The organism is Shinella sp. 20P9.1.1, from assembly GCF_057798995.1.
In genome coordinates this window covers 106,732-219,341 of the sequence record NZ_JBYOLC010000010.1, presented here as the reverse complement: position 1 = coordinate 219,341, position 112,610 = coordinate 106,732, and the positions used below count along the sequence as shown (strand labels likewise).

97 protein-coding genes and 1 pseudogene (1 of these 98 running past the window's edge) are annotated in these 112,610 nt (G+C 64.6%); 53 read left to right on the top strand and 45 right to left on the bottom strand.

Annotated features, from left to right (window positions below; genetic code table 11):
* Positions 1–159 precede the first annotated feature (159 nt).
* From AC27VQ_RS18440 to AC27VQ_RS18430, 3 genes are read right to left on the bottom strand one after another with little or no spacing between them, the layout of a single operon-like run.
* Positions 160–1,215 (bottom strand): amino acid ABC transporter permease, encoded by a 1,056-nt coding sequence (locus tag AC27VQ_RS18440; protein WP_488717421.1) that lies wholly within the window; start codon positions 1,213–1,215, stop codon positions 160–162.
* Positions 1,212–2,414, bottom strand: a complete 1,203-nt coding sequence (locus AC27VQ_RS18435; protein WP_488717420.1) for an amino acid ABC transporter permease — start codon at positions 2,412–2,414, stop codon at positions 1,212–1,214. Before AC27VQ_RS18435 ends, AC27VQ_RS18440 begins: the two co-directional genes overlap by 4 nt.
* A complete protein-coding gene (locus AC27VQ_RS18430) occupies positions 2,414–3,376 on the bottom strand; it encodes an amino acid ABC transporter substrate-binding protein (RefSeq protein ID WP_488717433.1) in 963 nt (320 codons plus the stop codon). The genes AC27VQ_RS18435 and AC27VQ_RS18430 overlap by 1 nt, the downstream gene beginning before the upstream one ends.
* A 674-nt stretch (positions 3,377–4,050) precedes the next feature.
* Here AC27VQ_RS18430 and AC27VQ_RS18425 point away from each other — a divergent pair.
* The 14 genes from AC27VQ_RS18425 to AC27VQ_RS18360 all read left to right on the top strand — a co-directional run bounded on the left by AC27VQ_RS18425 (position 4,051) and on the right by AC27VQ_RS18360 (position 19,811).
* Complete coding sequence (locus AC27VQ_RS18425) at positions 4,051–5,085, top strand: ABC transporter substrate-binding protein (RefSeq protein ID WP_313532095.1); 1,035 nt, start codon at positions 4,051–4,053, stop codon at positions 5,083–5,085.
* A 4-nt stretch (positions 5,086–5,089) separates the two neighbouring features.
* Positions 5,090–6,103: an ABC transporter permease gene (locus AC27VQ_RS18420; protein WP_421589967.1), complete on the top strand. Its 1,014-nt coding sequence runs from the start codon at positions 5,090–5,092 to the stop codon at positions 6,101–6,103.
* A complete protein-coding gene (locus AC27VQ_RS18415; RefSeq protein ID WP_488717419.1) occupies positions 6,103–6,891 on the top strand; it encodes an ABC transporter ATP-binding protein in 789 nt (262 codons plus the stop codon). The genes AC27VQ_RS18420 and AC27VQ_RS18415 overlap by 1 nt, the downstream gene beginning before the upstream one ends.
* Positions 6,881–7,180, top strand: a complete 300-nt coding sequence (locus tag AC27VQ_RS18410) for a hypothetical protein (RefSeq protein ID WP_488717418.1) — start codon at positions 6,881–6,883, stop codon at positions 7,178–7,180. The genes AC27VQ_RS18415 and AC27VQ_RS18410 overlap by 11 nt, the downstream gene beginning before the upstream one ends.
* Before the next feature lie 26 nt (positions 7,181–7,206).
* Entirely contained in the window at positions 7,207–8,568 is a 1,362-nt protein-coding gene (locus AC27VQ_RS18405) for an O-acetylhomoserine aminocarboxypropyltransferase/cysteine synthase family protein (RefSeq protein ID WP_488717417.1), read from the top strand.
* Between the two features lie 232 nt (positions 8,569–8,800).
* Complete coding sequence (locus AC27VQ_RS18400) at positions 8,801–10,033, top strand: acyl-CoA dehydrogenase family protein (RefSeq protein ID WP_488717416.1); 1,233 nt, start codon at positions 8,801–8,803, stop codon at positions 10,031–10,033.
* A 5-nt stretch (positions 10,034–10,038) separates the two neighbouring features.
* On the top strand, positions 10,039–11,091 hold the full coding sequence (locus tag AC27VQ_RS18395) for a methionine ABC transporter ATP-binding protein (RefSeq protein ID WP_488717415.1): 1,053 nt from the start codon (positions 10,039–10,041) through the stop codon (positions 11,089–11,091).
* Positions 11,081–11,740, top strand: a complete 660-nt coding sequence (locus tag AC27VQ_RS18390) for a methionine ABC transporter permease (protein ID WP_488717414.1) — start codon at positions 11,081–11,083, stop codon at positions 11,738–11,740. Before AC27VQ_RS18395 ends, AC27VQ_RS18390 begins: the two co-directional genes overlap by 11 nt.
* A gap of 19 nt (positions 11,741–11,759) precedes the next feature.
* A complete protein-coding gene (locus AC27VQ_RS18385) occupies positions 11,760–12,572 on the top strand; it encodes a MetQ/NlpA family ABC transporter substrate-binding protein (protein ID WP_488717413.1) in 813 nt (270 codons plus the stop codon).
* A 71-nt stretch (positions 12,573–12,643) separates the two neighbouring features.
* Complete coding sequence (locus AC27VQ_RS18380) at positions 12,644–13,909, top strand: SfnB family sulfur acquisition oxidoreductase (protein ID WP_488717412.1); 1,266 nt, start codon at positions 12,644–12,646, stop codon at positions 13,907–13,909.
* Positions 13,910–13,917: 8 nt separating this feature from the next.
* Positions 13,918–15,279 carry an LLM class flavin-dependent oxidoreductase gene (locus tag AC27VQ_RS18375; RefSeq protein ID WP_488717411.1) on the top strand — a complete coding sequence of 454 codons (1,362 nt, stop codon included), beginning with the start codon at positions 13,918–13,920 and terminating at the stop codon, positions 15,277–15,279.
* A gap of 189 nt (positions 15,280–15,468) precedes the next feature.
* Positions 15,469–16,683: an SfnB family sulfur acquisition oxidoreductase gene (locus AC27VQ_RS18370; protein WP_488717410.1), complete on the top strand. Its 1,215-nt coding sequence runs from the start codon at positions 15,469–15,471 to the stop codon at positions 16,681–16,683.
* 247 nt (positions 16,684–16,930) lie between these two features.
* Positions 16,931–18,346 (top strand): LLM class flavin-dependent oxidoreductase, encoded by a 1,416-nt coding sequence (locus tag AC27VQ_RS18365; protein ID WP_488717409.1) that lies wholly within the window; start codon positions 16,931–16,933, stop codon positions 18,344–18,346.
* A gap of 10 nt (positions 18,347–18,356) precedes the next feature.
* Entirely contained in the window at positions 18,357–19,811 is a 1,455-nt protein-coding gene (locus AC27VQ_RS18360; RefSeq protein WP_488717408.1) for an FAD/NAD(P)-binding protein, read from the top strand.
* Between the two features lie 45 nt (positions 19,812–19,856).
* On the opposite strand, the gene AC27VQ_RS18355 is transcribed toward AC27VQ_RS18360, so the two are convergent.
* The 4 genes from AC27VQ_RS18355 to AC27VQ_RS18340 form a co-directional block, all read right to left on the bottom strand.
* Positions 19,857–20,405: an NADPH-dependent FMN reductase gene (locus AC27VQ_RS18355; RefSeq protein WP_488717407.1), complete on the bottom strand. Its 549-nt coding sequence runs from the start codon at positions 20,403–20,405 to the stop codon at positions 19,857–19,859.
* 199 nt (positions 20,406–20,604) lie between these two features.
* Positions 20,605–23,802 carry an efflux RND transporter permease subunit gene (locus AC27VQ_RS18350; RefSeq protein WP_488717406.1) on the bottom strand — a complete coding sequence of 1,066 codons (3,198 nt, stop codon included), beginning with the start codon at positions 23,800–23,802 and terminating at the stop codon, positions 20,605–20,607.
* A gap of 122 nt (positions 23,803–23,924) precedes the next feature.
* Positions 23,925–25,115 carry an efflux RND transporter periplasmic adaptor subunit gene (locus AC27VQ_RS18345; RefSeq protein WP_488717405.1) on the bottom strand — a complete coding sequence of 397 codons (1,191 nt, stop codon included), beginning with the start codon at positions 25,113–25,115 and terminating at the stop codon, positions 23,925–23,927.
* Between the two features lie 50 nt (positions 25,116–25,165).
* Positions 25,166–25,963, bottom strand: a complete 798-nt coding sequence (locus AC27VQ_RS18340; RefSeq protein WP_488717404.1) for an alpha/beta hydrolase fold domain-containing protein — start codon at positions 25,961–25,963, stop codon at positions 25,166–25,168.
* Positions 25,964–26,106: 143 nt separating this feature from the next.
* Between AC27VQ_RS18340 and AC27VQ_RS18335 the strand changes: the two genes are divergently transcribed.
* The gene (locus AC27VQ_RS18335) at positions 26,107–27,027 is read left to right on the top strand and encodes a LysR family transcriptional regulator (RefSeq protein ID WP_313530892.1); all 921 of its coding nucleotides are present in this window, start codon (positions 26,107–26,109) and stop codon (positions 27,025–27,027) included.
* A gap of 4 nt (positions 27,028–27,031) precedes the next feature.
* Here AC27VQ_RS18335 and AC27VQ_RS18330 read toward each other — a convergent pair whose 3' ends face one another.
* From AC27VQ_RS18330 to mtnK, 5 genes are read right to left on the bottom strand one after another with little or no spacing between them, the layout of a single operon-like run.
* The gene (locus AC27VQ_RS18330; RefSeq protein WP_488717403.1) at positions 27,032–28,150 is read right to left on the bottom strand and encodes a RuBisCO large subunit C-terminal-like domain-containing protein; all 1,119 of its coding nucleotides are present in this window, start codon (positions 28,148–28,150) and stop codon (positions 27,032–27,034) included.
* Positions 28,150–29,151 carry a transketolase family protein gene (locus AC27VQ_RS18325; RefSeq protein ID WP_488717402.1) on the bottom strand — a complete coding sequence of 334 codons (1,002 nt, stop codon included), beginning with the start codon at positions 29,149–29,151 and terminating at the stop codon, positions 28,150–28,152. Before AC27VQ_RS18325 ends, AC27VQ_RS18330 begins: the two co-directional genes overlap by 1 nt.
* Before the next feature lie 2 nt (positions 29,152–29,153).
* Positions 29,154–30,089, bottom strand: coding sequence for a transketolase (locus AC27VQ_RS18320; RefSeq protein WP_488717401.1), 936 nt, complete (start codon positions 30,087–30,089; stop codon positions 29,154–29,156).
* 4 nt (positions 30,090–30,093) lie between these two features.
* Positions 30,094–31,188, bottom strand: coding sequence for an S-methyl-5-thioribose-1-phosphate isomerase (gene mtnA, locus AC27VQ_RS18315; protein ID WP_488717400.1), 1,095 nt, complete (start codon positions 31,186–31,188; stop codon positions 30,094–30,096).
* Positions 31,185–32,456, bottom strand: a complete 1,272-nt coding sequence (gene mtnK, locus AC27VQ_RS18310; protein WP_488717399.1) for an S-methyl-5-thioribose kinase — start codon at positions 32,454–32,456, stop codon at positions 31,185–31,187. The genes mtnA and mtnK overlap by 4 nt, the downstream gene beginning before the upstream one ends.
* A gap of 146 nt (positions 32,457–32,602) precedes the next feature.
* Here mtnK and AC27VQ_RS18305 point away from each other — a divergent pair, with 146 nt between their 5' ends.
* From AC27VQ_RS18305 to AC27VQ_RS18295, 3 genes are read left to right on the top strand one after another with little or no spacing between them, the layout of a single operon-like run.
* A complete protein-coding gene (locus tag AC27VQ_RS18305; protein WP_488717398.1) occupies positions 32,603–34,117 on the top strand; it encodes a sugar ABC transporter ATP-binding protein in 1,515 nt (504 codons plus the stop codon).
* Positions 34,117–35,160 (top strand): ABC transporter permease, encoded by a 1,044-nt coding sequence (locus AC27VQ_RS18300; protein ID WP_160859264.1) that lies wholly within the window; start codon positions 34,117–34,119, stop codon positions 35,158–35,160. Before AC27VQ_RS18305 ends, AC27VQ_RS18300 begins: the two co-directional genes overlap by 1 nt.
* 48 nt (positions 35,161–35,208) lie before the next feature.
* Positions 35,209–36,252: a substrate-binding domain-containing protein gene (locus AC27VQ_RS18295; protein ID WP_488717397.1), complete on the top strand. Its 1,044-nt coding sequence runs from the start codon at positions 35,209–35,211 to the stop codon at positions 36,250–36,252.
* A 102-nt stretch (positions 36,253–36,354) separates the two neighbouring features.
* Here AC27VQ_RS18295 and AC27VQ_RS18290 read toward each other — a convergent pair whose 3' ends face one another.
* Positions 36,355–38,409: a bifunctional aldolase/short-chain dehydrogenase gene (locus tag AC27VQ_RS18290; protein ID WP_488717396.1), complete on the bottom strand. Its 2,055-nt coding sequence runs from the start codon at positions 38,407–38,409 to the stop codon at positions 36,355–36,357.
* A gap of 59 nt (positions 38,410–38,468) precedes the next feature.
* Positions 38,469–39,434 carry a sugar-binding transcriptional regulator gene (locus AC27VQ_RS18285; protein ID WP_244759914.1) on the bottom strand — a complete coding sequence of 322 codons (966 nt, stop codon included), beginning with the start codon at positions 39,432–39,434 and terminating at the stop codon, positions 38,469–38,471.
* A 240-nt stretch (positions 39,435–39,674) separates the two neighbouring features.
* Between AC27VQ_RS18285 and AC27VQ_RS18280 the strand changes: the two genes are divergently transcribed.
* The 3 genes from AC27VQ_RS18280 (at position 39,675) to AC27VQ_RS18270 (ending at position 43,168) form a co-directional block, all read left to right on the top strand.
* On the top strand, positions 39,675–41,075 hold the full coding sequence (locus AC27VQ_RS18280) for a DUF2793 domain-containing protein (RefSeq protein WP_488717395.1): 1,401 nt from the start codon (positions 39,675–39,677) through the stop codon (positions 41,073–41,075).
* A 70-nt stretch (positions 41,076–41,145) separates the two neighbouring features.
* A complete protein-coding gene (locus AC27VQ_RS18275; protein ID WP_488717394.1) occupies positions 41,146–41,604 on the top strand; it encodes a YbaK/EbsC family protein in 459 nt (152 codons plus the stop codon).
* Positions 41,605–41,875: 271 nt separating this feature from the next.
* On the top strand, positions 41,876–43,168 hold the full coding sequence (locus tag AC27VQ_RS18270; protein ID WP_488717393.1) for an NCS2 family permease: 1,293 nt from the start codon (positions 41,876–41,878) through the stop codon (positions 43,166–43,168).
* A 160-nt stretch (positions 43,169–43,328) separates the two neighbouring features.
* On the opposite strand, the gene AC27VQ_RS18265 is transcribed toward AC27VQ_RS18270, so the two are convergent.
* From AC27VQ_RS18265 to puuE, 3 genes are read right to left on the bottom strand one after another with little or no spacing between them, the layout of a single operon-like run.
* A complete protein-coding gene (locus AC27VQ_RS18265; RefSeq protein WP_488717392.1) occupies positions 43,329–43,814 on the bottom strand; it encodes an ureidoglycolate lyase in 486 nt (161 codons plus the stop codon).
* Complete coding sequence (gene alc, locus AC27VQ_RS18260; RefSeq protein WP_488717391.1) at positions 43,811–44,818, bottom strand: allantoicase; 1,008 nt, start codon at positions 44,816–44,818, stop codon at positions 43,811–43,813. Before alc ends, AC27VQ_RS18265 begins: the two co-directional genes overlap by 4 nt.
* 11 nt (positions 44,819–44,829) lie before the next feature.
* Entirely contained in the window at positions 44,830–46,248 is a 1,419-nt protein-coding gene (gene puuE / locus AC27VQ_RS18255; RefSeq protein WP_488717390.1) for an allantoinase PuuE, read from the bottom strand.
* Between the two features lie 160 nt (positions 46,249–46,408).
* On the opposite strand from puuE, the gene uraH reads away from it, so the two are divergent.
* Genes uraH through xdhC form a run of 4 tightly spaced genes read left to right on the top strand, consistent with a single transcriptional unit; the run spans position 46,409 to position 51,513 of the window.
* On the top strand, positions 46,409–46,774 hold the full coding sequence (uraH, locus tag AC27VQ_RS18250; RefSeq protein ID WP_488717389.1) for a hydroxyisourate hydrolase: 366 nt from the start codon (positions 46,409–46,411) through the stop codon (positions 46,772–46,774).
* A 4-nt stretch (positions 46,775–46,778) separates the two neighbouring features.
* Complete coding sequence (gene xdhA, locus AC27VQ_RS18245) at positions 46,779–48,263, top strand: xanthine dehydrogenase small subunit (RefSeq protein ID WP_488717388.1); 1,485 nt, start codon at positions 46,779–46,781, stop codon at positions 48,261–48,263.
* Positions 48,264–48,266: 3 nt separating this feature from the next.
* Complete coding sequence (gene xdhB / locus AC27VQ_RS18240) at positions 48,267–50,621, top strand: xanthine dehydrogenase molybdopterin binding subunit (RefSeq protein WP_488717387.1); 2,355 nt, start codon at positions 48,267–48,269, stop codon at positions 50,619–50,621.
* A gap of 4 nt (positions 50,622–50,625) precedes the next feature.
* The gene (gene xdhC / locus AC27VQ_RS18235) at positions 50,626–51,513 is read left to right on the top strand and encodes a xanthine dehydrogenase accessory protein XdhC (protein ID WP_488717386.1); all 888 of its coding nucleotides are present in this window, start codon (positions 50,626–50,628) and stop codon (positions 51,511–51,513) included.
* Here the strand turns inward: xdhC and AC27VQ_RS18230 are convergent.
* A complete protein-coding gene (locus AC27VQ_RS18230) occupies positions 51,450–52,397 on the bottom strand; it encodes a LysR family transcriptional regulator (protein ID WP_488717385.1) in 948 nt (315 codons plus the stop codon). The two genes, xdhC and AC27VQ_RS18230, sit on opposite strands and share 64 nt — an antisense overlap.
* Before the next feature lie 143 nt (positions 52,398–52,540).
* Between AC27VQ_RS18230 and AC27VQ_RS18225 the strand changes: the two genes are divergently transcribed.
* Complete coding sequence (locus tag AC27VQ_RS18225; protein ID WP_488717384.1) at positions 52,541–53,782, top strand: urate hydroxylase PuuD; 1,242 nt, start codon at positions 52,541–52,543, stop codon at positions 53,780–53,782.
* Positions 53,779–55,119, top strand: coding sequence for a guanine deaminase (gene guaD, locus AC27VQ_RS18220; protein ID WP_488717383.1), 1,341 nt, complete (start codon positions 53,779–53,781; stop codon positions 55,117–55,119). The genes AC27VQ_RS18225 and guaD overlap by 4 nt, the downstream gene beginning before the upstream one ends.
* Here guaD and AC27VQ_RS18215 read toward each other — a convergent pair whose 3' ends face one another.
* Together AC27VQ_RS18215 and bhcR are read right to left on the bottom strand one after the other, a co-directional pair.
* The gene (locus AC27VQ_RS18215; protein WP_488717382.1) at positions 55,120–55,410 is read right to left on the bottom strand and encodes a hypothetical protein; all 291 of its coding nucleotides are present in this window, start codon (positions 55,408–55,410) and stop codon (positions 55,120–55,122) included.
* Between the two features lie 52 nt (positions 55,411–55,462).
* Positions 55,463–56,290: an HTH-type transcriptional regulator BhcR gene (gene bhcR, locus AC27VQ_RS18210; RefSeq protein ID WP_488717381.1), complete on the bottom strand. Its 828-nt coding sequence runs from the start codon at positions 56,288–56,290 to the stop codon at positions 55,463–55,465.
* 163 nt (positions 56,291–56,453) lie between these two features.
* On the opposite strand from bhcR, the gene gcl reads away from it, so the two are divergent.
* The 4 genes from gcl to AC27VQ_RS18190 all read left to right on the top strand — a co-directional run bounded on the left by gcl (position 56,454) and on the right by AC27VQ_RS18190 (position 61,441).
* On the top strand, positions 56,454–58,241 hold the full coding sequence (gene gcl, locus AC27VQ_RS18205) for a glyoxylate carboligase (RefSeq protein WP_488717380.1): 1,788 nt from the start codon (positions 56,454–56,456) through the stop codon (positions 58,239–58,241).
* Positions 58,242–58,310: 69 nt separating this feature from the next.
* Complete coding sequence (hyi, locus tag AC27VQ_RS18200; protein ID WP_488717379.1) at positions 58,311–59,090, top strand: hydroxypyruvate isomerase; 780 nt, start codon at positions 58,311–58,313, stop codon at positions 59,088–59,090.
* 33 nt (positions 59,091–59,123) lie between these two features.
* Entirely contained in the window at positions 59,124–60,008 is an 885-nt protein-coding gene (locus AC27VQ_RS18195; protein ID WP_117367240.1) for a 2-hydroxy-3-oxopropionate reductase, read from the top strand.
* 164 nt (positions 60,009–60,172) lie between these two features.
* On the top strand, positions 60,173–61,441 hold the full coding sequence (locus AC27VQ_RS18190; protein WP_488717378.1) for a glycerate kinase type-2 family protein: 1,269 nt from the start codon (positions 60,173–60,175) through the stop codon (positions 61,439–61,441).
* 172 nt (positions 61,442–61,613) lie between these two features.
* Here the strand turns inward: AC27VQ_RS18190 and AC27VQ_RS18185 are convergent, their stop codons facing one another.
* Entirely contained in the window at positions 61,614–62,273 is a 660-nt protein-coding gene (locus tag AC27VQ_RS18185; protein ID WP_313532618.1) for a peroxiredoxin, read from the bottom strand.
* Between the two features lie 257 nt (positions 62,274–62,530).
* On the bottom strand, positions 62,531–63,112 hold the full coding sequence (locus AC27VQ_RS18180; protein WP_488717432.1) for an IMPACT family protein: 582 nt from the start codon (positions 63,110–63,112) through the stop codon (positions 62,531–62,533).
* A 148-nt stretch (positions 63,113–63,260) separates the two neighbouring features.
* Between AC27VQ_RS18180 and AC27VQ_RS18175 the strand changes: the two genes are divergently transcribed.
* The 4 genes from AC27VQ_RS18175 to AC27VQ_RS18160 all read left to right on the top strand — a co-directional run bounded on the left by AC27VQ_RS18175 (position 63,261) and on the right by AC27VQ_RS18160 (position 67,929).
* Positions 63,261–63,449, top strand: coding sequence for a hypothetical protein (locus AC27VQ_RS18175; RefSeq protein ID WP_488717377.1), 189 nt, complete (start codon positions 63,261–63,263; stop codon positions 63,447–63,449).
* Between the two features lie 126 nt (positions 63,450–63,575).
* Positions 63,576–64,523, top strand: a complete 948-nt coding sequence (locus AC27VQ_RS18170) for a glycosyltransferase family 2 protein (RefSeq protein WP_488717376.1) — start codon at positions 63,576–63,578, stop codon at positions 64,521–64,523.
* A gap of 73 nt (positions 64,524–64,596) precedes the next feature.
* Positions 64,597–66,126 carry a lipopolysaccharide biosynthesis protein gene (locus tag AC27VQ_RS18165; protein ID WP_488717375.1) on the top strand — a complete coding sequence of 510 codons (1,530 nt, stop codon included), beginning with the start codon at positions 64,597–64,599 and terminating at the stop codon, positions 66,124–66,126.
* A gap of 39 nt (positions 66,127–66,165) precedes the next feature.
* Positions 66,166–67,929 (top strand): alpha/beta hydrolase, encoded by a 1,764-nt coding sequence (locus tag AC27VQ_RS18160; RefSeq protein ID WP_488717374.1) that lies wholly within the window; start codon positions 66,166–66,168, stop codon positions 67,927–67,929.
* A 2-nt stretch (positions 67,930–67,931) separates the two neighbouring features.
* On the opposite strand, the gene AC27VQ_RS18155 is transcribed toward AC27VQ_RS18160, so the two are convergent.
* The 8 genes from AC27VQ_RS18155 to polA form a co-directional block, all read right to left on the bottom strand.
* Positions 67,932–70,379: a glycoside hydrolase family 2 protein gene (locus AC27VQ_RS18155; RefSeq protein WP_488717373.1), complete on the bottom strand. Its 2,448-nt coding sequence runs from the start codon at positions 70,377–70,379 to the stop codon at positions 67,932–67,934.
* Positions 70,380–70,390: 11 nt separating this feature from the next.
* On the bottom strand, positions 70,391–71,344 hold the full coding sequence (locus tag AC27VQ_RS18150; RefSeq protein WP_488717372.1) for a DUF1839 family protein: 954 nt from the start codon (positions 71,342–71,344) through the stop codon (positions 70,391–70,393).
* A 1-nt stretch (position 71,345) separates the two neighbouring features.
* Positions 71,346–72,260 carry an amino acid--[acyl-carrier-protein] ligase gene (locus tag AC27VQ_RS18145; protein WP_488717371.1) on the bottom strand — a complete coding sequence of 305 codons (915 nt, stop codon included), beginning with the start codon at positions 72,258–72,260 and terminating at the stop codon, positions 71,346–71,348.
* Positions 72,261–72,264: 4 nt separating this feature from the next.
* Complete coding sequence (locus tag AC27VQ_RS18140) at positions 72,265–73,437, bottom strand: acyl-CoA dehydrogenase family protein (RefSeq protein WP_488717370.1); 1,173 nt, start codon at positions 73,435–73,437, stop codon at positions 72,265–72,267.
* Entirely contained in the window at positions 73,434–73,688 is a 255-nt protein-coding gene (locus AC27VQ_RS18135) for an acyl carrier protein (RefSeq protein ID WP_117368358.1), read from the bottom strand. Before AC27VQ_RS18135 ends, AC27VQ_RS18140 begins: the two co-directional genes overlap by 4 nt.
* Before the next feature lie 315 nt (positions 73,689–74,003).
* Positions 74,004–75,056 carry a glycoside hydrolase family 5 protein gene (locus tag AC27VQ_RS18130; RefSeq protein ID WP_488717369.1) on the bottom strand — a complete coding sequence of 351 codons (1,053 nt, stop codon included), beginning with the start codon at positions 75,054–75,056 and terminating at the stop codon, positions 74,004–74,006.
* A 62-nt stretch (positions 75,057–75,118) separates the two neighbouring features.
* On the bottom strand, positions 75,119–76,318 hold the full coding sequence (locus AC27VQ_RS18125; RefSeq protein WP_488717368.1) for a glycosyltransferase family 4 protein: 1,200 nt from the start codon (positions 76,316–76,318) through the stop codon (positions 75,119–75,121).
* A gap of 186 nt (positions 76,319–76,504) precedes the next feature.
* Positions 76,505–79,492, bottom strand: a complete 2,988-nt coding sequence (polA, locus tag AC27VQ_RS18120; protein WP_488717367.1) for a DNA polymerase I — start codon at positions 79,490–79,492, stop codon at positions 76,505–76,507.
* A 400-nt stretch (positions 79,493–79,892) separates the two neighbouring features.
* On the opposite strand from polA, the gene AC27VQ_RS18115 reads away from it, so the two are divergent.
* The 4 genes from AC27VQ_RS18115 to AC27VQ_RS18100 all read left to right on the top strand — a co-directional run bounded on the left by AC27VQ_RS18115 (position 79,893) and on the right by AC27VQ_RS18100 (position 83,561).
* The gene (locus AC27VQ_RS18115) at positions 79,893–80,339 is read left to right on the top strand and encodes a MarR family winged helix-turn-helix transcriptional regulator (RefSeq protein ID WP_488717366.1); all 447 of its coding nucleotides are present in this window, start codon (positions 79,893–79,895) and stop codon (positions 80,337–80,339) included.
* Between the two features lie 153 nt (positions 80,340–80,492).
* The gene (locus AC27VQ_RS18110; RefSeq protein WP_488717365.1) at positions 80,493–81,884 is read left to right on the top strand and encodes a M20/M25/M40 family metallo-hydrolase; all 1,392 of its coding nucleotides are present in this window, start codon (positions 80,493–80,495) and stop codon (positions 81,882–81,884) included.
* Between the two features lie 201 nt (positions 81,885–82,085).
* Positions 82,086–83,033, top strand: a complete 948-nt coding sequence (locus AC27VQ_RS18105) for a lysylphosphatidylglycerol synthase domain-containing protein (protein WP_488717364.1) — start codon at positions 82,086–82,088, stop codon at positions 83,031–83,033.
* A gap of 99 nt (positions 83,034–83,132) precedes the next feature.
* The gene (locus tag AC27VQ_RS18100) at positions 83,133–83,561 is read left to right on the top strand and encodes a BA14K family protein (RefSeq protein WP_488717363.1); all 429 of its coding nucleotides are present in this window, start codon (positions 83,133–83,135) and stop codon (positions 83,559–83,561) included.
* A 47-nt stretch (positions 83,562–83,608) separates the two neighbouring features.
* Here the strand turns inward: AC27VQ_RS18100 and AC27VQ_RS18095 are convergent, their stop codons facing one another.
* A complete protein-coding gene (locus tag AC27VQ_RS18095; protein ID WP_488717362.1) occupies positions 83,609–84,580 on the bottom strand; it encodes a flagellin N-terminal helical domain-containing protein in 972 nt (323 codons plus the stop codon).
* Between the two features lie 292 nt (positions 84,581–84,872).
* Between AC27VQ_RS18095 and AC27VQ_RS18090 the strand changes: the two genes are divergently transcribed.
* The 3 genes from AC27VQ_RS18090 (at position 84,873) to dnaJ (ending at position 90,625) form a co-directional block, all read left to right on the top strand.
* Positions 84,873–87,110, top strand: a complete 2,238-nt coding sequence (locus AC27VQ_RS18090) for a transglycosylase domain-containing protein (protein ID WP_488717361.1) — start codon at positions 84,873–84,875, stop codon at positions 87,108–87,110.
* A 247-nt stretch (positions 87,111–87,357) separates the two neighbouring features.
* Positions 87,358–89,259, top strand: a complete 1,902-nt coding sequence (dnaK, locus tag AC27VQ_RS18085; protein WP_313530977.1) for a molecular chaperone DnaK — start codon at positions 87,358–87,360, stop codon at positions 89,257–89,259.
* 241 nt (positions 89,260–89,500) lie between these two features.
* Positions 89,501–90,625: a molecular chaperone DnaJ gene (gene dnaJ / locus AC27VQ_RS18080; RefSeq protein ID WP_488717360.1), complete on the top strand. Its 1,125-nt coding sequence runs from the start codon at positions 89,501–89,503 to the stop codon at positions 90,623–90,625.
* Positions 90,626–90,675: 50 nt separating this feature from the next.
* Here dnaJ and AC27VQ_RS18075 read toward each other — a convergent pair whose 3' ends face one another.
* Positions 90,676–90,912: a putative antibiotic biosynthesis monooxygenase gene (locus AC27VQ_RS18075; RefSeq protein WP_313530976.1), complete on the bottom strand. Its 237-nt coding sequence runs from the start codon at positions 90,910–90,912 to the stop codon at positions 90,676–90,678.
* A gap of 98 nt (positions 90,913–91,010) precedes the next feature.
* Here AC27VQ_RS18075 and AC27VQ_RS18070 point away from each other — a divergent pair, with 98 nt between their 5' ends.
* Positions 91,011–91,625 (top strand): TetR/AcrR family transcriptional regulator, encoded by a 615-nt coding sequence (locus AC27VQ_RS18070; protein ID WP_488717359.1) that lies wholly within the window; start codon positions 91,011–91,013, stop codon positions 91,623–91,625.
* Positions 91,626–91,629: 4 nt separating this feature from the next.
* Here AC27VQ_RS18070 and AC27VQ_RS18065 read toward each other — a convergent pair whose 3' ends face one another.
* A complete protein-coding gene (locus AC27VQ_RS18065; protein WP_488717358.1) occupies positions 91,630–92,307 on the bottom strand; it encodes an HAD family hydrolase in 678 nt (225 codons plus the stop codon).
* 218 nt (positions 92,308–92,525) lie between these two features.
* On the opposite strand from AC27VQ_RS18065, the gene recF reads away from it, so the two are divergent.
* The 3 genes and pseudogenes from recF to AC27VQ_RS18050 all read left to right on the top strand — a co-directional run bounded on the left by recF (position 92,526) and on the right by AC27VQ_RS18050 (position 94,884).
* A complete protein-coding gene (gene recF / locus AC27VQ_RS18060) occupies positions 92,526–93,650 on the top strand; it encodes a DNA replication/repair protein RecF (protein WP_488717357.1) in 1,125 nt (374 codons plus the stop codon).
* Positions 93,647–94,414 (top strand): molybdopterin-synthase adenylyltransferase MoeB, encoded by a 768-nt coding sequence (locus AC27VQ_RS18055; protein ID WP_488717356.1) that lies wholly within the window; start codon positions 93,647–93,649, stop codon positions 94,412–94,414. Before recF ends, AC27VQ_RS18055 begins: the two co-directional genes overlap by 4 nt.
* Positions 94,411–94,884, top strand: a pseudogene (locus tag AC27VQ_RS18050) (GNAT family N-acetyltransferase). The gene AC27VQ_RS18055 and the pseudogene AC27VQ_RS18050 overlap by 4 nt, the downstream one beginning before the upstream one ends.
* Here the strand turns inward: AC27VQ_RS18050 and AC27VQ_RS18045 are convergent.
* Positions 94,881–95,885 (bottom strand): 2-hydroxyacid dehydrogenase, encoded by a 1,005-nt coding sequence (locus AC27VQ_RS18045; RefSeq protein WP_488717355.1) that lies wholly within the window; start codon positions 95,883–95,885, stop codon positions 94,881–94,883. The pseudogene AC27VQ_RS18050 and the gene AC27VQ_RS18045 sit on opposite strands and share 4 nt — an antisense overlap.
* A gap of 181 nt (positions 95,886–96,066) precedes the next feature.
* Between AC27VQ_RS18045 and AC27VQ_RS18040 the strand changes: the two genes are divergently transcribed.
* Entirely contained in the window at positions 96,067–96,606 is a 540-nt protein-coding gene (locus AC27VQ_RS18040) for an SH3 domain-containing protein (RefSeq protein ID WP_421593143.1), read from the top strand.
* Here the strand turns inward: AC27VQ_RS18040 and AC27VQ_RS18035 are convergent.
* A complete protein-coding gene (locus tag AC27VQ_RS18035) occupies positions 96,599–97,591 on the bottom strand; it encodes an adenosine kinase (RefSeq protein WP_488717354.1) in 993 nt (330 codons plus the stop codon). The genes AC27VQ_RS18040 and AC27VQ_RS18035 overlap by 8 nt on opposite strands.
* Positions 97,592–97,767: 176 nt before the next feature.
* On the bottom strand, positions 97,768–98,337 hold the full coding sequence (efp, locus tag AC27VQ_RS18030; protein WP_313530963.1) for an elongation factor P: 570 nt from the start codon (positions 98,335–98,337) through the stop codon (positions 97,768–97,770).
* Positions 98,338–98,488: 151 nt separating this feature from the next.
* On the opposite strand from efp, the gene epmA reads away from it, so the two are divergent.
* Positions 98,489–99,553 (top strand): EF-P lysine aminoacylase EpmA, encoded by a 1,065-nt coding sequence (gene epmA / locus AC27VQ_RS18025; protein ID WP_488717353.1) that lies wholly within the window; start codon positions 98,489–98,491, stop codon positions 99,551–99,553.
* The gene (locus AC27VQ_RS18020) at positions 99,550–100,605 is read left to right on the top strand and encodes a lysine-2,3-aminomutase-like protein (protein WP_488717352.1); all 1,056 of its coding nucleotides are present in this window, start codon (positions 99,550–99,552) and stop codon (positions 100,603–100,605) included. Before epmA ends, AC27VQ_RS18020 begins: the two co-directional genes overlap by 4 nt.
* Positions 100,606–100,620: 15 nt before the next feature.
* Here AC27VQ_RS18020 and AC27VQ_RS18015 read toward each other — a convergent pair whose 3' ends face one another.
* On the bottom strand, positions 100,621–102,654 hold the full coding sequence (locus AC27VQ_RS18015; protein WP_488717351.1) for a HAMP domain-containing methyl-accepting chemotaxis protein: 2,034 nt from the start codon (positions 102,652–102,654) through the stop codon (positions 100,621–100,623).
* A 156-nt stretch (positions 102,655–102,810) separates the two neighbouring features.
* On the opposite strand from AC27VQ_RS18015, the gene AC27VQ_RS18010 reads away from it, so the two are divergent.
* The gene (locus AC27VQ_RS18010) at positions 102,811–103,536 is read left to right on the top strand and encodes a sulfate transporter family protein (RefSeq protein WP_313526493.1); all 726 of its coding nucleotides are present in this window, start codon (positions 102,811–102,813) and stop codon (positions 103,534–103,536) included.
* On the opposite strand, the gene AC27VQ_RS18005 is transcribed toward AC27VQ_RS18010, so the two are convergent.
* Complete coding sequence (locus AC27VQ_RS18005) at positions 103,519–103,944, bottom strand: VOC family protein (protein ID WP_488717350.1); 426 nt, start codon at positions 103,942–103,944, stop codon at positions 103,519–103,521. The genes AC27VQ_RS18010 and AC27VQ_RS18005 overlap by 18 nt on opposite strands.
* Positions 103,945–104,028: 84 nt before the next feature.
* Between AC27VQ_RS18005 and AC27VQ_RS18000 the strand changes: the two genes are divergently transcribed.
* Positions 104,029–104,601, top strand: coding sequence for a TetR/AcrR family transcriptional regulator (locus tag AC27VQ_RS18000; protein WP_488717349.1), 573 nt, complete (start codon positions 104,029–104,031; stop codon positions 104,599–104,601).
* Here the strand turns inward: AC27VQ_RS18000 and nth are convergent.
* Entirely contained in the window at positions 104,591–105,337 is a 747-nt protein-coding gene (nth, locus tag AC27VQ_RS17995; RefSeq protein ID WP_488717348.1) for an endonuclease III, read from the bottom strand. The two genes, AC27VQ_RS18000 and nth, sit on opposite strands and share 11 nt — an antisense overlap.
* A 22-nt stretch (positions 105,338–105,359) precedes the next feature.
* On the opposite strand from nth, the gene AC27VQ_RS17990 reads away from it, so the two are divergent.
* Together AC27VQ_RS17990 and AC27VQ_RS17985 are read left to right on the top strand one after the other, a co-directional pair.
* On the top strand, positions 105,360–105,860 hold the full coding sequence (locus tag AC27VQ_RS17990) for a DUF2244 domain-containing protein (protein WP_488717347.1): 501 nt from the start codon (positions 105,360–105,362) through the stop codon (positions 105,858–105,860).
* A gap of 69 nt (positions 105,861–105,929) precedes the next feature.
* Positions 105,930–106,802, top strand: coding sequence for a methylated-DNA--[protein]-cysteine S-methyltransferase (locus AC27VQ_RS17985; protein WP_488717346.1), 873 nt, complete (start codon positions 105,930–105,932; stop codon positions 106,800–106,802).
* Between the two features lie 53 nt (positions 106,803–106,855).
* Here the strand turns inward: AC27VQ_RS17985 and AC27VQ_RS17980 are convergent, their stop codons facing one another.
* From AC27VQ_RS17980 to mepA, 6 genes are all read right to left on the bottom strand, one after another.
* A complete protein-coding gene (locus tag AC27VQ_RS17980) occupies positions 106,856–107,491 on the bottom strand; it encodes a 2,3-bisphosphoglycerate-dependent phosphoglycerate mutase (protein WP_117367316.1) in 636 nt (211 codons plus the stop codon).
* 79 nt (positions 107,492–107,570) lie between these two features.
* A complete protein-coding gene (dapB, locus tag AC27VQ_RS17975) occupies positions 107,571–108,389 on the bottom strand; it encodes a 4-hydroxy-tetrahydrodipicolinate reductase (protein WP_488717345.1) in 819 nt (272 codons plus the stop codon).
* Positions 108,390–108,402: 13 nt separating this feature from the next.
* Positions 108,403–110,190, bottom strand: coding sequence for an ABC transporter ATP-binding protein (locus AC27VQ_RS17970; RefSeq protein ID WP_488717344.1), 1,788 nt, complete (start codon positions 110,188–110,190; stop codon positions 108,403–108,405).
* A 120-nt stretch (positions 110,191–110,310) separates the two neighbouring features.
* A complete protein-coding gene (locus AC27VQ_RS17965; RefSeq protein WP_488717343.1) occupies positions 110,311–111,336 on the bottom strand; it encodes a glucokinase in 1,026 nt (341 codons plus the stop codon).
* 63 nt (positions 111,337–111,399) lie between these two features.
* Positions 111,400–111,780 carry a methylglyoxal synthase gene (locus AC27VQ_RS17960; RefSeq protein WP_488717342.1) on the bottom strand — a complete coding sequence of 127 codons (381 nt, stop codon included), beginning with the start codon at positions 111,778–111,780 and terminating at the stop codon, positions 111,400–111,402.
* A 97-nt stretch (positions 111,781–111,877) separates the two neighbouring features.
* Positions 111,878–112,610 carry the 3' portion of a penicillin-insensitive murein endopeptidase gene (gene mepA, locus AC27VQ_RS17955; protein WP_488717341.1) on the bottom strand. Its footprint extends 338 nt past the window's final position, so the window shows 733 of its 1,071 coding nt (coding positions 339–1,071); its start codon lies off the right edge, out of view; the stop codon is at positions 111,878–111,880.

The following is a 112,610-nucleotide window of genomic DNA, read 5'->3' as shown; positions in this document are numbered from 1 at the left end:
GCCATCCTGCCTGTGCGGTCTGTCGATCGGAGGGCAGGGCGTCGCCTGTCCAGTCGCGGCCAGAATAATAAATTCTATAGTTTCAGTAAGAAATTATATTCCGTCCTGCGGCGCTTGTTGGAATTTTTCGTCGCCGGCGGCGTTTCGCCGAGCTGCCGGTCAGGGACGTTTCCCGCCGGATGCGAGCCGCTTCTCCAGCCACCGGCTATAGCGTGACGCGCCGAAGCAGATGACGAAGTAGAGGATCGCCACCACCAGATAGGCCTCGTTGAAGAAGCCCAGCCATTGCGGATCGGCGGCCGAGGCGCGGGCGGCATTGAGCAGGTCGAAGATGCCGATGACCGCAAGCAGCGACGTGGCAAGCAGGAAGCCGATGGCGAGATTGACCATGCCGGGAATGACGATGCGGAACGCCTGCGGCAGGATGACCAGCCGTTGCGTGCGCCAGTAGCCGAGACCGAGCGCGGTGGCCGCCTCGCGCTGGCCTGAGGGAATGGCTTGCAGGCCGGCGCGGATGACTTCAGCGATATAGGCCGCCCAGAACAGCGTGATCATCACAATGGCGCGCAGCATCTTGTCGAGGGAAAGCGCATCCGGCAGGGCCATCGGCAGGATGAGCATGGCGACATAGAGAATGCCGACCATCGGCGTGCCGCGCATCAGCTCGATATAGAGCACGGAAAAGGTCCTGAGGCCGCCCAGCATCGAGCGGCGGGCCAGCGCCAGCAGTACGGCGATCGGCGTTGCGGCGGCAAAACAAACGGCCCAGACGAAGAGCGTCACCGGCAGGCCGCCCCACTGGTTCGAGGCGATGGGCGTCGATGTGAACGTGCCCTGCATCAGAAGCCAGCAGGCAAGGATGGTGATTGGCCATGCGACGAGCAGGGGACGACCCCAGAAACGGGGCAGCGCGCTTGCCGTGAGGATGGCGGCGAGAAGCAGGATGACCAGCGCCGGCCGCCAGATGAGTTCGGTCGGATAGAAGGCGAAGAGGATGAAGCGTAGCTTCGCCGTGACGAAAGCCCAGCAGGCGCCCTCGCGGGTGCATGCCGCCGCGTCGCCGACGAAGGTGGCGTCGAGCACCGCCCAGCGAAACAGCGGCGGCAGGATCTGCGACAGCAGCAGCAGCGTTGCAACCGTGATCAGCGTGTTGGCGCGCGTTCCGAAGAGGCCGGTGCGCAGGGTCGTGAGGAGGCGAGGGGACGTTACGGTCATCGGGTCGAGCCCCGCAGCGCGACGCGGTTGTTATAGACGTTCATCAGAGCGGAAAGCGCGAGGTTGATGGTGAGGAAGGCGCCGATCAGGATGATCAGGGCTTCCATCGACTGGCCGGTCGTGTTGGCGGTGGTGTTGATGATGCTGACGAGATCGGGAAAGCCGATGGCGACGGCCAGGCTCGAATCCTTGGTGAGATCGAGATAGCTCGATGTCGTCAGCGGCGTGATGACGCGCAACGCCTGCGGCAGCACGACGAGGCGGATGATCTGGCCGTCATGCAGGCCGAGCGCGCGGGCGGCTTCCCATTGGCCCGCGCCGACCGACTGGATGCCGGCGCGTACGATTTCGGCGATGAGGGCGGAGAACTTCACGACAAGGCCGGTCAAGAGAGCGGCGAATTCCGGCGAGAGATTGAGCCCGCCGCGAATGTTGAAGCCGGAAAGGGCCGGCGCCTGCGCAACGGGCCGGGCGCCGGAGAGCGTAAGCAGCAGGAGGATCGCTGCGGTGGACAGGATAATGGCGGAGGCACCGGTGCGGCGCGTCAGCCGGCCGGAAAGGCGCAGTGCGAGGAGGAGCACACCACCAACTGCACCGACTAGGGCAAAAGCCGCGAGGATGCCGAACGGCGCGCCCTCCAGCGAGGGGGCGGGGATATAGACACCGCGATTGGTGAGGAAGATTGCATCGAACAAAGCGGGTGCCTGGCGCGGCGCGGGCAGTGCCTTGGCGAGCGCCATCCAGAAGAAGAGCTGCAACAGCAGCGGCGTGTTGCGCGTGATCTCGATGAACCAGCGCACGAGGCCCGAGAGCAGCAGATTGCGCGACAGGCCGGCAACGCCGATGACGACGCCGAGAATGGTGGCGAGCAGGCAGCCGAGCAGCGAGACCTTGAGCGTGTTGATGAGGCCGGCGGTGATGGCCCTCAGATAGGTATCGCCGGCGCGAAAGGCGATGGCGCTTTCGCCGATCTCGAAATTGGCGGAACTGGAGAGGAAGCCGAAGCCGGGCAGGATGCCGATGCGCGCCATGGTTCCGAGCACGTTCGAGACGAACAGCCAGCCAAGCAGCGCAAGCGCCGCCAGGAAGGCAAGCTGGCCGATTGGCCAGCCGCCCCACCAGGCGCGGATCTTGCCTGTTATGCCGGGTCGTGGGGGACCCGGCATAATGGCGGTGCGAAACACGCGTCTGTCAGACATCAACGGAACGGCGGCGAATAGAGCAGGCCGCCATCGGTCCACAGGCTGTTATAGCCACGGTCCCAGCCGAGCGGCTTGAGATTGCGGTCATAGATCTCGCCGTAGTTGCCGACGGTTTTGATGATGTTGTAGGCCCATTTCGGATCCAACCCGATATCCTTGGCGAAGGACGGATCGACGCCGAGGAAGCGCTGGATGGCCGGATCCTCCGATTCCAGGAACTGATCGACATTCGCCGAGGTGATGCCCCATTCCTCGGCCTGGATGGTGGCGTTCACCGTCCAGTTGACGAGCTCCAGCCAGCGATCATCGCCGCCGGCGATTGCCGGCGCGAGCGGTTCCTTGGAGAGGCGCTCGGGCAGCAGGACGTAATCGTCCGGCTTCTTCAGCTGGGTGCGCTTGCCGACGAGATCGGATGAGTCCTGCGTGATCGCGTCGACGCGGCCGGATTCCAGCGCATCGATGAACTGTCCGGTGTCCTCGATGGTGACGGGCGTGAAGGTCTTGCCGGTCTTGCGGAAGAAGTCGGCGACGTTCAATTCGCCGGTCGTGCCGCTCTGCGCGCCGATGGTCGCGCCGTCGAGATCGGCGGCCTTGGTCACGCCGAGATCCTTGCGCACCAGGATGCCCTGGCCGTCGTAGAAGACCGTCGGGCCGAAGTGGAAGCCGAGCTTGAAGGCGCGGGTGGCGGTGACCGTCACGCCGGACAGCAGGATGTCGAATTCGCCGCTCTGAAGGGCCGGCAGACGCTGCTGCGGCGAGGAGGAGGTGAACTCCACCTTGTCGGGCGAGCCGAAGACGGCGATCGACAGCGCGCGGCCGTAATCGACGAAGAAGCCCTTCCACTTGCCGTCACCGTCAGGCGCGAAGAAGCCCGGCGTGGTGCCGACGCCGACCTTGATCGCGCCGCGCTGGTTGATCTTGTCGAGCGTCGGGCCGGCATGGGCGAGACCGGAGAGCATCGTCGTGGCAAGGAAGGCGGCGGCCGCAGCCGACTGGATCACCCGCCGGAAGGCTTTTTGTACTATCATATTGAAATGTCCCCATTTTCAAAAAGAAACGAGCTTCCGCCGCCGGGTGGTTCTGCCGGGCGAAAGAAGATATTTTTATATTATCTATAAAATTAGTATATTTAAGAGTCTGGCATTTCAAATTTCGCCATGGATGCAGAAATTGCTTCTAAGACATCGGGCCTGGTCGGCTGATTTTGATAGAGCGTGAAGTGGAACGCGCAAGCATCGGGGTGACGACAAAGTCAGCCGGACGGGATCCCCTCCGATCCCTGCTTGCCTAGTCTGGTACTTTCAAAACGGATAAACGAGACGCGGGCCTGCGGGCATTCCCGGAATCGGCTCCGTCGGGATCGATCACGATCATTCGCAAACCGCGATGCGTGGAACCGTGGCACAGTTTGGCTGAAATGCCTTCCCCAATGTCCGATAAGCGGTCTGGACCGGCAGCGCGTTCCCGAGGTTGACGAGATGAGCCGGCGGTGGCGTGCACAGGATGTCCAATTCATGTGGCATCCCATTCGTGAAAGAATATTTCCTCTACCGCACTCATAATAATCCATAAAATCTATAAACTATTATCAATATCGCTAGGCTGGTCCCATTATCGTTTGAGGGGACAACCTATGAGCCAGCAACCCGAATCCATTCTCTCCAAGGGCCTTTCCCGGCGCAATCTCATTAAAGCCGCCGGCGTGACGGCCGTTGCCGCCGGCGCCGGTGTGATCGGCGCGCGCTCGACGCGCTATGCCATCGCCGGCAATCTCATTCCCATCAAGCTGGAATGGACCGAGGTGGCGGCCTGCCATTCGCCGGTCGGCTTCGGTCTCTCCAAGGGTATCTATGCCAAGCATGGCCTCGATGTGGAACTGTTCTACCAGGGCGCCAGTGGCCAGACGCTCATCCAGGCGCTGGCCACCCGCAAGGCCGAGGCCGGTCCGGGCCTGCTCTACGATTGGCTGAAGCCCATCGAGCAGGGGTTCGACGTGCGCCTGTTCGCCGGCTCGCATGGTGGCTGCCAGAGCATTCTCGTCCAGCCGGATTCCGACATCAAGACGCTGACCGATCTCAAGGGCAAGACGATCGGCACCTTCGACGTCATGTCGCCCTCGCGGGTCGCCTTCTCGGTCGCGCTCGCCAAGGCCGGCCTCAACCCGGAAACCGATGTCACCTGGAAGGTCTTCCCCTTCGATCTCGTCGCGGAGGGCGTGCTGAAGGGCGAGGCGGATGCCGTCGCGCATATGGACCCCTGGGCCTATTCCTACGAGAAGAAACACGGCTTCCGCCGCGTCGCCGATACGCAGACCGGCACGTTCAAGGACCGCGTCTGCTGCGTGCTCGGCGTCAACGGCGATTATTACGAAGCCAACAAGGATGCCATCAAGCGCGTCGCCGCCGCCAATCTCGAAATCCACCAGTACACGGCAAAGCACCCGGACGAAGTCGCCAAGTGGTATTTCGACACGCTGAAGCCCGGCCTGTCGCTCGAAGACCTGACGGAAGTGCTCGCCGCCTTCACCTATCACGACCACTGGTTCGGCAAGGACCTGCTGAAGGAAGTACAGATCGGCTACGAGGATCTGAAGCTCACCGGCGTCATCGATGCGGGCACCGATCCGGCCGAGATCGCCAACCGCATCACCATCGACATCTTCGCGTGATGCCATGAGCGCTGCGGTCGAGGATACATTTGAGAGTGCGGGCGAGGGGGCGGGGCGGCGATCCCTAGCCCTGCCGTTCACCGGCATCTGGCGCAACGGGCTTTTCGCGGCCGGCACGTGGGCTCTCACCGCGGCGCTGACCTATGGTCTGCCCGATGTCATCACCTGGGGCGCGACCGAGCTTTTTGCCGCCGTCGCGCTCGTCGGCGCGGGGATTTTCCTCGCGCTTTCGGTGACGGTGCACAGGCTCGGCAGCGTCGGCCGCACGCTCGTGCACTACGGGCCGTGGTTCATCGTGCTCGGCCTGTGGCTCGCCGTCTGGGAAGTGCTGACGGCCAAGCTGGGCTGGCTTCCAAAACCGTTCTTCTCGCCGCCGCAGGGCCTGCTGCATGTCTATATGACGGACTGGGACCGGCTGTTGATCTGCATCGCCTATACCGGACGGCTCTGGGGGCTCGGCTTCTTCTCGGGCATCCTCGTCGGCTTTGCCGGCGGCGTGGCGCTCGGCTGGTCGAAGCGTTTTGCCTATTGGGGCATGCCGCTTCTGAAACTGATCGGCCCGGTGCCGGCCAGCGCCTGGATCCCCTGCACCTTCTTCATCTTCCCCTCGACCTTCCACGCCTCGATCTTCCTCGTGGCGCTCGCGTCTGGCATTCCGGTGGCGATCCTCACGGCGGCCGGCGTCAGCCAGGTCAACCGCTCCTTCTATGACGTCGCCCGCACGCTCGGCGCCGACAATCGCTTCCTGATCTTCAAGGTGGCGATCCCGGCCTCGCTGCCGAACGTTTTCGTCGGCCTCTTCATGGGGCTCTACTATTCCTTCGCCGTGCTGGTTGTCGCCGAAATGCTCGGCGCCAAGTTCGGCCTCGGCTGGTACCTCCAGTTCAACACGGCCTATTCGGCCTATGCCAATGTCTATGCCGCCCTGATCATCATGGCGCTGATCTGCGCCGGGCTCGTGCGCCTGCTCTTCGTGGCGCGTGACCGCCTGCTCGGCTGGCAGAAGGGGATCCTCTGATGGCGCTCGCTCTTGCAGAAGCCGTTCCCGTCGAAAGCATCGCGCTCGATGTGAAAGGTGTTTCCCACCGCTACGACCTCGATGGCAAGGCGTTGCAGGTTCTCGACAATGTCAGCCTGACAATCGCGCCGGGCGAATTCGTCGCCCTGCTTGGGCCGTCGGGCTGCGGCAAGTCCACGCTGCTGCGTTTGGCCGCCGGCCTCGAAACCGCGACGGTCGGCAAGGTGCTGGAGGATGGGCGCCCCATCACCGCGCCGAACCCCGACCGCATCCTCGTCTTCCAGGATGCGACGCTGTTTCCCTGGCGCACGGTACGCGACAATATCGCGACAGGCCTCGAAGCCCGCCGCCTGCTCGACACGAAGGGCTATCGCATCGACGAGGTCCTGAAGCTCGTCAAGCTCGAAGGTTTCGCGGACTTCTATCCGCACCAGCTCTCGGGCGGCATGGCGCAGCGCGCGGCCCTTGCTCGCGCGCTGGTCAACGATCCGAAACTGCTTTTGCTCGACGAACCCTTCGGCAAGCTCGACTCGCTGACCCGCCTGCGCATGCAAAACGAATTGCTCGAGCTCTGGAAGAGCGCCGGCTTCACCGCACTGCTCGTCACGCATGACGTGGAGGAGGCGCTGCTGCTCGCCGACCGCGTCATCGTTCTGTCCGACCGGCCGGCCTCGATCGTCGCGGAAATCCGGGTCGACCGGCCCCATCCGCGGCGGCGCGACGATGCCACGCTGGTGGCGCTGCGCAGCCAGCTGCTCGAAAAGCTGGGGATCTCCCATGACGTCTAGCGCGCGCCTTTCCTATCACGCTGTTGCAGCGGCCGGCGGTGGCCTTGCTTTGCTGTCGCTCGGCTGGTGGTGGCTGATCTTCAGCAAGGTCGTCGAGGCGGATTATCTCACCGTCCGCCAGGCCGTGACCTGCATCGCCGGCGCGTCGGATCTCTGCGCGCTCGCCCAGGCGCTCTGCACAAACGACCATCTCTACGGCATCCGGTGGTATGCGCCGGAAGCCTTCTGGGCCGCAGCAAGCATCCTCGTCGCCGGCGTCCTTCTGTCAGCCCGTCCCGCGCGCGCCTGAAAGCGCATCATCCAAGGAGAAGTGTCATGACGATCCATCAAGCCCCCGAGGTTGCCGAGCAGGATATCGTGCAGGTTCCCGCGGGAACCGCGACCTTCAAGAGCCGCCATCCCGAAACCATCGCGCTGCATGGCGGCAGCTTCCGTTATGATCCCACGACCGGTGCCGTCGCCGTGCCGATCTACCAGACAAGCTCGTTCCAACTGCCCGGCACCGAGGGGGCCGACAAGCTCTTCGCGCTGGAAGCGCCCGGCCATCTCTACACCCGCGTTTCCAACCCCACGCAGGATGCGTTCGAACAGCGACTTGCAGAGCTTGAAGGTGGTGCCGCAGCACTCGCCCTCTCGTCCGGTCAGGCGGCCTCGGCCTTCGCCATCCTCAACATCGCCCGCGCCGGCGACAACATCGTCAGTGCCGCCGGCCTCTATGGCGGCACCTGGGCGCTCTTCGCCGCAACGCTGAAAAGCTTCGGCATCGAGACCCGCTTCGTCGATGCAAGCGACCCGGAGGCCTTCGAGAAGGCGACGGACGATCGCACGCGCGCCTATTATGCCGAATCCCTGCCGAACCCGAAGCTGGAGGTCTTCCCGATCGCCGAAGTGGCTGCCATCGGCCGCCGGCATGGCATTCCGCTCATCGTCGACAACACCGCCGCCCCACTGGTCATCCGCCCGCTGGAGCATGGTGCGGCCGTCGTCGTCTATTCCACGACGAAATATATCGGCGGCCACGGCACCTCGATCGGCGGCGCGATCGTCGACAGCGGCACCTTCCCCTGGACGGAGAACCCGGCCCGCCAGCCGAACCTCACCGAGCCCGATGCGAGCTATCAGGGCAAGACCTGGATCGAGAAGGCCGCGGCCATCGGCTTCCACCCCTATATCCTGCGCGCCCGCGCCGTGCTCCTGCGCGATCTCGGTGCAGCGATCAGCCCGCAGAACGCCTTCCAGTTCATCCAGGGTCTCGAAACGCTACCGCTGCGCCTGCGTCAGCACAACGAGAATGCGGTGAAGATCGCCGAGTTCCTGAAAGGGCACGCCAAGGTCGAGCGCGTCATCTTCCCGAAATTCCAGGAAGGGGCGGTCAAGGCGCGGGCGGACAAGTATTTTAAGCCGGGTTATTTCGGTGCGCTGGTCGGCTTCGAGCTGAAGGGCGGGCGCGAAGCTGGCCGCCGCTTCATCGACAGCCTGCAGCTCTTCTACCACCTCGCCAATATCGGCGATGCCCGCTCGCTGGCGATCCACCCTTCGACGACCACCCATTCGCAGCTCTCGCTGGAAGACCAGCTCGCGACCGGCGTGACGCCCGGCTATGTGCGCCTCTCCATCGGTCTCGAACATCCCGACGATTTGATCGCCGACCTGGAACGGGCCATCGCCTTGGCCTGACGCCAGGCTCCGTTCCGATCGGCCCATGCCCCGGCGCACCTCCTCGCGCCGGGGTTTTTCATTTTGCACGCTTCGCCTCGTTTGCGCTCGGTCTGCAAAAAGAAACGCCATTCCACTTTAAAATACATATAAAAGATAGAATTTCTGTATTTTTATAAGGCGACCGCTACTCTCAGGGCCAATTCCAAAGGTGACCGGCTTCCCCGGACACGGCAGCGAGAAGCAGGGTAGCATGACGCAGATCGAAAACGCCTGGGGCGCTGGCCCGGGTGAGGATTATGAAGCACTGGCCGCACCGTTCCGGCCGATTTTTGCCGAGATCGCTGCGAGTGCGACCGAACGCGACCTCAATCGCGGCCTGCCGCATGAGGCGATCCGCCATCTCAAGGAAGCGGGTTTCGGCGCGGTGCGCCTGCCGGTGGAGGCGGGTGGCAAGGGTGCCAGCCTGCCGCAGTTCTTCAACCTGCTGATCGAGCTTTCGGCGGCCGATTCCAACATCACGCAGGCATTGCGCGGCCATTTCGGCTTCACCGAGGATATTCTCAACACCCGGGATCCGGAGCGTCGCGGTCTGTGGCTCGGACGCATCGGTGCCGGCGAGATCACCGGCAATGCCTGGAGCGAGATCGGTGCGGGGGCATCCCTTGACCGCTTCTCCACCAATGTCGCGGAGAAGGACGGTAGGCTCGTCCTCAACGGCGCGAAATATTACACGACCGGCTCGCTCTTCGCCGACTGGATCGATGTCGGCGCCTCCAATGCGGAGGGCGAGGGCATCTCGGTATCCGTGCGCCGCCACGCCGAGGGCGTCGATGTCGTCGACGACTGGGATGGCTTCGGCCAGACCCTGACGGCGAGCGGCACGACGACCTTCCGCGACGTCGTGGTCGAGCCGCAGGATATCGTCATCGATGACGAGCGCTTCCGCTATTCCGCCGCCTTCTACCAGCTCGTGCATCTCGCCACGCTTGCCGGCATCGGTCGGGCGATCACAGCCGATGTCGCGAAGGCCGTCGCGGAACGTCGCCGCACCTATACCCATGCCGCGGCCGCCCGCTCCAGCGAAGACCCGCAGGTTTTACAGGTCGTCGGCCGCATCCGCGCCGCCGCCTATGCCGCGGCCGCCATCACGCTTCAGGCGGCCGCCAGCCTGCAGAGGGCCTTCGAGGCGCATTTCATCGACGACGCCGATGCCGAGGAACAGGCGAATGCGATTGCCGAACTAGAGGCCGCGCAAGCCCAGACGGTCGTCTCCGACCTGATCCTGGAAGCCTCGACCCTGCTGTTCGACGCGCTCGGCGCTTCGGCCACCAAGAAGCCTGCCGGCCTCGACCGGCACTGGCGCAATGCCCGCACGCTCGCCTCGCACAATCCGCGCATCTACAAGCACCGCATCATCGGCGACTTCGCCGTCAACGGCACGCCGCCGCCCTATCAGTGGCGCATCGGCGCGAGCGCGGGCTGAGCGCGATGATCCGGCTCGAGAATATAACCAAGAGCTTTGCCGGCAAGGAGGGCGCGGTCGCGGCACTCGACGGCATCGACCTGACCATCGCCAAGGGCGAGATCTTTGGCATCATAGGCTCCTCCGGTGCCGGCAAGTCGACGCTGGTGCGGCTGATCAACCTGCTCGAACGTCCCACCGGCGGCGAGGTCTTCGTGGCCGGCGAGCGGGTGACGGACGCCAAGGGTCAGCGCCTGCGCGATCTGCGCCGGACAATCGGCATGGTGTTTCAGCATTTCAACCTCTTGAGCGCCCGCACCGTCGCCGGCAATGTCGCCTATCCGCTCGAACTCACCGGCCAGTACGGCAAGGCGGAGATCGCCGAACGGGTGGCAGCGCTGCTTGACCGTGTCGGCCTGTCGGAGCATGCGCAGAAATATCCGCGCCAGCTTTCGGGCGGGCAGAAGCAGCGGGTCGGTATTGCGCGCGCGCTCGCCTGCGAGCCTGAAGTGCTGCTCTGCGACGAGGCGACGAGCGCGCTCGATCCGCAGACGACCGGCGCCGTGCTCGATCTGCTGCGCCAGATCAACCGCGATCTCGGTGTGACCATCGTGCTCATCACCCATGAGATGGATGTGATCCGCCGCACCTGCGACCGCGTCGCCGTGCTGGATCGCGGCCGCGTGGTGGAGACGGGCGTGGTGACCGACGTCTTCCTGCATCCGCGCCATGCCGCGACGCTGCGGCTGGTGCGTGAGGCGGAGCCGGATGGCGGTTCGCTCGATGCCGCCGCCGCTTCCGATCTCGGCGGCCGAGCGGTTCGCCTCACCTTCACGGGACCGTCCGCGCACAAGCCGATCCTCGGCCGTATCGCCCGCGAAAACCTCGTGGACTACGCGATCCTCGCCGGCCGCGTCGGCCATATCCGCGAGACGCCCTATGCGCAGTTCATCGTCTCGCTCAGCGGGCGGGATGTGGCAGGCGCCATTGCCGGGCTGCGCGCCAGCGGCGTCGATGTGGAATTGCAGGGCGGGGCGCCGGTGCCCGAAATCGAGGAAAGGGCGCGCCATGTCGTTTGACAATCTCTATTGGGGCGACATCGGTGCAGCCCTTGCCCAGACGCTCGCCATGGTCGGCGGTGCGCTACTGCTCACCGTTCTGCTCGGCCTGCCGCTCGGCATCCTGCTCTTCCTGACGGGGCGGCAGCAGCTGTTCCAGGCGCCGGTCGCCTATGGCAGCCTGTCCTTCGTGCTGAGCATCATCCGCTCGGTGCCCTTCATCATCCTGCTCATCGTGCTGATGCCGGTAACGGTCATCGTGACGGGCACCTCGCTCGGCATTCGCGGCGTCATCTTCCCGCTCGTCGTCGGCACGGCGCCCTTCTTCGCGCGGCTGGTCGAGACGGCCCTGCGCGAGGTGGATCGCGGTATCATCGAGGCGAGCCTCGCCATGGGCGCCTCCACCACGCAGACGATTTTCCGCGCCGTGCTGCCCGAGGCGCTGCCGAGCCTGCTCGCCGCCATCACCGTCACGGCCATCGTGCTCGTCGACTACACGGCGATGTCCGGCGCCATCGGCGGCGGCGGGCTCGGGGATCTGGCGATCCGCTACGGCTACCACCGGTTCCAGACCGAAATCATGCTGGTCTGCGTGGCGATCCTCATCGTCTTCGTCCAGCTCATCCAGGCGAGCGGCAACCGCCTCGTCACCCACTTTTCCCGCAAATAACCAACGCTCGGAGCATACCATGCGCATCCTCAAATCCATTACCCTTGCGGCCAGCCTCGCTATCGCCGCCTTCGGCACTGCCAAGGCGAATGACACGCTCGTCGTCGGCGCCACCGCCATTCCGCATGCGGAAATCCTCGAATTCGTGAAGCCCATCCTTGCCAAGGATGGCCTCGATCTCGATATCCGCGTCTTCACGGATTACATCCAGCCGAATGCCCAGCTGGTCTCCGGCGAACTCGACGCCAATTACTACCAGTACAGGCCGTTCCTGAACGACTACAACAAGGAGCGTGGCACCGCACTCGTGCCGATCGTGCCCGTTCATATCGAGCCCTTCGTCGCCTATTCGACGAAGATCGATGCGATCGACAAGCTCGAGGACGGCGCGACGGTCGCGATCCCGAACGATCCGGTCAATGGTGGGCGCGGCCTGCTGTTGCTCCAGAAGCTCGGGCTGATCAAGGTTTCCGGCAAGCCGGAACTGACCTCGCCGGAAGACACGCTGCCGACCATCAAGGACGTCGTCGAGAACCCCAAGAACCTCAAGATCGTCGAACTCGAATCCGCCCTCCTGCCGCGCGCGCTGGGCGAGGTCGATCTGGCCGCGCTCAACGGCAATTATGTCTTCGAAGCCAAGCTCGACATCGAAAAGGCGCTGCTCGTCGATCGCGGCCAGGACGGCTACAACGTCTGGAGCGAATATCTGGTGACGCGCCCCGAGACCAAGGACGACGCGCGCGTCGCCAAACTCGCCAAGGTGCTCAACAGTGACGAAACGCGGAAGTTCATCCAGGAGCGCTACAAGGGACAGGTGGTCGCCGCCTTCTGATATCCGCCTTTCGCCGCCGGGCTGCGCCAGCCGCAGCCCGGCCTTTCTTTCCGACAGGATGGCAGCACACCATGAGCTCGAACACCGCGACCGCAACACGTCTTTCTTCTCTTGCAGAGCCGGGCGAACCCGGCTGGCTGCCCAATCCGCCGGTGGCGCCGGCCCATGTCATCCGCGACGATGCGGAGGCGATTGCCGTTGCCGAGCAGCTGCGGCCGCTCTTTGCCGCCGAGGCGAAGGAGCGCGACCGCGACAGGCGGTTGCCGTTCCGCGAGGTCGATCTCTTTTCGCAGAGCGGGCTGTGGGGTATCACCATTCCCAAGGAGTATGGCGGTGCCGGCGTTTCGCAGGTCACGCTGGCGAGGGTCTTCGCGACGCTGGCCGCCGGCGATCCCTCGCTGACGCAGATCGCCCAGAACAGTTTCGAGATCATCGACGTCATCCGGCAGACGGGCAGCGAGGCGCAGAAGCGCGAACTCTTCGGTGCGGTGCTCTCCGGAAAACGCCTTGGCAATGCCTTCTCCGAATTCGGCGGCAAGAATGTCGAGGCCTTCGAGACGAGGCTTGTCCGCAAGGGCGATCATTTCGTGGTTTCGGGCAAGAAGTTCTATTCGACGGGCGCGCTTTTCGCCCATCTCGTGCCCATCGTGGCCCTGGACGAGGAGGGTCATGTCGTTGTTGCGGTCGCGGATCGCGACGCGGCGGGGCTGGAGGTCGTCAACGACTGGTCGGCCTTCGGCCAGCGCACCACGGCCAGCGGCACGGTGACCCTTGATGAGGTCGCCATTCCCGCAAGCCGCGTGTTGCCCGCCCATATCGTCTATGAGAACCAGAGCGCCGTCGGCCCGCAGAGCCAGCTCATTCATGCGGCCATCGATGCCGGCATTGCCCGCGGCGCCATCGAGGCGACCATCGATCTTGTGCGCAACCATGCCCGCCCGTGGATCGACAGCGGCTCGGACCGCGCCGGCGACGATCCCTATACGATCGCGGCCATCGGCGACCTGAAGATCCGCCTGCACGCCGCCGAGGCATTGCTGGACCGCGCCGGCGGGGAGCTCGACGCGACGATTGCCGACGTCAATGACGAGACGATCGGCAAGGCGAAGATCGCGGTCGCCGAGGCCAAGGTTCTGACGACGGAGGTGGCGCTGGCTGCAGCCAACAAGCTGTTCGAGCTTGCCGGCACGCGCTCGACGCTCGGCGTGCACAATCTCGACCGCTTCTGGCGCGATGCGCGCACGCATACCCTGCACGATCCGGTGCGCTGGAAGTTCCACGCGGTCGGGCAATATTACCTCAACGGCGTGCAGCCGCCGCTGCATTCGTGGATCTGACCCGGTCCATGGCAAAGGAAATCCTCATCAACGCGTTCAACATGAACTGCGTCGGCCATATCAACCATGGCCTCTGGACCCATCCGCGCGACCGGTCGAGCGACTACAACAGGCTGGACTACTGGACGTCGCTCGCCGCGACGCTGGAGCGCGGCCTGTTCGACGGACTGTTCCTCGCCGATATCGTCGGGGTCTATGATGTTTATCAGCAATCCGTCGACCTGACGCTGCGCGAATCCATCCAGCTTCCGGTCAACGATCCCCTGATGCTGGTCTCGGCCATGGCGGCGGTGACGAAGGGGCTCGGTTTCGGCGTGACCGTCAATGTCCATGCCGAGGAGCCCTATATCTTCGCCCGGCGCCTCTCGACGCTCGATCATCTGACGGATGGCCGCATCGGCTGGAACATCGTGACCGGCTATCTCGACAGTGCGGCGCGCGCCGTGGGCCAGGCGGCGCTTGGCGAGCACGATACGCGCTATGACCGGGCCGATGAATGCCTCGACCTGCTCTATGCGCTTTGGGAGGGCAGCTGGGATGACGATGCCGTGCGGCGCGACCGTGCCGCGCGCGTCTATGCCGATCCCGCCAGGGTGCGGAAGATCCGGCACGAGGGCCCGTATTTCAAGGCGGAGGGCTATCATCTTTCGGAGCCGTCGCGCCAGCGTACACCCGTCCTCTATCAGGCGGGTACGTCCGGCCGCGGACGGCAGTTTGCCGCACGCCATGCCGAATGCGTCTTCATCTCCTCGCCCGACACGGCGGTCGCCCGCACGGCATCGCGAGCGATCCGGCAGGGCGCGGTGGAAGCGGGGCGGCGGGCCGAGGATGTGCGCATCTTTGCCGGCATCACCGTCGTCGTGGACCGCACGGAAAAGGCAGCGCGGGAAAAATACGAGGATTATGTGCGCCATGCGAGCCCGGAGGCGGGTCTTGCCCATTTCTCCGCCGGCACGGGCATCGATTTCTCGCAATACGACCTCGACGAGCCGATTATCTACGGCAAGGGCAATTTCGTGCAGACCTCCGTCGATCTGGCGCGTGAACGCGGCTGGACCAAACGCACCATTCTTTCGGGCATGGCGCTTGGCGGGCGTTATCCGCTTGTTGTCGGCGATGCCGATCAGGTTGCCGACGCGCTGGAAGCGTGGATCGACGCGGGCGAGGTGGACGGCTTCAACCTGGCGCGCACGGTGACGCCGGAAAGTTACGAGGATTTCATCGATCTCGTCGTGCCCGTGCTGCAGGAGCGCGGCCGCTACAAGACCGCCTATGGCGAGGGTAGCCTGCGCAACCGGCTGTTCGGTGGAGGCGACCGATTGCCGGACCGTCACCCCGCCGGCGCTTTTCGCACGCGCGCCGCGCTGTGAGAAACGGCCTTGGCGCGGTAGCGCCGTCAGCCTGCGCGGTTTCTTTCTCGATGGACTGCAACTTTGGAAAATTCTGCCTGTCTCCGGCCAATAGTCCATTTAATTTGTAGAATACATGAACGCCATCAGCTTCGCCAATCGCAAGGCCGCCGCCTGCGCCCGATCCCGCGTCTTTCGAAAGGATTTCTCATGAGCAGCGTTATCAGGCTCGCCGAGCCCCAGGATACGGCCCACCGTATCGCCAGCGAGGACGAGGCGTTGGCCGTCGCCCGCACACTGGCCGCCGAGTTCGTTGGCGGCGCGAGCCGCCGGGACTATGAGCGGGCGCTGCCGCATGAGGAGCTGGACAGGCTTTCGGCCTCCGGCCTGCTCGCCATCACCGTTCCCGCAGACTATGGCGGCATCGACGTTTCCAATTCCGTGCTCGCCGAGGTCACGGCGATCCTGTCGGAGGCCGACAGTTCGATCGGGCAGATCCCGCAGAACCATTTCTACATTCTCGAGGCGCTCCGCCATGATGGCAGCGAGGCGCAGAAGCGCTTCTATTTCGGCCGCGCACTGGCCGGCGATCGTTTCGGCAATGCGCTTTCCGAGGTCGGCACGAAGACGGTGGGCGATTACAACACCCGCATTACGCCCGACGGCGCAGGTTTTCGCATCAACGGGCGGAAGTTTTATTCCACAGGCGTGCTCTTTGCCCATTGGGTGGTGATCTTCGGGCTCGATGCGGAGGACCGCCTCACCATGTCCTTCGCCCCGCGCGGGACCGAGGGGATCGAGATCGTCGACGACTGGGACGGTTTCGGCCAGCGCACGACGGGCAGCGGCACGACGATCCTGCGCGACGTCTATGTGCCGGCCGATGCCGTCGTGCCGCATCAGAAAGGTTTCGAGCGCCCCGGTACGATCGGTTCGGTCGGCCAGATTATCCATGCCGGGGTCGATCTGGGTATTGCGCGGGCGGCCTTGAAAGAGACGATCGGTTATGTTCGCGACAAGGCGCGGCCGTGGACCGGCAGCGGGGTCGAGCGCGCCGCCGACGATCCGCTGACCATCGCCCGCATCGGCGAACTCGCCATCCGCGTCGAGGCGGCCGAGGCGACATTGGAGCGGGCCGGGCGCAAGGTCGACCAGGCGCAGGTCAATCTCACCGCGGACAATGCCGTCGCCGCGACGCTTGCGGTGGCCGCCGCCAAGGTGCTGACGAGCGAGCTCGCCATCGACGCCACCAACGTGCTTTTCGAACTGGCCGGCACTTCCGCCACCAAGCGCGGCCTCAACCTCGAACGCCACTGGCGCAACGCCCGCACCCACACGCTGCACGATCCGGTGCGCTGGAAGTATCACGTCGTCGGCAACTATCACCTCAATGGCGTCACGCCGCCGAAGAACGGCGCGCTCTGAAATCCAGCCTCGTGGTGGGGGTGGTCACCTGGTCGCAATCCCCTTGGGGTTGCGGCCTTTTTTATTGGTGATCCAACCGGTTTGGAGATCGCGTGGATGCCGCTCCCCGAGACTTCGGCCCGTAATCAGAAAAGCCATTCCGGAAATTAATCTATATAAAAGATAGAATTTCTGTATTTGAATGCGGAAGACGCTATCTTCGCTCCCGGTCGATGCCGTCGGGCATCCTCGTTCGCTGGAGAGACCCATGGCACGCCACATCCGCTTCAACGCCTTCGACATGAACTGCGTGGGCCACCAGTCCCCCGGCCTCTGGGCGCATCCGCGCGACAAGTCCTGGAAATACAAGGACCTGGACTATTGGCAGGATCTCGCCCGCACATTGGAGCGCGGGGTTTTCGACGGTATCTTCATTGCCGATGTCATTGGCTACTACGATGTCTACAAGGGCTCGAACTACCACGCCATCCATCAGGCCGCGCAGCTTCCGGTGAACGATCCGCTACAGCTTGCGGCCCCCATCGCGCTCGCCACCGAACATCTCGGCATCGGCATCACCGCCTCCACCTCCTTCGAACATCCCTATACCTTCGCCCGCCGCCTCGCGACGGCGGACCATCATTCCAAGGGGCGTATCGGCTGGAACATCGTCACCTCCTATCTGGAGAGCGGCGCGAAGAATATCGGGCAGGGCGGCCTGCGCCGGCACGACAATCGCTACGAGGTCGCCGCCGAATATGTCGAGGTGCTCTACAAGCTGCTCGAAGGCTCCTGGGAGGAGGGGGCGGTGGTGCGCGACGGCGACAGGCGCATCTTCACCCATCCGGAAAAGGTCCACGAGATCGGCCACAAGGGCAAGTATTTCGAGGTGCCGGGCTACGGCCTCACCGAGCCCTCGCCGCAGCGGACACCGGTTCTCTACCAGGCCGGCGCCTCCGGTCCGGGCAAGGCGTTTGCCGCAGCCCATGCCGAATGCATCTTCGTCGCCGCGCCGACGAAATCGGTGCTGAAGGCCTACGTCGCCGATATCCGCCAGCGCATTGCCGCCGCCGGCCGCGATTCGAAGAAGGTCTATATCTATACGCTCGTCACCGTCATCACCGACGAGACCGAGGAAAAGGCGCAGAAGAAGTTCGAGGACTACAGGAGCTACGTCTCCTATGACGGCTCGCTGACCTTCATGTCCGGCTGGAGCGGCATCGATTTCGGCCAGTATGCGCCCACGGATGTGGTCGAGAAGATCGAGACCAACGCCATCCACTCCTTCGTCGAGCATATTGCCGGCGGCGACAAGTCCTGGACCATCGACGAGCTCGCGCAGTTCGGCGGCATCGGCGGCATGGGACCGGTCTTCGTCGGCTCGCCGGAGCGCATTGCCGATATCCTGCAGGAATGGGTGGCCGATACGGATGTCGACGGTTTCAACCTCGCCTATGCGGTGACGCCCGACAGCTTCGAGGACGTCGTTGCCCATATCGTGCCGGAATTGCAGAAACGCGATGCCTATCCGACGGCCTACAGGCAGGGTACATTGCGGGAAAAGCTGTTCGGCGAGGGACCCTATCTGCCGAAAACCCATCCGGCCGACGGCTACCGGGATATCGAAGCCGTGAAGCGGCGCGATGCCGAACGTATTCCGGCGCTGAAATCGATCGGCGCGTAAAGCAGTGTCAATGCCGATGTCCCTTCCGGACGTGACTGTGGACCAGAGCCGTGCAACGCCCGTCGTCGCCATCATCGGCGGCGGCTTCACGGGGGCGGCCTGTGCCTGTCATCTCGCAGGCAAGCTTGCCGGCGGTGCCGCTGGGATCGTCGTCTTCGAACCCCGGTCGGTACTCGGTGGCGGCCTCGCCTATGATACGGATGAACGGGCGCACCGCATCAACGTGCCGGCGTCGCGCATGACGCTCGTGCCCGAGGACGGCGATCATTTTCAGCGCTGGCTCGAAAGCAGCGGCGCCCTTGCCGATGATCCGGACGCCATTACGCCAGATGGGCACGCCTTTGCGCGCCGCTCCGCCTTCGGCCGTTATGTCGCCGACAGCCTTGCTCCCCTTGTCGCCCGCGGCGCGATCGAGCATCGCCGCAGCCGTGTTCGGGCGCTGACAGGGTCTCCCGCCGGCCTCTGGAACATCGCGGCGGAAGACGGTTCGGTGCTGGAGGCCGATATCGTCGTTCTCGCGACGACGCACCCCAGCCCGCAGCCGCCTGCCGCTGTCGATCGTGTTCTTGCCGGCCATGCCGGTTACGTTCCCGATGCCACCGTGCCCGGCGCCCTCTCCGGCATCGGTGTGGAGGACAGGGTGCTGATCGTGGGAACGGGGCTGACGGCGGCCGATGTGATCGCAACGCTCGATGCCGGCGGCCATCGTGGGCTCATCACCGCCGTCTCGCGCCGCGGGCTTCGTTCGCGCGGGCACAATCTGTCCGCACAGGAACCGTTCGGCGATTTCCTCGATCCGCCCGCGTGCTCGGCGCGCGCCTTGCTTCGACGGGTCCGCAATACCCTCGCCGAAGCGCAGGCCGCAGGGGTGAGCTGGCACGCGGTTTTCGATCGGCTTCGTGGGCAGGGCGGCGATATCTGGCGCGCCTTGCCGGTCGCCGAGCGCCGGCGCCTCGTGCGTTTCCTGCGGCCCTATTGGGACGTGCACCGCTTCCGCATCGCACCTCAGCTGGAAGCGATCATCGACCGGCGTCTGGCAGATGGCACACTCGCTTTCCATGCAGCCGCCATATCGGTTGTGAACCGTTCGGCGGACGGCGGAATCGTCGTGGACTTTCGTTCCCGCCATGGCGGGAAACCGTTCCAAAGGCGGGTCGACAGCGTGGTCATCACCACCGGCCCGGGCCATGCCTCGGTCCTTTCAAGCCAGCCCTTTCTGGCAAGCCTCGCCGAAGCGGGAGACCTGCAACCGGACGCCGTCGGCCTCGGCATCGCCGTCGACGCGCAAAGCCGTGCCATCGGTGCGGATGGAAGTGCGGCAGAGACCCTTTACGTTGCAGGCCCATTGGCACGCGGTACGTTCGGCGAACTGATGGGGCTGCCGCAAGTGACGGAGCATGCGGTTTTTGTTGCGGAGAATGTTGCGCAGACGGTGCGGGCCGTCAGGCCCCGCAACAGGATATAAAAGCCCCGCGCGTGAAAACTGCGGGGCCTTTATGGTCCGGAAGACCTAACGCGGCAAATTGCGCGCAATGTGCGCCTCGAAGGCTTTTCCGAAATTGACCAGAAAATCGCGCGTGCCGTCGTTCGTCAGCTGACCGGCATCGTCGAACAATCCGCCGCTGCCGCCAATATAGGCCTCGGGCTGCCCAAGCACCGGCATGTTCAGGAAGCTCAGCGATTGGCGCAGATGATGATTGGCGCCGAAGCCGCCGATTGCGCCGATCGAGGTCGAGATGATCGCGGCCGGTTTACCAGCCAGCGCGCCCTGGCCATAGGGCCGCGACGCGACGTCGATGGCGTTCTTCAGCACGCCGGGAACCGAGCGATTGTATTCGGCGGTCACGAAAAGCACGGCATCGGCGGCCGAAATCGCGGTGCGGAACGTCGTCCAGTCCGCAGGTGGTGAGGCCTCGAGATCCTGGTTGAAATACGAGACAGCACCGATATCGAGAAAATCGAAGGTCAGGCTGGGCGTCAGTGCGGCAAAGGTCTTGGCTATCTTGCGGCTGAACGATTCCTTGCGGAGGCTGCCGACGAGAACTGCAACTGAGGTCATGGGAAACTCCAAGCTGAAAGGACGGCTGATCCTCGTCCTTCACCAGGGAAAACTCAACACGCAAGATGCCTCTCTCGCCGTCCGGCACAAGATATCGATAATCCGGGGCCGCGTTTGCGACCCCGGATTTTTTTGCGTGAGCAGAACCGCCCTGCCCGATGGTGGGTCTAGGCCCCGGCTCTTCCCTGCGCCGCTATCGTCAGTGCCGCACGGCCGGCACACCTTCCGCGTCGTCGGCCATTGTCGAACGGCCGTGCTGGACGAGCGGGCGGTTGCCCGCGAGGCGGCGCAGCAGGACGTAGAACACGGGCGTCATGAAGATGCCGAAGAACGTGACGCCGATCATGCCGGAGAAGACGGCGAGACCCATGGCGGCGCGCATTTCGGAACCCGCCCCCGTCGAGAGCACCAGCGGCACGACGCCCATGATGAAGGCCATGGAGGTCATGAGGATCGGCCGCAGGCGCAGGCGGCTGGCCTCGATCGCCGCCTGCATCGGCGTGCGTCCCTCGAATTCCAGTTCGCGGGCGAACTCGACGATCAGGATCGCATTCTTCGCTGAGAGGCCCACCAGCACCACGAGGCCAATCTGGGTGAAGACGTTGTTGTCGCCCCCCGTGTACCAGACCCCGGCGAGTGCCGCGAGCACGCCCATCGGCACGATCATGATGATGGCGATCGGCAGCGTCAGGCTCTCATACTGGGCGGCCAGAACGAGATAGACCAGCAACAGCGCGAGCGGGAAGACGTATATGCTCGAATTGCCGGCGAGGATCTGCTGGTAGGTCAGGTCCGTCCACTCGAAATCGATGCCGGCGGGCAACGTCTCGGCAGCGATCTTTTCCACGGCCGCCTGGGCCTGGCCCGACGAGAACCCGGGCGCCGGGCCGCCGTTGATATCGGCGGCGAGGAAGCCATTGTAGCGCGTGGTGCGCTCTGGCCCCGTCGTCGCGTCCACTTTCAGGAGGGCGGCGAGCGGGATCATCTCGCCGGACTGAGAGCGCACTTTCAGCTGGCCGATATCCTCCGGCTTCGCACGGAAGGCGGAATCGGCCTGGACGCGCACGCTGTAGGTCCTGCCGAAGGCGTTGAAGTCGTTGACATAGAGCGAGCCGAGATAGATCTGCAGCGTCTCGAACACATCCGTCACCCGCACGCCGAGCTGCTGGGCCTTGGCCCGGTCGAGATCGGCATAGAGCTGCGGCACGTTGATCTGGAAGCTGGAGAACAGACCGGCCAGTTCCGGCGTCTGGTAGGCTTTTCCGAGGAAAGCCTGCGTCGCCTCGTTGAGGGCGCCGTAGCCGAGGCCCGCGCGGTCCTCGATCTGCAGCTTGAAGCCGCCCGTCGTGCCGAGACCATTGACCGGCGGCGGCGGGAACATGGCGATGAAGGCGTCCTGGATGCCGGCGAATTTCTGGTTGAGCTGCATGGCGATCGCGCCGCCGGAGAGCTCCGGCGTCTTGCGCTCTTCGAAATCGTCGAGCACGGCGAAGACGATGCCCGAGTTGGAGCCGATGGTGAAACCGTTGATCGACAAGCCGGGGAAGGCGATGGCATGGGCGACGCCGGGCTGCGCCAGCGTGATCTCGCTCATCTTCTTGATGACCTCTTCCGTGCGGTCGAGGGTGGCCCCATCGGGCAGCTGGGCGAAGCCGACGAGGTATTGCTTGTCCTGCGCCGGCACGAAGCCGCCCGGCACGGCGTTGAACACCGTGTAGGTGGCGCCGACGAGGGCGAGATAGACGATCATGACCAGCGACTTGCGCGTGACGAGCCCGCCGATGGTGCGGCCGTAGCCGTTCGACGCCGCGCCGAACGCCCGGTTGAAGCCGCGGAAGAACCAGCCGAACAGGCTGTCCATGAGGCGCGTCAGCCAGTCCTTCGGCGCATGGTGATCCCTAAGGAGAAGGGCGGCCAGTGCCGGCGACAGCGTCAGCGAGTTGATCGCCGAGATGACGGTCGAGATGGCGATGGTCAGGGCGAACTGGCGGTAGAACTGGCCTGAAAGGCCGCTGATGAAGGCGAGCGGCACGAAGACGGCGACGAGCACGAGCGCAATCGCGATGATCGGGCCGGAGACTTCCCGCATGGCGCGGTAGGTCGCCTCGCGCGGGGAAAGGCCGTTTTCGATGTTGCGTTCGACGTTTTCGACGACGACGATCGCGTCGTCCACCACGATGCCGATGGCGAGCACGAGGCCGAACAGCGTCAGCGCGTTCACCGAGAAGCCGAAGGCATACATCACGGCGAAGGTGCCGATGATCGAGACGGGCACGGCGAGCAGCGGGATGATCGAGGCGCGCCAGGTTTGCAGGAAGACGATGACGACGAGCACGACGAGCGCGATTGCTTCGAGCAGCGTATCGACGACCTTGTCGATGGAGGCGCGCACGAATTCGGTGGTGTCGTAGACGATCTCGTATTTCACGCCGTCGGGCATGGCGAGCTGGAGCTGGTCCATGGTCGCGCGCACAGTGTCGGCGATCTCGATGGCGTTGGAACCGGGGGCCTGAAGCACGGCGATGGCGACGGCTGGCTGGCCGTCCAGCAGCGAGCGCAGCGTGTAGTCGGCCGCCCCCATCTCGACGCGGGCGACGTCCCGCAGGCGGGTGATCTCGCCGGATGCGCCCGTCTTGACGATGATGTTGCCGAACTCTTCCGGCGTGCGCAGGCGGCCCTGGGCGTTGACGTTGAGCTGGAGGTTCACCTCGTTGGGTGTCGGGGACGCGCCGATGATGCCGGCGGCGGCCTGCACGTTCTGTTCACGGATCGCGTTGCTGATGTCGCTGGCGGCCAGCGCATGTTCGGCCGCCTTCTGCGGATCGATCCACACGCGCATCGCATAGTCGCCGGCACCGAAGACCTGGACCTGACCGGCGCCTTCGATGCGGGCGAGCCGGTCCTTGATGTTGAGCGTGGCGTAGTTGCGCAGATAGGTCACGTCATAGCGGTCGGTCGTCGAGACGAGGTTGACCACCATGATGAAGTCGGGCGAGCTCTTGACGGTTGTCACGCCGAGCGCGCGCACCTCCGCCGGCAGGCGCGGTTCGGCCTGCGACACGCGGTTCTGCACGAGCTGCTGGGCCTTGTCCGGGTCCGTGCCGAGCTTGAAGGTGACGGTCAGCGTCAGCACGCCGTCCGACGTCGCCTGGCTGTTCATGTAGAGCATGTCCTCGACGCCGTTGATCTGCTCTTCGAGCGGGGTCGCGACGGTCTCGGAAATGACGACGGGATTGGCGCCCGGATAGACGGCGCGCACCACGATGGAGGGCGGCACAACCTCGGGATATTCGGAAATCGGCAGCGATCGCATGCCGATCAGACCGGCGACCACGATGAGGATCGACAGCACCCCGGCAAAGACCGGGCGATCGATAAAGAAACGGGAGATGTTCATGGGGCACCCTCTCCAGGATGAAATTCGGACGAGCGGTCCTGTCCGGCGGGCAAGGCTCCGCCGACGGATATTGATTTGTTTGGGTTACGGGGCAGGGCGCGCCAGCGCCCCGCCGGCCTTCGCTACTTCACGGAGGCGACGCTTTCCTGCTCCTGCGGATCGACCACGACGCCGGGGCGCACGCGCTGCAGGCCGTTGACGACGACCTTGTCGCCATTGGCCAGCCCGCTTTCAACGATGCGCTCGCCGCCCGAAAGGCTGCCGAGCACGATCGGCCGGTAGGTGACCTTGTTGTCCTTGTCCACGACGAAGACGAACTTTTTGTCCTGGTCGGTGCCGACGGCCTTTTCGCTGACGAGGATCTTGCTCTCGGGCTTCGGCTCACCCATGCGGATGCGCACGAACTGGCCGGGGATCAGCCTGCCGCCCGGATTGTCGAGGACGGCGCGCACCGTGATGGTGCCGCTTGCCGCGTCCACCTCGTTGCCGATGAGCTGGAGCTTGCCGTGGATCGGCGTACCCTCGTCGGCGAGCGTGCCGACTTCGACCGGGATCTGCTCGATCGGCTGAAGCGCGCCTTCGGAGGCGGGGAGCGCCGCGAGGGCTGCGGCGACCGTTTCTTCGCTGACATTGAAGCCGGCATAGATCGGGTCGACGGAGACCAGCGTCGTCAGGGCCGGGGAGGCCGAGCCGCCGGCGACGAGGTTGCCGGTGGTGATCTCCACCTTGCCAACACGGCCGGAAACCGGCGCGCGAACCTCGGTATAGCTGAGCTCCAGCTTGGCGGCGTCGAGCGTCGCCTGTGCGGTCTTGAGGCTCGCCTCAGCTTCCGAAAGCGCGTTCTGGCGCTGGTCGATATCGCTCTGCGAGACGCTGTTGCTCTGGGCGAGGCGTTCGCCGCGCTCGAGCTGGGTCTTCGCGAGTTTGACGCGGGCCTCGGCCGAGGCATATTGCCCCTCGGCCTGCGTGACCGCAGTCTGGAAAGGCTGCGGATCGATCGTGAAAAGCAGGTCGCCGGCCTTCACCAGCGCGCCCTCGCGAAAGTCGACGGACTGGATGGCGCCGGCGACGCGCGAACGGATCTGCACGCGGTCGATGGCTTCCAGGCGGCCGGAAAACTCCTGCCAGGTCACGACATTCTTGTTCTCGACCACCGCGACGGTGACCGGTACGGCTGGTACTTCGGCCGTCGCCGCAGCTTCGGCCTTAGCGGGCTTGCTTGGAACCTGAACCATTAGAGCCGCGCCAAAAATGGACGCGAGCAATCCCAGGCCGGTGCCCGTGAGGGCCCAGCGTTTGCGCTTCGATAACATTGTTTTCTCCTTGTGGCCTCAGGCCACGCTATGCTTTGGGTTTCGTAAAATCAGTGAATGCTAATATTTTGAACAAAACCGGAAAACTGGCTGGCAAGGCTGCTGGCCCAGGGCCCGGTTCCATTGGATGTCCCGCTGTAGATCGTCGGCCAGCCTGTTCCCGCGGGAAGGACATGCTGCTGAACCTTGACGCCGGCCTGAGAGAGGCGATCGGCGTAACCCAGCGCCTCGTCGTGCAGCGGATCGTCCGCGGCCGTCAGCACGAGCGCCGGGGCAAGATCGGATAGACGCGAACACAGGCAGGGCGCGGCATAGGGGTGGCACACGCCGCCGCTGAGATAGTGGCTCCAGCCGTCCGCCCAGCGCTGGCGCATGCCGATGGCGTCTGCCTCGCGGAAGGAGCGGCTGGCCATGAAGGGATCGAGCAGCGGCGAAAGCAGGACCTGGCCGTCGAGTTCGTCGGCGAAGTGGTCGCGCGCCTTGAGCGCCACGCCGGCCGCGATGTTGCCGCCGGCCTCCTCGCCGCCGATCAGGAGCGGCGACTTGCGGTCGCCGAGGCCGGCGCGCTTCTTGGCGAGATAGGAGAAGATCGAGAAGCCGACTTCCAGCGGCTTCGGAAAGATGCCGCCGCCGAGCGCATTATAGTCAGGCACGGCGACGATGGCGCCGGTCGAGGCGATGCATTCGGCAAGCGGGCAATGCTTGAGCCCGGTTTCCGTGAAGGCGCCGCCGTGGAAATAGAGCAGGACGGGCGCGCCCTTTGCATATTCGGCGCCCTGATAGACGCGCACCGACACGGGGCCGATGGCCACCTTGTCGAACGTCACATCCTTGATCTCTACCGGCATCGATTTTGTCCTGTGGGCCGCTTGGAAATAAGCTGGTCCCTCACCATTTATATCGTCAGTCATTTTGCCCGGATAAGTGTGGTAAAACGGATTTCACTGTCCAAAATTTCGAACAATCATAGCTTCCAACGTGGGAATGTTCCATGGATCAGCTTTCTGCGATGCGCGTCTTCCTCCGGGTGGTGGAGACGGGTAGCTTCACCGGCGCTTCCGCCGCGCTCGGCATGCCCAAGGCAACCGTCAGCAACCTGATCCAGAATCTCGAAACGCATCTTCAGACCAAACTGCTCAACCGCACCACGCGCCGGGTGATGGTGACGACGGACGGGGCGCTTTATTACGAGCGGGCAAACCAGATCGTCACCGAAATCGACGAACTGGACGGCAGCCTGTCGCATTCCCGCATGAGCCCGAGCGGGCGCCTGCGCGTGGAAATGTCAGGCGCTTTCGCAGACCTGCTGATCATTCCCGAACTCAATGATTTCCATGAGAAATATCCCGATATCAACATCGATCTCGGGGTGGGCGACCGCACCGTGGATTATCTGGCGGAGAATGTCGACTGTGCGCTGCGCGCGGGATCACCGGGCAATGCCTCGCTGATCGCGCGTCGTGTTGGGGAGATGGGCCTGGTGGCCTGTGCTGCGCCCGCCTATATCGAACGCTTCGGCATGCCCGAGCATCCCTCCGACTTGGAGGCGGCGCATCACTGCGTGAACTACTTCCTGGCACAGATCAACCGAATCATGCCCTTCGAATTCACGCGGGATGGCGAGACGCTGGAGATCAATAGCCGCTACATTCTCTCGGTCAACGATGCGCGCAGCTATCTGGCCGCAGCGCTGTCCGGGCTTGGTGTCGCGCCGCTTGCCTGTTTCATGGCGCGCGAACCCATTGCCAGAGGCCAGCTCGTCCCGGTGCTGCCCGACTGGCATATCGAGCCCGTCCCGCTCTACATCGTCTATCCGCCGAACCGCCACCTCAGCAACAAGGTACGCGTCTTTGTTGACTGGGTCGTGCGGCTTTTGGCAAGAACCGAGCTGACCGGCGCGGGCAAATCCTGACGCGTCACGCTTCGACGGCGGTGACCAGGCGTTTGCAGGCGCCGATGAGGTCCGGTTCGGAGAGCAGCGCACCGCCGATCAGATACATCACGTCATTGCCGTAGGCGTCGCGCATTTCGGGCAGGCGGGAAAAGGTCATACCGCCGCCGGGCGCGGCGACAATGGCTTTCGGCCCGCCCATGTCCACGGCGCAGGCCGTTGCGATCGACTGGCATTCTTCGCGCGTGAAGCCGAAGCGCCCGCCGAAATTCGGATAGACCACGGCATCGGCGCCCATCAGGCGGTGCAGCGTGCCGAAGAAGGCGCGGTGCGAGAAACCGCAATCGGGCGAGACGACATTGGCGCCGGAAAAGGCCGGGTGCGAGACGATCGGCAGCGAAAAATCCGGATCGGCGGCGAGCGTGCGCACGATATCGTAGCCGGCGAGCGCCGGCGCGATCATGACGCCGCCGGCGCCAAGCGCCTGCGCCTGTTTCGCGCGCTCGATGATCGCCGTGGCGGGGCCGGTGATGTTGGGCACGAAGCTCGTCTTCCCGCCGCTCTTCGCATTGGCTTCGCCGACCGCTTCGATGCAGGCCTTCAGCCGCGCATCGAACGGTGCGGTCTTCTGGTCGACGAGCCCATGGTCGTCCTTGACGAAATGCATGCCGCCGAGCGCGAAATCATGGGCAAGGCGGGCAAGCTGCGCAGTCGACAGGCCGACCGGCTTGATGGCCGACATCAAAAGCGGCTTTTCGCCAATGCCGGCGCGGGCGCGCAGGCCGGCAATGCCGTGGCGTGGTCCCTTGCAGAGATCAAGGAGACCGGGCGAGAGACCGATATCCTCCACCTTGAGCCCCGGCTTGATGGAACTGTTGCCGAAGACGATGTTGAGGAATTGCAGGAAATCGCCGCCGACATCGTCTTCCGAATAGGAGATCGTGGCGAGAAAACCCTGTCGGTCCTCGGTATCCCTGTGCAGGCTTTCCAGGCGACCGAGGATTTCGTCCTCGATATAGCCTTTCGGCACGACATTGCGCGGAATTTCCACGGTCTGTTCCAGCGCGATATCGAGCGCGCGCGCCCTGGCTTCCGCCTCGTCGGCGGCACGCACGAAATAGGTGACCGTGAAGCGCGCCGCCATCAGAGCGCCTCGGCCTTCTGGGCGGAATGCACGTGGTCGAGACGGACTTCCGCCAGCTCTTCCTCGCCGATGGCGAGCGTCTTGCCGACAAGGCTTTCAATGGCCGCGACGAGCGCCCCGGCATCGAGGCCGTATTTCTTCATGAGATAGGGTTTCGAGGCCCCATGCGCGAAGGTGTCGTTGAGGCCGAGGCGCTTGAGGCGGACGCCGAGCCCTTCCTCCGCTAGGATTTCCGCGACCAACGAGCCGAGGCCGCCGACGATCGTGTGGTTCTCCAGGGTTACGATACCCTTCTTGCCGCGTGCAGCCTTCAGCAAGCCGTCCCGGTCGAAGGGTTTCAGCGTCGAGGCGTGCAGGTGGTGGACACCGATGCCGCGTGCCGCGATCGGCCCCGTTGCGCGCAATGCCTCTTCGGTGCACACACCGGAGGAGACGACGAGGATGTCATCCCCTTCCGAGAGCGTGCGCAGCTTGTTGAATTCGAAGGGCGTCGAGAACAGGCGCGGCACCTCGCCGCGCAGGATGCGCACATAGACCGGACCGTCGATGCTGTCTGCGACTTCCAGAACGGTTTCGACTTCGGTGGCATCGCCCGTTTCGAGGATCGTCATGTTCGGCACGGCGCGCAGCACCGCGATGTCCTCGATGGCCTGGTGCGTGATGCCACCCGGCGTGGTGATACCGGGCAGAAAGCCCATCAGCCGGACCTTGCGGTTGGAATAGGCGATCGAGTTGATCAGCTGGTCATAGGGCCGGCGATAGAGGAACACCGAGAACGTATGGATGAACGGCCGGAAGCCCTGCATTGCAAGACCGCCGGCAAAGGACAGCATGTTCTGCTCGGCCATGCCGAGCGACAGGAACTGGTCCGGATGCCGGTCGCGAAAACCGTCGACCTCGCAGGAGGAGGTGAGGTCGGCCGACAGGCAAAGAACTTCAGGGCGTGCGGTGGCGAAGGCCTCGAAGGCTTTCGCATAGGGGCGGTTGACGATTTCGACCATGGTCAGGCCCCTTCCATCGCGGTGAGATCGATGCCGAGTTCGACGGCGAGCGCGGCCTGCATTTCCAGCCGCTCCTCCGCGCTCTTGAAACGCACATAGTGCAGGCGCGGGAAACGCTTCTTCAGGAAATCCATGCCCTGATAGGGCGAGGTGTTGGCGAGGATGACGAGCGGTTTGCCGGCTTCGGCACTTTCCGCCGCAGCACGCAGCGCGCCGAGATCGTGGCCGTCCACCGAACGACAGGTGACGCCGAACGCGGCGACACGGGACGCGAGATCGCCGAGATCGAGCACCGAGGACATGGCCCCGTCGCATTGCTGGCGGTTCACATCGACGATGACGCGGATATTGTCGATCCTGTGATAGCTCATCGCCGCAAGGCATTCCCAGGTCTGGCCCTCCTGGAATTCGCCGTCCGACATATAGACCCAGACCTTGCCGGGCTCCTTTTTCCTGAGTCGCGCCCAGGCGACGCCCGAGGCCATGGAAAGGCCCTGCGCCAGCGAGCCCGTCGTCACTTCCATGCCGGGGCTGTGTTCGGCGCCGATCATCTCGACCGAGCCGCCGTCCTTGTTGAAATGGTCGAGCGCATGGTCGTCCATGCGGCCGGTCTCAATCAGCGCGGAATAGATGACGAGCGCATAGTGCGCCGGCGAGATGAAGAGGCGGTCATAGTCCGGGCCGATGGGGCCATGGTAGCCGGCGCCGGTGAAGGCATCGGGGTTGTGCGCCGAGGGCACGCCGCGGAAGGGCAGCGGCACCTTGGGCAAGGTCGGTTCGCCGAGCTTCAGCAGCTCGTTGTAGAGCAGCGCAAGGCTTTCGGCGGCCGAGCAGGCCTGGCTGAGATAACCGCCATTGTGCTTCATTGTGTGGAAGAACACGCGGCGGCGGATGCCGAGCGCGATTTCCTCGGTGGTTTTCTGGTTCGGCAGGCTCATCGTCTCAGCTCCGTTCCGGGAAGAGCGCCCTCAGGCCCTCGGGCGAGGGCGTGGCGATGCCGCGCTCGGTGATGAGGCCGGTGATGAGGCGGGCGGGCGTCACGTCGAAGGCGGGGTTGGCGGCGGGGCTGCCTTCCGGCGAGATGCGCACGCTCGCAATCGAGCCATCGGCGGCGCGGCCCTGCACGAAGCTCACCTCGTCTGCGGTGCGCTCCTCGATCGGAATCTCCTTGACGCCGTCATGCACCGTCCAGTCGATGGTGGGCGAGGGCAGCGCGACATAGAAGGGCACGTTGTTGTCGCGCGCGGCGAGCGCCTTGAGGTACGTGCCGATCTTGTTGCAGACGTCGCCGTTCGCCGTGGTGCGGTCGGTGCCGACGATCACCATGTCGATATCGCCATGCTGCATCAGATGGCCGCCGGCATTGTCGACGATCAGTGTGTGCGGCACGCCATGGCCGTTCATTTCCCAGGCGGTGAGATAGGCGCCCTGATTGCGGGGGCGGGTCTCGTCGACATAGACGTGGACGGGAATGCCCGCCTCGACGGCCATGTAGATCGGCGCCGTCGCGGTGCCGTAATCGACGGTCGCAAGCCAGCCGGCATTGCAATGGGTGAGGATGCGCACGGGCTCGCCGGGCTTCTTCTTGGCGGCGATCTTGCGGATGACGTCGAGGCCGTTGGCGCCGATGGCGCGGTTGAGCTCGACATCCTCTTCCGCGATCTCGGCGGCGCGCGCATAGGCGGCGGCAGCGCGCTCGGCTTCCGGCAGCGGGCGCAGATAGCCGCGCATCGCATTCAGCGCCCAGCGCAGGTTGATGGCGGTCGGGCGCGTCTCGTTCAGCTCTTCCCAGACGGCATCGAGATGCGCGTCGGACGGGTTCTTGGCCATGGCGATGGCGATACCATAGGCGGCGGTGACGCCGATCAGCGGCGCGCCGCGCACCCACATGTCCCTGATGGCGACGGCGACATCGGCGACGGTCTTCAGCGTGACGACACGGAATTCATGTGGCAGCCAGCGCTGGTCGATGATATCGACGGCGCGGCCGTCCTCGTTGAGCCAGATCGTATGGTAGTGGCGTTCTCCGACTTTCACGCGAGGATCTCCTTTTCAAGCCGCTCCACCGTCTCGCGGATATCGCGGAGGCTGTGGATGCGCTGCCGGTTCACGGCGAGGTGACGCCCGAACTTCAGCGCCTTGCTTTCGCAGGGCGCGCGGCGGTCGGGGTCGGTGATGGTTTCGAAATCGGCATTGTGGGCAAGGCCGAGAATGCGGCGGTGGATCTCGATGCCGGCAAAGCCGAGCATCTCGCGCCAGATTTCGTTGATGACGATGTTGAGCGCCTGCTCGGCGGCGAGCGGGTCGTTGCGGTCCTCGAAGAGACTGGCCTGATAGAGGATGCCCTTGCGCTCGGTGCGCCAGAGATGGGCAAATTCCGCGCGGAACGTTTCCCACAGCGTGTCGATCGTGTCGAGCAGGTAGGCGCGCATGCCGTCGCGCGCGCCTGATGATGCCTCATGGCCGGCCTGCGAGAAATAGCTCATCCAGAAATTGGCGATCAGCATGCCGACGTCGAAGCTGATCGGGCCGTAGAAGGCGAATTCCGGGTCGATGACGCGGGTCTCGTCATCCGTCACCATGACGGAGCCGGTGTGCAGGTCGCCGTGGCAGAGCGTTTCGGCCTTGGCGGAGAAGAGGTGTTTCAGTCGCTGCGCCTCGACCTTGAGGTCACGGTCGGCCCGCAGTTCGGCAACGAGCGGATCAAGCTGCGGCGTGGTGTGGCGGTTAAGCGTGGCCTCGAAATAGGGATCGGAGAAGACGAGGTTTTCCGTGATGTCGCAAAGCTCGACATTGTCGGAGAACAGCGCGACATCCGCCTTCTTCTCGCGCGTGACCATGGAAAGGTCGGAGCCGCGAAAGAGGGTGCGGGCGACGAAGAGGCCGAGGTCGCGGCCGATGTCAGGCAGTTCGCGCCCGTCGATCAGCGCGCGGCGCAGGATGACATGCGGCGTCAGGAACTCCATGACGATGATGGCCTGCGCCTCGTCGAAGAACAGGACCTCCGGCACCATACCGGGATCGCGTGCGCCCTGGCGCTTCAGCGCGTGATATTCGAAGAAGGAGCGCTTGAGCGGCAGCGGCCAGCTCTCGCCGACGAGGCGCACATAGGGCAGCGCCTGCTTGACGATGACGGCGCCCGTTTCGCCCGTGACGATGAAGACCAGATTGAGGTTGCCGTCACCGACTTCCTTGACCGTCCAGCGGGACGTATCGCTTCCGATCTTCTCGGTGAGGGCGGCGTTGCAGCCAAGCCTTTCCGGCAATGTCTCGGCGCTCAGCGCCTCGAAGACGGGATTGTTCATTGTGTTCTCCTCCTGCACATGGGGCGGTCGCCTCCGCTTGCCGCCATGCCGTTCTTGCCCACAGCTAAGGCATCATTCTGTCAAATGTCAACGGCCTTGACATTTGATGAGAGCCTATCCTAACGTGGCGTCATTGGGAGGCGGAAATGAGCGAACAGGCAGTGTTTCGCATTGAGGGCGTGCGCAAATCCTTTGGGCCGGTCACGGTTCTCCAGGGTGTGGACCTCGACCTCAAGGCAGGCGCAGTGACGGTTTTGATGGGTGCCAACGGTGCCGGAAAATCCACGCTCGTGCGCATCCTCTCCGGCGTCTATACGCGGGACGCAGGCACGATCACGCTGGCGGGTACCGCCTTCGATCCGGCGACGCCGGCCGAGGCGATCCGCGCTGGTGTCGTCACCGTGCACCAGAACATCAATGACGGCGTCGTCGCCGATCTCGACGTCGCGACCAACCTGACGCTTGACCGGCTGAACGGGCGCGGCGCGCGGCTGTTCTTCAATCCGCGCCGGGTGCGCCGCGAGGCCGCTGCCGTCGCCTCGCGCATGGGCCTTGCCATCGACCTTACGGCCAATATCAACGACCTCACGCTGGCCGACCGCCAGATGGTGGCGATCGCACGCGCCATGGCGCATGAGCCGAAGGTGCTGATCCTCGACGAGCCGACCTCGTCGCTGTCGAGCGCGGAGGCCGATCGCCTGTTCGATCTCGTCGATCGCCTCAAGGTGCGCGGCGTCGCCATTCTCTATATATCGCACCGCATGTCGGATATCCGCCGCCTCGCCGACAGCATCCTCGCTCTGCGCGACGGCCGCATCACCGGCCGTTTCGAAGGGCCCGAGCTCGATTACGAAGGCGCGGTCAATGCCATGCTCGGCCGAAAGGTCTCCGCCGGCGAGGTCGCGGTGCGCGCGGCCGGTCGCCCGGTGTTCAGCGTGCGTGGCCTGAAACTGTCCGAACAGACGCGGCCCTTCGATTTCGATCTCGGCGATGGCGAGATCGTCGCCGTCACCGGCCTTGTCGGCGTCGGCAAGACGGCGCTCGCCGAAACGCTGTTTGGTGCCCGCGCACCGGCGGCCGGCGAGATGACGCTGGACGGCAAGCGTTATGCGCCGAAGTCGACGGGGCAGGCGATTGCGCAGGGCGTCTTCCTCGTCGCCAAGGACCGCGCGATCAGCGGCATCGTGCCGGATTTCAATATCTACGAGAATATCAGTCTGCCGTTCCTGCGTAGGCTGTCGTCCCTCGGTATTGCCAGCCGCCGGGCGGAGAAGGCCAAGGCGCGCCGGCAGATCGCGGAACTCGGCGTCGTCTGCCGCAGCGAGCGCGACGAGATGCAGACGCTGTCGGGCGGCAACCAGCAGAAGGTCATGGTCGGGCGCTGGCTGTCCGAGCCGTCGCGCCTGCTGATCCTCGACGAACCCTTCCAGGGCGTCGACATTGCCGCCCGCCGCGACATCGGCGCGAAACTGCGCGCGTCCGCCGCCGGGCGCAGCACCATTCTTTTCCTGACGGAACTCGACGAGGCCTTCGAGGTCGCCGACCGCATCCTGGTGATGTCGGAACAGACCATCGTCGGCGAGCACCGCAATGCCGACATCGATGTCGAGCGGCTGCTCTCGCAGATCGCCGGGCAATTCTATCAACAGGTCAGTGCATGATGACGAGCGAACAGAGCAATTCCACCGGCGCCGTCCCGCCGGCCGCCTTCAACATCCGGGAAACCGCGATCAAATACGGCTTCCTCGTGCTGCTCGCCGGCATGGTGCTCTATTTCTCGGCGGTGACCGGCGGCTTCGCCTCACCGCAGAGCGCGGTCTTCATCCTGCAATCCGTGTCGATCACAGGCATCTTGGCGCTCGGCGTCACGGCGACGCTGGTCGTCGGCGGTTTCGACCTTTCCATCGGCTCCGTCGCCACCACGGCCATGATGGCCTCGTCCTATGTGATGGTGGTGATGGGCGGCGACGCGCTGACGGCGACGCTGGTCTGCCTTGCCGTCGGCGTGCTCGTCGGCCTGATCAATGGCATCATCATCGTCTATATGCGCGTGCCGGATCTTCTGGCGACGCTCGGCATGATGTTCCTGCTGCTCGGCCTCCAGCGCATCCCGACCGAGGGCCGCTCGATCGCGACAGGCATGACGCTGCCCGACGGTTCGACGGCGACCGGCGCCTTCAGCCCGGCCTTCCTGGCGCTCGGCCGCCACCGCTTCGACCTGATCCTGCCCAATCTCGTGCCGGTTTCGGTGGTCGTGCTGATCGTGCTCGCCATCGTCATCTGGTTCTTCCTCGAATATACCCGCTTCGGCCGCATGATGTATGCCGTCGGCTCCAACGAGCGCGCGGCGAGCCTCGCCGGTGCGCCGGTCAATGCCTACAAGATCTCGGCCTATATCATCTCCGGCGTCTTCGCCTCGATCGGCGGTATCCTGCTCGCCGCCCGCCTCGGGCGCGGCGATATCGCCTCGGGCAACAACCTGCTGCTCGATGCCGTCGCGGCAGCACTCATCGGCTTCGCCGTGCTCGGCGCCGCCAAGCCGAACGCCTTCGGCACGGCGATCGGCGCACTCTTCGTCGGCATCCTGCTGCAGGGCCTGACGATGATGAACGCGCCTTACTACACCCAGGATTTCGTCAAGGGCGCCGTGCTCGTCATCGCCCTGATCTTCACCTTTGCGCTCTCGAAAAGAGGCAAACGCTGAGGGGGAGCCTCGGCGGATAACCAAAGTTCACCAGTGGAGGAGACTGACATGAATTTTACGCGTAGAACCCTGGGCAAGCTGACGCTCGGGCTGATGGCTGCGGCATCGTTTGCCGTGCCGTCCTTTGCGGCGGATATGCCCAAGCCGTTCGACAAGCCCGGCGACGTGAAGATCGCGCTCGTGCGCTATCTCTCGACCGGCGACTTCTTCCAGTCGTACCTCGCCGGCGTGGAAGCGCAGGCCAAGGCGCTCGGCGTCCAGCTGCAGGTCTTCGACAGCCGCCAGGACGCGGCCCTCCAGGCCGACATGGTCGACCAGGCCATCGCGCTCGGCGTGCAGGGCATCATCATCCAGCACGGCCTGACGGAATCCATGAAGGAAGCCGCCCAGCGTGCGGTCGATGCCGGCATCAAGGTCGTCGCCTTCGACGTCAATGTCGAAAACGACAAGATCCCGCAGGTCGAGCAGTCGGACCGTGACCTCGCCCGCCTCGCCCTCGAACAGGCGATCAAGGACAATGGCGAAAGCTTCAAGGCCGGTTACGTCTATGTCGCCGGCATCGCGCCGCTCGACCGCCGCGACGAGACCTGGAAGGAATTCAAGAAGAAATATCCTGGCATCAACGAGGCCGCCCAGTTCGGCACGATGGACAACCCGATCGCCAACTCGGTCGCCAATCAGGCGCGTTCGGTCATCTCGGCCAATCCTGATATCACCGTGATGTTCGCTCCCTATGACGAATTCGCCAAGGGCGTGAAGATCGCCGTCGACGAAGCGGGCCTGTCCTCCAGCGTCAAGATCTACTCGGCCGACATCTCGACCTCGGACATCGCCGCCATGCGCGAATCCGGCTCCGCCTGGGCCGCGACGGCCGCGACGAACCCGGCCGTGGTCGGTCAGGTCTCGGTGCGCTCGCTTGCCATGCTGCTGGCCGGTGAGGACCCGGGCAAGCAGGTCATCGTGCCGCCGACGCTGATCACCCAGAAGGACCTCAACGATCAGGACATCAAGAACATGGAAGAGCTTGGCACCAAGCTGCCGCAGTTCGCCCATGCCGACGTCGCCATGCCCGCATGGATGCCGAAGCCCTGATTTTTGGGTGATGGAATGAAGAAGGGGCGGCCCATCGGGCCGCCCCTTTTTGCATGTCCGGTCAAGACGAAAACGGGGCAGTTACCTGCCACGTCCTGGAAATCAGCGCATTGCCGCTGCGATATTGCCGCCGTCGACGGTGGTGACGTCGGCAGTCGTGCGTTCGGCAAGCGCGTGGTGCACGAAGGCGCGGGCGACGTCTTCGGCGGTCACTTCGAGGCCGAGCAGGTTGCCGCCCATATAGTCCTTGACGGAGAGGCCGCGGGCGGCGGCACGGTTGGCGATCATCTCGTCATTGAGCAGGCCGGAGCGGATGCGGTCGGCATTGACGGCGTTGACGCGGATGTTGTCGGCGCCGTGTTCCAGCGCATATTGCCGCGACAGGAAGAGGGTCGCGGCCTTCGGCAGGCCGTAAGCGCCGAATTTCGCGCCCGGATTGACCGCCTGCTTGGAGGCATTGAACAGCAGCACGCCGCCGGTCTTCTGCGCCTTCATGATGCGCACGGCATTCTGCGCCACGGTCTGGTGGGCGAAGAAATTCAGCTCGAAGCTCTTGCGCAGCAGCGCATCATCCATGGTGGCGATCGGGCTTTCCCAGGCCGCACCCGCATTGGACACGACGATATCGACGCCGCCGAAGGTGGCGACGGCCTTGTCGAAGGCGGCGCGCACGGAGACGGGGTCGGTGATATCGCAGGCGATGCCGATCGAATTGTTGCCGGCCGCCTTGGCGACCGCTGCCGCCTTCTCGCCGTCGAGATCGAGCGCCACGACATGGGCACCTTCGGCCGCGAAGGCCTTGACGACGGCCGCGCCGATGGCGCCGGCACCGCCAGTGACGATGGCGACCTGGCCGGTGAACGGCTTCGGCTTGGCGCCGGCGAGCTTCGCCTGTTCCAGCGACCAATATTCGAGATCGAAGAGATCGGGACGGCTTACCGGCTCGAAACGGCCGACGGATTCGGCGTCCCGCGCCGCCTCGATCCACATCTCGCCGACATCGACGGCGATGGTCGCATCCTTGAAGGTCCGGCCATGGCCGAACATGCCGAGGCCGGGCACCAGCGTCAGGCGCGGCATGGGATCGAGCATGGTGCGCTTGACGTCGTCGCGGGCGTCGTTGCTGCGGAAATATTCGGCATAGTCGGCGGCGAAGACCGCGACGTGCTGATCGATGACCGCGCGGTAGCCGGCGAGATCATCGCTTGCCGGTGCCGGCAGCACCATCGGGCCGGTCTTGATGCGGATGGAGAGGTCGGGCGTCGAGACGCCGCGCGCCGCCATGTCCCGGATTTCAGCCGCGTTGACGAAATCGAGAATGGCCGGAGAGGCGCGGAAGACGCTGACCATGCGGTCGTAGCGGCCCTCGCCCTTGTCGACGGCGACGGCGCCACGCAGCAGGGGGGCGATGTCGGCGGGGCTTGCGAGCTCTGAGGGCAGGGTGGCCGGCGTAAAGGCGTTGCGGCCGTTTTTCTTGACGTGATTTTCGGCGACCGTGACGTAGTGGATCATCCGGTCATAGGCTTCCCGGGCGGTGTCGCCGAAGGTGAAGATGCCGTGTTTGTCGAGGATCAGGCCCTCGACCGTCGGGTCCTGTTCGAACACTTCGGCGGCCGCCTTGGCGAGCGCGAAACCGGGCATGATATAGGGCACGAAACCCATCTTGGTGCCGAAGAGTTCGGCGCTCATCTCGCGGCTCTTCGCCTGATCGGCGATCGCGAGAATGGCGGTCGAATGGGTGTGGTCGACGAATTTGTGCGGCAGGAAGGCGTGCAGCAGCGCTTCCACGGAGGGGTTCGGTGCTGCGGGGTCGATGAGATTGGCGCGCAGCAGCGTTACCATATCCTCGTCGGAGAGTTTTTCGAGTTTGCGGCTCTTCAGGAGCGCGCTGATCTTCACGGCGGGCAGGCCCGCCGGCTCGATGACACCCATGTCCCAGCCGCTGCCCTTGACGCAGAGCACCGCATGCGTGTCGCCGACGAGGTCGGTCATCTCGGTCTTCACGGAGGTGTTGCCGCCGCCATGCAGCACGAGCCGCGGTTCCCCGCCGAGCAGGCGGGTCGTGTAGGTGCGCAGCGCCAGATCGCGGTTGACGCCCTTTGCGGCATAGCTCGCGACGACCTTTTCCGCTTCGTCGTCGCGCCAGAGATTTTCCATCGTATAAGCCTCCCGATAAACCGGCCCGGCCGGCGTCGGCGGACCCAAACAGTCTTGGCTCAAGCCTTGCCCGAACCACCCTTTTCCCAGCGTTCCAGAATGCGGCGCGCCATCGACGTGGTGACGATGAGATGCGAGACGAAGCCGCCCTTCAGCGCCGCCATCAACGGCTCGAACTTGTTGTCTTCCTGCACGACGAGCATGCGCTTCCGGATCGCCCTGATGGAATCGAGATCGGCGGAAATGCAGCGCCTGTTGTGGTTGCAGTCCATCCATTGGCCGTCATGATCGATCAACTGGCCGGCGATGACGCCGGCGGCGCCCTTCTCGCCCATGGCATGCATGTCGGCCGCCGACAGCGCGCCGCATTTGACGAGGTGGCTGTCATCCTCGATGCCGCCGACGGAATAGAGCGCGAGATTGCAATCCGAGATCGTCGCAAGCTGCTCCTTGATGACGGGCTCGCCGCGCAGTTCCTCGGCGAGGCGCTCGGAGGAGAGTACGAGCGGTGCATAGAAATTGATGCCCTCGGCATTCAGCCGCCGGGCGATTTCCGTGGTGCACTGGTCCGGCCGATAGGAATAGGGCGCACCGAGATTGCCGCAGAGCTGTACAACAGTGACGCCGCGCAGATCCGCGAAAGGCATGACGTCGGCGATGTGATAGACCGTGCGGCCCCAGGCCACGCCGATCCGGTCGCCCTTGTTGATCAGTTCGAGGAAGACTGAAGCCGCAACGACGGGCATTTCCGCTGCCGGGTCCATCGCCTGCCGGTCTTCCGGCACCAGCCAGGCCGTGGTCAGGCCCGTCGCGTCTTCCAGCTCGCGGGCCAGCACGTCGTCGGAGAAAAGCTCGGAAGAGGTCGAGATCGTGACAATTCCCATCTCGCGCGCCTTGCGCAGATACATGGCGATGGAGGCGCGGGAGATGCCGAGCCGCTGCGCGACCTCATCCTGCCGCAGACCGTGCGTGTAGTAGAGCCAGGCGGCCTTGTGAATGATCTGGTCGTTCGGTCGGACAGGCATTACGGCTCTTTCGTTTGGTGTTCTGACATTAGTCATTAGCGCTGACAAAAGTCAACGTGCGCGTTTCATAAGCGTATCAGATTGATAAGCGTTTGCGGATATTCGCCGGAGGCACATCTCGAACCGTCCCATCCTGCGCGCTCCGTTCGAAACGGCGTCCGTCGAATATCCCCGCTGATTTTCCCCGCTTTGCCGCCGCCACCTAAAATCGTGCGAACGCAAACTGGAAAACCGACGATCATGGACGCAACCGAGAATCTCAACCTGCCCTACATCCTTCCCTCCCAGGCACAGAAACACGTCACCCACAACGAGGCGATCAAGGCGCTTGACGCGGTCGTGCAGCTTGCGGTGATGAGCCGGAGCGTCGCCACGCCACCGACATCGCCGGCCGCGGGCGTGCGCTACATCGTGCCGGCGGGTGCGACGGGCGCATGGGCGGGCCGCGAAAAGCATGTCGCCGCCTGGCAGGACGATGTCTGGATGTTCTACATGCCGCGCACCGGCTGGCTTGCCCATGCCGTCGATGAAGGCGTGCTTCTCACCTTCGGCGCCACCGACTGGGCGCTGTCGGCCTTTAATGTCGCCCTGCCGGACAGGCTCGGCCTCAATGCGATCGTGAACCCGCCGAACCGGCTGGCGCTGGCCGGTGACACCTCGCTGTTCTCCCACGAGGGCATGGGCCACCAGCTCAAAATCAACAAGGCGACGTCGGCGGACACCGCGTCCGTGCTGTTCCAGACGGGGTTTTCGTCGCGCGCCGAGATCGGCGCCATCGGGAGCGACGATTTCCGCCTCAAGGTGAGCCCGAACGGCTCCACCTTTCTCGATGCCATCACCGTCGACCGCAGTTCGGGGCGTGTTTCCTTCCCCGCCGGCGCGACGGGTCTGCGCATCCAGCTGACCGCAGCGCGCACCTACTATGTCGCGACGACCGGTAGCGACACCAATACCGGTCTGAGCGCCGGTCTGCCGTTTGCGACCCTGCAGAAGGCCGTGGACGAGGCGCACAAGCTGGATTGCGCGAGTTTCGACGTGACGATCCAGCTGGCGAACGGCACCTATGCCGCCGGCGCCACCATCGGCCGACCCCTGTGGGGCGGCGGCACATTGATCATCAAGGGCAACGAGACGACGCCGGCCTCGGTCGTCATGAGTTCGGGGCTGAGCTTTCGCAACGGCGCGCAGGTGCGTGTCGCCGGCCTGCGCTTCGTCATCGCCACGGATCTCATCAACGCGCTCTCCGTGGGCAACGGGGTCTATCTGCGCACGGGCAAACTCGAATTCGGCGCTGTCGGCGCCAACGCGGACCACATCTTTGCGGACAATCCCTGCCATATCGCCATCGAGGACGACTATACGATCTCCGGCGGCGGGCGCAGGCACATGAATATCGGCATGGGTTATGTGGTCGGGGCAAACCGCACGATCACGCTGACGGGCACGCCCGCCTTCACGCATTTTCTGGCGGCGAGCAACTGCGCCTCGATCGCCCTCTCGAACCTGACGGTCTCGGGTGCGGCGACGGGCAGCCGCTACATTGCCGAGACGAACGGCGTCATCAACACCTATGGCAAGGCGACGACCTATCTGCCCGGCTCCACCGTCGGCACCAATCCGACGGGCGGCATCTACGCCTGATCAAAGCATCGCATGCATTGCTTCCCGGCGGCTCTTGCATCAAGGCCGCCGGACTGGTTATGACAGGGGTATGTCTCTCGAATCCGTCCGCGCCTTCTTCGCCGAAAACGCCCCAGACATCGACGTTCTCGTCACCGAGCAGAGCTCGGCGACCGTGACGCTCGCGGCCGAGGCGCACGGCGTTGCGCCCGAACAGATCGCCAAGACGATCTGCCTGCGGATCGGCGAGGAGACCGTGCTTCTGGTCGCGGCCGGCACGGCGCGGCTGAGCAACCGGAAATTCAAGGATCGCTTCGCTGCAAAGCCGCGCATGCTCGACGCCGAGCAGGTGCTGGCCGTCACGTCGCATCCGGTGGGAGGCGTCTGCCCCTTCGGCCTGCCGGCGCCCGTTCCGGTCTACTGCGATGTGTCGCTGAAATCCTTCGAAGAGGTGGTTCCGGCGGCGGGCGCGACGAATGCGGCGGTGCGTATCGCGCCCGACCGCATGGCAAGCCTGGTCAAGGGCGAATGGGTTGACGTCTGCGAGTGACGTGACCCCGGCCCCAACGGGCTAATCGTGAAAGAGTTTCGCGCAAATCCGGGGAAATGCCCCGCTGGCAAAATTCTGCTCCAGCAAGCAATATGACGAAACTGTGATCAACCGCGGCCGGCTTCCGGCGGACAGCGGCGCGCGGACGCGGGGGTGTCTCGCGGGCAGGCGGTTCGCGGTGCGAAGCGTCGGCTTGGTTCCGGGCTGCTGGAGGAGCATTTGCCCGGAGGTTCAGCACGGCGCGCCTCAGGCAGCGCCAGGGGGAGAAAACATGTTCGAAAAGCTGTTCAAGCTGAGTGAGCACGGCACGTCCGTGCGCACCGAAGTGGTGGCGGGTCTCACGACCTTCCTCACCATGTCCTATATCATCTTCGTCAATCCGGACATTCTGTCGACCACGGGCATGGACCGGGATGCCGTCTTCGTCGCCACCTGTCTGGCGGCCGCGCTCGGCTCGCTCGTCATGGCGCTCGTCGCCAATTGGCCGATCGGCATGGCGCCCGGCATGGGCCTCAACGCCTTCTTCGCCTTCACCGTCGTCGCCGCCCTCGGCTTCACCTGGCAGCAGGCGCTGGGCGCGGTCTTCATCTCCGGCCTCATCTTCGTGATCCTGACGGTCACGGGCGTGCGCAGCTGGCTGATCGAAGGCATTCCGCATTCGCTGCGCAGCGCCATTGCCGCCGGTATCGGCCTCTTCCTCGGCATTATCGCGCTGAAGAACGCCGGCATCGTCGTCGACAATCCGGCAACGCTCGTCGGCCTCGGCAGCCTCAAGGCGACCGGCCCGCTGCTCGCCATCCTCGGCTTCTTCATCATCGCCGTGCTCGATGCGTTGCGCATCAAGGGTGCGATCCTGATCGGCATTCTCGCCGTGACGATCCTCTCCTGGGTCACCGGCGTCAGCCAGTTCCAGGGCATCGTCTCGGCCCCGCCGTCAATGCTGCCGACGTTCCTGCAGCTCGACATCATGGGGGCGCTGCATGGCGGCCTGGTGCATGTCATCCTGGTCTTCGTTCTCGTCGAAGTGTTCGATGCGACCGGCACGCTGATCGGCGTCGCCAAGCGCGCCAACCTGATCCAGGAAGGCAAGAAGAGCCGCCTCGGCCGCGCCCTTCTCGCCGACAGCACGGCGATCGTCGCCGGCTCGCTGATGGGCACCAGCTCCACCACGGCTTACGTCGAAAGCGCCTCGGGCGTCCAGGCCGGCGGCCGCACGGGCCTCACCGCCTTGACCGTCGCGATCCTGTTCCTCGCCGCTCTCTTCATCTCGCCGCTCGCCGGCTCGGTGCCGAGCGTCGCGACGGCTCCGGCCCTGCTCTATGTCGCAGGCCTGATGATGCGCGAACTGACGGAAATCGAATGGGAAGACCTGACGGAAGCGGCACCGGCTGCGCTGACCGCGCTTGCCATGCCCTTCACCTACTCGATCGCCAACGGCCTTGCCTTCGGCTTCATCAGCTATGTCGTCATGAAGCTCTTCACCGGCAAGTGGAAGGACATCCACCCGGCAACGGCGATCGTCGCGGTCCTCTTCGTCATCCGCTTCGCCTTCTTCGCGGAATAGACGACAAGCTATCCATCCAAACGGAACGGGCCGCGCTCAAAGCGCGGCCCGTTTGCGTTTTGGCTGCCTGTTGCAGGCGCGACCGGATCGGCTATCCGTAAAGACGAAAATGCCGGCCCGTGGAGGCGGGCCGGCGGATCCGCGTTTCCCCGGTGGTGGATCAGCGGACCAGGAAGGATTCCTGGTAGAAATGTTCCTCAAGGTTGACGCCCTCGCCGCCGCGATCGACCACGGCGAAATCCGAGGTCTTGTCGAGCGGCGTCAGGATACCGTGCCAGACATTGCGGCCGATATTGACGCCCTGGCCGGGTGCCGTGCGGAAGGCGATGGGCTCGGCCGGGCCGGTTTCCGTTTCCTCGGCGACGACGACGAGGAAGGAGGCGTCACCAAGCGGAATGAAGGCCTGGCTGCCGAGCGGATGGCGCTCCACCATCTTCAGTTCCAGCGGCAGCGGATAGGGTTCGCCGCGCAGCAGGCTGATCATCGGGCGAGCTTTCTCGCCCGTCGTCTCGATGTTGGCGAGGTCGTGGAAGCGCGTGCACTTGCCCGCATTGATCGGGAAATTGTGCGCGCCTTCCTGTTCGATGACCTGGCCAAAGGGCGCGAAGGCCTCGCGGGTCAGCTCTCTGATTTCGATGGTCTTCATGTCTTTCCTCCCTCGGCCGTGTGGCCAAAAACCCTCAGACGGCTGATGCCGCCGTCCGGATGAATGTTCAGGCGGACATGCGTCACGGCACCCGCCTGCTTCACGAGATGGCCATCGAACGTATGGATACGGTCGGCGGCCAATTTCTGCTCGGGCAGGATTTCCTGCCAGAACATCGACGCGGCGGTGACAAGGGTGGGGAGGTCCCCCGTCGTGCCCGTCAGATCGGCGGCCTGCATGGAGCAGGCATCCGGGTAGTTGCCCTTGAAATGGGCGGTATCGACGACGATGCTTTCGAGCGTCGCGCGTGCGGCAAGCTTGACCACGATCCACTCGTGACCCGGCTGCCGGCGGCGGCTGGTTTCCCAGCCATCGCCCATATTGACGCCACGGCCGGGCGCGAGCAAGCGCTGATGGCCGTAGTGACCGTTGGAAAATGCAATGACCTGCCCGCCCGAAAGCGCGGAAGCGAGATCGATCGGCCCTTCGGCGGGCGCCAGCGCGGGAATACCATAGACCCGCAGCCGCGCCACCCCGCCATCGGGATAGATCCGCAGCCGGACATGGCTGAACAGGCCGTCCACGGCACAGTCGAAGAAATGCTGGGCGCTCGGCCCGAGCGGGCTTGGCGCCAGAAGCTCCACCCATTCCGATGCCTCGTCTGGGCCATCGGGCGCCAGACAGCCCTCGATGGCGCAAGCCGTCGGGTAGTTGCCGGTGAAGAAGGCGGTATCGACATCGAAGCCGCGGATGCGGCCTGCGGTCGCCAGCGCGATCACGGCGTGGTCATGCCCCGGCCCACGCCGCCGCCGCGTTTCCCAGCCGTCCATCCATTTGCCATGCGCGTCATAGACGCCGGCATGGTAGACGGCGGGCTCGTCGGAGAGCATGCGCGACAGCGGGCCGAAGAACTCGTCCGTCGCGCAAAGCCCCTTCGCCCCGAGACCCGCTGAGGCAAGATTGATCGTTCCGCGTGCGAAGGCGGGCAGGGCGGCCGTCGACATGGTCGTATCTCTCAGTCCGGCAGCAGCGCCTTGAGCCGCAGGTAGCCGATGCGTTCCACCTGCTTGCAGGCGGTGGCGAATTCGGTGTCGCGGCCATGGGCGATGCGTTTTTCGAAGGCGGCGAGGATGCTTGCCTTGGTGTTGTCGCGCACGGCGATGATGAAGGGAAAGCCGAACGTCTTCACATAGCGGTCGTTGAGATCGGTAAAACGAGCGCGCTCCTCGTCCGTCAGGGCGTCGAGACCGGCGGAGGCCTGCTCGTCGGTTGAGCTCGCCGTCAGGCGCTTGGCCTGCGCCAGCTTGCCGGCGAGATCCGGGTGGGCGACGAGAACGCCGAGGCGTTCCTCTTCGCTTGCGGCGCGGAACTGGAAGGCGAGCGCGGCGGCAAGGCCGATGGAGGTGTCATTGGCCGGCGAAAGCTCGCCAGCCCAGGCGCGCTCGGCGATCCAGGGCGAATGCTCGTAGATATCGCCGAAGCGTTTGACGAACGCCTCCTTCGGCATCTGTGAGGGGCGCTCGGCCTGCGGCTGCGGCGGATGGGTCTTTGCCCAATGTTCGGCAATATCGACGCGCCGGGGGATCCAGACCTTCTCATGGCTCTGGATGTAGTGGATGAAGCGGGCGAGCGCCATGACGCGGCCGGGGCGGCCCATCAGGCGGCAATGCAGGCCGATGCTCATCATCTTCGGGTGGCCCGCCTTGCCCTCGGCATAGAGCGCGTCGAACGAATCCTTCAGATAGGTGAAGAACTGGTCGCCGCTGTTGAAGCCCTGCGGCGTGGCGAAGCGCATGTCATTGGCGTCGAGCGTATAGGGAATGATCAGCTGCTGCTTGCCGTTGTGCTCGTGCCAGTATGGCAGGTCGTCCGAATAGGTGTCGGAAATATAGTCGAAGCCGCCGGCCTCGCTGACGAGATCGACCGTGTTGACCGAACAGCGGCCGGTATACCAGCCGCGCGGTCGCTCGCCCGTCACCAGTGTGTGCAGGCGGATCGCCTCGGCGATGGCCGCGCGCTCGTCCTCGGGGCTCATGTCCTTGTGCTCGACCCATTTCAGGCCGTGCGAAGCGATTTCCCAGCCGGCCTCGATCATTGCGGCGACCTGGGCGGGCGAGCGCTGCAGCGCCGTTGCCACGCCATAGACCGTGACGGGCACGTTCTTTTCCGTCAGAAGGCGGTGCAGGCGCCAGAAGCCGGCGCGCGCGCCGTATTCGTAGATCGATTCCATGTTCCAGTGGCGCTGGCCCGGCCATTGGGCGGCGCCGACGATCTCCGACAGGAAGGCTTCGGAAGCCGCGTCGCCATGCAGCACGCAGTTCTCGCCGCCTTCTTCATAGTTTAGGACGAACTGGACGGCGATGCGCGCATCACCGGGCCACTGAGCCTTCGGCGGGGTCTGACCATATCCGTGCATGTCGCGGCAATATCGCATGGAACGCTCCTCCAAACGCTTTCGATTGCCAAATGCTAACCTGAAATTTGCGCGTTACATTCCTCAGGAAAATTTGAAAGTCTCGAACGATCTCACCGCTTTTCAGTGGATAAAGGGTGACGGATAGTGATGGCAGGCGTAGTGTGCTCGGGAGGAAAACATGCAGTCTCATAGCCAGGGAGCCGGGCGGCTCACGACCCACGTTCTGGATACGGCGCGCGGCAAGCCTGCGGAAGGCCTGCGCATCGATCTCTACCGGGTCGAAGGCGAAACCTTCCACCTGATCAAGACCACACAGACGAATGACGACGGCCGTTGCGACGCGCCGCTTCTCGCTGGTGAGACCATGAAATCCGGCACCTACGAACTGCGTTTCCATGCTGGCGACTATCTCGGCCGCAATGGCGATGGCCCGCTGTTCCTCGATATCATCCCGATCCGTTTCGGCCTTGCCGACGAGGGCGCGCATTACCATGTGCCGCTGCTCGTCTCGCCCTTCAGCTATTCCACTTACCGCGGGAGCTAATGCCATGGCGGCCCCAAAAATCCGCTCCGAACTGCGCTTCATCCTCAACGGTCAGGACGTGTCGCTGCGCGACGTCGCCCCCGACCAGACGTTGCTCGACTGGCTGCGCCTCTCCAAACTGCTCAAGGGCACCAAGGAAGGCTGCGCCGAAGGCGACTGCGGCGCCTGCACCGTGCTCGTCGGACGGCTCACTCCTTCCGGCGGCCTCGTTTATGAGGGCGTCAACGCCTGTATCCGCTTCATGGGCTCGCTCGACGGCTGTCATGTCGTGACGGTCGAGCATGTTGCCGCCCGCGACGGCAAGCTGCATCCGGTGCAGCAGGCGATGGTCGATTACCACGGCTCGCAATGCGGTTTCTGCACACCTGGCTTCGTCATCTCGCTCTATGCGCTGTGGATGCAGACGCCGAACCCGAGCGATCGAGAGATCGAGACGGCGCTGCAGGGCAATCTCTGTCGCTGCACCGGCTACGAGCCGATCCTGCGCGCCGCCCGCGCCATTTCCAGCTATGGCGGCACGGAGAAGGATCCGCTGCTCGTCGAGCGCGACGCGATGATTGCGCGCCTCAAGGCACTGAAGGACGGCGCTCGCGTCGAGATCGGCGACGGCAAGAGCCGCTTCGTCGTTCCCGCCGATCTCGATGATTTCGCCGCCGTACTGGAGGCTGCGCCGACTGCAACGGTCGTTGCCGGTTCCACCGACGTCGGTCTCTGGGTCACCAAGCATATGCGCGATATCTCGCCCGTCGTCTTCATCGCCGGGCTGGACGAGCTGAAGTCCATCTCGGTCGAGGGGGATACGGTCACCATCGGTGCCGGCGTCACCTATACGGAAGCGCTGAAGACGCTGGCGAACCATGTGCCGGCGCTCGGTCCGCTCATCGAGCGCATCGGCGGCCAGCAGGTGCGCAACATGGGCACGATCGGCGGCAACATCGCCAACGGCTCGCCGATCGGCGACACGCCGCCGGCGCTGATCGCGCTCAACGCCACACTGACCTTGCGCAAAGGCACCGAGCGGCGCACCATCCGCCTCGAAGACTACTTCATCGCCTATGGCAAGCAGGACCGCCAGCCCGGCGAATTCGTCGAGGCCGTGCATGTGCCGGCACCGGCGGCGGGTGAAAAGTTCGCCGTCTATAAGGTGACGAAGCGCCGCGACGAGGACATCACGGCATCGCTCGGCGCCTTCCGCCTGGCGCTTTCGGCCGATGGCACCGTCACCGGCATCACCATTGCCTATGGCGGCATGGCGGCGACGCCGAAGCGTGCCTTCGCCGTGGAAAAGACGCTTCTCGGTCAAAAATGGACCGAGGCGACGGTGGAAGCGGCCATGGAGAAATATGCGGAGGATTACGCCCCGCTGACCGACATGCGCGCCACCGCCGGATACCGCGCACTGGTGGCGAAAAACCTGCTGCTGCGGTTCTACACGGAAACGACCTCAGGCGCGGCATCCGCGCAAGTGTCCAGATACGAGGCTGCGTGAGCCATGAACAAGCACACCCCCGATCTCAAGGCTGAGAAAATCGAAGGCGGCGTCCATGCGAGCGTGCGCCACGATTCCGCGCACAAGCATGTCGCCGGAACCGCCGTCTATATCGACGACATCACCGAGCCGGCCGGCACGCTGCATGCGGGCCTCGGCCTGTCCACCGTCGCGCACGGCCTCCTGAAATCCGTCGATCTCTCGGCCGTCCGCGCTGCCCCCGGCGTCGTCGACGTTTTGACCTATCAAGACATTCCCGGCGTCAACGACATCTCGCCCTCGGGCATGCATGACGACCCGGTTCTGGCGGAAGGCAAGGTGCAGTTCCACGGTCAGCCGATCTTCTGCGTCATCGCGGAAACCCGCGAGGAGGCCCGTCGCGCCGCGCGGCTCGCCAAGATCGAATATGAGGAACTGCCGGCCAATATCGATATCTGGAATCTCGACCAGACGACGCATCCCCAGGTCTTCCCGCCGCTGACGCTTAAGCGTGGTGATGCGGCCGCAGCGCTCGAAAGCGCGCCGCGCCGGGTGAAGGGCCGCATGCGGCTCGGCGGGCAGGACCATTTCTATCTTGAGGGGCAGGTGTCGCTCGCCATACCCGGCGAGGACGACGAGGTTCTCGTCCACTGCTCGACGCAGGGTCCGAGCGAAACGCAGCACATGATTGCGCATGCGCTCGGCGTGCCGAGCAATGCGGTTGCGGTGGAAGTGCGCCGCATGGGGGGCGGCTTCGGCGGCAAGGAGACGCAGGCCAACCAGTGCGCCGCACTCGCCGCGATCGCCGCCAAGAAGCTCAACCGCGCCGTCAAGGTTCGCCTCGACCGCGACGAGGACATGGTCGCGACCGGCAAGCGGCACGATTTCGCCATCGACTACGATGTCGGCTTCGACGACGAAGGCCGTATCCTCGGGATCGACTACACGTTCGCCCTCCGGGCCGGTTTCTCGGCGGACCTCTCCGGCCCGGTGGGCGACCGGGCGCTGTTCCACTGCGACAACGCCTATTTCTTCCCGCATGTGCATGCCAAGTCGTCGCTGCTTCACACCAACACGGTGTCGAACACGGCGTTTCGCGGTTTCGGCGGCCCGCAGGGCATGGTCGGTGCGGAGCGCGTCATCGACGAGGTCGCCTTCGCCGTCGGCAAGGACCCGCTCGATATCCGCAAGCTGAATTTTTATGACGCCATGGGCGTGGAGGGTGAGCGTAACCTCACGCCCTACCACCAGAAGGTCGAGGACTGCATCATCCAGCGCATCGTCGCCGAGCTGGAAGAGAGCGCCGACTATGCCGGCCGCCGCAAGGCGATCCGGGAATTCAACGCCAACAGCCGCTTCGTCAAACGCGGTCTCGCGCTGACGCCGGTGAAATTCGGCATCTCCTTCACCAAGACGGAATCCAACCAGGCCGGCGCGCTGGTGCATGTCTATACGGACGGTTCCGTGCACATGAACCACGGCGGCACGGAAATGGGCCAGGGCCTGCACCTGAAGGTGGCGCAGGTGGTGGCCGAAGAGTTCCAGATCGATCTGGAACGGGTGAAGATCACCGCGACGACGACGGCCAAGGTGCCGAACACCTCGCCGACCGCCGCCTCCTCGGGCGCCGACCTGAACGGTATGGCCGCCCAGGATGCCGCCCGCCAGATCAAGGACCGGCTGATCGATTTCGCGGCGGAAAAATACCAGATCCCGCGCGACCAGGTGGTCTTCCTGCCGAACCGCGTGCGCATCGGCAATGCCGAGATATCGTTCAACGATCTCGTCAAACAGGCCTATATGGCGCGTATCCAGCTCTCGGCGGCCGGCTTCTACAAGACGCCGAAGATCCATTGGGACCGCTCGAAGGGTCGCGGCCACGCCTTCTACTACTACGCCTATGGCGCGGCCTGCTCGGAAGTCTCCGTCGATACGCTGACCGGCGAATATGTCGTGGAGCGCACCGACATCCTGCACGATACCGGCCGTTCGCTGAACAGGATCATCGATATCGGCCAGATCGAGGGCGGCTTCATCCAGGGCATGGGCTGGCTGACGACGGAGGAACTGTGGTGGGACGGCAAGGGGCGGCTGCGCACCCACGCGCCCTCCACCTACAAGATCCCGCTCGCCTCGGACCGCCCGAAGATCTTCAACGTCAACCTCACCGACTGGTCGGAAGCCTACGAGCCGACGGTCCATCGCTCCAAGGCGGTCGGCGAGCCGCCGCTGCCGCTCGGCCTTGCCGTGCTGCATGCGCTGTCGGATGCGGTGGCGGCGGTGGCGGACCACACGATCTGCCCGCAGCTCGATGCGCCGGCAACGCCCGAATGCGTGCTGATGGCCATCGAGCGGCTCAAGGCCCAGAAGAAGGGGTGAGACCATGCCCGCCGCGCGCGAAGATATCAGGGACTTTCTGCGCCGGGCGCAGGCTTCGATCCTGGTGGAAGTGACGGGCGCGGCGGGCTCGACGCCGCGCGACACGGATGCCTTCATGCTGGTGTCGGAACGCGGCATCTTCGCGACGATCGGCGGCGGGCAGCTCGAATATATGGCGATCGACCATGCGCGGCGGGCGCTGCGCTTCAACGTCGCCGCCGAGCCGATGAACGTGCCGCTCGGCCCGGAAATCGGCCAGTGCTGCGGCGGCCGGGTCGGATTGACCTTCACGGCGGTGACGCCGCTGATTGCGCGTGACCTCATTGCCCGCAGCGATCGCGAAATGGCCTCGCGCCCGCATGTCTATGTCTTCGGTGCCGGCCATGTCGGCGATGCGCTCGCCATGGCGCTGTCGCTGGCGCCGCTCCGCGTCATTCTGGTGGATACCCGCGAGGACGAACTCATCGCCTCGACGGTGCCGCGCATCGAGACGTGCCTGACGGCGATGCCCGAGGCCGTGGTGCGCGACGCGCCTGCCGGCAGCAGTTTCGTGATCCTGACCCATGACCACGCACTGGATTTCCTGATCGCCGCCGAAGCGCTGAAGCGCCCGGATGCCGCCTATGTCGGCATGATCGGCTCGAAGACCAAACGCGCCACCTTCCGCAACTGGCTGTCGCGCGAAATCGGCCATCCCGATCTGTTCGAAAACCTCGTCTGCCCGATCGGCGGCACGGCGGTAAAGGACAAGCGCCCGGCCGTCATCGCGACGCTTGCGGCATCGGAGATCATGACGGCGGCGCTGACCTGGTCGGCCAAAAAAGGCCTTCAGTCCTCGTCGGCCGTTTCAACCGCCGGCTCCTCGCCAAGCAGCTTGCCGATCAGCCGCTGACATCGCTCGGCCATGAAGTCGATCATCAGGCGCACTTTCGGGTCCTGAAACCGCTTGTGCGGGTAGATGGCGGCGAGCTGCGCGGAGGCGGGCGGGGTTTCCTTGAGGATCTCCACCAGACGGCCGTCGGTCAGATGCGCCTTCACCTCGAACAGTGGCTTGTTGATGATGCCGCGACCCTCCAGCGCCCATTGCGTCAGCACGTCGCCGTCGTCGCTGTCATAGGGGCCGCCGACCTCGAATTTGCGCGGGCCTTCTGCGGTGACGAGCGTCCAGAAATATTCCTTCGAGCCGGGATAGCGCAGCAGGAGACACTCATGCTTGTCGGCGATCAGCGCATCGGCGCTTTTCGGTGTGCCGCGCCGCGCAAGGTACTCGGGAGAGGCGCAGAGCACGCGCTCGCATTTGAGGATACCGCGCATGCGCAGGTTGGAATCCTCGAGCACGCCCAGCTTGAAGGCGACATCGACGCCCTCGGCGAGGATATCGACATTGTGGTCCGACAGGCGCACACGCACCTCGATATCGGGGTATTTGTCGTGGAATTCCGGAATGCCGGAGGCGATCAGCCGGCGGCCGATGCCGAGCGGGGCGGTGATGCGCAGCGACCCCTTCGGGTTGCGCGAGAGGTCGGCGATGGCGGCTTCCGCCTCGTTGACGGCCTCGATGATCTTCACCGCGCCTTCGTAGAACACCCGGCCGTGCTCGGTCGGCGACAGCTTGCGCGTCGTGCGGTTGAACAGCCGCACGCCGAGATGGCGTTCGAGTTCCTTGATGCGATTGCTGGCGACCGCGGGGGTGACGCGCTGGTCGCGCCCCGCCGCCGAGAGGGTACCGAGTTCGACCACGCGAACGAAGACGCGCACATTATCGAGATAGGACATGGCCCTTTCTACCACATCGGCGTGCGGAGCAAAGTGGGGGGCATCTTTTAGTTTTTTTTGAAAGTGTTAGTGATTCACCGGGATTTCCTAGAAAATGACTTGATGGCATTCATTTCCGTGAAGATCGGGAGGAGGGTATCCCCATGTACGAATACGCCATTGCCTGGGATTGGGTCATGTTCGCGGTGCGCTGGCTGCATGTCATCACGGCCATCGCCTGGATTGGTTCATCGTTTTATTTCGTGGCGCTCGACCTTGGCCTGAAGAAGCATCCCGGCCTGCCGGCGGGTGCGCATGGCGAGGAATGGCAGGTGCACGGCGGTGGTTTCTACCACATCCAGAAGTACCTCGTGGCACCCGCCGCGATGCCGGAACATCTCGTGTGGTTCAAGTGGGAAAGCTATGCCACCTGGCTCTCGGGCTTCGCCATGCTCTGTCTCGTCTATTATGCGGGCGCCGACCTCTATCTCATCGACCCGAACGTGCTGAACGTCTCCAAGCCGGTGGCCATCGCCATCTCGCTCGGTTCGCTCGCCTTCGGCTGGATCATCTACGACCTGATCTGCAAGTCGCCGTTCGGCAACGACAACACGCGGCTGATGGTGGCGCTGTATTTCATCCTGGTCGCGGTCGCCTGGGGTTATACGCAGCTCTTCACCGGCCGCGCCGCCTTCCTGCATCTCGGCGCCTTCACGGCCACGATCATGTCGGCGAACGTGTTCTTCATCATCATGCCGAACCAGCGCATCGTCGTCGCCGACCTCATCGCCGGCCGCACGCCCGATCCGAAATACGGCAAGATTGCCAAGCAGCGCTCCACGCACAACAACTACCTGACGCTGCCCGTGCTGTTCCTGATGCTGTCGAACCACTATCCGCTGGCCTTCGGCACGGAGTTCAACTGGATCATCGCCTCGCTGGTCTTCCTGATGGGCGTCACGATCCGCCACTATTTCAACACGACCCATGCCGGCACGGGCAACCCGACCTGGACCTGGCTCGTCACCGCCCTGCTCTTCGTCGCCATCATGTGGCTCTCCACGGTGCCGAAGATCCTGACCGGTGAAGCGGCCGATGCTAAGCTCTCGGCCGCCCAGCAGCCCTTCGTGACGGCGGAAGCCTTCCCGAAGGTGCGCGATACGATCGCGGGCCGCTGCGCCATGTGCCACGCCAAGGAGCCGGGCTGGGAAGGTATGGTCACGCCGCCGAAGGGCGTGACGCTGGAAACCGACGGCGATATCGCCAAGCATGCCCGCGAAATTTATCTGCAGGCCGGCCGTTCGCATGCCATGCCGCCGGCCAACGTGACCCAGGTTTCGGACGAGGAGCGCAAGCTCTTCGTCGCCTGGTACGAGAGTGCCGTCAGCGGGGAGAAGACCCAATGACCGAGCGCCTGATCCGCGGACGGGTGCTGACCTTCGTCGCCGAGCCTCAGGGCATCGACGACACGGCTGCCTGGCGCTACTTCGAAGACGGCGCCGTCTTCGTGCGTGGCGGCAAGGTGGTGGACGCAGGCGATTATGCTGACATCAGCAAGCTTGCCGGCGCGGATGTCGAGGTGGCCGATCACCGGCCGAACCTCGTTCTGCCGGGCCTTATCGATACGCATTTGCACTTCCCGCAGACCCAGGCAATCGCTTCCTACGGTGCGCAGCTTCTCGAATGGCTGAACACCTACATCTTCGTCGAGGAGCAGAAATTCGCGAGCGAGGCCCACGCGGCCGCCGTGGCGGACCGCTTCATGGACGAGCTCCTGTCGAACGGCACCACCACCGCCGTCGCCTATTGTTCGGTGCATCCCGAAAGCGTCGACGCCTATTTCTCGGCGGCCGAAGCGCGCGGCATGCGCATGATCGGCGGCAAGGTGATGATGGATCGCAACGCGCCGGACGCGCTGCGCGACACGCCGCAACAGGGCTATGACGAGACCAAGGCCTTGATCGAGAAGTGGCACGGCCGCGGCCGCGCGCTCTATGCGATCAGCCCTCGTTTCGCCATCACCTCGACGCCGGAGCAGATGGAGATGAGCCAGGCGCTCGTCGCCGAACATCCGACCTGCTACGTCCAGACCCATCTTTCGGAAAACCACGACGAAATCGCCTTCGCGACCTCGCTCTATCCGGAGGCCAAGGACTATACGGACATCTATGCCCGTTACGGTCTCCTGAACGAGCGCATGCTGCTCGGCCACTGCATCCATTTGAGCGACCGCGAAATCGGCGTTCTCGCCGAAACCCGCAGTGTCGGCGTCTTCTGCCCGACCTCGAACCTGTTCCTGGGTTCTGGACTGTTCGACCGCGACCGGTTCGACAAGGCCGGTGCCCGCTGGTCGGTCGCGACCGATGTCGGCGCCGGCACAAGCTTTTCCATGCTGGAAACGATGGACGAGGCCTACAAGGTGCTGCACCTCCGGGGCCAGAAGCTGACGCCGTTCAACTCGTTCTATCGCATGACGCTCGGCAATGCCCGCGCGCTCGGCCTGGAGAACGAGATCGGTTCGCTGCATGCGGGGGCGGAGGCGGATATCGTCGTGCTGGATTCCAGCGGCAAATCGGCGATGGAATACCGCATGCGCACCGCGAAATCCCTGTTGGAAGAGCTGTTCATCCTCCAGACCATGGGTGACGACCGCTGTGTGGCCGAAGTCTATGTCGCCGGCAAGCCTATGAAGGCCAAGGGCAAGCGCGCAGCGGCGGCAAGCCGGTTGCTCGAAAACACCTGATTATTTGACGATGCAGACACCATTCGCGCCGCCGTGTCCCGTATAGGAGACGGCGGCCGAACCATCCGGGTTGATGGAGAGCGAGACCGTCACCCCGTGGCCCTTGGCCTCGTAGTAATTGTCGTTGAAGACGTGAAGTTTCGCTTCCTTGCCATTGATATAGATCGGCCCGCCCTCGTCGGCATGCACCTCGATATTGCCGGGGCAAGTGGCATTGACGAGCGGGATTTTCGCGAAAGCCGGGCTTGCAACAAACAGCGCTGCGGCAACGGCAAAACGGGCTTTGGTCATCGGCAAATCCTTTCGTGATATCGCCGCAAGACTGGCACTCGTGCCGGTGAAGTCAAGCGCGTTTCACCCGCCCGCCCATCGCCTTGGTCAATCCTTCCGCCGCCGCGCGCACGACGGGGCCGAGCGCATCGACCTTGCTGTCGGGCAGGCGCACCGCCGGCCCGGAGACGGAAATGCCGGCGACGGCCTCGCCATATTCGTCATAGATCGGCGCGGCGACGCAGCGCATGCCGAGCGTGTGTTCCTCGTCATCGATGGAGAAGCCGCGGGCGCGAATTTTTTCGATATCGGCGAGCAGCAAGGGCACGCTGTCGCGGGTCTTGTCGGTGAAATGGGCGAGCGTGCGGCCGGCCAGCAGCGCTTCGATGCGGGCATCCTGCCAGGTGGAAAGGATCGCCTTGCCGATGCCCGAGGCATGGATCGGCCCGCGCCGGCCGGGACGGAAGAAGGCGCGCATCGGCGCATGGCTTTCGACCTGCGAGATGAAGACCACGTCGCCGTCGTCCTCGATGGCGATGTTGGCGGTCTCGCCGCAGCCTTCCATCAATTGTTTGAGGAAGGGACGGCTGATCGTGCCGAGCTTGCGGAAACGCAGATAGGCGGTGCCGATCTCGAAGGCTTTTACGCCGATCGTCCAGGCGCCGGTCTCGCCGTCATGGGTCACCATGCCGTGCTGGGCAAGCGAGGTCAGCAGCCGGTGTACGGTGGAGGGCGCCATGCCGGACTGGTCGGCAAGGTCGGTCAGGCCCGCGCCATCCGCCTGCGCCACGAGATCCAGCAGTTTCAGACTCCTGTCCAGCACCTGTACTGAAGACGGTGCGGCGTCTGCCGCCGGTTTTCGGCCGGGCCGCCCGCGTGTCTTTTCCTGATGCTCCGCCATGATTTTCTCCCTCGTCGCCGCATCATTCCATATCTCGCCTCAGGGGATTGTTCCAGATTCGTTGAAAATGTTTATTTCCATCTGATGGGATCGATTTCCATTTTATGATTGCACGTCGAACGGAATCCGCTACCTTCCATCCCAAGAGACGGAGGAAAAACCCATGGCAAAAATGCGTGCTGTCGATGCAGCGGTTCTGGTTCTGGAGAAGGAAGGCATCGATTGCGCCTTCGGCGTTCCGGGGGCTGCAATCAATCCCTTCTATTCGGCGCTGAAGGCCCGCGGCACGGTCCGCCACATCCTCGCCCGTCATGTCGAAGGCGCAAGCCATATGGCCGAAGGCTATACCCGTGCCCGCGCCGGCAATATCGGCCTGTGCATCGGCACCTCCGGTCCCGCCGGCACCGACATGATCACCGGCCTCTATTCGGCCCAGGCAGACTCGATCCCGATCCTCTGCGTCACCGGCCAGGCGCCGCGCGCCCGCCTCGACAAGGAAGATTTCCAGGCGGTCGATATCGCCAAGATCGCCGCCCCCGTTACCAAGTGGGCCGTCACGGTCATGGAACCGGGCCTCGTTCCCTATGTCTTCCAGAAGGCGTTCCACACGATGCGTTCGGGCCGTCCCGGTCCCGTTCTGGTCGACCTGCCGATCGACGTCCAGCTCGCCGAGATCGAGTTCGACATCGACGCCTACGAGCCGCTGACGCCCTACAAGCCGGCCGCGACCCGCGCCCAGGCCGAAAAGGCCCTGACGATGCTCAACGCGGCCCAGCGCCCGCTGATCGTCGCGGGCGGCGGTATCATCAATGCCAATGCCTCCGACCTCTTGGTCGAGCTTGCCGAAATCACCGGCGTCCCCGTCATCCCGACCCTGATGGGCTGGGGCGCGATCCCGGACGACCACCCGCTGATGGCCGGCATGTGCGGCCTGCAGACCTCGCACCGCTACGGCAATGCGACGCTGCTCGCCTCGGACTTCGTCTTCGGCATCGGCAACCGCTGGGCCAACCGCCACACCGGCAACATCCCGACCTACACGGAAGGGCGCACGTTCGTTCACGTCGACATCGAGCCGACCCAGATCGGTCGCGTCTTCACGCCCGACCTCGGCATCGTCTCGGATGCGGGTGCTGCCCTGCAGGTCTTCGTCGAGGTTGCGACCGAATGGAAGGCTGCCGGCAAGTTGCGCGACTGGTCCAACTGGGCCGGCGAGTGCCAGGACCGCAAGCGCACCATGCTGCGCAAGACGCACTTCGACCAGATGCCGCTGAAGCCGCAGCGCGTCTATGAAGAGATGAACAAGGCCTTCGACCGCGACACCTGCTATGTCTCGACCATCGGCCTTTCCCAGATCGCCGGCGCGCAGTTACTGCATGTCTATAAGCCGCGCAACTGGATCAACTGCGGCCAGGCCGGCCCGCTCGGCTGGACGCTGCCGGCAGCGCTCGGTGTCCGCGCCGCCGATCCGGACCGCAAGATCGTTGCGCTCTCGGGCGACTACGACTTCCAGTTCATGATCGAGGAACTGGCCGTCGGCGCCCAGCACAAGCTGCCCTACCTGCATGTCGTCGTGAACAACTCGTATCTCGGCCTCATCCGCCAGGCACAGCGCGGCTTCAACATGGACTTCGAGGTCTCGCTCGCCTTCGACAACATCAATGCGACGGGCGATTCGGAAGCCGGCTACGGTGTCGATCACGTCGCGGTTGCCGAAGGTCTCGGCTGCAAGGCGATCCGCGTCCGCAGTGCCAACGAGTTCCAGGAAGCCTTCAACACGGCTGAGAAGCTGATGAAGGAACACCAGGTTCCCGTCGTCATCGAGTTCATCCTCGAGCGCGTCACCAACATCGCCATGGGCGCTGACATCAACGCCGTCGTCGAGTTCGAGGAACTGGCCGAGCGCGGTGAAGACGCACCGACCGCGACGCTTGCCGCACTGCTCGATTAAGGACAGGCAAATCCGGGGAGGCCGCGCCGCGGCTTCCCTGGAAACGCACCGGAATAAAGGGAGACGACCATGCCGAAATTTGCGGCCAACCTGACCATGCTCTTCAACGAGGCGCCCTTCATGGAGCGCTTCGCCCTCGCCGCCAAGGCGGGTTTCGAAGGGGTCGAATATCTCTTCCCCTACGATTTCGACAAGGATGCGATCCGCGCCGAACTCGACAAACACGGCCTGACGCAGGTGCTGCACAACCTGCCGGCCGGCAACTGGGCCGGCGGCGAACGCGGCATCGCGGTCCTGCCGGATCGTGTAGATGAATTCCGCGAGGGCGTCGCCAAGGCGATCGATTACGCGACGACGCTCGGCTGCAAGCAGATCAACTGCTTGTCGGGCATAGCGCCGGCCGGCGTATCTGACAGCGTGCTGCGCGCCACCTTCGTCGCCAACCTGAAGCTGGCGGCGGCCGAACTCGGCAAGCACGACATCAAGCTCTTGATCGAGCCGATCAACCACTTCGACATTCCGGGCTTCTACCTCAACACCCCGGACCAGGCGGCCTCGATCATCGCGGACGTCGGTTCCGACAACCTCTACATCCAGTACGACCTCTACCACCAGCAGCGTACCGAGGGCGAGCTGATCGGCACGTTCAAGAAGCACCAGGGGAAAATCCCCCATGTGCAGCTTGCCGACAATCCGGGCCGCAACGAACCGGGCACCGGCGAGATCGCCTATGGCTTCGTGTTCAAGACGCTCGACGCGCTCGGCTACGACGGCTGGATCGGCTGCGAATACAAGCCCCGCACGACCACCGAGGAAGGTCTCGGCTGGCTCGCTGAAGTCGGTCGCTGAACAAGCAATACTTTTAGATTGGGAGACAAAATCATGGCAAATATCGGTTTCATCGGCCTCGGCATCATGGGCACCCCCATGGCACGCCACCTTCAGAATGCCGGCCACACGGTCATCACCTCGAAGTTCTTCATCCCGCCGCACAAGGATCTGGTCGATAACGGCCTGCAGATCGTCGACAGCCCGAAGGCGCTGGCCGAGACCGTCGACACGATCATCCTCATGCTGCCCGACACCCCGGAAGTGCAGGACGTTCTGTTCGGCGAAAACGGTGTCGCCCTCGGCCTCAAGGCCGGCAAGCTCGTCATCGACATGAGCTCGATCTCGCCGATCGCCACCAAGGAATTCGCCAAGAAGGTCCGTGAAACCGGTGCCGAATATGTCGACGGTCCGGTCTCGGGCGGCGAAGTCGGCGCCAAGAATGCCTCGCTCTCCATCATGGCCGGCGGTTCGCAGGAAAGCTTCGACCGGGCGCTGCCGCTCTTCCAGCTGATGGGCAAGAACATCACGCTCGTCGGCGATTGCGGCGATGGTCAGGTGACCAAGGTCGCCAACCAGATCATCGTCGCTCTCACCATCGAAGCGGTTGCCGAAGCCCTCGTCTTCGCCTCGAAGGCCGGCGCCGATCCGGCCCGCGTTCGCGAGGCGCTGATGGGCGGCTTTGCCTCCTCGCGCATTCTCGAAGTGCATGGCGACCGCATGGTCAAGCGTACTTTCGATCCTGGCTTCCGCATCTCGCTGCACCAGAAGGACCTCAACCTGGCTCTCCAGGGCGCCAAGGCGCTGGGCGTTTCGCTGCCCAACACCGCCTCGACGCAGGAACTCTTCAACCAGTGCGCCGCCCATGGCGATGCCGGCCTCGATCACTCAGGTCTCGTCACGGCGCTGGAGCGCATGGCGAACCACGCCGTCGCATGACGGCCTGACCGGGCGGGGAGGGGAGCCCCGCCCGGTCACCCTTTCGGAGGAGGAGACATGACCCCTCATCCCGCCGCGTCGTTACTCATCCGAGGGACGGCGCCGGCTTGCGGATGAGGGGTTATGTTTTATAAGACCTGCGCACCGCAGATTTGGAGGAACCGATGCCCGCTATCGCAGACCCGCGCGCCTTTCTCGAAACCCTGTTCTCCGTCGCGGTCGCCGCTGCCGACCCGGACAAGGTTCTGGCCGCCAACCTGCCGGAAAAGCCGAAGGGCCGAACGGTGGTGATCGGCGCCGGCAAGGGCGCCGCGCAGATGGCCCGGGCCTTCGAGCGCCTGTGGGATGCGCCGCTGACCGGCGTCGTCGTCACGCGCTACGGCTATGCCGTGCCCTGCGAACGCATCGAGGTTCTGGAAGCTGCCCATCCGGTGCCTGACGACAGCGGCCTGCTCGCCTCCGGCCGGCTGATGGCCGCCGTGCGTGGCCTCACCGAAGACGACCTCGTCGTCGCGCTGGTCTGCGGCGGCGGCTCGGCCCTGCTGCCCGCACCCGCCGGCGACCTGACGCTGGCCGACGAGATCGCCGTCAACAAGGCGCTCTTGGCCTCCGGTGCGCCGATCAGCGCCATGAACGCCGTGCGCAAGCAGGTCTCGCGTATCAAGGGCGGCCGGCTTGCCGCCCTTGCGCACCCGGCGCGTGTCGTCTCGCTGGTCGTTTCCGATATTCCCGGCGACAATCCGGCGCTTGTCGCCTCCGGCCCGACCATCGCCGACGCCACCACGCGCGCCGACGCGCTGCGCCTCATCGAGCGCTACCGCCTCGACCTGCCCGAAGCCGTCATGCGCCATATTCGTGACGGCAAGGACGAGCCGCCGCTGCCGAGCGACGCGTGTTTTGCCCGCAACGAGGTGAAGCTGGTCGCCTCCGCCGCCGTGTCTCTCGAAGCGGCTGCCGAAGCCGCCCGCAAGGCCGGTATCGAGGCTGTCATCCTCTCCGATGCCATCGAGGGCGAGGCCTCCGAAGTCGGCCGCGTGCACGCCGCCATCGCCGCTGAAGTCGTGCGCCGCGACCGGCCGTTCACAAAGCCCGTCGTCATCCTCTCGGGCGGCGAGACCACCGTGACGATCAAGGGCAAGGGCAAGGGTGGCCGCAACGGTGAATTCCTGCTCTCCTTCGCCTGCGCCGCCGACGGCCTCGAAGGCCTTTACGCCCTTGCTGCCGATACGGACGGTATAGACGGTTCGGAAGACAATGCCGGCGCCTTCGCCGACGGCACCACCGTCGCGCGCCTCGCCGACAAGGGCAAGGACGCCGCTGAATTCCTGTCGCGCAATGACAGCTGGACGGTCTTCGACGCGCTCGGCGACCTCTTCGTGCCCGGCCCGACCGGGACGAATGTCAACGACTTCAGGGCGATCCTCATTCAATAGCCCGAACGAAAACAGCCCCGGCTTGCCGGGGCTGTTTTGTTTTGACGTTTTCTCTTTTCCGTTGCCTCCCCACCAACGTCATCCTCGGGCTTGACGCGAGGATCGACGCCCCACCCGCAGCGGGTGGATGCTCGGGTCAAGCCCGAGCATGACGGAGAAGAAGGCGCGGACTTTAAGCGGCCGGCTGCTTGGTCTTGCGCAGGTAGGGCAGAACCGTGTCGAACGAGCCGAAGCGGGCGATGGCGTCTTCGTTGGAGACGGCGGCGGTGATGATGACGTCGTCGCCCTGCTGCCAGTTGGCCGGCGTTGCAACCTGGTGCTTGCTGGTGAGCTGGATCGAATCGATCGCGCGCAGGATTTCAGCGAAGTTGCGGCCCGTGGTCATCGGATAGGTGAGGATCAGCTTGATCTTCTTGTCCGGGCCGATGACGAAGACGGAGCGAACCGTGGCGTTGTCGGCGGGCGTGCGGCCCTCCGAGCTATCGCCGGCGGCGGCCGGCAGCATGTCGTAGAGCTTGGCGACCGCGAGGTCCTTGTCGCCGATCAGCGGATAGTCGACGTCGAAGCCGGTGGCAGTGCGGATGTCGGCCTTCCACTTGCCGTGGCTTTCGACCGGATCGACCGAGATGCCGATGATCTTGACGCCGCGCTTGCGGAACTCGCCTTCGAGGCCGGCCATGGCGCCGAGCTCGGTGGTGCAGACCGGAGTGAAGTTCTTGGGGTGCGAGAAGAGCACGGCCCAGCCATTGCCGATCCACTCATGGAAATTGATCGTGCCGGCGGTGGTTTCGGCGGTGAAATCAGGAGCGATGTCGTTGATGCGAAGGCTCATGGGGGTGGTCCTCTCTGTCGTGCGGGGCCGCAGGCAGAGCCCGCGAAACGTGTATCCGGGCGGTTAGATAGACCGAAAATCCCGGCTTGCCTATAGCGGCAGGGTGCCGCCGCTGGGGACCGGCGAGCGCATCTTTGCGCCGTTCTTGCTGCCGCAAACACGGCTTTCGGCAAGTCCCGCGCTCTGCGCCAAACCGTTCCGCCAAGCCGCCTCCGGGTGGAAAGGCGATTTTATTTTACCGGACAGGCAAAACGGCCCTATTCGCCGATTTCGGCGCGTCCGCTTGTCAGATCGACGATCAGCCGCAGTGTCTCTTCCGCCCGCTCCGAGGGAATGCGGAAAAACAGACGCGCACCGCTGTCATGGAAAACCTCGTCGTCGATCATCAAGCCCGGCAGCGCCGCAAGCCGTGCCTTCACCAGTGCCAGATCGGAAAAGCCGAGCGAGACGGAGAGCGCCGCGCGCTCGACATATTCCGTTTTGGTCGCCGCCCGCAGGCAAAGGGATGCCGTGCCGCCATAGGCGCGCATCAGCCCGCCGCTGCCGAGAAGAATGCCGCCGAACCAGCGCGTGACGACGACCAGCGTGCGATCGAGCGCCTGGCCGTCGATGGCCTGCAGGATCGGCTTGCCCGCCGTACCGCTCGGCTCGCCGTCGTCACTGAACCGATAGGCCTGGCCGATGCGCCAGGCCCAGCAATTGTGGTTCGCCGAAAGGTCGGAAACCTCCGCCAAGCGTGCCTTTGCCTCGGCTTCGGTCTCGACCGGGCAGGCGATTGCCAGGAACCGGCTCTTGCGGATCTCCTGCTCGAAATGCTCGGTCTGGTCCAGCGTGTACAAGGGGGCGGCGTCCATTCGGGTTACCGCCTCCTAGCCGTTCGGAGGCCTCGACGGCAAGTGTAGAATAATGCACCAATTCTATAGACTATTGACAGTCGCCACGATTTCGCCATGATGCTTGCCGGGACGTTAAAAACGGGAATTGCACATGATGTATCTCGGCGGCGTGACGCTTGGCTATTTCAACCTCTATCCGGTCGGCTTCCAGCCGAAGGAAGAAAAATCCGTGCAGGCCGACACGGCTGGCAGCGTCACTGAGGAGCGCCTGCCGCTTGAAGGCAGCCGCCTTTCCTCCGCGCGCCGCCCAGTGCAGTGGCCGCTGCATGTCTTCTTCTGACGGCCAGCCTACAGGAAATGATGGATGATTTCCTGTAGTCGGGTTTTGCCGACCCGATCGGGAACGGAACGCATCGGCCGGCTTTCGCCAGTAGCGTTCATCCTGTGTTAAGGTTTTGTAGACAAATTGCGTGAGACGGCGGAAGACCGCCCCGTCGGCGCCATCATCGACCGTTTGCAAGGCCTGCTCATGTTTCCGGACGATCCGGTTTTCCTCCTGTCGATGGTTGTCGCCACGCTCGGCCGTTCCAGTGAACTGGACGCACTTTTCGCCTCGCTTGCCGCCTTCGGCCGGCGCGATTTCGAGGTCATCCTCGTCGACCAGAACAGAGACGATCGCCTCGTTCCCATCGTTGCCGCCTGGGCCGACCGCTTGATGATCCGCCATCTCAGGACCGACCGTCCCGGCGTCTGCCGCGCCCGCAATCTGGGCGCTGCCGAGGCGCGTGGCACATGGCTGATCTTCCCCGACGACGACTGCTGGTATCCTGCCGATCTCCTGAAGCGTTTCGATGCCATCTCTGCCGCGGAACCTGCGGATTTCTATTGCGGCCGTGCCGTCAATGCCGAAGGCGAGACCATCATGGGGCGGTTTTCACTGGAGCCGCAGCCGATCGTGCGGGACAATGTCTGGACGACGCTGATCGAATGGATGCTGTTCGTCCGCCGCGAAGCCTTTGCCAAGGCGGGTGGGTTCGATGCGCGCATCGGTCCCGGTTCCGGCACGCCCTGGGGCGCCTATGAGGTGCAGGATCTCGCCCTGAACCTCCTGTCGAACGGCGCGAAGGGCCGTTACGACCCTGCACTCGCCGGCCACCATCCCGATGACCGCCTGCTCGCCGAAACGCCCGACGGTGCGCGCAAAATGCGCATCTACGGCGCCGGCCTCGGCTACGTCATGCGCAAACATGGTTACCGCTTTCTGGACTACCTGCCCCATCTCCTGCGCCCCATCGCCGGCATGGCGGTTTTTGCGCTGACAGGCCGTTCCGCGCGTGCCCGCCGCTCGCGGGAAATCCTGGCCGGCCGCTGGTCCGGCTGGCGCTCGGCCCCCTCGGGAACGACGATATCTTAAGGGTTTCGCTCTAGCGTTCCCCGCTGAAGAACCGCGGCGTTTCCGCGGTCGCATGCGGCGGATGGAACGACCGATGAGCAAGGGCATTATGTCCAATTCGATCATGAACGCGGCGGCGGGAATGCTGCTGCTGGTGACGGGCTTTGCCTGTTCGATCCTCGTGGCGCGCCTGCTCGGGCCGGAGGCGAATGGCACGATTGCGTTTGCGCTGTGGATCGGCGCCACTGGCGCGCTGGTCGCCGAGCTCGGCACGGGCGTGCTGCTTCTCCGCCTCCTGCCGCAACTCAAGGCGCGCGGCGTCGATGAGGTGGGCCGGCGCGGCTTTGCGGCCTATCTCGCGCTGCCGGTCATCGCCTCCACGCTGCTGCTCGTCGCGCTTTATTTCGGTCTCTCCTTCAAGACCCCGCTGCTCTACGGTACCGATGTCACGACGGGCATCGTCGTGCTCACGGCCGCCCTGCTGCTCATCCAGTCGATTGGATCGTTTTCCAAGAATTTCCTGATCGGCGAACAGCGCGTCGGTACCTTCTTCCGCATCACGGCGCTCTCCTCCGTGCTCCAGATGAGTTTCGTCATCGCCGGAGCGGCCTTCTACGGCATCGATGGGGCTCTGTTCGGTTACATTGCCGGCCAGTGCGTGCAGTTCCTCTACACGCTCGGCCTGTTCGGCGTGCGCCGCGACAATGCCGGCTACCGCCGCCGGTATCTGCTCGCCACCTCGGCGGTGCTGTTCTTCGAATATGTCGTCAGCGCCATCTTTTTGAGCCGCCCGGAACTGTTCTTCCTGCAGCATTTCCGCTCGCTCGGCGAAGTCGGCTACTATGCCGTGGCGCTGTCGCTCGCCAATCTGGCGCTGCAGCTCCCCGTGCAGCTGACGGGCAGCCTCCTGCCCTACTATGCCGAGCGGCGCGAAGCCTCCGGCGGCACGGTGCATGTCGCGGTGTTCGACGGCGTGGTGCGCAGCTTCGCCTATATCACCTTTCCGCTGTGCTTCGGCCTTGCGGCCATCGCCCATCCGCTGGTGACGGCGGTCTATGGCGCCCCCTTTGCCGAGGCCGGGCTGGTCGTCGCGATCCTCGCGGCGGGGTCTCCGGCCTATGTGCTCGGCCAGCTCATCACGCAATATCTCTATTCCATGGACCGGGTGAAAATCCGGCTTGCCGCCTCGGGCATCGGCGCCACGCTGATGGTCGTGGGCTGCCTTCTCGTCGTGCCGACCTGGGGCGGGGCAGGGGCTGCGACCGTGCGCGGCGTGGTCTTTGCCGTTATCGCCGTGCTGCTTCTGACCGGCGTCGGCCGCGGCGCCATGTCGGCGCAGCTGCCGGGCGTGCTGATCAAGGTGGCGTTGGCGGGGGCGGGCTGCGGCCTCGCCGCCTGGCCGGTCGCCGAGGAGATCGGCGGCTTTGTCGGCGTGGCTGCCGGCATTCTGGCCGGCGCCGTCGCCTATGCGGCGCTGCTGCGCCTGCTGCGCGCCGTGCCGCCGGAGGATGGCGCGGTCATCGACGGCATGCTGAAATCGTTGCCGATGAAACCCGGCCGCATCGCGCGCCGGCTGCTGGCCTTCGTGGTGCCGATACCGGCCGCCCAGCCAGCGGGGGAATGAGGGGGACGCATGTATCGGAGCGAGGAGAACAGCGAGGCAATGGCTGAGCAGGTCACCAGATCCGCCTGGCATTCCGGTGAGGCGGCGCATCCCGTCGTCTTCGGCGGAACCGTCGGCCTCTACACGCCGCCGGCTGCCGGTAGCCTGCTCTCGGATGCCGCCGTGCTGTTTCTCAGCCCCTGGGGCTTCGAGGAGATGTGCACGCGCAAACTCTGGCGCCTACTCGCCGAACGCGCAGCAGCGCTCGGTCTGTCCAGTCTGCGCTTCGATTATCCGGGCACGGGCGATGCGCTCGATCTTGTCGAGCCGGCCGGTCTCGGCGCCTGGGATGACAGCATCGTCGAGGCCGCCCGCACGCTGCGCCGCTTCTCCGGCGCCCGCCGGCTGGTGCTGATCGGCCATGGTCTCGGCGCCACCTTTGCCGCGCGGCTGGGCACGGTGCTCGGTGCCGAAGCCGCCGTGCTGATGGCGCCCGTCGTCAGCGGCCGTTTCTACCTGCGCGAACTCTCCGCCTGGTCGAAGATGGTCGATGAAGGCCTGGGCCTGCGGCAGGAGCAGCGTATTACGACGGGCACCGCCATTGCCGGCCTCGTCCTGCCGGAAAAGATCGCCGAGACCGTGCGCGGCCTCAATCTCGAGCGGCTGGAATCCCAGCCTTTCGCCAGGGCGCTCGTCGTGGAGCGGCCAGGGCGGGAGAAGGATGCGGCATTCGCCAGCCATCTCGCCACGCTGGGCACCACGGTCTCCCGGTTGGATTATTCCGGCTATGACGATCTCGTTTCCAACCCCACGCTGGCGCACCAGCCGCTGGCGGTGATCGAGGGCGTTGCGGAATGGCTTGCGCAGCTTGCCTATAAAGGCGCGAACGCGGACGCATCGGAGCCTTTGCCGGGCGCGGTCCATCTGGCCGGCGACGGTTTCATCGAGGAGCCGCTGCGGTTCGGCGACAATGCCCGCCTGTTCGGTACGCTCTGCCTGCCGGACGGTCCACGGCGCGGCGCAACGGTCCTGCTGTTCGGCACCGCCTATGACCGGCAGGCCGGCTGGGCGCGGGGCGTGACGGAAACGGCGCGGCGCCTTGCCGCAAACGGTATTGCCTCGCTGCGCTTCGATGCCGCAAATGTCGGCGACAGCCCGCCGGTACCCGCAGCACCCGAACAGGTGCAATACAGCGATGCGCAGCTTGCCGATGCGCGCGCCGCGCTCGATCTTCTTGCGGAACGCGGTCTCGGGCCGGTCGTTGCGGCGGGGCGGTGCAGCGGCGCCTATCTCGCCTTCCGCGCCGCTGTCGATGACCGCCGTATCGCTGCCGTCGTGCCGGTCAATGCCTATACGTTCCGCTGGGATCCGGACATGTCGGTGGATGAGGCGCTCAAGGTCAATCCGCGTTCGCTCGACGATTATCGCCAGCGCCTGTTCGATCCGGCGACCTTCCGCCGGCTTTTTGCCGGAGAGATCAATCTCGGCCGGGCGCTCACCAATGTCGGCCTGCAGGTGATTCGCCGGCTCGTCGCGCTGGCGCCCGGTCTTTTCGGCCGCTTCACCCGCGCTGGCCGACTGAGCCTGGCGGCGCATGGCGATTTCCACGACCTCGCAGTCCGCAAAGTTCCCGTCCTGCTGATCTACAGCGAAGGCGATGTCGGGCTGGAGCGTTTAAAACTCGATTTCGGACGCCGGGGTCTCTCGCACCACGGCAATGTCACGGTCGAGACGATCCCTGACGCCGATCACAACCTGTCGCCGCCCCAGGCGCAGGCTGCCTATCGCGCGCTGCTGCTCAATGCGGCCTTGAAGGCCGGCTGATCTCAGAAGGAAAGGACGGTTTCCGCGCCGATGCCGCGGACGGTACCCTGCGGCTTTGCCGCGGGGTCAGTGCCTGTGCGCGGCGAGAGCCTGATAGACTTGATCCTGCCTGGCGCCAGATGGAACCAGCTGTCGTAGGCCAGAAAGCCCTCTGCCTCGATGGCGACGGACTGGACGAAGCGGTCCGTCGAGAGATCGAGCAGCCAGCCCTCCGCATCCTGCCGCAGCTCCGCCGAAAGCAGCGACGGCGCCATCGCCTTCGCCCGGCCGCGCGGGAAATGGAAGGCTTCGGCCACCGTTCGCCCCTCGCCACCGACCAGCCGGGCGACCGTGACGTCATGGGCGGGCGGGCCGAAGCGGAAGGCGTAGGTCGTATCGAAGAAGGCACCGAACAGATCGGTCGCCATCAGCGTCAGGGCGGAATGTGGGGCAAGTACCATGTCGCGCTTGCCGGAGACGACGGTCTGCCGGCCGTGGCGCAGGCAGGCGAGCTCCAGTGTCAGTTGCTGTTCGTGGGCGCTGTCGTTGCGCACATGCACGTCGAGACCGTTCGTGCCCTCGTCTGACAGCGTGACCTGCACGGGGCGGAAAGCGCGACGCAGCGCATGCCAGGCGGATTTCGGCAGGCCCGTCGCATCGACGATGCCCCAGCCGGCACTGGGTAGGAGGTCCTGATAGGTCCAGACCAGCGCGCCGTTACAGGTCGATCGTTCGCGCCGCCATTCGGCAAACGTCGCTTCCATCACCTCGGCGACGGCCGCGCGGGAGAGATCGAGATAGCGCGAAGCGTCCTCGCGGCGCAGACGGGCGGGGTCCTCTTCGTAGAGCAGGCCGAGATAGTGGTCGCGCACGTCCTCGAAATCCCAGGAGGCGCCACGGTCGCGCGGCACACGGGCCTTCCAGCGCGGATCGTGCACGGCGGGAACCGGCAGGTGCGCGTCGAGCGTTTCCTGCTCCGCCACATTGGCGAAGGCAAGGCTTTCGGCGGCAAAGCGCACCTCGGCGCGGCGCGCATCCTCCAGCGGCCGGCAATAGGCGCCGACGCCGTAATAATGCGTAACGCCGGCATTCGGCGAAAAGGGCATGGCGCCGCCGCTGGGCGAATTCTCGACATAGGGTACGTCGGGGCGGTGCGTGGCGACAAGCGCCGGCAGGATGTCGAGCGTCAGCGGTCCGGCCCAGGCCGTTTGCGGCAGGCCGAGCATCGCCGCCTGCTGGTCGATCTCGCTGCCGCCGCAGAGCACGGCGAGCGATGGGGATGCGGCGGTTGCGTCGAGGAATTGCGAAACTTCCTGCTGCACATTCGCGCCGAAGGCCGGATCGTTTGCCGGGTAATCGAAATTGGCAAACTGGAAATCCTGCCAGACGAGGATGCCGAGTTCGTCGCACAGCGCGAAGAAGTCCGGCGTCTCATAGGCCATGGTGCCGCCGATGCGCAGCATGTTCATGTGGGCGTCGGCGGCGAGCTTCAGCAGCGGCTCGTAGCGGTCGCGCGTGCCGGGCAGGTCGACGATATCGGCATTGGTCCAGACCGCGCCTCGGCAGAAGATCTTTGTGCCGTTGACGTGCAGGGCAAAGTCCCGGCCATCTGCGCCGCGGTCGATCTCGATGCGGCGGAAGCCGGTGCGGCCGAGCTTTTGACGCGTGCCGTCCACCAAGAGCCAGATGTCGTGCAGGACCGGCGTCCCATGGGTGCGCGGCCACCAGGCCTCGACGCCGGGGATGGTGAGGCTGGCGCTGAAACTGTGGTCGCCGTTCGGGATCGCTTCGACGGAAACGCCGGCACATTCCACGACCGGTGCGGTCGCACTGTCGAGTGTGAAGCCGATTTCGAGTTGGCCTTTCCCGCTTTCGAGAAGCCGGGCGGAGAGACGGATATCTGAGGGAACAGCGGGCGTCGGCCGTGACAGGCGCACGGGTCGCCAAGGGCCTGCGGCGTGAACCTCCGGGCACCAGCCGGGCATACGGCCGAGCAGAGTGGTGCGAACGAGGCGCATGCCCTGCGGCGTGATCATCTGCGGCCGCCAGCGGGCACGCGGGCCGCGTTTTTCCAGATGCGGTTTCAGCGCACGAAAGCAAAGCGCGAGGTGATCCTTGCCGGTCAGCGCGACGGGAAGCGTGTGGCGCACGAACATGCTGTCGCAGGAGAGCAGAAGCGTACCGTTCCACCAGATCTCGGTGATCGTCGCGAGCCCGTCGAAATGGAGGGTCGCCTCACCCGGCGCTTCGCCCGAGAGGTCGAGCACGTACCAGGCGTCGAGGTGATCGAGCGGTTCGGGCGCCGTGCGGTCGAAGCGGCCGGCGCGTTCGAGAGCGCCGGCGACGGTGCCGGGCACGGGCGCGTCGAGGAGATCGGAAAGGCTTTCCAGCGCGGCGGGGTCGGCGGCGGCATTGGCCGGGGTCAACGCCATACGCCAGCCGGTGGAAAGCGCCTTTCCGGTCTCGGACATTTCGTCTTCCTTCAGTCGATGCGGGTGGCCAAATCAGCCATCAGAGTATCCCACGCCTCGATTGCCGGGTCGAGCGCCGTCGCCAGCGGATCGAATTTCCGGCGCGTCACGGCGCGGGCGAGCTGGAACTGCACCGACTTCGCCGTTTCCGAGATTTTGCGCGCGGCGTCGCCGCCCTCAAGACCGAGCCAGTCGAGATGGCTGCCGGCCAGCTCGAAATTGGCGCCGAGCTGGCGCAGCGTGTTGAAGGCGTATTTGTGGAAGAAGCCGAAAGGACGATCCGCCACCGCCTCGACCTGCTTGGGAAACACCTTCGCGAAGGCCGCGACCGGGTTTTCCACTGGGCGCCGGGCGAAATGGAAGGCGAGCAGGCGTTTTGCTTCACGGCGCAGATGCGCCTCGTCGGGCCGCTTTTCCGGGAATTTGGCGAATTCCGTATAGGGCAGGAAGGGCAGATCGTCGGGGCCGTCGTTCAGATGAAACAGCCCGTCGAAATCCTCGCCTTCCAGCCGGAAGAAGCCGGCATTGTGGAAGTAGTCGAGTTGCTTGTTCTCAAGGTCCAGCCGGTTGATCGCGACCGTCGTCTTGCCGTGCTCCTGACGGTAAGCGACGCCGCGAGTGTCCGGCATGTAGAAACTGTCCATCTCGATAAGGCAGAGACGGCCGCGGGCGATCTGAGTCGCGACGTGGCTTTCCACTGTGTCGAAGATGGCGAGTTCCGTCGCGCGGATGCCGTAGAGCGTTTCGAGGTCTTCCAGCGGCACCTTGAAGAAGGTGAATTGGTCGCCCTCGAAATCCTGGGTCAGCGAAAAGCCGAGCATGGCCTCCGGCGACGTGCCGAAGGCATGCAGCACCTCGATCCAGAGGTCGACGTAGCAATTCGTCTCCGGCCACATGCGCTCCGCGTCGTGCAGGGCATGCGGCCGGTAGGTCTCGGGATTGGCCCCGGCGAAGACGGCAGCCATGTCAGTCCTGATATCCCAGGGTCTTGCGGACATCCGCCGGCCACAGCGCGATATCCATGCCGTGGCGGGCGAAGAGTGCGAGCGCGATGCGTTCCAGGCCGAAGCCGACGCAGGCGGTATGCGCGACATCGCCGTTTTCGAGGTTCAGGCCCCACTTCGCGCCAAAAGCGTCCTGGTGGTAGTTGAAGCTCATGCAGGCCGTCGGCTTGGCGGCCGAGGTGACGGGGATCAGAAGCTCGAACTTCAGGTTCTGGTCGCGCTGGTTGTTGGCCATCATGCGGCCGGCGCGGCCGAAGAACGGGTCGTTGGCAACGTCGATGGTCACGTCGAGGCCGACCTTGGCCATCATTTCGAGGCCACGATCCATCCAGGTCTGGCGGAACTCGGTCACATGCTCCTGCGTGCCCATGCAGACATATTCGCGCATGCGGAACAGCTGCTGACGAGCCGGGTCGTTGGAGGGCTCATGACGGAAGCAGTAGGACTGCAGATCGTAGAGGCCGCCCTTGGCCGGCAGGCGGCCGCGCTTGGCGATCGTCGGGTAGAGCGGATAGCAGGCCGCCGGCGTCAGCACGATGTCGGTCGCCTTCTGGTCCTCGGTCCAGTCGCCGTTCACTTCCATGCATTGAAGCAGGTTCATATGGTCGCCGTCGCCGCCGCAGAAGGCGTGCACGGTGCCGGCGAGCTGCGGGAAGCTCTTCATGTAGCCGGAGGTTTCGAAATGTGCGCGGTTCATGCCGGGCGGGAAGCGCATGGCTTCCGCACCATCGGCGCCGCCGAAGGCATCGATCAGCCGCTCGAAGCGGGCGATCACATCCTCGAAGGCGCCCGAGCGGCCATAAAGGCCTTCGACGCCGGTATCGATGAGCAGACCGGAATCGAAGAGCCGGTCGAGAAGCGAAGTCTGCATATCCATGGTGTCACCCGATCAGGCTGGTGTCTTGCTTGTGAACAAGCAGGAGGTTGGACGTGTTGCCGAGGATGCGGTCGTTGGAGATCATCAGCTGGGCGGAATGCGCATCGCGCAGATGCCGGCCGAGGCTGAACGGCGTGCCGTTCTTGTAGCCCATGATGCCGACGATCAGCATGGCCTGGTTGATGATGGAGAGGATCGTTTCCGAGGAGGCGATCTTCACATTGTTCATCGCAACCGCGAAGCCCATCGAGGAGAGCCGGTCCGGATCCGCCTTGGCCGCTTCGTATTCGCGAAGCCCGGCGATCGTGTTGGACTTGACGAGTTGCAGCAGGTTGGAGGCTTCCGCCAGACGCAGGGCACCGGGCGGTGCGACACCGGGGCTCTTGCGGGCGGCGGCGCGGACGAAAGCCTGGGCGCGGGCGACCGCGTTAACGGCGATGCCGTACCAGACCGCGCTCCACAGCAGGTGCGAGGTGGCGAGCATCGACTGCGCGGCGATCTCGGCGAAGGGTTTGGGAAGAATCTGTTCCTTCGGCGCCTCGCCCTTGAACAGCCAGCCGTCCGAGCAGGTGCCGCGCATGCCGAGCGTATCCCAGACATGGGTCTGCTCCAGCGTGTACTGGTCTTTCGTGAAGACGGTCATGACCTGGTCGGTCGAGGCGGCGTCGGCGTGCGAACGCGAGGTGATGAGGATCGCGTCGGCGTGGGCGCCGTAGGAGATGACGGTGGCGTCCTTCGTCAGGCGGCAGGTGTCGCCGTCGATTTCGATGGCGCAGATGCTGTTGCGCAGGTTGCCGCCGATGCCGCCTTCGGTCGTCGCCGAGGCGAGCAGCAGCTGTTCGTCGGCCACCCGGCGCATGAAGCCGGAATGCCAGGTGTCGCCGGCACCGTGCGAGACGAGGCTCGACAGCTTGATATGGTGCATGGCGAAGACCATGGCGGCCGCCGAGCAACTCTGGCCGAGCAGCGAGCAGACTTCCGCGATCTGCGAAACGGAGGCATCCTCGCCGCCGAGGGCGGCGGGGATCTGGATGGACAACAGCCGTTCGGCGATCATCGCGTCGACGGCTTCCCGCGGGAAGCGGCCCTTGACGTCCACATCGTCGGCATGCGCTGCGGCCACGGCGGAGACGCGCTCGGCGCGTTCCGCAAGGCTCGAACCGACGGTAAGGGTCATTCGGCGGCCTCCGCATTGCCGACGAGGCTCGAAACCGCCCGCGTGATCGCGTCCACGCTCTGGAAGGACTTGCGGTTGAGCAGGTTGTCGGGGAATTCGACGTCGAAGGCTTCCTCGATGCCGAGCATCACCTGCACGGAGGCGAAAGAGGACAGGCCTGCCGCATAGAGATCGGCATCGTCGGCGAGCGTCTCGACCGGAACCGGGAGACCGCCATGTTTGCCCAGGATATCACGGATCTTCTGCTTCATGTTCTTCTCCATCGGTTTCTTGGCCGGCCGGTGGGCTGGCTCGCGGCTTATTCTTCGGAAAAGACATAACCGACGGTTGATAAGATCGGCTGAAGGGACATGGATAAGATTTTGTGAAGCGGCGGCGCAGGGCGGATCAACCTGAAACTCTCCCTTTCCAGACTTTGTGAAGAAAGGCCGAAGAGCGCTGATTCTTCAACGGGTTCGGCGCGGCGTCCCCTGTATCGTCATGGCACGCGCGGGCGTCGTTGGCATTCCGTTAGCCATACTCTGAAAGCGTGTGGGAAAGCCGGTGTTGAGGCTTGAAAAATCAGCTCAGGGAAGGGAGGGGCAGGCGCCGGGTTTTGCGGGCAGGCCGCCGCCGGCGATGAGGGCGGCGAGCTGCGGCCGGTCGCCGTCGGCGGTCGGCTGGATATTGAGCGCTTCCGTTGCCGGCCACCAGTCGCCGCCGGCCCAATAGGTCCAGCCGGTCCAGACGGACTGTTCCTTGTTGACGAGTGCCGTCATGCGGGCCAAGCCGTCGAGGCAGGCCTTGTCGGCGGATCCGCCGAACTCGCCGAGGAAGCCGCGCTTGCCGTTGCGCTTCAGCCAGTCGGTGAACCCTTCAAGGGCCTTCACCGCATCGTCGGGGCGCGCGCAGGTTTCCGCGGTGCCGGAAAAATCGCCGTCGAGATACTGGTGCACCTCGTAGGCATGGTTGTCGGCGGGATCCTTGATGCCGAGCATGACGGTGCCGTTGGCGCCGCCGTCGCGCTCTGCTTCCCAGCTGTGCGCGCCGGTCCAGATCGTGCCGGGCACCAGCACGAGGTTCTTTGCGCCCGTCTCGCGGATGGCGGCGATGGCGGCATTGGCGGAGGCGAGCCATTGCGTCGCCGTCACGTCATAGGGCTCGTTCATCAGGCCGAACTGCACGCCGGCATCGTCCTTGTAATCCTCGGCCAGCCGCTTCCAGAAGTCGGCGAAGGCGCTGTCGGGCACCTTGGCCGAGCCGATCTGGTTGTCGCCGTAATAGGCGTAGTTGTGCGGGTCGAGGATGACGGTCTGGCCTGCGGCGCGCAGCGCCTTCACGGTCTCGGAAAGCCGCTTGCGCTCCGCTTTGTCGAAGCCGCGCTTGAGGCGCGGTTGCAGCCGCTCCCACCGGAAGGGCAGGCGCACGGCGTTGAACCTTTTGCCGGCGAAATAGGCGATCGTCTCGGCGGAGGGATAGGCGTAGTCCTTGCCATAGGTGCCGCGGCCCTTGCCGAACTCGGCGCCAGCCAGATTGACGCCGCGCAGGCAGGCGGCGCCCGCCTCGGCGGGGATCGCAAGCGAGACCATGGCTGCCACCACCAGTTTCGAGAGTGCCGATGCGCGGCCCGAGGATACCATGCCTGTCTCCGTTCCGGGCTTGGCGCTGCCGGACCTGCGTGAAAACAAAGGGGCCGAACGCGTCAGGCGCCGGGACGTTCCGCGAGAAGCCCGTCTGGCGCGCCGTATTTGGTCCCGCCAAGGGTGGCACGATACACGTCTGCGTAGCGATCCGCCACGCGGTCCCAGGAATAGGCTGCCGCCGCGTCCATCGCCGCGCGGCGATAGCCGGCGGGATCGAGCGCCAGCATGGCATGGGCGCCTGCAATGCCGTCGGCGGCCGTGCGCGCGTCGGCAAAATCGCAGAGCCGGATTTCCGGATGGCTGGCGGCGAGGTCCGTATAGGCGACGTTCGGGTGCAGCACCGGCACGAGGCCGGCGCTCATCGCCTCGATGGCGACGAGGCCGAAGCCCTCATATTCGGAGGCCGATGCGAAGAGCGAGGTGTCGCCGATCAGCCCGCGCACAGCCTCGTTGGGAAGGCCGATATGCACAGTGACATTGGCGTCGAGGCCGCGGGCGCGCACCATGCCGGCCAGATCGTCGGCGGAATGGTCGCCGGGCACGCCGGCAATGTCGAGATGCCAGGCCGGGTCGGCGGCGGCGAGCGGCATCATGGCGTCCATCAGCCGGTCGAGGCGTTTGTTCACGGAGAAGCGGCCGACGGTGATCAGCCGGCGACGGGCATCGCGGGCGCCGGCATCGCCGAACTTTTGGGTATCGGCGCCATTGTCGATGCGCACGACACGGCTACCGGCAATCGTCTGGAAGGTGCGGGTATCCTGCGCGCTGCAACCGATGATGCGGCGATAGGCGAGCGCCGAAAGGCGCGTCGTCGTGTTGAACCAGATCGTCTTCAGGCCGGAGAATTTCGCCGTGTGGAAGAAGCCGCCATGGGTTGTGGCGATCAGCGGTTTGCGATGCGCCAGCCAGCCCCAGGCGAGTGCGTCATAGAAGAAATCGATCGCATGCACATGCACGATCGCAGCGTCCGAGAGGTGGCGGAAGACCTGCGGGGCGATCGGGTAGCGCGTGCTGCCGGAATAGGGGATGCGCACGACCTCGACGCCATCGATGATCTCGCGAGTCGGCAAGGTCTTGTCGGGGGCGGAAAACAGCCGGTCTAGCGTGACCACGCGCACGCGAAAACCGCGCGACAGAAGCTGGCGCGACAGCTGCGCTACGACATCCTCCAGCCCGCCGCGGTTCGGGATGTACTGGCGCACGACCTGCACGGCCAGCGGCGCTGAGATAGTCGAGGCGGCAAGGGTGGCAAGGCTCATCGCGGTCATCCGTAGCAAGGGATCGAGCGCCGCAGCCGCTCAAGCGACGACGCTGCCGGGCGACACCATCGCGCCCAATCGCGCCGATCAAGGCGCCTGCGATGTTAAGGCCGCGTTAAGCCGCGCGGCCTTCCGCAAACAGGCTTAAGAGATTGCAACCGCCGCGCGTCTGCGTGGCGATGCTCGTCAGTGCGCCTCGTCCCAGTTCGTCGCGGCGCGCGCATCCACCTTAAGCGGCACCTTCATCGAAAGCGCCGGCATGGAGGCGTTCTCCATGACATCGACGATGACGGGAATGGCCTTTTCGACCTCGCCGTCCTCGACCTCGAAGATCAGTTCGTCATGCACCTGAAGCAGCATGCGGGCCGAGAGCTTTGCCGCGGCCAGCGCCGGCTCCATCTTCACCATGGCGCGGCGGATGATATCGGCGGCGGAACCCTGGATCGGCGCGTTGATCGAGGCGCGTTCGTTGAAGGCGCGCACCGAGGGGTTGGACGACTTGATCTCCGGGTAATGGGCGCGGCGGCCGAAGATGGTTTCGACATAGCCGTGCTCGCGCGCGAAGGCCTTGGTCTGGTCCATGTAGTCCTTGATGCCCGGGAAACGCTCGAAATACTTCTTGATGTAGTCGCCGGCTTCCGACCGCTCGATCGACAATTGGTTGGCGAGGCCGAAGGCCGAAATGCCGTAGATGATGCCGAAATTGATCGCCTTGGCGCGGCGGCGCACCTCCGAGGGCATGCCCTCGACCGGCACGCCGAACATTTCCGACGCCGTCATCGCGTGGATGTCGACGCCATCGGCAAAGGCCTGTTTCAGCTGCGGGATTTCGGCGACATGGGCGAGCACGCGCAGTTCGATCTGGCTGTAGTCGGCCGAAACCAACTTGTTGCCCGGCGTCGAGATGAAAGCCGTACGGATCTTGCGGCCTTCCGCCGTGCGGACCGGAATGTTCTGCAAATTCGGATCGGACGAGGAGAGACGGCCTGTCGTGGTCGAGGCGAGGGCATAGGACGTGTGCACGCGCTTGGTGTCGGGATGGACGAAGCCGGGCAGGGCGTCGGTATAGGTGGATTTCAGCTTGGTGAGCTGGCGCCAGTCGACGATCTTGCGCGGCAGCGGAATGCCCTGGGCGGCCAGATCTTCCAGCACTTGCGCCGAGGTCGACCACTGGCCGGTCTTGGTCTTCGACGCGCCGGGCAGACCCATCTTGCCGAACAGGATGTCGCCGAGCTGTTTCGGCGAGCCGATGTTGAAGCGCTCGCCGGCCAGTTGGTAGATTTCCTCCTCGTAGCCGGCGGCACCCTGCGCCAGCTCGCCCGACAGGCGGGAGAGAACCTGCCGGTCGATGGTGATGCCGCGTTCTTCCATGCGCGCCAGCACCGGCACCAGCGGGCGTTCCAGCCGCTCGTAAACGGTCGTCATGCGGTTTGCCGCAAGGCGCGGTTTCAGCACATGCCAGAGGCGCAGCGTCACGTCGGCGTCTTCGGCGGCATAGGCCGTGGCGCGGGATATATCGACCATGTCGAAGGTCTGCGCTCCCTTGCCGGAACCGGCGACGTCCTTGTAGGCGATCGGCTTGTGGCCGAGCCAGCGTTCCGAGAGCGTATCCATGCCGTGGGTGCCGGCACCGGCATCCAGCGCATAGGACATCAGCATCGTGTCGTCGAAACTCTGCACGGTGATGCCGTGGCGGCGCATGACGAGATAATCGTATTTGAGGTTCTGCGCGACCTTGAGGACCGACGGGTCTTCCAGCAGGCTCTTCAGGCGCTCCAGTGCGGCACGGATCGGGATCTGCCCCTCGGCAAGCCCGCCGCCCAGGAGATCGCCGACGCCGGTCTTGTGGTTGAGCGGCACGTAGCAGGCGCGGATTTTTACGCCCGTCGGGTCCTTGGCATTGTCGGCAATGGCGAGCGAGAAGCCGCAAAGCTCGGCCTGCATGGCATCGAGCGAGGTCGTCTCGGTGTCGAAGGCGACGAGGCCGGTGTCGCGCGCATCGGCGATCCAGCGGTCGAGGGCGGCGAGATCGCGTACCGTCTCATAGGTGGAATGGTCGATGGGGGCTGCGGAAAAACGCTCGGCACGCGACCCTGCGAGCGAGGCGGGTGTCGCGCCATTCGCGCCGGCGGTCGGTAGCAGCGTCGCAGCCGCCTGTGCCGCCGTCTCGTTGCCGTCGAGCACGAGGGCGGGGCCGGCGACGTCGCCCTTGTCGAGATCCGGGCCATGCGCTTCCGCACCCCATTCGACCGGCACATTCGCCGCCTCAATGGCAGCGGCGTCGCAGGCGCAGTCCTCGGCGACACGGCGCGTCAGCGTGGTGAATTCCATGGCCTTCAGGAAGGCGATGAGTCTGGGGCCGTCCTGCGGATGCAGGATCAGCTCGTCCAGCGTCGTGTCGAGCGGCGTGTCGGTCTTCAGCGTGACGAGCTGCCGCGAGAGCAGCACGAGCTCGCGGTTGGCGATGATGTTCTCGCGGCGCTTGACCTGCTTGATCTCCTCGACGCGAGCGAGAAGAGTGTCGAGATCGCCATATTCTTCCAGAAGCTGGGCGGCGGTCTTCGGGCCGATGCCCGGTACGCCGGGCACGTTGTCTGTCGAATCGCCGGTCAGCGATTGCAGGTCGATCATCTTTTCCGGCGGCACGCCCCATTTCTCGATCACTTCGGGAATGGAGATCTGCTTGTCCTTCATGCCGTCATACATCGAGACCCTGTCGGTCACGAGCTGCATCAGGTCCTTGTCGGAGGAGACGATGGTGACATCGGCGCCGTCGGCCTCGGCAAGGCGGGCATAGGTTGCGATCAGGTCGTCGGCCTCGAACCCTTCCTTCTCGATGCAGGGCAGGTTGAAGGCGCGCGTCGCATGACGGATCAGGCCGAACTGCGGGATCAGGTCTTCCGGCGGTGCCGACCGGTTCGCCTTGTACTGGTCGTAGAGTTCGTTGCGGAAGGTCTTCGAGGAATAGTCGAAGATGACCGCGAAATGCGTCGGTGTGACACCCACATCGGTATTGCGGGCATCCTTCAGGAGCTTCCACAGCATGTTGCAGAAACCCGAGACGGCATTGACCGGCAAACCGTCCGATTTGCGGTTAAGCGGCGGGATGGCGTGGAAGGCGCGGAAGATGAAGCCGGAGCCGTCGACGAGGAAGAGATGATCACCTTTTTTCATGGGGTGAATGGATAGCGCGGGCTTCCTCCCGCGTCCATCGTTCATTGCGGCAGGCGAGGGCTTTCAAGGCTCTCGAAAGCCTCACACGAACGTTACCAATTTGTAATTCTGGCGGCGCGTCTTATCCCTTGAAAAGCCACATTCGGACCCACAAATATCTCTCATCGGCACCTGATCAAGCCGCTGTCTGGCATCCCGGCCTGTCCCCCGCCGCGCCAGACAAGGACAAAGGCCTCATCCCCCTCTCCGGGCCTTTGTCCATCTTTCGTGAGAAGCCGCCGCGACGCGCCTCCTGTCGTCGGCGGCTTCCCCTTTTCGGGCGGTTGCACCCCATTTGGGATGATTGCATTGCCTGCGATCCATCATTGCCAGTTGCCGCAAACCGGCATAGCCTCCGCCCATGGATTTTGACCGGAAGGACTCGGCCGCCTACCTCGCCAATCTCATGGCGAAGGGAGCCTCCCGCGCGCTGCAGGCTCGGGCGGATGGCAGCGGCTTGGCGCCCGGCCAGTTCCCGGTCCTGCTGGAGCTGTGGAGCGGCGACGGTCTCACCCAGCGCGAACTTCTCGACAGGCTCGACATCGAACAGGCGACCATGGCCAACACGCTGGCGCGCATGGAGCGCGACGGGCTGATCTCGCGGAAGAAACACCCCAAGGACAAGCGGGCGCAGCTCGTCTATCTCACGACACGCGGCAAGGCATTGCGCGAGACGGCGATGGCGGCGGCCTCGGAAACCGAAGATGCTCTGTTTCAGGGCTTCAGGCGCTTCGAGCGCGAGCTTCTGCTCGAATATATGCGCATGGTGCTTGCCAATCTCGGCCGCGATCCGCGGCTCCAGGACTGAACGTCGATCAGGCCTGACGTCGCACAACCGTCATACGATTTGCCCTCCCCGACACGATCGGTCTAATGTCGCGCCGAACGCCATTTGATTTGCGCGTGGTGTCCACGCAAGGCCTGCCAAACGGCTTGCGCACCATGTTTTAGGGAATTCGCCATGACCAACATCCTGCCCGTCCTCGATCGCGCCAGCGCTGACATTCCAGCGAGCCTCGAACGCCTGTTCGAGCTGGTGCGCATCAAGTCCATCTCCACCGATCCGGCCTTCAAGCCGGAATGCCGCCGGGCGGCCGAATGGCTGGTCACGGAGCTGCGCTCGCTCGGTTTCGATGCGACGGTGCGTGACACGCCCGGCCACCCGATGGTGGTGGCGCATCACGATGGCGCCAGGCCCGATGCGCCGCATGTCCTGTTCTACGGCCATTACGACGTTCAGCCGGTTGATCCCTTGAACCTCTGGGACCACGATCCCTTCGAGCCGGCGGTGCGGGATGCCGGTGAAGGCCGCCGCATCATCACGGGCCGCGGCACCTCGGACGACAAGGGCCAGCTCCTGACCTTCGTCGAAGCCTGCCGTGCCTACAAGGAAACCATGGGCTCGCTGCCCTGCCGCGTCTCCATCCTGTTCGAAGGCGAGGAGGAATCTGGCTCGCCGTCGCTGAAGCCTTTCCTCGAGGCCAATGCCGCCGAACTGACCGCCGATTTCGCGCTGGTCTGCGATACCAGCATGTGGGATGCCGATACGCCGGCGATTTCGGCGGGACTGCGCGGTCTCGTCGGCGAGGAGGTCGTCATCAAGGCGGCTGATCGCGACCTGCATTCCGGCTATTTCGGCGGTGCCGCCGCCAACCCGATCCATATCCTCTCGACCATTCTCGCCGGCCTGCACGACGAGACCGGCCACGTGACACTCGACGGCTTCTACGAGGGCGTCGAGGAAACCCCGACGCAGATCAAGGCGGCCTGGGAAACGCTGGGCAGGACGGCGGAGGGCTTCCTCGGCGAGATCGGCCTGTCGATCCCTTCGGGTGAAAAGGGCCGTTCCGTACTGGAACTCACCTGGGCGCGCCCGACGGCAGAAGTGAACGGTATCACCGGCGGCTATACCGGCGAGGGCTTCAAGACGGTCATCGCCGCCGAAGCCTCGGCAAAGGTCTCCTTCCGCCTCGTCGGCAAGCAGGATCCGGCAAAGATCCGCGACGCCTTCCGTGCCTATGTGCGTGCAAAAATCCCGGCGGATTGCTCGGTGACGTTCCACGCTCATGGCGGCTCGCCGGCCATCCAGCTGCCCTATGATTCGGCCCTGCTGTCCAAGGCGAAGTCGGCTTTGTCCGACGAGTGGCCGAAGCCGGCCGTCGTCATCGGCATGGGCGGCTCCATCCCGATCGTCGGCGATTTCCAGAAGATGCTGGGTATGGAATCCCTGCTCGTCGGCTTTGCGCTTTCGGATGACCGTATCCATTCGCCGAACGAGAAATACGAACTGCGCTCCTTCGAGAAGGGCATCCGCTCCTGGGTGCGCATTCTCTCCGCGCTCGCGGCGCGCTGACCAAGATGTGATGACGATTTGGACCAGCGTTAACCCGATGAAACGGAAATGCTGGTCCACTGACCGAACAAAGGGCCGCGTCGCCGAAGGGCGAATGACAGGACCGGACGGTGGGGACAACGAGATGGCTTTTTACGGGGCGAATGCAGGAAGACCCTGCTGCCCTGGCGGTGGGACGCCGGGCATGCGGGAGAAGGCAGGATGAAGCGGTTGAAGAAATTCTTCTGGCCGCTGATTAGCACTGCTGCCATCATTCTGTCGGTCTATATCCTCTACAAGGACCTTCGGGGCCTGTCGCTCGACGAGTTCATGGCGAGCATCCACGCCATTCCGGTTTCGGGCTGGTTGCTCGCCTGCTGCGCGACGCTCGTCGCCTATGCGGCGCTGGCAGTCTATGACCATCTGGCGCTGGAGCATCTCGGCCACCGCATCTCGTTGTGGTTTATCACCATCACCTCCTTCACCACCTATGCGCTCTCGCACAATATCGGCGCCTCCGTCTTTTCCGGTGCGCTGGTGCGCTACCGGGCCTATACGTCGAAGGGGCTGACGGCTTCGGAGGTCGGTGTTCTCGTCGCCTTCTGCTCGTTCACCTTCGCGCTCGGGACGGTGATGCTGTTCGGGCTTGTGCTGGTGCTTGAGCCGGAAATCGTCGCACGCTTTTCCCATGTCCTGCCGATCGAGGCGGCCTTTTCGACCGGCATTTTCATCCTGGCGCTGGTCGCGCTCTATGTGATCGGCAGCCTTGTCGGCTTCCGGCCGATCAACACGCGCTGGCTGAAGCTCGAATATCCCAAACCCTCGCTGGTCTTCCGCCAGCTTTTCATCGCGCCCATCGAACTGATCGGCGCGGCCGCGATCATCTATTTCGTGCTGCCGGCAGAGGGTAATCCCGGCTTCTTCGTTGTGCTCGGCATCTTCCTCGCCTCCTTCTCGGTCGCCCTGCTGTCACATGCGCCCGGCGGCATCGGCGTTCTGGAACTGGTCTTCATCGCAGGCCTGCCGGACATCGATCCGGCGACGGTTCTGGCGGCCCTTGCAGTCTTCCGGCTGTTCTACCTCATCATTCCGTTCATCATGGCGCTGGTGGTCATTCTGATCTACGAGCGCCAGCGTTTCCTCGCGCGGCTCGGCAGCGGCGAAGACTGATACAACGGATAGTTTTGGTTCATCCCGGGTTCAGTCGAATTCTTTCATGGTGTGATCCGTCTAGTGCACTGTAAAACAGTGATATCAAGGGAGATCGACATGAAGACAACGATCAAGAGCGGCTTTGCCGCTGCCATGGCCGTCGCCATGTTCGCCACGACCTTCGTCTCGGCACCGGCCATCGCCATGCCGCTGGCCAAGGTCGGTGCTGCGCAGACGAGCGATGTCGAACAGGTGCAGTATCGCGAACGCCGCGGCTGGCATGGCGGTCATCGCGGCTACCGGTACCATCGCAATGGCTATCGCCGCCATTCGGATGGCTGGTGGTACCCGCTGGCTGCCTTCGGTGCCGGTGCGATCATCGGCGGGGCGATCGCCAATGACAGCTATGCCGAACCGCGCTACGAGGGCATCAACCCGCGCCACACCGAATGGTGCTATTCGCGCTACCGCTCGTACCGGGCTTACGACAATACGTTCCAGCCCAATTATGGCGGCCGCCGCCAGTGCTACTCGCCTTACTACTAAGGTTTTCGACCGGGCGGCCTTCGTGCCGCCCGATCTCTTTCAAGACACTATTGGAACAGCCGCAGCACGCCCTCGGCATTGGTGTTGGCGATCTGAAGCGTCTGTATGCCTAGCTGCTGCTGGGTTTCCAGAGCCTTGAGCCGGGTCGATTCCTCGTTCATGTCGGCATCGACGAGCCGGCCGATGCCTTGCCCGATGGCGTCGCTCAGATGCTCCAGGAAGGCCGAGGACAGCGAGATGCGGCTCTCCAGTGCTCCGAACATCGAGGCGACCTTCGCCATGCGCTCGGTCATCAGATCGACGACCACGGTCATCTCTTCCAGTTCCTCGCGCGTCGTCTCCGGCGTCAGCGTGATTTCCGGATGGCCGCCATGATTGGCGCCGCTGATCAACACCCAGTCCTGGCTGTAGCCCTGCATGGTGGCAAAGCCGGAATTGGTGATGATGCCGTCGCAGCCGCCATCCGAGACGAGGTAGAAGACCTGGTCCGTGTCGAAGGTGGCGGTCATGTCGAATTTGATATTGGTGATCGAGACCCCGCCGGCTTCGTTGCGCACGAAGGAGGCGGGCAGCGATTTCACGCCGTTCTGCATCGGGTCGGCCGGATCCGTCATATGCAGCCAGTTCTGGCCGGCAAACGAGGCCGAGGAGGCGATCGACCGCAGCTGGTCCTTCAGCTGGTCGAGTTCGGTGTTGATCTTCACTTTATCGACGCCGTCCTCATGGGCGGCCACGAGCTTGGCCTTGACCTGGTGCATCACCTCGATGGCTGAGGACATGCCGGCATAGGCGGTATTGACGATGCTTTCGCTGATGCCGAGCGCATCGGAAACCGCATCCAGCGCCATGCTGTCGGAGCGCATGGTGGTCGCGACGGCCCAATAGGCGGCATTGTCGTCGGCAGTCTGCACGCGAAGGCCGCTGGAAACACGGCCCTGCGCGTCCATCATGCTGGAATTGAGCGCCCGAAGGGTCTGGAGCGCGGAAATCGCGCCCGCATTCGTCAGGATGCTGGTCATATCAAATCATTCAAAAAGGGGATTGTGCCCATCATGGGCCGGGAAGGTCGTGCCGAGTAAGCGGGATTATGGTTAACGAAATCTGAATCACCCAATTTTTACCAAATATCTCAATGGATTAGAGACGTCTTGAATGTGTTTTTCTGAAATGTCCGCGCTTTCGCGGCGGGCGAAGGACCGGTGGAAAGCGTGAAAGCCGGGATGTGGCGTTTGCCATTCCTTAACCACCCCTTAAATCGCCGCATTTAAGGTTCAGGGACCGCAACGTTTTCAAGGGTATATCCGACCGTTCATGGCAGCCAATCGCAAATCCCAGCGCATCGAGCCCTCGTTCCAGGCATCGGGGGGCCGAGACGACGACGAATTTCATGTCGGCGCCGGCGATCGCGTGGCAGGGGGCGGCGGGCGCAAGCCGCGCGGCAAGGTGCAGAAGGCTGAGAAGCCCCATCGCAGCGCAAGCCGCAGGCGTGGTGGCTCGGGTGGCGGTGGCGGCCTTTTCGGCCTCGTGCGCCGGCTCATCTACTGGTGCGTCGTGCTCGGCATCTGGGGCGCCATCGGCGTCGGCGGGCTGGTGCTCTATTACGGCGCGCGCATGCCAAGCGCCACGAGCTGGTCGATCCCCGATCGCCCACCGAACATCAAGATCCTCGCCGTCAGCGGCGATACGATCGCCAATCGCGGCCTGACCGGCGGCGAGGCGCTGTCGCTCGAAAACATGTCGCCCTATATTCCGCAGGCCGTCATCGCCATCGAGGACCGCCGGTTCTACTCGCATTTCGGCATCGACCCGCTCGGTTTGGCTCGCGCCATGCTGACCAACATCACCACCGGCCGCATGGTGCAGGGCGGCTCCACTCTGACGCAGCAGCTGGCGAAGAACATGTTCCTCTCGCCGGATCGCACGCTGGAACGCAAGGTGCAGGAAGTGCTGCTCGCGCTCTGGCTGGAGCACAAATACTCCAAGGACCAGATCCTTGCGATGTATCTGAACCGCGTATTCTTCGGTTCGAATTCCTACGGCGTCGAGGCCGCCTCGCGGCGCTACTTCAACAAGTCGGCGCGCGACGTGAACCTCGGCGAGGCCGCCCTTCTCGCCGGTCTCCTGAAGGCGCCGTCGCGCCTGTCCCCGGCGCGCGACCCGGACGCCGCCGAAGCCCGTGCGCAGGTGGTGCTCGGTGCGATGCGCGAAGAGGGTTTCGTCACCGAAAACGAGATCAAGACCGCCATGTCCCAGACGCCGGCGCGGGCGAAAAGCTACTGGTCGGGCGCGCAGCATTATGCCGCCGACATGGTCATGGCCCAGCTTCCCGGCATGATCGGCGACATCAAGGAAGACCTCGTCATCGACACGACGATCGACCTCGATCTCGAGAAGAAGGCCGACGAGGCGATCACCGCCGTGATGGACAAGGAAGGCGCCAAGCTGAACGCCTCACAGGCCGCCCTCGTCTCCATCGATGGAACCGGCGCGATCCGCGCGCTGGTCGGCGGGCGCGACTATGCGGAAAGCCAGTTCGACCGCGCCTCCAAGGCCAAACGCCAGCCGGGCTCTGCCTTCAAGCCCTTCGTCTATGCGGCGGCATTGGAAGCCGGCCGCTCGCCGCTCTCCATCCGCAACGACGCGCCGGTCCGGATCGGTAAGTGGACGCCGGAAAACTACGACCAGAAATATCGTGGCGAGGTGACGCTGGCCTCAGCACTTGCCAATTCGCTCAACACCATCGCCGCCCAGCTCGTCATGGAAGTTGGGCCGGACGAGGTGATCAAGCTCGCCCGTCGCCTCGGCATCGAATCGGAGATGCAGTCGAACGCCTCCATCGCGCTCGGCACGTCGGAGGTGACGCTGGTGGAACTCACCTCCGCCTATGCACCCTTCATGAACGGGGGCTACAAGGCGACGCCGCACATCATCCGCCGTATTTCCACGGCCGACGGCAAGGTGCTCTACGAAAATACCTACGACAACCCGCCGCGCGTGCTGGCGGAAAATATCGTCGCCCAGATGAACGGCATGATGATGCGCGTCATCACCGAGGGCACCGGCAAGAATGCCCGCGTTCCCGGCTGGCCGGTCGCCGGCAAGTCCGGCACGACCCAGTCGTTCCGTGACGCGCTGTTCGTCGGTTATACCAGCAACCTGACGACCGGCGTCTGGTTCGGCAATGACGACGGCAAGTCGATGAAGAAGGTGACGGGCGGCGGACTGCCGGCAAAGGCCTTCAGCCAGTTCATGATCGCCGCCCATGCCGGCCTGTCGCCTTCGCCGCTCTTCGGCACCGCCAATGGCGGCGGCGACCTGCCGGCGGCCGGCGGTACGGAACCAGCCCCCGAAGGCGACCAGCTCTTCGATATCATCTCGCGCACGCTCGGCACCGACGAACAGCCCGCCGGTAACGGTCAGGCCGTTGCGGTCGACCAGACCGGTTCGGTCCCCCTCGACGACGGCCTCGTGCCGCCTGCCGATGTCGGCGAACAGCGCCAGCCGGTCACGCGGCGCACGACCCTTCTCGACGTTCTCCTGGGCGGCTGATGCTCTTGCCGGCTTGACGCCTGTCAGGAAGGCCCCCACATTGCCGCCGGGGAACATTCATCCGTCTCGGACATGCTGATTTTGCGCGCTTTGCGGCGCGGCAATGTCTTGCAGTCGTCTGGAGGCATCCTTATATACCCCGCAAAGCTTCGGATCCGTTCGATGCTTTCGCTACGACCATACCATTAGGGGCTGCCAACAGAATGCCTGAATGGGTTCCGGCAGTTCGCTTGAAGGAGAGAATGACATGGCTAAAGTAATCGGTATCGACCTCGGGACGACCAATTCCTGCGTATCCGTCATGGACGGCAAGGACGCGAAGGTCATTGAAAATGCCGAAGGCGCGCGCACGACCCCTTCGATCGTCGCCTTCAACGATGATGGCGAGCGCCTGACCGGCCAGCCGGCAAAGCGCCAGGCCGTCACCAACCCGGAAAACACCCTGTTCGCCGTGAAGCGCCTTATCGGCCGCCGCTACGACGACAAGCTCGTCGAGAAGGACAAGGGTCTCGTTCCCTACAAGATCGTCAAGGGCGACAACGGCGACGCCTGGGTCCAGGCCCAGGGCACCGGCTATTCTCCCTCGCAGATTTCCGCGATGATCCTTCAGAAGATGAAGGAAACCGCCGAATCGTATCTCGGCGAAAAGGTCACGCAGGCCGTCATCACGGTTCCCGCCTACTTCAACGACGCGCAGCGCCAGGCAACCAAGGATGCCGGCAAGATCGCGGGTCTCGAAGTCCTGCGCATCATCAACGAGCCGACCGCAGCCGCGCTCGCTTACGGCCTCGACAAGAAGGATGGCAAGACCATCGCCGTTTACGACCTTGGCGGCGGCACGTTCGATATCTCGGTCCTGGAAATCGGCGACGGCGTCTTCGAAGTGAAGTCGACGAACGGCGACACCTTCCTCGGCGGTGAAGACTTCGACATGCGTCTCGTCGAATATCTCGCAGCCGAGTTCAAGAAGGACCAGGGCATCGACCTGAAGAACGACAAGCTCGCTCTGCAGCGCCTCAAGGAAGCTGCCGAAAAGGCCAAGATCGAACTCTCGTCCTCGCAGCAGACCGAAATCAACCTGCCGTTCATCACGGCGGATGCCTCCGGTCCGAAGCACCTGACGATGAAGCTGACCCGCGCCAAGTTCGAGGCTCTGGTTGACGACCTCATCCAGCGCACCGTCGCTCCGTGCAAGGCAGCCCTCAAGGATGCCGGCGTCACGGCGGCCGAGATCGACGAAGTCGTTCTGGTTGGCGGCATGAGCCGCATGCCGAAGGTGCAGGAAGTCGTCAAGCAGCTGTTCGGCAAGGAGCCGCACAAGGGCGTCAACCCGGATGAAGTCGTCGCCATGGGCGCGGCCATCCAGGCCGGCGTTCTGCAGGGCGATGTCAAGGACGTTCTGCTTCTCGACGTGACCCCGCTGTCGCTCGGCATCGAAACGCTGGGCGGCGTCTTCACCCGTCTGATCGAGCGCAACACGACGATCCCGACGAAGAAGTCGCAGACCTTCTCGACCGCCGAGGACAACCAGTCGGCCGTGACCATCCGCGTCTCGCAGGGCGAGCGCGAAATGGCTGCCGACAACAAGCTGCTCGGCCAGTTCGACCTCGTCGGCATTCCGCCGGCCCCGCGCGGCATGCCGCAGATCGAAGTCACCTTCGACATCGACGCCAACGGCATCGTGCAGGTTTCGGCCAAGGACAAGGGCACCGGCAAGGAGCACCAGATCCGCATCCAGGCTTCCGGTGGTCTGTCCGACGCCGACATCGAGAAGATGGTCAAGGATGCCGAAGCCAATGCCGAGAACGACAAGAAGCGCCGTGAGGGCGTCGAGGCGAAGAACCAGGCCGAAAGCCTGATCCACTCCTCGGAAAAGTCGCTCAAGGAATATGGCGACAAGGTCACGGAAGACGACCGCAAGGCCATCGAGACCGCGATCGCCGACCTCAAGACTGCCGTCGAAGCCTCCGAGCCGGATGCCGAAGACATCAAGGCCAAGACCAACACGCTCATGGAAGTCTCCATGAAGCTCGGTCAGGCGATCTATGAGGCCCAGCAGGCCGAAGAGGCCGCTTCCGCAGGTGACGCCGGCGACAACGTCGTCGATGCCGACTACGAGGAAGTCAAGGACGACAAGAAGTCGGCCTAAGCCTCCAGATCAGCCGGCCGCGTTCAACGCGGCCGGCGCAATCGGATAGCAAAAAGGCGGAAGTCAGCGCGAAGGGAACAAGGCCGAGATGATCACCCCCGTTTTCAGCGGTGACGATGTCATGGTCTTTCCTTCGCCCGGCTTCCGCCTTTTGCATGCGTGCTTTTCAGGCACGCAGGCTAAGGCAAGCTTCCAGGTCCATAACAAGAAGACCGTTCCAACGAAACGGACGTGAACCCGAATGGCAAAAGCTGATTTTTACGAGACGCTGGGTGTCTCCAAGACCGCCGACGAGAAGGAGCTGAAGAGCGCCTTCCGCAAAATGGCGATGAAGTATCATCCGGACAAGAATCCGGGCGATGCGTCTGCAGAGCAGAAGTTCAAGGAAGTCAACGAAGCCTACGAGACGCTGAAGGACGCGCAGAAGCGCGCGGCCTATGACCGTTACGGCCACGCCGCCTTCGAACAGGGCGGCATGGGCGGCGGTGGCGGCGGCTTCCAGGGCGGCGGCTTCTCCGACATTTTCGAAGATATCTTCGGCGAGATGATGGGCGGCGGGCGCCAGCGGCGCTCCTCCGGTGGCCGTGAGCGCGGCGGCGACCTTCGCTACAACATGGAAATCTCGCTGGAAGAGGCCTATGCCGGCAAGACCGCGCAAATCCGCGTGCCGACGTCGATCACCTGCGATGTCTGTACCGGAACCGGCGCCAAGCCGGGCACCAGCCCGAAAACCTGCGCGACCTGCCAGGGCTCCGGCCGCGTGCGTGCCGCCCAGGGTTTCTTCTCGATCGAACGCACCTGCCCGACCTGTCACGGTCGCGGCCAGACGATCACCGATCCCTGCACCAAGTGCCACGGCAACGGCCGCGTCACGGAAGAGCGCTCGCTGTCGGTCAACATTCCCGCCGGCATCGAGGACGGCACGCGCATCCGCCTGTCGGGCGAGGGCGAGGCCGGCGTTCGCGGCGGTCCGGCGGGCGATCTCTATATCTTCCTGTCGGTCAAACCGCATGAATTCTACCAGCGCGACGGGGCGGATCTTTACTGCGCCGTGCCGATCTCGATGACGACGGCGGCCCTTGGCGGCACCTTCGACGTCGCGACGCTCGATGGTACGAAGTCGCGCGTCTCGGTGCCGGAGGGCACGCAGGCCGGCAAACAGTTCCGCCTCAAGGGCAAGGGCATGCCGGTGCTGCGCTCCAATCAGGTCGGCGATCTCTATATCCAGATCCAGATCGAGACGCCGCAGAAGCTGACCAAGCGCCAGCGCGAGCTGCTCAAGGAATTCGAGGAAATCTCCTCGAAGGACAACAATCCGGAATCGTCAGGCTTCTTCGCGCGGATGAAGGAATTCTTCGAGGGCTGAGCGCCTTCAAGAGACCAAACAAAGCCGGGGTGGAAACACCCCGGCTTTTTTCATGCCGACCGCAAGAAGAAGTTCGAGAACCGCTTCTGCACGAAGGGGGAGACGATGAAGACCATGGCGAAGACCATGATGGGGGCGATGACGGCCGTGCGCTGCCAGATCGTCCAGCCCTCGGTGAGCGGCAGGACGATATAGAGGATCGTGGTGATCAGCGGATAGACGGGAATGAGCGTGGCGAGCGCCAGGTGCAGCCGGGAAAGCTTGCGGGAGTTGGAGGCGGTGGTCATGGGAGCAACCTTTATAAAACGGAACGTTTCGTTTATATGGAAACGAAACGTTCCGTTCAAGTACCTTTCGTGCTAGAAGGGTAAAAAAGGAAAATCCTATGTCCGACGTCGCCGAAACCACTCCTGCCCGCCGCTCGATCGGCGCCACGCGTAATCCCGAGAGCGAGGCGGCGATCCTCGCCGCGGCCGAAGCGGTGCTCCTGGAAAACGGGCTGAACGGCTTCTCGATCGAGGCGGTGGCCAAGCGCGCGCGGGCCGGCAAGCCGACGATCTACCGCTGGTGGCCCTCACAGGCGGCGCTGCTGCTCGATGTCTATCATTGCCGCAAGCGCACCAGCTTCATCTTCCCCGACACGGGCAACATCCGCGAGGACCTGCGCGCCTATCTGACGGGCATCCTGGCGACGTGGCGGGAGGGCACGGGCGGCGAAGTTTTCCGCTGCGTGGTGGCGAAGGCGCAGGGCGATCGCGATGCGCTGGCCGCCCTTTCGGCCTATATGGCCGACCGTCGCTGCCAGAGCGGCAAGATCATCGAGAAGGCGCAGGCGCGCGGCGAGGTGCGCGCGGATGTGAACCCCATGCTGACCACGGAACTCATCTCCAGCTTCGCCTGGGGCCGGCTGTTGACCGAACGGCTCGACGTGACCGATGCGGAGATCGACGCCGTTGTCGATACGGTGCTATCCGGCATCGCCACGCGGCCAGCAGCATAAATCCTTAGCCGGCTGTGCGTAGAAGGCGCAGCTTGCCGTCGGCATCCACCTCGGACGTGACGCCCTCATAGCTCTTCAAAAGCGGATGGTTGGTCTCGATCGGATGGTGATGCGTCGCCGTCATCACAGCCACATGGGCACCGGCCCCTTCGCCCGCGAGAATGCCGGCCGGCACGTCTTCGAAAACCAGGCAATCGGCCGCGTCGAAGCCGAGGCGCTTGGCGCCGAGGATATAGCCGTCCGGTGCCGGCTTGCCCTTCGTCACGTCGTCCGCTGTCACGATGACCGTCGGCAACGGAATGCCGGTCGCGGCAAGGCGGCGATGGGCTAGCGCCACCGGTGCTGATGTCACGATGCCCCAGCGGCCCATCGGAAGCGCCGAGAGGAATTCGATTGCGCCCGGAATCGGAACGATGCCCTCGACATCCTCCATCTCCGCCCGCTCGACCTCTTTCGCCTCGGCGAGCGGATCGACGCCGGGCAGGCCAAGCCGCGTGATCGTATCGATGCCGCGCACGCCATGCATGGTCGGCAGGAAGGCCGCGACGTCGAGCCCGTGCTTGCGCGCCCAGTTGCTCCAGACGCGCTCGGTCGCCGGAATGGAGTTGATGATCGTGCCGTCCATGTCGAACAGGAAGGCGGAGAAGCTGCGGTCGAAAATGGGACTGGCTGAAAAGGACAAGATGGAACCTGCTGGCCGGGAGGGGAGGCGCAAAGCGCGGCGGGAGTTTTGGATTACCGCCTCCCGCGCAGGCAGGCAACCGGCTTCACGCCTTCGTGTCTTGTGGAGTGCTCTCGATATTGATGCAGCGCACCCGCAACCCCATCTTTCTGTTGCTCGCGGCAGAATGCGCCGACAAACGATTCCCCTTCGTGGAAAAATGCTCTAGCTCTCGAACCATGCCGCACAAGGTTTCCCTCTCCCGCCTCAAGCTCACGGACTTCCGCAACTATGCGGGCCTGTCGTTGTCGCTCGATGGCCGGCATGTCGTGCTGACGGGGCAGAACGGGGCGGGTAAGACGAACCTCATGGAGGCCGTCTCCTTCCTCTCGCCCGGCCGGGGTCTGCGCCGCGCGGCCTATGCGGATGTGCCGCGCGCCGGCAGCGATGGCGGTTTCTCGGTTTTCGCCACGCTCGACGGCATGATGGGCGAGGTTGATATCGGCACCGGCACGGAAGGCGGCGCTGAGGGCACGGCGCGAAAGCTGCGCCTCAACGGCACCGCGGTAAGAACCGTCGACGAGCTGCTCGATCACCTGCGCGTCGTCTGGCTCACGCCCTCCATGGACGGCCTTTTCACCGGCCCCTCGGCCGACCGCCGCCGCTTCCTCGACCGGCTGGTGCTGTCGCTCGATCCTGAGCATGGCCGCCGCGCGGCGGATTTCGAGAAGGCCATGCGCGGCCGCAACCGGCTCTTGTCCGATCACCGGCCCGATCCCGTCTGGCTGACGGCGCTGGAAAAGCAGATGGCCGAACTCGGCATCGCCATGGCGCATGCCCGCCATGAGCTCGTCAGCCTGCTCTCGGGGCTGGTGGAGGCGGCGCGCGATGACGGACCGTTCCCCTCCGCCACACTGCGGCTCTCCGGCTTTCTCGACGGTGAATGGCAGCGCCCGGCCTATGAGATCGAGGAGATCTATCTCGACATGCTGCAAAGCGGACGCTACCGCGACGCGAGCGCCGGCCGCACTCTGGACGGGCCGCACCGCGCCGACCTGCTGATCCGGCACCGCGAGAAGGACATGGAGGCCGAGCGCTGCTCGACGGGCGAACAGAAGGCGCTGCTGATCGGCCTCATCCTCGCCCATGCCGGGCTTGTCGCCGGCATGACCGGCCATGCGCCGGTGCTGCTGCTCGACGAGATCGCCGCCCATCTCGACGAGGGCCGGCGCGCTGCGCTGTTCGACCGGGTCGATGCGCTCGGCGGCCAGTCCTTCATGACCGGCACGGACCGGTCGATGTTCGATGCGCTCGGAGACCGCGCGCAATTCCTCACCGTCTCGAACGGAGGCATTCTGGCATGACCGATCCTCTTAGCGCGCAAGAAATCGACCGCTACCGCCGCCATATCGTGCTGGCCGAGATCGGTGGCTCCGGCCAGCAGAAGCTGAAGGCGGCGAATGTGCTTGTTGTCGGCGCGGGCGGTCTCGGCGCGCCTGTCATACAGTATCTCGCCGCCGCCGGCATCGGCCATATCGGTGTGCTCGACGACGACACCGTCTCGCTCTCCAACCTCCAGCGCCAGGTGATCCATGACACGGCAGGTCTCGGCACGCTGAAGATCGAGAGTGCCGAGGCTGCCGTCGCCCGCCTCAACCCGCATGTGCGGTTTTCCGGTGTCGCCGAACGGCTGACCACGGAGAATGCAGCCCGCTTGTTAGCCGGCTATGATCTTCTGGTCGATGGCTCCGACAATTTCGAAACGCGCTATGCGTCGGCCGATGCGGCCGAGGAAGCGCGCATTCCGCTGGTGACCGGCGCCGTCGGCCGTTTTGACGGCTCGCTGACCGTGCTGAAACCCTATGAGGCTGCTGCGGATGGCCAGCTCAACCCCGGCTACCGCGATCTCTTCCCGAGCGCCCCGCCGCCGGGCGTCGTGCCGGCCTGCGCGGAGGCCGGCGTCGTCGGAGCGCTGACCGGGGTCGTCGGCACGCTGATGGCGATGGAAGTCATCAAGCTCGTCACCGGCGCCGGCGAGCCGCTGGTCGGCCGGCTCCTGCTCTATGACGGGCTGGCCGCCCGTTTCGAAACCCTGAAATATGCCCGCCGCCGGACGGTGAAGACATGACGGCCGTTGCCCGGATCGGTCCGGATTTTACGCGGTGGGATGAGCTGCTTTCGCTCATCCTCGACGCCTTCGCCTATATGGACGGCGTCATCGACCCGCCATCCTCCGCACATCGGCTGACACCGGCCTCGCTCGCGGCGAAGGCTTAAGCCGAAATCGCCTATGCCGCCATGGAGGGGCAAACGCTGCTCGGCTGCATCTTCTGCCGGCCGGAGCCCGAATCGCTCTATATCGGCAAGCTCGCGGTCGGGACGCGCTTTCAGGGCCGAGGCGCTGGGCAACTGTTGCTGGAGAGGGCCGAGAAGTTGGCACGCGACCTGGGCTTGCCGGCGCTGCGGCTGGAAACCCGCATCGAACTGACAGGCAATCATGCCGCCTTCGCGCGCTGGGGGTTTGTCAGGACGGGCGAATACGCCCATCCCGGCTTTGACCGCATCACCGCAATCGAGATGCGCAAGCGCCTCGCCTAGATCCGGCTCGGCAACACGCGGTCCGGCGGACGATGGCCGTCGAAGAAGGTCCTGATATTGATGACGACCTTCTCGCCCATGTCGATGCGGCCTTCGATCGTGGCCGAGCTCATATGCGGCAGAAGCACGACCTTGCCCTCGGTGGCGAGCTTCAGGAGCTTCGGGCTGACCGCGGGCTCGTTTTCGAAGACGTCGAGGCCGGCGCCGGCGATCTTGCCCTCGCGCAGGCACTTGATCAGCGCCGTCTCATCGATGATGCCGCCGCGCGCCGTGTTGACGATGTAGCTCGTGGGCTGCATCAGCTCGAGCCTACGGGCCGAGAGCAGGTGGAAGGTCGCGGGCGTCGAGGGGCAGTTGACCGAGACGATATCGACGCGCGCCAGCATCTGGTCGAGGCTGTCCCAATAGGTCGCTTCCAGCGCGTCTTCCGTGTCCGGGCGCACGCGGTGGCGGTTGTGATAGTGGATCGAGAGGCCGAAGGCCTTGGCGCGCTTTGCGACGGCGGTGCCGATGCGGCCCATGCCGATGATGCCGAGGCGCTTGCCCCAGATGCGGCGGCCGAGCATCCAGGTCGGCGACCAGCCGGCCCATTCGCCCTTGCGGTCGGTCAGGATATGGGCGCCTTCTGCGAGGCGCCGGGGGGCGGCGAGGATCAGCGCCATCGTCATGTCGGCGGTGTCTTCGGTCAAGACATTCGGCGTGTTGGTGACGGTGATGCCGCGCTTTGCCGCCGCCTCCACATCGACATTGTCGACGCCGTTGGAAAAACACGCGATCAATTTCAGCTGCGGCCCGGCCTGCTCGATCAGCGCGGCATCGATCCGGTCGCCCAGCGTCGGCACCAGAACGTCGGCGCTCTTCACGGCGGCGACGAGCTCCGGCTGGCTGCGCGGCGTGTCGTCGATGTTGAGTTCTGCGTCGAACAGTTCGCGCATCCGGGTCTCCACCACCTCGGGCAGGCGGCGGGTGATATAGACCTTCGGTTTTTTCTTCTGCGTCATGGGATGTTCCGGCGTCCTGTTGACGGGTCCTTAACCAAGTTGGGCAAGGATTGCTTCATCAGGGGCATTTTCTACCAGACCCGGTCGCGAAGACAATCCGCCCGTCGTGCGGTCCCCGCGATTTGCTACCGCTGACCGGCATGGCAGCCCGATGCCCCTCAAAAATGTGTGCGGATCGTCCATGCGTAACCTTGTCGTACGTCTCAGCCTTATCGCCCTTGCGGGCATTATTCTCTCCGTCGCAGGCCTTGAGGCCGCCCATGCCCAGGCGGCCAAGGGACCGAGCGGCCTGCCGCTGCCGCGCTTCGTCAGCCTGAAAGCCAAGAGCGTCAACCTGCGCGTCGGCCCGAGCGTCGATTATGCGGTGTCCTGGCGTTTTCTGAAATCCGGCGTGCCGGTCGAAATCATCCAGGAATACGATAACTGGCGCCGCATCCGCGATGCCGACGGCACGGAAGGCTGGGTGAACCAGGCGCTGCTGTCAGGCGAGCGTACGGCCATCACCGCGCCGTGGATGCGCGGCAAGGGCGAGAATATCTTCGTCAACATGCGCCGCGAGGGCATGTCGAACGCGACGCTGGTGGCCAAGATCCAGCCCGGCGTCGTCGTCAAGGTCGGCGAATGCAACGGCGACTGGTGCCGTGCCGAAGTGGACGGCACGGCCGGCTGGGTCTCGCAGAACGAGATCTGGGGCGCCTATCCCGGCGAAGCCTTCAAATAAGGCCGCGCGCCTTCGCCTCCGCCGCCAGCGATTGCAGCGGGCGGGGGCCGACCTGCTGGATGACGAGGCCGGCGGCAAGGCTGCCGAGACGGCCGCAATCGGCAAAGGAACGGCCGGCGGTATAGCCGTAGAGGAAGCCGGCGGCGTAGAGATCGCCGGCACCCGTCGTATCCACGACCGAGGGAATGCTGATCGCCTCCACCTTGGTGCGCTCGCCCTTCGACAGGATGACCGAGCCCTCCTCGCTCATCGTCACCGCCGCAAGCCGGCAATCCTGCGCGATCTTCGTCAGGGCTTCCTCGAAGTCCTCCGTCTCGTAGAGCGCCAGCGCTTCGGCCTTGTTGGCAAAAACGATGTCGACGGTTCCGGAGCGCATCAGGTCGAGAAACTCGCCGCGGTAGCGGTGCACGCAGAAACTGTCGGACAGCGTCATCGATATTTCGCGGCCGTTCGCATGGGCGATGCGGGCGCATGCGCGGATCGCATCCTTGGCGCGCGGCGGATCCCACAGATAACCCTCGAAATAGGTGACCTTGGCGTCGGCGACGACCTGCTCTTCCACGTCCTCGGGGCCAAGTTCCACGCAGGCGCCGAGATAGGTGTTCATCGAGCGTTCGCCGTCCGGCGTGACGAAGATCATCGAGCGGGCGGTCGGCGGCGGGCCGTTGAGCGGCTTCGTCTCGAAATGCACGCCCTGGGCCCTGATATCATGGATGAAGATGTCGCCGAGCTGGTCGTTGGCGACCTTGCCGAAATAGGCGGCCTTGCCGCCGAAGCTCGCGACGCCCGAGGCGGTGTTGCCGGCGCTGCCACCGGAGGCTTCGAGCGCGGGGCCCATGCGCGAATAGAGGAGTTCGGCGCGCTCGGCGTCGATGAGGTTCATCGCGCCCTTGATGATGCCGTTGTCGGTGATGAAGTTTTCGTCGCAGCGCGCGATGATGTCGACGATGGCATTGCCGACCGTCAGCACGTCGAATTTGGTCATGCGGGGTATCCGTCTCGATAAGCCTGCCGCGCAAAAGTGTTCAGCGGTTTTGCGGCAACGGCATGCGTCAAAAAAAGTAAGAGCCGGTATTCGGTCTTAACGGATTTTGCGGAGTTTAAAAGAAAAAAGCCGCCACGCCGTTTCCGGCGGGCGGCTTCATACGGGACGAGGCCCGATCAATCCTTGGCGCGTTCCACGTAGGAACCGTCTTCCGTCGCGATGACGACGCGTGTGCCGGCCGAAATGTGCGGCGGCACCAGCGTGCGAACGCCGTTCGACAGGATCGCCGGCTTGTAGGACGACGAGGCCGTCTGGCCCTTCACGACCGGTTCCGTCTCGGCGATCTCGAGCGTGACGTGACGCGGCAGGTCGATGGCGATGGCAACGCCTTCATGCACCGACAGGATGACCGTCATGCCTTCCTGGAGATAGGCCTTGAGGTCGCCGATGTCTTCGTGGGACATGGTCAGCTGGTCGTAGCTCTCCGGGTTCATGAAGTGGTAGCCTTCACCATCCTCGTAGAGGAAGTTGTGCTCGCGGTCTTCCACGAAGGCGCGCTCGACCTGTTCGGTCGTGCGGTAGCGTTCGGAGACCTTCACGCCGTCGGAGATGCGGCGCATGTCGACCTGCGTGACCGGCGTGCCCTTGCCGGGGTGGAAGTTCTGCGCCGTCAGCACGACATAGAGCTTGCCTTCGACCTCGAGGACATTGCCCTTGCGGACGGAAGAGGCGATGATCTTTACCATAAGTCTTCCTTGTAAGTGAATGGTTCGCGTCGTAGAGGACCGCTTAAGGACGTTTCCGCGAACGCTGAAAGTGCGTATTCGGGGCCGCAACTATCCTATATCAAGGCAAAAGGCCAGTCTTGCGGCCGGTATGGCCGAAGAAACCTGTCACATGAGCGTAACAAGCCAAAAACCTTCGCCCTGGTGGACACCAGACGTCCATGCCGACCGCCGGCCGTTCCTCATCGCCCGCAATCGCATCCAGGCGGCGTTGCGCGGCTGGTTTGCCGCGCGCGATTTCATCGAGGTCGATACGGCGACGCTGCAGGTCTCTCCCGGCAACGAGGCGCATCTGCATGCCTTCCAGACGGCGGCCATCGGCCATTCGGGCGTGGAGACGCCGCTCTACCTGCACACCTCGCCGGAATTCGCCTGCAAGAAGCTTCTGGCGGCCGGCGAACGGCGCATCGCCTGCTTCGCCCATGTCTATCGCAATCGCGAGCGCGGCCCGCTGCACCATCCGGAATTCACCATGCTGGAATGGTATCGTGTGGGCGAGACCTATGAAGTGCTGATGGAGGATTGCGGCGCCATGCTGGCGCTCGCCGCGGAGGTCACCGGCGTTTCCATGCTGATCTACCGTGGTGCCACCTGCGATCCGAAGCTAGCGCCCGAGCGGCTGACGGTTGCGGCTGCCTTCCAGCGCTATGCCGCCATCGATCTTCTGGCGACGATTGATGCCGATGGCGCGACGGACCGCGAACGGCTTGCCCTGGCCATGCGGACGGCCGGATTGCGCGTTGCCGAAGACGACACCTGGGCCGATCTGTTCAGCCGCGTGCTGGTGGAGAAGGTCGAGCCCGAACTCGGTTTCGGCCGCGCCACCATTCTCTGCGAATACCCGACTGCCGAGGCAGCCCTCGCCCGTCCCGCGCCGCACGACCGGCGTGTGGCCGAGCGTTTCGAGCTCTATGCCTGCGGCGTGGAACTGGCGAACGCTTTCGGCGAGCTCACCGATGTCGCCGAGCAGCGCCGCCGCTTCGAACTGGAAATGGCGGAGAAGGCCCGCGTCTATGGCGAGACCTATCCGCTCGACGAGGATTTTCTGGCGGCCCTTGCGGTCATGCCCGAGGCAAGCGGCATCGCGCTCGGCTTCGACCGGCTCGTCATGCTGGCGACCGGCGCGTCGCGCATCGACCAGGTGATCTGGGCACCCGTCGCGGAGACCGCGCCGTGACGGCGGCCCGCAGCCTCTCCACCGTGGACGATCTTGTCGCCGCCGGTCTCGTGCGGGAAGACAAACGCATGCAAACGGCGGCCGTCGCCGAGCGCTATGCGGTCGCCGTCACGCCGCCGCTCGTCGCGCTCATCGATACCGATGATCCCCTCGATCCCATCGCCCGCCAGTTCGTGCCCGACGCCGCCGAGCTGGTGACGCTGCCGGAGGAACGCACCGATCCCATCGGCGATCTCGCGCACAGCCCCGTCGAGGGCATCGTACACCGCTATCCGGATCGCGTTCTGCTGAAGGCCGTGCATGTCTGCCCGGTCTATTGCCGCTTCTGCTTCCGCCGCGAGATGGTCGGGCCGGAAGGCCTCGGCACGCTGACGCCGGCAGAACTCGATGCCGCCATCGCCTATATTGCCGGCCGGCCGGACATCTGGGAAGTGATCCTGACGGGCGGCGACCCGCTCGTGCTGTCACCGCGCCGGCTGCGCGACATGATGGAGCGGCTTGCCGCGATCGACCATGTGAAGATCGTGCGCTTCCACACCCGCGTGCCGGTCGTCGATCCCGCCCGCATCGACGCCGCGTTGATCAATGCGCTGAAAGCCTCGGGCAAGACCACCTATGTGGCGCTGCATGCGAACCATCCGCGCGAATTCACCGAAGACGCCCGCGCCGCCATCGTCCGCATCGTCGATGCCGGCATGGTGATGATCAGCCAGACGGTGCTCTTGAAGGGCGTCAACGATGATGCGGATGTGCTGGCCGCGCTGATGCGCACCTTCGTCGAGAACCGGGTAAAACCCTATTACCTGCACCACCCGGACCTCGCGCCCGGCACGTCGCATTTCCGCCTGACGCTCGCCGAAGGCCGGGCGCTTACCGAGCGCCTGCGCGGCCGCGTCTCCGGCCTCTGCCAGCCCGCCTATATCCTCGACATCCCAGGCGGTCACGGCAAGGTGCGGGCGGATTCCATGGCGGTGGAAGAGGCGGACGACGGCTGCTTCCGCTTGCGCGATTTTCGCGGGGAAACGCATCTGTATCCGCCGGAAGAGGGTTAGACCTGAAGGCCTTCCTCAAAACTCTTCCCAGTCCCCGTCATTGCCCTTCTCTTGCCGCACGCCGAGCGCGCCCGCGAGCTTTTCGCTAAGCGCAAGGGCGGGCGAGCTGACCGGGCGGGATTTGGTGGAGGCGGCCTTGACGTTCCATTGGCCGGGCGACTTGCGGGCGACGGCCGGTTCCGGTGCGGAGACGACCGGCGGCGTAGGGGTGGAGGGCACGATGTGGAGATGCGGCGCCTGCATGGAGCGGCCGGCAGCCGAACTGCCGCCGACATTGAAGCGGCCGATCAGGGCGTTCAACGCCTGCACTTCCGAGGCGAGGCCGTGGCTTGCCGCCGTCGTCTCCTCGACCATGGCGGCGTTCTTCTGCGTGCCCTGGTCCATGGCGTTGACGGCGGTGTTGATCTCCTGAAGGCCGGTCGACTGTTCGCGCGCGGCCTCGACGATCGCCACGACGTGGCTGTTGATCTCCTGCACCTCGGTAACGATGGTCTGCAATGCCCGGCCGGTATCGCCGACCAGCGACACGCCGGTGCGCACCTGCTCGCCGGACGTGTTGATCAGCGCCTTGATCTCCTTGGCGGCCTTCGCAGACCGCTGGGCAAGCTCGCGCACTTCCTGTGCGACGACCGCAAAGCCCTTGCCGGCTTCACCGGCGCGGGCAGCCTCGACGCCGGCATTCAGCGCCAGCAGGTTCGTCTGGAAAGCGATCTCGTCGATGACGCCGATGATGCTGGTGATCTCGCTGGAGGACTTTTCGATCTCCTGCATGGCGGCAACGGCGCGGCGGACGATCTCGCCGGATTTTTCAGCGCCCGTGCGGGTGCGGCCGACCAGCGCGCCGGCCTCTTCCGCCCGCTTGGTCGAATCCTTGACGGTCGTGGTGATCTCTTCAAGGGCTGCGGCAGTTTCCTCGACGGAGGCGGCCTGCTGCTCGGTGCGGCGCGACAGATCGTCGGCGGCCGCACGGATCTGGCTTGCGCCGGCATCGATGGCGCGGGCGTTTTCGCCCACTTCGCGCAGCGCGTCGCTGAGGCGCGAGACCGAGGCGTTGAAATCCTCGCGCAACCGGTCGAGGTCGCCGTCGAAGGGCTTTTCGATCCGGCAGGTCATGTCGCCTGATGCGAGCTTTCCGAGCGCGTCCGCAAGGCTGGCCACGGCTTCCTGCACGCGGCCGCTGTCGCGGGTGCGTTCGGCGTCGCGGGCCTGGCGCTCGCCATCGGCGCGGCGGCGGTCGTCCTCGCTCTGGCGCTCCAGGCGCTGGCGATCGGCGGCATTGTCGCGGAAGATCGCGACGGTTCCGGCCATTTCGCCGATCTCGTCGGTACGGTCGGCATGGGGAATGGTGACGGTCGTGTCGCCTTCGGCGAGCCGCTTCATCGCGGCACCCAGGCCGGTGAGCGGTTTAACGACGCGGCGGTTGACGAGGAAGATGGCGGCAAGCGCGAGGCCCATGGCGGCGGCAAGCGACGCCCAGGTCAGCGCGAAGGCGGAGCCCTCCTCGGCGCGGGCCGACAGGATCGTCTCGTCCGTCACCTTCTGGGTGCGCGCGACGAGATCGTTCAGGGAGGCGGTGATCGCATCGGCGCTCGCCTGCATCGGGCCCTTGTAGACCTCCAGCGCCGGCCCCTTGGCGGCGATGGCGGAAAACTGGATGAGCTTGGCCGCGCCTTCGAGATAGGTCTTCAACGTCGCCTTGATGCCCTCGACCTCCGCCGTCGTCGCCGCGTCGCCCGTATTGGCCGCGCCGTAGCTGTCGATCATGCCGGCAAAGGCATCGGCGCGCTCCTTGATGCGCGCCTCGATACGGCCGATCTCGTCCGGATCCATCGAGAGCAGATGTTCGGAATAGGTGGCGTTCAGCTCGGAAAAGGCATGGCTCAGCTGCAGGATGCTGCTCATCTGCGGCATGCGGTCCGTGCCGATGCGCTCGATATGGCGGGTCATCGCCGAGAGCGAGCGGAAGGCGACGGCACCCTGCAGGCCGCCCAGCACCACCATGAGCAGGAAGAGGGCGGGTAGCAACCTGCTGATCCGGACATTACGCATGACGGTTCCCTGAATTTTATGGCGGCGGCGAGCCGCGTAAGAGTGCGCGAAAGTCTAGGGATCGTCGTTTAACGCCGGCTTAATGGGAGGTTGCGAAGGCCTGCCTTGCCGGGCGCTTTTCCACACCCTACATGCGGGGGCGAACAGGAGTTTGCGATGATCCTCGACGCTGCCCGTCTTTCGCTGGCCAATCTCTTCGCCCCGGAGACGCGCGGCGTCTTCTGGAAGGTTTTAGGCCTCACGCTGCTTGCCCTTGTGGTCATCTGGTTCGGGCTGCGCGAAACCTTTATCGCCTTTGCCTGGCCGTGGCTGCAAGGCGCTTTCATGCCCGACCTGCCGGATTGGGCTGGCTGGCTCACCCTCGTCTTCGGCGTTGTCGCAAGTATTGGGCTGGCGCTCGGCCTTGCCCTGCTGCTGGCGCCCGTCACGGCCATCATCGCCGGCTTCTTCCTCGATGATGTCGCCGAGGTTATCGAGAAACGCGATTATCCCGCGGAAACGCCGGGCGTGGCGCTGCCGATGGGGCAAGCGATAGCGGGCTCGATCAAGTTCCTCGGCATCGTGCTTCTCGGCAACCTGATCGCGCTGTTCCTGCTGTTCATTCCCGGCGTCAATCTCGTCGCCTTCTTCGTGGTCAACGGCTATCTGCTCGGCCGGGAATTCTTCGAGTTCGCCGCGATGCGCTACCGCACGCCGGCGGAGGCGCGGCTGTTCAGGTCGAAACATGCGTCCACGGTGCTGCTTGCCGGCCTGCTGATCGCCGCCTTCCTGGCGGTCCCCATCGTCAACCTCATGACGCCGCTCTTTGCGGCCGGCCTCATGGTGCATCTCCACAAGGCCTTGAGCCGCAAGGATTCCGGCTTCTCACTGCGGCAGAACTGACGCGTCATAGAGGGCCGCAAAGTCGGCGCTCGGCGGGATCGGCTTGATCACGTCGATCATCACGCCATTCGGATCGGCGGTGATGAAATGGCGCTGGCCGAAGTCCTCGTCCCTGATAGTGCGCAGGATCGGCAGTCCGGCGGCGCGCACGGCGTCATAGATCGCATCGACATCCTCGACCTCGAAATTCAACAGAAGACCCGAGACCTTGCCGCGTCCCACGGCCGGGATCGTCTCATGGCTGCCGTCGAGCACCGCAAGCGTCACCTTCTCGTCCTCATTGGATTGGAGGTGGATGTACCAGTCGCTGGTGAAGAGCGCCTCGAACCGGAAATGCGCCGTGTAGAATTCTGCGGTCCCTGCCACGTCGTCGGTCATGATCACGGGATAGTAGCTGGTCGTTTTCATCGCTTTGCCTTTCGCGAAAATAAACATACAGTCTGCATGTTTCTATCAATTAACATACATGCAGTTTGTATGTAAAGAGGCGAGATGGCACGCAGCAATAGAGAACGCACGGAAGCGACGCGGCTGGCTCTGATCGAGGCAGCGCGGCGGCTATTCGTGGAAAAGGGGTATGCGGAGACGGCGACGCCCGACATCGTGGCGGAGGCCGGCGTGACGCGCGGCGCGCTCTATCACCATTTCGAGGACAAGCGGGCGCTGTTTCGCGCGACGGTGGAGCGGGAGGCCGAAGCCGTGGCGGCGCAGATCGACAAGGCCTCGACACGTTCGGGCTCACCGCGCGAAGCGCTGCTTTCAGGGGCCGCCGCCTATTTCGATGCGATGGCTGAACCCGGCCGCACACAGCTTCTGCTGCTGGAAGCGCCCGCCGTCATTGGCCTCGAAGGTACCTTCGCCATCGACCGGGACAATGCCGAGGGCACGCTGAAAACCGGCCTCCGAGACCTGCTCGAGCCGGATATGGGCGTGGAAAAACTCCAGGCGCTGACGGACCTGTTCTCCGCCGCCTTCGACCGCGCGGCCATCGCCATCGAGGCGGGAGCGGATCGCAAGGCCTACGAGGCGGCGATTGCCGGCCTCATCGACGGTCTCAGGGCGTAGGGCCGAACAGCTGTGCCGGCAGCGGGGCCGGCACGTCGCAAGTCTTTTCCGGCGATCGACAGAGATCGGCGATGACGCAGTGCTCGCATTCGGGCCGGCGCGCCTTGCAACAGTAGCGCCCGTGCAGGATCAGCCAGTGGTGGGCGTGGTAGAGATATTCGTCCGGGATGAGGCGCATCAGCTTCTCCTCCACCTCGTCCGGCGTCTTGCCGGGCGCAAGGCGCAGCCGGTTGGCGATGCGGAAGATATGCGTGTCCACCGCCATCGTCGCCTGGCCGAAGGCCATTGATAGTACGACATTCGCCGTCTTGCGCCCGACGCCGGGCAGCATGATGAGTTCTTCGCGCGTGCGCGGCACCTCGCTGTCGAAACGGTCGACCAGCATCCGGCTGAGCGCGATGACGTTTTTCGCCTTGTTGCGGTAAAGGCCGATCGTCTTGATGTAGTCGCGCACTTTGTCTTCGCCGAGCGCGAGCATCTTTTCCGGCGTGTCGGCGACGGCAAAGAGCGCGCGCGTCGCCTTGTTGACGCCGGCATCGGTCGCCTGCGCGGAAAGCGCGACGGCGACAACCAGCGTGAAGGGGTTTACATGTTCGAGTTCACCCTTCGGCTCCGGCCGCTGGATGGAGAAGCGGCGAAAGATCTCCTTCAGCTCGTCCTGCGAATAGAGGCTTTTCGGCCGGGCGGGCGCCTTGCGGCGCGGGGCCGCCGTCTTTTTGATCTTTCCGTTTTCCATGATGCTTCTATAATCTTGGCGCATGACGCAAGGCAACGCTGACATTACGATGAACGACCTGCCGGTCTTCTCGGCCGAGCTGCATCCCTACCGGTCGCTCGGACGCACCGGCTATCGCATCTTCTTCCTCATCGCCGGCGCGCTCACTTTCGCCCATATGGCGGTCTTCATGATCTCGGGCGCCTGGCCCGTGGTGCTGTTCTTCGGTGCGGATTTCCTGATCCTCTTCGGCGCCTTCTGGCTGAACAACCGGGCGGCCAAAGCGCGTGAGGTGGTGTCCCTGTCGCGCACCAACATCTGCATCCGCAAGATCAGCCCGTCCGGCCGCGAGACGGAGCATGTCTTCAACCCGTTCTGGGCGCGCTTCCTCGTCTCGCGCAAGGCCAAGATCGGCATCACCGCCATGCATGTGCGCGGCAACGGCCGCGAGACCGATGTCGGCACCTTCCTGCCGCTCGACGATCGCGAGCGCTTCGCCACGGCCTTTTCCGGCGCCTTGGCCCGTGTCAAACGCGGTTACTGAACGGGTCGGCAGGAATCGGGTGGCGAGCCCACGCGCGCCATGCTTTTCTGGCGGCACAGGAGAAAAGCGATGAACATTGCTGCGACTTTGCAAACCGATATCACGCCTGAGGGCGACGATTACACGACCGTCCGCCAGGTCATCGAGATGATAACGGACGACTATCGCGACCAGCCCGGTCTGGAGGATATTGCCGGAAAACTCGGCCAGTCGCCGACACAGCTGCAGAAAACCTTCACCCGCTGGGCCGGCCTCTCGCCGAAAGCCTTTTTGCAGGCCGTGACGCTCGATCACGCCAAGCGCCTGCTGCGCCAGGAAGAGCTGCCGCTGCTCGAAACCAGTTTCGAGGTGGGCCTCTCCGGCCCGAGCCGCCTGCACGATCTCTTCGTCACGCATGAGGCGATGTCGCCAGGCGAATGGAAGGCACGCGGCGCGGGCCTGACGATCCGCTACGGTTTTCACTCGTCGCCCTTCGGCCGCGCCCTCGTCATGATCACCGATCGCGGCCTTGCCGGCCTTGCCTTCGCCGATGAGCCCGGCGGCGAAGATGCCTTCGAGGACATGTCCTCGCGCTGGCCGAACGCCAAATATGTGGAGGATAGCGAGGCGACCGCCGCCTATGCCGAACGCATCTTCGACCCGACGCGCTGGGACCCCAAGGCGCCGCTGCGCATCGTGCTGATCGGCTCGGATTTCCAGGTCCGCGTCTGGGAGGCGCTGTTGCGCATCCCCATGGGCTGCGCCGTCACCTATTCCTCGATTGCCGAAACGCTCGGCCAGCCGACAGCCTCGCGCGCGGTGGGTGCCGCCGTCGGCCGCAACCCCATCTCCTTCGTCGTGCCCTGCCACCGGGCGCTCGGCAAGAGCGGTGCGCTCACCGGCTACCATTGGGGCCTGACGCGCAAGCGGGCGATGCTCGGCTGGGAATCGGGCAAGGCCTGAAACGAAAAAGGCCGGCAGAGATGCCGGCCTTTTGCTTGTTTCGCCGAGAAGGCTCAGTGCGCGCCCGACATGTCGCCGAGAACGTCCTTGGTCTTCACGGTCGAATCCGCATTCAGCGTGTAGACCATGGGAACGCCCGTCGCGAGATTGAGCTTCAGGATCTCGTCCTTGGTGAGCTTGTCGAGTACCATCACCAGCGAGCGTAGCGAGTTGCCATGCGCGGCGACGAGCACCTTTTCGCCGCGCAGCACGCGGGGCAGGATTTCCGTGAGGTAATAGGGCCAGACCCGGGCACCGGTGTCACGCAGGCTTTCGCCGCCCGGCGGCGGGATGTCGTAGGAACGGCGCCAGATATGGACCTGCTCCTCGCCCCACTTGGCACGGGCATCGTCCTTGTTGAGGCCGGAGAGATCGCCATAGTCGCGTTCGTTGAGCGCCTGGTCGCGGATCGTTTCCAGGCCCTGCTGGCCGATCTCGTCGAGGATGATCTTCAGCGTCTTCTGGGCGCGGGAGAGGTCCGAGGTGAAGGCGATGTCGAACTTGATGCCCGTTTCGGCGATCGCCTTGCCGCCGGTCTTGGCTTCCTCGACGCCGAGTTCGGTCAGGTCAGGGTCGCGCCAGCCGGTGAAGAGGTTTTTCAGGTTCCATTCGCTCTGGCCGTGGCGAACGAGGACGAGGGTTCCGCTCATAGGGTTTTTCTCCGGTTAGCATCGTTCCGAAAAGTGGGTACCGGTTTTCGGATTAAACGATGCGCTGTGAACAAAAATTTCAGTTGAGCCCGAGCACGTCGAGCATGGAATAGAGGCCGGGTTTTTTGTCGCGCGCCCAGAGCGCTGCCTGCACCGCGCCGCGCGCAAAAATCGAGCGGTCGGTCGCGCTGTGCGACAGCGTCACCAGCTCGCCTTCGCCGGCGATCACGACGGAATGTTCGCCGATGACCGAACCGCCGCGCAGCGTGGCGAAGCCGATCGTGCCCGCGGGACGCGCGCCGGTATGGCCGTCACGCACCCGCACGGAATTGTCGACCAGCGAAATGCCGCGTCCCTTTGCGGCGGCCTGGCCGAGCAGGAGTGCGGTGCCGGAGGGCGCGTCGACCTTGTGCTTGTGGTGCATTTCCAGCACCTCGATGTCCCAGTCGGCGGGGCCGAGCGCGCGGGCGGCTGTCTCGGTGAGCACGCCGAGCAGGTTCACGCCGAGGCTCATATTGCCCGATTTGACGATGCGGGCATGGCGGGCGGCGGCCTTGATCTTCTCGTCGTCTTCGGCCGAGCAGCCGGTGGTGCCGATGACATGCACGATGCGGGCCTGCGCGGCCAACCCGGCGAAGTCGACGGTCGCAGAGGGGGCGGTGAAGTCGAGCACGCCTTCGGCGGCGACGAAGGCTTCGAGCGGCTTGTCGGTGATGGCAACGCCGATCGGGCCGAGGCCGGCGAGTTCGCCCGCATCGCGGCCGATGAAGGGCGATCCCTCACGCTCGACGGCGGCGAACACTTCTGCGCCCTCGATGGCGTGGATGGTGCGGATCAGCGTCTGGCCCATGCGGCCGGCGGCGCCGACGACGACCAGCTTCATTGCGGTGCCGCTCATGTCTTGTCCCTGTTTACTTGTTGCCGGCCGGAGCCTGCAGGCTGTTGAGGCGAGCGTAAAGGCCGTTTTCGCGGCTCGCAAGCGCCGTGTGCGAGCCCTCCTCGACGACCGCGCCATCCTGCATCACGATGATCTTATCGGCGCGCACCACGGTCGACAGGCGGTGCGCGATCACGACGACGGTGCGCCCGCTCATCGCCTCGTCCAGCGCCTTCTGCACGGCCTGTTCGGATTCGGTGTCGAGCGCGGAGGTCGCCTCGTCGAGCAGCAGGATCGGCGCATTGCGCACCAGCGCGCGCGCGATCGACAGCCGCTGGCGCTGGCCGCCCGACAGCGTCACGCCGTTTTCACCGACCGGCGTCTCGTAACCGAGCGGCTGGGCGAGGATGAAATCATGCGCATAGGCGTGGCGCGCGGCTTCCTCGATATCCGCATCCGTCGCCTCGGGGCGGCCGTAGCGGATGTTGTCGCGGATCGTGCCCTCGAACAGATAGGGCTGCTGCGAGACATAGGCGATGGCGTTGCGCAGCGACTGCTTGGTCACATGGGCGATGTCCTGCCCGTCGATCAGGATCTCGCCCTCTGCGGGGTCGTAGAAGCGCGGAATGAGGCTGATGACGGTAGATTTGCCGGCACCCGAGGGGCCGACGAGCGCGGTGGTCTTGCCGCCCTCGGCGGTGAAGTTCAGGCCCTTGAGGATCGTCTCGTTTTCCGAATAGCCGAAACGCACGTCCTTGAAGGTGATGGTGGCATCGGTAACCGCCAGCGCCTTGGCGTCCGCCCGGTCGGCCTGGCGCGGCTTGAGGTCGAGGATCTCGTAGATCATGCGGGCATTGACGACCGCGCGCTCCAGCGAGACCTGCAGGCGGGCGAGACGCTTGGCCGGCTCATAGGCCATCAAAAGTGCGGTGACGAAGGAGAAGAAGGCGCCCGGCAGGATGCCGCCATAGATCGAGCGATAGGCGGCATAGCCGAGCACGCCCGAAATGGCGAAACCGGCAAAGGCTTCCGTCATCGGCGCGGTACGTTCGGAAAGGCGGGCGATGCGGTTCGAGCGGTTTTCCGCCCGTGCGATGATGCCTTCGACCTTGTCCTTCAGCTGGGCTTCCATGGTGAAAGCCTTGACGATGGTGATGCCCTGCACCGTCTCCTGCATGGCGCCGAGCACGTGGCTGTTCAGCACGACGGATTCGCGCGTGGCGCTGCGCAGGCGCTTGGAGACGTAACGCAGGCCGATGAGCAGCGGCGGGGCAACGAAGAACACGATCAGCGTCAGCACCCAATCCTTCGACAGCATCACGCCGATGAGCGCGACAAGCGTCAGGAAATCGCGCGCGACCGACGTCACCGTCATGTTGAGCACGTCGCGGATGCCCGTGACGTTCTGGCTGATCTGGGCGGCGAGATAGGCCGAGCGCGATTCCGAGAAGAAGCCGACGCTGAGCGCCATCAGGTGCGAATAAATGCGGCGCTGGTAGCGCGCCACGATGTTGTTGCCGATCTTCGAGAGGATGACGGCCTGGAAATAGGTCGCGAAGCCGCGCAGCACGAAGGCGACGAAGATCGAGCCGCAGATCAGGATGACGAGGTCGGCGCGCTTGTTGGCGAAGGCCTCGTTGACGACGGATTCCATGATCCAGGCGGTGAAGGCCGTGGTGGCGGCGACGACGGCGAGGCTGAGCACGGCAAGACCGTAGCCCTTGAGGTGGTCACGGCCGTTTTCGGCGATGACGCGCTTCAGCACGGTGGTGACGGTGTCGGAGCTGACGTGGGGGCGCTCGGGACGACTCTTATCGGCCAATAGACTGACTTTCCTGCACGATCTCACGGGCGGCCGGCGGAAACCGACGCTTTGGCCGCTCTATAGGGTGTCGGTCGGCCTTTGGCGAGTCCGAGGCGGCGTCAAGCGCTGCCGAAGACGTCACCTTTTCCAGTGGCGTCCCTCGGTTGCAACACCGAAACGGTCCGGCATGCGCGCAAAGGCGGCAAGGCCGGCAAGGGCCGCGACCGGATGGGTGACGACATAGGTCGGGATGGATTTGAGCAGCGCGCTGTGCGGCGCCTTGTCCTCGAAAGCCGCGCGAAACTCCGGTCCGCGCAGCGCCGGCAGGATCTTCTGCGAAATGCCGCCGGCCAGGAACACGCCGCCCTTGGCCATGAAGATCATCGCCATGTCGCCCGCCACGCGGCCGAGATAGGTCGAAAACAGTGAGATGGTCTCGACCGCCGCGCGATCTTCCTGCGCCAGCGCCTTGGCCGTCACGTCGGACGGCTTGGCGAGTGTCGCATCGATCCCGTCGGCGGCGCAGATGGCGCGGTAGATATTCATGATGCCTCGCCCGCACAAAAGCTGCTCGGCGGAGATGCGGCCCTCGATCGGTTCCAGGAACGGCCAGATCCGATAGTCGCGCTCGCTGCGCGGGCCGACATCGACATGGCCGCCTTCACCGGGAACCGGGATCCAGCTGTGGCGGGCATAGACGAGGCCCGCGACGCCGAGCCCGGTGCCGGGGCCGAGCACGGTGCGCGAAGCGGCGTTGCGCTCGATGCCGGGGCCGATCTTTTCCCGATCGGTTTCGCCCAGCGAAGCGACGGCGAGCGCCTGCGCCTCGAAATCGTTGACGAGCAGCACGTCCTCGAAGCCGAGATTGGCGATCATGTCGCGCGGGCGCACCACCCAGGGGCAATTGGTCAGCGGCACCTCGTCGCCCTGGATCGGGCCGGCGAGCGCCAGGATCGCCGAGCGCGGCTGCACCGAGCTCGTGTCGAGGATGCACTTTTGCAGGGCGTCGTCGATATTGGCGAAATCGGCTGTCTGGACGATCGGGAACGGCTTCGGCTCGGCAAAGGCATCCAGCAGCAGCGCGAAGCGCGCATTGGTGCCGCCGATATCGCCGACGAGAATGGGGAAGGGGAGGTTGGTGTCGTTATCGCCTGGCCTTGCCATCAAGCTATCCCGTTCTTTCGCGTCGTAATTTTGGCTTATCGCTATCCGGGCTCAACAGTGCCGTCAATCGGCGGCGAAGTCGAGCAGGTGTTCGGCCGTGGCGCGGTTCAGCGCCATCGGAATGTCATAGACGATGGCAAGCCGCATCAGCGCCTTGACGTCGACATCGTGCGGCATGGGGGTGAGCGGATCGACGAAGAAGATCAGCACGTCCACCTCGCCGGTCGCAATCAGTGCGCCGATCTGCTGGTCGCCGCCGAGCGGACCGCTTTTGAGACGCGTGACGTCAAGGCCGGGGCAGGCTTCCAGCACGCGGCCGCCGGTGGTGCCGGTCGCCACGATCTTCGCCTGCGCCAGCACCTTTTCATTGCGCCGCGCGAAATCCGCCATGTCGTCCTTCTTCTCGTCATGCGCGATGAGAGCGATGCATTTGCGGCGGGACATGGCGTTCCTCGTGGGTTCGACGGGGAAATTTAAATCGATTTGATCGCCTTATACAAAAGCGGCGGGACCTTGAAAAGCCCCGCCGCCCGGCACCCGCTTATTGGAACGGTCGCGGAATGGGGATCGGCACGATGGCCGGCAGCGCCGTGTCGTTGGCAATGACCGATTCGATGCTGCTTGCCGGCGTGTCGCCACCGCCCGAGAAGGCGAGCGCGGTGGAGGAGACCCCGCCATTGCCCTGATAGGTCACTTCCTGCTCGGAGGCCGGCGAGGCGCTGGCAAGCACGGTGCTGCAGGCCTTGGGCAGGTTGGCCATCGTGAGATACCAGGGCTTTACGGGCTTGTCGTCCTTCTTCGGCTTCGGCTTGGACCAGGGCTCCTTGGTGAACCACCAGGCAAGCGATGCATCGCAGCCGTCGCCGGCCGGTACGCGGGCCTGGGGCTTGCAGCCGGCCGCGCCTTCCGGGCATTTGATGCGGATGTGGAAGTGCTCGTCATGACCGTAGATCGGCCGCACCTTGCCGAGCAGCGAACGGTCGCCCTGCCAGGTGTCGCAGAGCTTCTTCTTGATCGCCGGATTGACGAAGACGCGATCGACCTGAGGATAGCTCGCTGCCTTCATGACGAGCTTGGCATGGGTCGAGGTCCAGCGGCGCGAATCGACTGTCAGGAACTTGCTCTTGTCGAGCATGGAGGTGAAGGGCAGCTTTTCGCGCTCCTCGGCCGACAGGCGATGATCCGGCATCGGCGTGAACCAGATATCGGCGTCGAGACCGACCTGATGCGAGGCATGACCGTTCAGCATCGGCCCACCGCGCGGCTGCGAGATA

What these genes read in the sequence shown, in the direction of transcription:
- AC27VQ_RS18440 (WP_488717421.1), bottom strand. Translation starts at nt 1,215, where the DNA reads ATGACCGTAACGTCCCCTCGCCTCCTCACGACCCTGCGCACCGGCCTC.
- AC27VQ_RS18435 (WP_488717420.1), bottom strand. Translation starts at nt 2,414, where the DNA reads ATGTCTGACAGACGCGTGTTTCGCACCGCCATTATGCCGGGTCCCCCA.
- AC27VQ_RS18430 (WP_488717433.1), bottom strand. Translation starts at nt 3,376, where the DNA reads ATGCTCTCCGGTCTCGCCCATGCCGGCCCGACGCTCGACAAGATCAAC.
- AC27VQ_RS18425 (WP_313532095.1), top strand. Translation starts at nt 4,051, where the DNA reads ATGAGCCAGCAACCCGAATCCATTCTCTCCAAGGGCCTTTCCCGGCGC.
- AC27VQ_RS18420 (WP_421589967.1), top strand. Translation starts at nt 5,090, where the DNA reads ATGAGCGCTGCGGTCGAGGATACATTTGAGAGTGCGGGCGAGGGGGCG.
- AC27VQ_RS18415 (WP_488717419.1), top strand. Translation starts at nt 6,103, where the DNA reads ATGGCGCTCGCTCTTGCAGAAGCCGTTCCCGTCGAAAGCATCGCGCTC.
- AC27VQ_RS18410 (WP_488717418.1), top strand. Translation starts at nt 6,881, where the DNA reads ATGACGTCTAGCGCGCGCCTTTCCTATCACGCTGTTGCAGCGGCCGGC.
- AC27VQ_RS18405 (WP_488717417.1), top strand. Translation starts at nt 7,207, where the DNA reads ATGACGATCCATCAAGCCCCCGAGGTTGCCGAGCAGGATATCGTGCAG.
- AC27VQ_RS18400 (WP_488717416.1), top strand. Translation starts at nt 8,801, where the DNA reads ATGACGCAGATCGAAAACGCCTGGGGCGCTGGCCCGGGTGAGGATTAT.
- AC27VQ_RS18395 (WP_488717415.1), top strand. Translation starts at nt 10,039, where the DNA reads ATGATCCGGCTCGAGAATATAACCAAGAGCTTTGCCGGCAAGGAGGGC.
- AC27VQ_RS18390 (WP_488717414.1), top strand. Translation starts at nt 11,081, where the DNA reads ATGTCGTTTGACAATCTCTATTGGGGCGACATCGGTGCAGCCCTTGCC.
- AC27VQ_RS18385 (WP_488717413.1), top strand. Translation starts at nt 11,760, where the DNA reads ATGCGCATCCTCAAATCCATTACCCTTGCGGCCAGCCTCGCTATCGCC.
- AC27VQ_RS18380 (WP_488717412.1), top strand. Translation starts at nt 12,644, where the DNA reads ATGAGCTCGAACACCGCGACCGCAACACGTCTTTCTTCTCTTGCAGAG.
- AC27VQ_RS18375 (WP_488717411.1), top strand. Translation starts at nt 13,918, where the DNA reads ATGGCAAAGGAAATCCTCATCAACGCGTTCAACATGAACTGCGTCGGC.
- AC27VQ_RS18370 (WP_488717410.1), top strand. Translation starts at nt 15,469, where the DNA reads ATGAGCAGCGTTATCAGGCTCGCCGAGCCCCAGGATACGGCCCACCGT.
- AC27VQ_RS18365 (WP_488717409.1), top strand. Translation starts at nt 16,931, where the DNA reads ATGGCACGCCACATCCGCTTCAACGCCTTCGACATGAACTGCGTGGGC.
- AC27VQ_RS18360 (WP_488717408.1), top strand. Translation starts at nt 18,357, where the DNA reads ATGCCGATGTCCCTTCCGGACGTGACTGTGGACCAGAGCCGTGCAACG.
- AC27VQ_RS18355 (WP_488717407.1), bottom strand. Translation starts at nt 20,405, where the DNA reads ATGACCTCAGTTGCAGTTCTCGTCGGCAGCCTCCGCAAGGAATCGTTC.
- AC27VQ_RS18350 (WP_488717406.1), bottom strand. Translation starts at nt 23,802, where the DNA reads ATGAACATCTCCCGTTTCTTTATCGATCGCCCGGTCTTTGCCGGGGTG.
- AC27VQ_RS18345 (WP_488717405.1), bottom strand. Translation starts at nt 25,115, where the DNA reads ATGTTATCGAAGCGCAAACGCTGGGCCCTCACGGGCACCGGCCTGGGA.
- AC27VQ_RS18340 (WP_488717404.1), bottom strand. Translation starts at nt 25,963, where the DNA reads ATGCCGGTAGAGATCAAGGATGTGACGTTCGACAAGGTGGCCATCGGC.
- AC27VQ_RS18335 (WP_313530892.1), top strand. Translation starts at nt 26,107, where the DNA reads ATGGATCAGCTTTCTGCGATGCGCGTCTTCCTCCGGGTGGTGGAGACG.
- AC27VQ_RS18330 (WP_488717403.1), bottom strand. Translation starts at nt 28,150, where the DNA reads ATGGCGGCGCGCTTCACGGTCACCTATTTCGTGCGTGCCGCCGACGAG.
- AC27VQ_RS18325 (WP_488717402.1), bottom strand. Translation starts at nt 29,151, where the DNA reads ATGGTCGAAATCGTCAACCGCCCCTATGCGAAAGCCTTCGAGGCCTTC.
- AC27VQ_RS18320 (WP_488717401.1), bottom strand. Translation starts at nt 30,089, where the DNA reads ATGAGCCTGCCGAACCAGAAAACCACCGAGGAAATCGCGCTCGGCATC.
- mtnK (WP_488717399.1), bottom strand. Translation starts at nt 32,456, where the DNA reads ATGAACAATCCCGTCTTCGAGGCGCTGAGCGCCGAGACATTGCCGGAA.
- AC27VQ_RS18305 (WP_488717398.1), top strand. Translation starts at nt 32,603, where the DNA reads ATGAGCGAACAGGCAGTGTTTCGCATTGAGGGCGTGCGCAAATCCTTT.
- AC27VQ_RS18300 (WP_160859264.1), top strand. Translation starts at nt 34,117, where the DNA reads ATGACGAGCGAACAGAGCAATTCCACCGGCGCCGTCCCGCCGGCCGCC.
- AC27VQ_RS18295 (WP_488717397.1), top strand. Translation starts at nt 35,209, where the DNA reads ATGAATTTTACGCGTAGAACCCTGGGCAAGCTGACGCTCGGGCTGATG.
- AC27VQ_RS18290 (WP_488717396.1), bottom strand. Translation starts at nt 38,409, where the DNA reads ATGGAAAATCTCTGGCGCGACGACGAAGCGGAAAAGGTCGTCGCGAGC.
- AC27VQ_RS18285 (WP_244759914.1), bottom strand. Translation starts at nt 39,434, where the DNA reads ATGCCTGTCCGACCGAACGACCAGATCATTCACAAGGCCGCCTGGCTC.
- AC27VQ_RS18280 (WP_488717395.1), top strand. Translation starts at nt 39,675, where the DNA reads ATGGACGCAACCGAGAATCTCAACCTGCCCTACATCCTTCCCTCCCAG.
- AC27VQ_RS18275 (WP_488717394.1), top strand. Translation starts at nt 41,146, where the DNA reads ATGTCTCTCGAATCCGTCCGCGCCTTCTTCGCCGAAAACGCCCCAGAC.
- AC27VQ_RS18270 (WP_488717393.1), top strand. Translation starts at nt 41,876, where the DNA reads ATGTTCGAAAAGCTGTTCAAGCTGAGTGAGCACGGCACGTCCGTGCGC.
- AC27VQ_RS18265 (WP_488717392.1), bottom strand. Translation starts at nt 43,814, where the DNA reads ATGAAGACCATCGAAATCAGAGAGCTGACCCGCGAGGCCTTCGCGCCC.
- alc (WP_488717391.1), bottom strand. Translation starts at nt 44,818, where the DNA reads ATGTCGACGGCCGCCCTGCCCGCCTTCGCACGCGGAACGATCAATCTT.
- puuE (WP_488717390.1), bottom strand. Translation starts at nt 46,248, where the DNA reads ATGCGATATTGCCGCGACATGCACGGATATGGTCAGACCCCGCCGAAG.
- uraH (WP_488717389.1), top strand. Translation starts at nt 46,409, where the DNA reads ATGCAGTCTCATAGCCAGGGAGCCGGGCGGCTCACGACCCACGTTCTG.
- xdhA (WP_488717388.1), top strand. Translation starts at nt 46,779, where the DNA reads ATGGCGGCCCCAAAAATCCGCTCCGAACTGCGCTTCATCCTCAACGGT.
- xdhB (WP_488717387.1), top strand. Translation starts at nt 48,267, where the DNA reads ATGAACAAGCACACCCCCGATCTCAAGGCTGAGAAAATCGAAGGCGGC.
- xdhC (WP_488717386.1), top strand. Translation starts at nt 50,626, where the DNA reads ATGCCCGCCGCGCGCGAAGATATCAGGGACTTTCTGCGCCGGGCGCAG.
- AC27VQ_RS18230 (WP_488717385.1), bottom strand. Translation starts at nt 52,397, where the DNA reads ATGTCCTATCTCGATAATGTGCGCGTCTTCGTTCGCGTGGTCGAACTC.
- AC27VQ_RS18225 (WP_488717384.1), top strand. Translation starts at nt 52,541, where the DNA reads ATGTACGAATACGCCATTGCCTGGGATTGGGTCATGTTCGCGGTGCGC.
- guaD (WP_488717383.1), top strand. Translation starts at nt 53,779, where the DNA reads ATGACCGAGCGCCTGATCCGCGGACGGGTGCTGACCTTCGTCGCCGAG.
- AC27VQ_RS18215 (WP_488717382.1), bottom strand. Translation starts at nt 55,410, where the DNA reads ATGACCAAAGCCCGTTTTGCCGTTGCCGCAGCGCTGTTTGTTGCAAGC.
- bhcR (WP_488717381.1), bottom strand. Translation starts at nt 56,290, where the DNA reads ATGGCGGAGCATCAGGAAAAGACACGCGGGCGGCCCGGCCGAAAACCG.
- gcl (WP_488717380.1), top strand. Translation starts at nt 56,454, where the DNA reads ATGGCAAAAATGCGTGCTGTCGATGCAGCGGTTCTGGTTCTGGAGAAG.
- hyi (WP_488717379.1), top strand. Translation starts at nt 58,311, where the DNA reads ATGCCGAAATTTGCGGCCAACCTGACCATGCTCTTCAACGAGGCGCCC.
- AC27VQ_RS18195 (WP_117367240.1), top strand. Translation starts at nt 59,124, where the DNA reads ATGGCAAATATCGGTTTCATCGGCCTCGGCATCATGGGCACCCCCATG.
- AC27VQ_RS18190 (WP_488717378.1), top strand. Translation starts at nt 60,173, where the DNA reads ATGCCCGCTATCGCAGACCCGCGCGCCTTTCTCGAAACCCTGTTCTCC.
- AC27VQ_RS18185 (WP_313532618.1), bottom strand. Translation starts at nt 62,273, where the DNA reads ATGAGCCTTCGCATCAACGACATCGCTCCTGATTTCACCGCCGAAACC.
- AC27VQ_RS18175 (WP_488717377.1), top strand. Translation starts at nt 63,261, where the DNA reads ATGATGTATCTCGGCGGCGTGACGCTTGGCTATTTCAACCTCTATCCG.
- AC27VQ_RS18165 (WP_488717375.1), top strand. Translation starts at nt 64,597, where the DNA reads ATGAGCAAGGGCATTATGTCCAATTCGATCATGAACGCGGCGGCGGGA.
- AC27VQ_RS18160 (WP_488717374.1), top strand. Translation starts at nt 66,166, where the DNA reads ATGGCTGAGCAGGTCACCAGATCCGCCTGGCATTCCGGTGAGGCGGCG.
- AC27VQ_RS18155 (WP_488717373.1), bottom strand. Translation starts at nt 70,379, where the DNA reads ATGTCCGAGACCGGAAAGGCGCTTTCCACCGGCTGGCGTATGGCGTTG.
- AC27VQ_RS18150 (WP_488717372.1), bottom strand. Translation starts at nt 71,344, where the DNA reads ATGGCTGCCGTCTTCGCCGGGGCCAATCCCGAGACCTACCGGCCGCAT.
- AC27VQ_RS18145 (WP_488717371.1), bottom strand. Translation starts at nt 72,260, where the DNA reads ATGGATATGCAGACTTCGCTTCTCGACCGGCTCTTCGATTCCGGTCTG.
- AC27VQ_RS18140 (WP_488717370.1), bottom strand. Translation starts at nt 73,437, where the DNA reads ATGACCCTTACCGTCGGTTCGAGCCTTGCGGAACGCGCCGAGCGCGTC.
- AC27VQ_RS18135 (WP_117368358.1), bottom strand. Translation starts at nt 73,688, where the DNA reads ATGAAGCAGAAGATCCGTGATATCCTGGGCAAACATGGCGGTCTCCCG.
- AC27VQ_RS18130 (WP_488717369.1), bottom strand. Translation starts at nt 75,056, where the DNA reads ATGGTATCCTCGGGCCGCGCATCGGCACTCTCGAAACTGGTGGTGGCA.
- AC27VQ_RS18125 (WP_488717368.1), bottom strand. Translation starts at nt 76,318, where the DNA reads ATGAGCCTTGCCACCCTTGCCGCCTCGACTATCTCAGCGCCGCTGGCC.
- polA (WP_488717367.1), bottom strand. Translation starts at nt 79,492, where the DNA reads ATGAAAAAAGGTGATCATCTCTTCCTCGTCGACGGCTCCGGCTTCATC.
- AC27VQ_RS18115 (WP_488717366.1), top strand. Translation starts at nt 79,893, where the DNA reads ATGGATTTTGACCGGAAGGACTCGGCCGCCTACCTCGCCAATCTCATG.
- AC27VQ_RS18110 (WP_488717365.1), top strand. Translation starts at nt 80,493, where the DNA reads ATGACCAACATCCTGCCCGTCCTCGATCGCGCCAGCGCTGACATTCCA.
- AC27VQ_RS18105 (WP_488717364.1), top strand. Translation starts at nt 82,086, where the DNA reads ATGAAGCGGTTGAAGAAATTCTTCTGGCCGCTGATTAGCACTGCTGCC.
- AC27VQ_RS18100 (WP_488717363.1), top strand. Translation starts at nt 83,133, where the DNA reads ATGAAGACAACGATCAAGAGCGGCTTTGCCGCTGCCATGGCCGTCGCC.
- AC27VQ_RS18095 (WP_488717362.1), bottom strand. Translation starts at nt 84,580, where the DNA reads ATGACCAGCATCCTGACGAATGCGGGCGCGATTTCCGCGCTCCAGACC.
- AC27VQ_RS18090 (WP_488717361.1), top strand. Translation starts at nt 84,873, where the DNA reads ATGGCAGCCAATCGCAAATCCCAGCGCATCGAGCCCTCGTTCCAGGCA.
- dnaK (WP_313530977.1), top strand. Translation starts at nt 87,358, where the DNA reads ATGGCTAAAGTAATCGGTATCGACCTCGGGACGACCAATTCCTGCGTA.
- dnaJ (WP_488717360.1), top strand. Translation starts at nt 89,501, where the DNA reads ATGGCAAAAGCTGATTTTTACGAGACGCTGGGTGTCTCCAAGACCGCC.
- AC27VQ_RS18075 (WP_313530976.1), bottom strand. Translation starts at nt 90,912, where the DNA reads ATGACCACCGCCTCCAACTCCCGCAAGCTTTCCCGGCTGCACCTGGCG.
- AC27VQ_RS18070 (WP_488717359.1), top strand. Translation starts at nt 91,011, where the DNA reads ATGTCCGACGTCGCCGAAACCACTCCTGCCCGCCGCTCGATCGGCGCC.
- recF (WP_488717357.1), top strand. Translation starts at nt 92,526, where the DNA reads ATGCCGCACAAGGTTTCCCTCTCCCGCCTCAAGCTCACGGACTTCCGC.
- AC27VQ_RS18055 (WP_488717356.1), top strand. Translation starts at nt 93,647, where the DNA reads ATGACCGATCCTCTTAGCGCGCAAGAAATCGACCGCTACCGCCGCCAT.
- AC27VQ_RS18045 (WP_488717355.1), bottom strand. Translation starts at nt 95,885, where the DNA reads ATGACGCAGAAGAAAAAACCGAAGGTCTATATCACCCGCCGCCTGCCC.
- AC27VQ_RS18040 (WP_421593143.1), top strand. Translation starts at nt 96,067, where the DNA reads ATGCGTAACCTTGTCGTACGTCTCAGCCTTATCGCCCTTGCGGGCATT.
- AC27VQ_RS18035 (WP_488717354.1), bottom strand. Translation starts at nt 97,591, where the DNA reads ATGACCAAATTCGACGTGCTGACGGTCGGCAATGCCATCGTCGACATC.
- efp (WP_313530963.1), bottom strand. Translation starts at nt 98,337, where the DNA reads ATGGTAAAGATCATCGCCTCTTCCGTCCGCAAGGGCAATGTCCTCGAG.
- epmA (WP_488717353.1), top strand. Translation starts at nt 98,489, where the DNA reads ATGAGCGTAACAAGCCAAAAACCTTCGCCCTGGTGGACACCAGACGTC.
- AC27VQ_RS18015 (WP_488717351.1), bottom strand. Translation starts at nt 102,654, where the DNA reads ATGCGTAATGTCCGGATCAGCAGGTTGCTACCCGCCCTCTTCCTGCTC.
- AC27VQ_RS18010 (WP_313526493.1), top strand. Translation starts at nt 102,811, where the DNA reads ATGATCCTCGACGCTGCCCGTCTTTCGCTGGCCAATCTCTTCGCCCCG.
- AC27VQ_RS18005 (WP_488717350.1), bottom strand. Translation starts at nt 103,944, where the DNA reads ATGAAAACGACCAGCTACTATCCCGTGATCATGACCGACGACGTGGCA.
- AC27VQ_RS18000 (WP_488717349.1), top strand. Translation starts at nt 104,029, where the DNA reads ATGGCACGCAGCAATAGAGAACGCACGGAAGCGACGCGGCTGGCTCTG.
- nth (WP_488717348.1), bottom strand. Translation starts at nt 105,337, where the DNA reads ATGGAAAACGGAAAGATCAAAAAGACGGCGGCCCCGCGCCGCAAGGCG.
- AC27VQ_RS17990 (WP_488717347.1), top strand. Translation starts at nt 105,360, where the DNA reads ATGACGCAAGGCAACGCTGACATTACGATGAACGACCTGCCGGTCTTC.
- AC27VQ_RS17985 (WP_488717346.1), top strand. Translation starts at nt 105,930, where the DNA reads ATGAACATTGCTGCGACTTTGCAAACCGATATCACGCCTGAGGGCGAC.
- AC27VQ_RS17980 (WP_117367316.1), bottom strand. Translation starts at nt 107,491, where the DNA reads ATGAGCGGAACCCTCGTCCTCGTTCGCCACGGCCAGAGCGAATGGAAC.
- dapB (WP_488717345.1), bottom strand. Translation starts at nt 108,389, where the DNA reads ATGAGCGGCACCGCAATGAAGCTGGTCGTCGTCGGCGCCGCCGGCCGC.
- AC27VQ_RS17965 (WP_488717343.1), bottom strand. Translation starts at nt 111,336, where the DNA reads ATGGCAAGGCCAGGCGATAACGACACCAACCTCCCCTTCCCCATTCTC.
- AC27VQ_RS17960 (WP_488717342.1), bottom strand. Translation starts at nt 111,780, where the DNA reads ATGTCCCGCCGCAAATGCATCGCTCTCATCGCGCATGACGAGAAGAAG.